This is a genomic window from Burkholderia torrens (assembly GCF_984668525.1).
Genome location: NZ_OZ480211.1, coordinates 2,492,714 through 2,604,688 on the forward strand (window position 1 = coordinate 2,492,714; position 111,975 = coordinate 2,604,688).

Annotated in this window: 108 protein-coding genes, 3 tRNA genes and 3 rRNA genes (2 of these 114 only partly in view); 42 read left to right on the top strand and 72 right to left on the bottom strand. The window is 65.9% G+C overall.

The features are described 5' to 3' along the window. From AC5LXX_RS11480 to uvrB, 4 genes are all read right to left on the bottom strand, one after another. Positions 1 to 200: the 5' portion of an FTR1 family iron permease gene (locus AC5LXX_RS11480; RefSeq protein ID WP_059233632.1), read on the bottom strand. 643 nt of this gene lie to the left of the window's left edge; 200 of the gene's 843 nt are visible here — the first part of the coding sequence; it begins with the start codon at positions 198 to 200; its stop codon lies off the left edge, out of view. Positions 201 to 258: 58 nt separating this feature from the next. Continuing rightward, entirely contained in the window at positions 259 to 591 is a 333-nt protein-coding gene (locus AC5LXX_RS11485) for a cupredoxin domain-containing protein (protein WP_027786891.1), read from the bottom strand. Between the two features lie 55 nt (positions 592 to 646). Beyond that, positions 647 to 1,198, bottom strand: a complete 552-nt coding sequence (locus AC5LXX_RS11490) for an iron transporter (protein ID WP_047898578.1) — start codon at positions 1,196 to 1,198, stop codon at positions 647 to 649. A 227-nt stretch (positions 1,199 to 1,425) separates the two neighbouring features. Next, positions 1,426 to 3,516: an excinuclease ABC subunit UvrB gene (gene uvrB, locus AC5LXX_RS11495; protein ID WP_124457088.1), complete on the bottom strand. Its 2,091-nt coding sequence runs from the start codon at positions 3,514 to 3,516 to the stop codon at positions 1,426 to 1,428. 250 nt (positions 3,517 to 3,766) lie between these two features. Here uvrB and AC5LXX_RS11500 point away from each other — a divergent pair, with 250 nt between their 5' ends. After that, on the top strand, positions 3,767 to 4,966 hold the full coding sequence (locus AC5LXX_RS11500; protein WP_124457089.1) for an amino acid aminotransferase: 1,200 nt from the start codon (positions 3,767 to 3,769) through the stop codon (positions 4,964 to 4,966). A 116-nt stretch (positions 4,967 to 5,082) separates the two neighbouring features. Here the strand turns inward: AC5LXX_RS11500 and AC5LXX_RS11505 are convergent, their stop codons facing one another. Further along, on the bottom strand, positions 5,083 to 5,871 hold the full coding sequence (locus AC5LXX_RS11505; RefSeq protein WP_493409551.1) for a 3-hydroxybutyrate dehydrogenase: 789 nt from the start codon (positions 5,869 to 5,871) through the stop codon (positions 5,083 to 5,085). Between the two features lie 164 nt (positions 5,872 to 6,035). Here AC5LXX_RS11505 and AC5LXX_RS11510 point away from each other — a divergent pair, with 164 nt between their 5' ends. Next, complete coding sequence (locus AC5LXX_RS11510; protein WP_493401185.1) at positions 6,036 to 7,007, top strand: potassium channel beta subunit family protein; 972 nt, start codon at positions 6,036 to 6,038, stop codon at positions 7,005 to 7,007. A gap of 111 nt (positions 7,008 to 7,118) precedes the next feature. Next, positions 7,119 to 7,964 carry a 23S rRNA (adenine(2030)-N(6))-methyltransferase RlmJ gene (locus AC5LXX_RS11515; RefSeq protein WP_124457131.1) on the top strand — a complete coding sequence of 282 codons (846 nt, stop codon included), beginning with the start codon at positions 7,119 to 7,121 and terminating at the stop codon, positions 7,962 to 7,964. Positions 7,965 to 7,987: 23 nt separating this feature from the next. On the opposite strand, the gene AC5LXX_RS11520 is transcribed toward AC5LXX_RS11515, so the two are convergent. The 8 genes from AC5LXX_RS11520 to AC5LXX_RS11555 all read right to left on the bottom strand — a co-directional run bounded on the left by AC5LXX_RS11520 (position 7,988) and on the right by AC5LXX_RS11555 (position 14,689). Beyond that, positions 7,988 to 8,356 (bottom strand): hypothetical protein, encoded by a 369-nt coding sequence (locus AC5LXX_RS11520; RefSeq protein WP_493409552.1) that lies wholly within the window; start codon positions 8,354 to 8,356, stop codon positions 7,988 to 7,990. Positions 8,357 to 8,471: 115 nt separating this feature from the next. Continuing rightward, positions 8,472 to 8,618, bottom strand: a complete 147-nt coding sequence (locus AC5LXX_RS11525; protein WP_006478295.1) for a DUF3563 family protein — start codon at positions 8,616 to 8,618, stop codon at positions 8,472 to 8,474. 215 nt (positions 8,619 to 8,833) lie between these two features. Continuing rightward, entirely contained in the window at positions 8,834 to 9,238 is a 405-nt protein-coding gene (gene cueR, locus AC5LXX_RS11530) for a Cu(I)-responsive transcriptional regulator (RefSeq protein WP_059583527.1), read from the bottom strand. 255 nt (positions 9,239 to 9,493) lie between these two features. Then, a 5S ribosomal RNA gene (rrf, locus tag AC5LXX_RS11535) occupies positions 9,494 to 9,606 on the bottom strand. 129 nt (positions 9,607 to 9,735) lie between these two features. Then, positions 9,736 to 12,617 (bottom strand): 23S ribosomal RNA (locus AC5LXX_RS11540). 285 nt (positions 12,618 to 12,902) lie between these two features. Next, positions 12,903 to 12,978 (bottom strand) — tRNA-Ala (locus AC5LXX_RS11545). Between the two features lie 37 nt (positions 12,979 to 13,015). Continuing rightward, positions 13,016 to 13,092 (bottom strand) — tRNA-Ile (locus AC5LXX_RS11550). A 64-nt stretch (positions 13,093 to 13,156) separates the two neighbouring features. Next, a 16S ribosomal RNA gene (locus AC5LXX_RS11555) occupies positions 13,157 to 14,689 on the bottom strand. Together the 16S, 23S and 5S rRNA genes with 2 tRNA genes alongside form the textbook arrangement of a ribosomal RNA operon. A gap of 568 nt (positions 14,690 to 15,257) precedes the next feature. On the opposite strand from AC5LXX_RS11555, the gene AC5LXX_RS11560 reads away from it, so the two are divergent. The 4 genes from AC5LXX_RS11560 (at position 15,258) to AC5LXX_RS11575 (ending at position 19,063) form a co-directional block, all read left to right on the top strand. Beyond that, positions 15,258 to 16,475 (top strand): DUF2863 family protein, encoded by a 1,218-nt coding sequence (locus AC5LXX_RS11560; protein WP_493409553.1) that lies wholly within the window; start codon positions 15,258 to 15,260, stop codon positions 16,473 to 16,475. Positions 16,476 to 16,686: 211 nt separating this feature from the next. Continuing rightward, a complete protein-coding gene (locus AC5LXX_RS11565; protein WP_493409554.1) occupies positions 16,687 to 17,523 on the top strand; it encodes a LuxR C-terminal-related transcriptional regulator in 837 nt (278 codons plus the stop codon). A gap of 75 nt (positions 17,524 to 17,598) precedes the next feature. Then, entirely contained in the window at positions 17,599 to 18,273 is a 675-nt protein-coding gene (locus tag AC5LXX_RS11570; protein WP_124453112.1) for an energy-coupling factor ABC transporter permease, read from the top strand. Positions 18,274 to 18,412: 139 nt separating this feature from the next. Beyond that, a complete protein-coding gene (locus tag AC5LXX_RS11575) occupies positions 18,413 to 19,063 on the top strand; it encodes a BspC domain-containing protein (protein WP_124453110.1) in 651 nt (216 codons plus the stop codon). Between the two features lie 82 nt (positions 19,064 to 19,145). Here the strand turns inward: AC5LXX_RS11575 and AC5LXX_RS11580 are convergent, their stop codons facing one another. Beyond that, complete coding sequence (locus AC5LXX_RS11580) at positions 19,146 to 20,300, bottom strand: M14 family metallopeptidase (RefSeq protein ID WP_493409555.1); 1,155 nt, start codon at positions 20,298 to 20,300, stop codon at positions 19,146 to 19,148. Positions 20,301 to 20,437: 137 nt separating this feature from the next. Continuing rightward, positions 20,438 to 21,220: a peroxide stress protein YaaA gene (gene yaaA / locus AC5LXX_RS11585; protein WP_124453106.1), complete on the bottom strand. Its 783-nt coding sequence runs from the start codon at positions 21,218 to 21,220 to the stop codon at positions 20,438 to 20,440. Positions 21,221 to 21,277: 57 nt separating this feature from the next. Here yaaA and AC5LXX_RS11590 point away from each other — a divergent pair, with 57 nt between their 5' ends. Then, a complete protein-coding gene (locus tag AC5LXX_RS11590) occupies positions 21,278 to 21,775 on the top strand; it encodes a putative toxin-antitoxin system toxin component, PIN family (protein WP_124453104.1) in 498 nt (165 codons plus the stop codon). A 33-nt stretch (positions 21,776 to 21,808) separates the two neighbouring features. Then, positions 21,809 to 22,981, top strand: a complete 1,173-nt coding sequence (locus AC5LXX_RS11595) for a pyridoxal phosphate-dependent aminotransferase (protein WP_493409556.1) — start codon at positions 21,809 to 21,811, stop codon at positions 22,979 to 22,981. A 42-nt stretch (positions 22,982 to 23,023) separates the two neighbouring features. On the opposite strand, the gene AC5LXX_RS11600 is transcribed toward AC5LXX_RS11595, so the two are convergent. Continuing rightward, complete coding sequence (locus AC5LXX_RS11600; RefSeq protein WP_493409557.1) at positions 23,024 to 23,680, bottom strand: glutathione S-transferase family protein; 657 nt, start codon at positions 23,678 to 23,680, stop codon at positions 23,024 to 23,026. Between the two features lie 202 nt (positions 23,681 to 23,882). Here AC5LXX_RS11600 and AC5LXX_RS11605 point away from each other — a divergent pair, with 202 nt between their 5' ends. Next, on the top strand, positions 23,883 to 24,674 hold the full coding sequence (locus AC5LXX_RS11605) for an oxepin-CoA hydrolase, alternative type (protein ID WP_493409558.1): 792 nt from the start codon (positions 23,883 to 23,885) through the stop codon (positions 24,672 to 24,674). A 207-nt stretch (positions 24,675 to 24,881) separates the two neighbouring features. After that, positions 24,882 to 25,574 carry a glutathione binding-like protein gene (locus AC5LXX_RS11610; protein WP_493409559.1) on the top strand — a complete coding sequence of 231 codons (693 nt, stop codon included), beginning with the start codon at positions 24,882 to 24,884 and terminating at the stop codon, positions 25,572 to 25,574. A 52-nt stretch (positions 25,575 to 25,626) separates the two neighbouring features. Here AC5LXX_RS11610 and AC5LXX_RS11615 read toward each other — a convergent pair whose 3' ends face one another. The 28 genes from AC5LXX_RS11615 to AC5LXX_RS11750 form a co-directional block, all read right to left on the bottom strand. Continuing rightward, a complete protein-coding gene (locus tag AC5LXX_RS11615) occupies positions 25,627 to 26,103 on the bottom strand; it encodes a MaoC family dehydratase (protein ID WP_493409560.1) in 477 nt (158 codons plus the stop codon). Continuing rightward, a complete protein-coding gene (locus AC5LXX_RS11620) occupies positions 26,100 to 26,561 on the bottom strand; it encodes a MaoC family dehydratase (protein ID WP_493409561.1) in 462 nt (153 codons plus the stop codon). The genes AC5LXX_RS11615 and AC5LXX_RS11620 overlap by 4 nt, the downstream gene beginning before the upstream one ends. A gap of 38 nt (positions 26,562 to 26,599) precedes the next feature. Continuing rightward, the gene (locus tag AC5LXX_RS11625) at positions 26,600 to 27,733 is read right to left on the bottom strand and encodes an acyl-CoA dehydrogenase family protein (protein ID WP_493409562.1); all 1,134 of its coding nucleotides are present in this window, start codon (positions 27,731 to 27,733) and stop codon (positions 26,600 to 26,602) included. 19 nt (positions 27,734 to 27,752) lie between these two features. Beyond that, on the bottom strand, positions 27,753 to 28,949 hold the full coding sequence (locus AC5LXX_RS11630; RefSeq protein ID WP_493409563.1) for an acyl-CoA dehydrogenase family protein: 1,197 nt from the start codon (positions 28,947 to 28,949) through the stop codon (positions 27,753 to 27,755). Positions 28,950 to 29,003: 54 nt separating this feature from the next. Then, positions 29,004 to 29,426, bottom strand: coding sequence for a DUF1178 family protein (locus AC5LXX_RS11635; RefSeq protein ID WP_034190812.1), 423 nt, complete (start codon positions 29,424 to 29,426; stop codon positions 29,004 to 29,006). A 136-nt stretch (positions 29,427 to 29,562) separates the two neighbouring features. Continuing rightward, the gene (locus AC5LXX_RS11640; RefSeq protein ID WP_493409564.1) at positions 29,563 to 30,153 is read right to left on the bottom strand and encodes an NUDIX domain-containing protein; all 591 of its coding nucleotides are present in this window, start codon (positions 30,151 to 30,153) and stop codon (positions 29,563 to 29,565) included. A gap of 40 nt (positions 30,154 to 30,193) precedes the next feature. Beyond that, positions 30,194 to 30,490: a DUF2818 family protein gene (locus AC5LXX_RS11645; RefSeq protein ID WP_034184896.1), complete on the bottom strand. Its 297-nt coding sequence runs from the start codon at positions 30,488 to 30,490 to the stop codon at positions 30,194 to 30,196. Continuing rightward, the gene (gene nuoN, locus AC5LXX_RS11650; RefSeq protein WP_185658183.1) at positions 30,490 to 31,944 is read right to left on the bottom strand and encodes an NADH-quinone oxidoreductase subunit NuoN; all 1,455 of its coding nucleotides are present in this window, start codon (positions 31,942 to 31,944) and stop codon (positions 30,490 to 30,492) included. Before nuoN ends, AC5LXX_RS11645 begins: the two co-directional genes overlap by 1 nt. 36 nt (positions 31,945 to 31,980) lie before the next feature. Beyond that, the gene (locus tag AC5LXX_RS11655; protein WP_493409565.1) at positions 31,981 to 33,471 is read right to left on the bottom strand and encodes an NADH-quinone oxidoreductase subunit M; all 1,491 of its coding nucleotides are present in this window, start codon (positions 33,469 to 33,471) and stop codon (positions 31,981 to 31,983) included. 18 nt (positions 33,472 to 33,489) lie between these two features. Beyond that, a complete protein-coding gene (gene nuoL, locus AC5LXX_RS11660) occupies positions 33,490 to 35,544 on the bottom strand; it encodes an NADH-quinone oxidoreductase subunit L (protein WP_124453083.1) in 2,055 nt (684 codons plus the stop codon). Between the two features lie 17 nt (positions 35,545 to 35,561). Then, complete coding sequence (gene nuoK / locus AC5LXX_RS11665; protein ID WP_006478272.1) at positions 35,562 to 35,867, bottom strand: NADH-quinone oxidoreductase subunit NuoK; 306 nt, start codon at positions 35,865 to 35,867, stop codon at positions 35,562 to 35,564. An 18-nt stretch (positions 35,868 to 35,885) separates the two neighbouring features. Then, a complete protein-coding gene (locus AC5LXX_RS11670) occupies positions 35,886 to 36,536 on the bottom strand; it encodes an NADH-quinone oxidoreductase subunit J (RefSeq protein WP_124453081.1) in 651 nt (216 codons plus the stop codon). A 112-nt stretch (positions 36,537 to 36,648) separates the two neighbouring features. Beyond that, positions 36,649 to 37,137, bottom strand: coding sequence for an NADH-quinone oxidoreductase subunit NuoI (nuoI, locus tag AC5LXX_RS11675; RefSeq protein ID WP_124453079.1), 489 nt, complete (start codon positions 37,135 to 37,137; stop codon positions 36,649 to 36,651). A 10-nt stretch (positions 37,138 to 37,147) separates the two neighbouring features. After that, positions 37,148 to 38,215 carry an NADH-quinone oxidoreductase subunit NuoH gene (nuoH, locus tag AC5LXX_RS11680; protein WP_059233605.1) on the bottom strand — a complete coding sequence of 356 codons (1,068 nt, stop codon included), beginning with the start codon at positions 38,213 to 38,215 and terminating at the stop codon, positions 37,148 to 37,150. Further along, positions 38,216 to 40,546 carry an NADH-quinone oxidoreductase subunit NuoG gene (gene nuoG / locus AC5LXX_RS11685; protein ID WP_493409566.1) on the bottom strand — a complete coding sequence of 777 codons (2,331 nt, stop codon included), beginning with the start codon at positions 40,544 to 40,546 and terminating at the stop codon, positions 38,216 to 38,218. It abuts the gene before it with no gap. An 82-nt stretch (positions 40,547 to 40,628) separates the two neighbouring features. Next, positions 40,629 to 41,939: an NADH-quinone oxidoreductase subunit NuoF gene (gene nuoF / locus AC5LXX_RS11690; RefSeq protein WP_034184889.1), complete on the bottom strand. Its 1,311-nt coding sequence runs from the start codon at positions 41,937 to 41,939 to the stop codon at positions 40,629 to 40,631. Continuing rightward, positions 41,936 to 42,421, bottom strand: coding sequence for an NADH-quinone oxidoreductase subunit NuoE (gene nuoE, locus AC5LXX_RS11695; protein ID WP_006756903.1), 486 nt, complete (start codon positions 42,419 to 42,421; stop codon positions 41,936 to 41,938). Before nuoE ends, nuoF begins: the two co-directional genes overlap by 4 nt. A gap of 172 nt (positions 42,422 to 42,593) precedes the next feature. Further along, the gene (locus tag AC5LXX_RS11700; RefSeq protein WP_034184888.1) at positions 42,594 to 43,847 is read right to left on the bottom strand and encodes an NADH-quinone oxidoreductase subunit D; all 1,254 of its coding nucleotides are present in this window, start codon (positions 43,845 to 43,847) and stop codon (positions 42,594 to 42,596) included. 9 nt (positions 43,848 to 43,856) lie between these two features. Further along, the gene (locus tag AC5LXX_RS11705; protein WP_043188849.1) at positions 43,857 to 44,459 is read right to left on the bottom strand and encodes an NADH-quinone oxidoreductase subunit C; all 603 of its coding nucleotides are present in this window, start codon (positions 44,457 to 44,459) and stop codon (positions 43,857 to 43,859) included. Positions 44,460 to 44,480: 21 nt separating this feature from the next. Further along, the gene (locus AC5LXX_RS11710) at positions 44,481 to 44,960 is read right to left on the bottom strand and encodes a NuoB/complex I 20 kDa subunit family protein (protein ID WP_006398799.1); all 480 of its coding nucleotides are present in this window, start codon (positions 44,958 to 44,960) and stop codon (positions 44,481 to 44,483) included. Between the two features lie 62 nt (positions 44,961 to 45,022). Further along, positions 45,023 to 45,382: an NADH-quinone oxidoreductase subunit A gene (locus AC5LXX_RS11715; RefSeq protein ID WP_006398798.1), complete on the bottom strand. Its 360-nt coding sequence runs from the start codon at positions 45,380 to 45,382 to the stop codon at positions 45,023 to 45,025. 153 nt (positions 45,383 to 45,535) lie between these two features. Beyond that, a tRNA-Leu gene (locus tag AC5LXX_RS11720) sits at positions 45,536 to 45,620 on the bottom strand. Between the two features lie 110 nt (positions 45,621 to 45,730). Further along, positions 45,731 to 46,111 (bottom strand): preprotein translocase subunit SecG, encoded by a 381-nt coding sequence (gene secG, locus AC5LXX_RS11725; RefSeq protein ID WP_282505630.1) that lies wholly within the window; start codon positions 46,109 to 46,111, stop codon positions 45,731 to 45,733. Between the two features lie 72 nt (positions 46,112 to 46,183). Next, complete coding sequence (gene tpiA, locus AC5LXX_RS11730; protein ID WP_493401207.1) at positions 46,184 to 46,939, bottom strand: triose-phosphate isomerase; 756 nt, start codon at positions 46,937 to 46,939, stop codon at positions 46,184 to 46,186. A gap of 152 nt (positions 46,940 to 47,091) precedes the next feature. Continuing rightward, positions 47,092 to 48,111, bottom strand: a complete 1,020-nt coding sequence (locus AC5LXX_RS11735) for an NAD(P)H-quinone oxidoreductase (RefSeq protein ID WP_493409567.1) — start codon at positions 48,109 to 48,111, stop codon at positions 47,092 to 47,094. Positions 48,112 to 48,259: 148 nt separating this feature from the next. Beyond that, positions 48,260 to 50,407: a polyribonucleotide nucleotidyltransferase gene (pnp, locus tag AC5LXX_RS11740; RefSeq protein ID WP_493409568.1), complete on the bottom strand. Its 2,148-nt coding sequence runs from the start codon at positions 50,405 to 50,407 to the stop codon at positions 48,260 to 48,262. A 290-nt stretch (positions 50,408 to 50,697) separates the two neighbouring features. Continuing rightward, complete coding sequence (gene rpsO, locus AC5LXX_RS11745; protein ID WP_006398792.1) at positions 50,698 to 50,967, bottom strand: 30S ribosomal protein S15; 270 nt, start codon at positions 50,965 to 50,967, stop codon at positions 50,698 to 50,700. Positions 50,968 to 51,074: 107 nt separating this feature from the next. After that, positions 51,075 to 52,334: a branched-chain amino acid ABC transporter substrate-binding protein gene (locus tag AC5LXX_RS11750; RefSeq protein ID WP_493409569.1), complete on the bottom strand. Its 1,260-nt coding sequence runs from the start codon at positions 52,332 to 52,334 to the stop codon at positions 51,075 to 51,077. A gap of 168 nt (positions 52,335 to 52,502) precedes the next feature. Here AC5LXX_RS11750 and AC5LXX_RS11755 point away from each other — a divergent pair, with 168 nt between their 5' ends. The 3 genes from AC5LXX_RS11755 (at position 52,503) to AC5LXX_RS11765 (ending at position 55,629) form a co-directional block, all read left to right on the top strand. Next, the gene (locus AC5LXX_RS11755) at positions 52,503 to 53,015 is read left to right on the top strand and encodes a hypothetical protein (protein WP_176050381.1); all 513 of its coding nucleotides are present in this window, start codon (positions 52,503 to 52,505) and stop codon (positions 53,013 to 53,015) included. Positions 53,016 to 53,396: 381 nt separating this feature from the next. Beyond that, positions 53,397 to 54,038, top strand: a complete 642-nt coding sequence (locus AC5LXX_RS11760; RefSeq protein WP_493409570.1) for a carbonic anhydrase — start codon at positions 53,397 to 53,399, stop codon at positions 54,036 to 54,038. Positions 54,039 to 54,078: 40 nt separating this feature from the next. Beyond that, positions 54,079 to 55,629, top strand: coding sequence for a SulP family inorganic anion transporter (locus tag AC5LXX_RS11765; protein ID WP_493409571.1), 1,551 nt, complete (start codon positions 54,079 to 54,081; stop codon positions 55,627 to 55,629). A 72-nt stretch (positions 55,630 to 55,701) separates the two neighbouring features. On the opposite strand, the gene AC5LXX_RS11770 is transcribed toward AC5LXX_RS11765, so the two are convergent. The 6 genes from AC5LXX_RS11770 to AC5LXX_RS11795 form a co-directional block, all read right to left on the bottom strand. Further along, positions 55,702 to 57,246 (bottom strand): 2-isopropylmalate synthase, encoded by a 1,545-nt coding sequence (locus tag AC5LXX_RS11770; RefSeq protein ID WP_493409572.1) that lies wholly within the window; start codon positions 57,244 to 57,246, stop codon positions 55,702 to 55,704. Positions 57,247 to 57,562: 316 nt separating this feature from the next. Further along, positions 57,563 to 58,435, bottom strand: a complete 873-nt coding sequence (gene pssA / locus AC5LXX_RS11775; RefSeq protein WP_089435395.1) for a CDP-diacylglycerol--serine O-phosphatidyltransferase — start codon at positions 58,433 to 58,435, stop codon at positions 57,563 to 57,565. Positions 58,436 to 58,450: 15 nt separating this feature from the next. Beyond that, positions 58,451 to 59,095 (bottom strand): phosphatidylserine decarboxylase, encoded by a 645-nt coding sequence (locus tag AC5LXX_RS11780; protein ID WP_031401923.1) that lies wholly within the window; start codon positions 59,093 to 59,095, stop codon positions 58,451 to 58,453. A gap of 127 nt (positions 59,096 to 59,222) precedes the next feature. Further along, positions 59,223 to 60,239: a ketol-acid reductoisomerase gene (gene ilvC, locus AC5LXX_RS11785; protein ID WP_034190794.1), complete on the bottom strand. Its 1,017-nt coding sequence runs from the start codon at positions 60,237 to 60,239 to the stop codon at positions 59,223 to 59,225. Positions 60,240 to 60,343: 104 nt separating this feature from the next. Further along, on the bottom strand, positions 60,344 to 60,835 hold the full coding sequence (gene ilvN, locus AC5LXX_RS11790; RefSeq protein WP_006398781.1) for an acetolactate synthase small subunit: 492 nt from the start codon (positions 60,833 to 60,835) through the stop codon (positions 60,344 to 60,346). Between the two features lie 111 nt (positions 60,836 to 60,946). Beyond that, entirely contained in the window at positions 60,947 to 62,710 is a 1,764-nt protein-coding gene (locus tag AC5LXX_RS11795; protein WP_042977362.1) for an acetolactate synthase 3 catalytic subunit, read from the bottom strand. 355 nt (positions 62,711 to 63,065) lie between these two features. Here AC5LXX_RS11795 and AC5LXX_RS11800 point away from each other — a divergent pair, with 355 nt between their 5' ends. The 11 genes from AC5LXX_RS11800 to AC5LXX_RS11850 all read left to right on the top strand — a co-directional run bounded on the left by AC5LXX_RS11800 (position 63,066) and on the right by AC5LXX_RS11850 (position 72,581). Continuing rightward, positions 63,066 to 63,629, top strand: a complete 564-nt coding sequence (locus AC5LXX_RS11800; RefSeq protein ID WP_034190792.1) for an RNA polymerase sigma factor — start codon at positions 63,066 to 63,068, stop codon at positions 63,627 to 63,629. Further along, positions 63,626 to 64,051, top strand: coding sequence for a DUF3619 family protein (locus AC5LXX_RS11805; protein ID WP_124453052.1), 426 nt, complete (start codon positions 63,626 to 63,628; stop codon positions 64,049 to 64,051). Before AC5LXX_RS11800 ends, AC5LXX_RS11805 begins: the two co-directional genes overlap by 4 nt. A 26-nt stretch (positions 64,052 to 64,077) precedes the next feature. After that, complete coding sequence (locus AC5LXX_RS11810) at positions 64,078 to 64,839, top strand: DUF3106 domain-containing protein (RefSeq protein ID WP_493409573.1); 762 nt, start codon at positions 64,078 to 64,080, stop codon at positions 64,837 to 64,839. A gap of 6 nt (positions 64,840 to 64,845) precedes the next feature. After that, positions 64,846 to 65,352: an RDD family protein gene (locus tag AC5LXX_RS11815; protein ID WP_493409574.1), complete on the top strand. Its 507-nt coding sequence runs from the start codon at positions 64,846 to 64,848 to the stop codon at positions 65,350 to 65,352. A 237-nt stretch (positions 65,353 to 65,589) separates the two neighbouring features. Beyond that, entirely contained in the window at positions 65,590 to 66,528 is a 939-nt protein-coding gene (locus AC5LXX_RS11820; RefSeq protein ID WP_124453045.1) for a UDP-2,3-diacylglucosamine diphosphatase, read from the top strand. A gap of 29 nt (positions 66,529 to 66,557) precedes the next feature. Beyond that, positions 66,558 to 67,592, top strand: coding sequence for a glycosyltransferase family 4 protein (locus tag AC5LXX_RS11825; RefSeq protein WP_322082820.1), 1,035 nt, complete (start codon positions 66,558 to 66,560; stop codon positions 67,590 to 67,592). Next, a complete protein-coding gene (locus AC5LXX_RS11830; RefSeq protein ID WP_493409575.1) occupies positions 67,589 to 68,125 on the top strand; it encodes a diacylglycerol kinase in 537 nt (178 codons plus the stop codon). The genes AC5LXX_RS11825 and AC5LXX_RS11830 overlap by 4 nt, the downstream gene beginning before the upstream one ends. 214 nt (positions 68,126 to 68,339) lie before the next feature. Beyond that, positions 68,340 to 69,098: a TetR/AcrR family transcriptional regulator gene (locus AC5LXX_RS11835; protein WP_021161119.1), complete on the top strand. Its 759-nt coding sequence runs from the start codon at positions 68,340 to 68,342 to the stop codon at positions 69,096 to 69,098. Further along, positions 69,095 to 69,676, top strand: coding sequence for an LOG family protein (locus tag AC5LXX_RS11840; protein ID WP_124453039.1), 582 nt, complete (start codon positions 69,095 to 69,097; stop codon positions 69,674 to 69,676). Before AC5LXX_RS11835 ends, AC5LXX_RS11840 begins: the two co-directional genes overlap by 4 nt. 22 nt (positions 69,677 to 69,698) lie before the next feature. Then, on the top strand, positions 69,699 to 70,460 hold the full coding sequence (locus AC5LXX_RS11845; RefSeq protein WP_493409576.1) for an SDR family oxidoreductase: 762 nt from the start codon (positions 69,699 to 69,701) through the stop codon (positions 70,458 to 70,460). Positions 70,461 to 70,688: 228 nt separating this feature from the next. Continuing rightward, positions 70,689 to 72,581 carry an ArnT family glycosyltransferase gene (locus AC5LXX_RS11850; protein WP_493409577.1) on the top strand — a complete coding sequence of 631 codons (1,893 nt, stop codon included), beginning with the start codon at positions 70,689 to 70,691 and terminating at the stop codon, positions 72,579 to 72,581. A 164-nt stretch (positions 72,582 to 72,745) separates the two neighbouring features. Here the strand turns inward: AC5LXX_RS11850 and AC5LXX_RS11855 are convergent, their stop codons facing one another. The 16 genes from AC5LXX_RS11855 to AC5LXX_RS11930 all read right to left on the bottom strand — a co-directional run bounded on the left by AC5LXX_RS11855 (position 72,746) and on the right by AC5LXX_RS11930 (position 90,060). Continuing rightward, on the bottom strand, positions 72,746 to 73,363 hold the full coding sequence (locus tag AC5LXX_RS11855) for a DUF924 family protein (protein WP_493409578.1): 618 nt from the start codon (positions 73,361 to 73,363) through the stop codon (positions 72,746 to 72,748). Further along, positions 73,360 to 74,091, bottom strand: coding sequence for an alanyl-tRNA editing protein (locus tag AC5LXX_RS11860; RefSeq protein ID WP_493409579.1), 732 nt, complete (start codon positions 74,089 to 74,091; stop codon positions 73,360 to 73,362). Before AC5LXX_RS11860 ends, AC5LXX_RS11855 begins: the two co-directional genes overlap by 4 nt. A 105-nt stretch (positions 74,092 to 74,196) precedes the next feature. Then, positions 74,197 to 74,607 carry a group II truncated hemoglobin gene (locus AC5LXX_RS11865; protein ID WP_493401223.1) on the bottom strand — a complete coding sequence of 137 codons (411 nt, stop codon included), beginning with the start codon at positions 74,605 to 74,607 and terminating at the stop codon, positions 74,197 to 74,199. Between the two features lie 43 nt (positions 74,608 to 74,650). Then, the gene (locus AC5LXX_RS11870; protein WP_493411120.1) at positions 74,651 to 77,155 is read right to left on the bottom strand and encodes an ABC transporter permease; all 2,505 of its coding nucleotides are present in this window, start codon (positions 77,153 to 77,155) and stop codon (positions 74,651 to 74,653) included. A gap of 107 nt (positions 77,156 to 77,262) precedes the next feature. Then, on the bottom strand, positions 77,263 to 77,880 hold the full coding sequence (locus AC5LXX_RS11875) for a DUF4126 domain-containing protein (RefSeq protein WP_124464086.1): 618 nt from the start codon (positions 77,878 to 77,880) through the stop codon (positions 77,263 to 77,265). Between the two features lie 240 nt (positions 77,881 to 78,120). Then, positions 78,121 to 78,441 (bottom strand): quaternary ammonium compound efflux SMR transporter SugE, encoded by a 321-nt coding sequence (gene sugE / locus AC5LXX_RS11880; RefSeq protein ID WP_027786846.1) that lies wholly within the window; start codon positions 78,439 to 78,441, stop codon positions 78,121 to 78,123. A 162-nt stretch (positions 78,442 to 78,603) separates the two neighbouring features. Next, the gene (locus tag AC5LXX_RS11885) at positions 78,604 to 78,885 is read right to left on the bottom strand and encodes a putative hemolysin (protein ID WP_124453021.1); all 282 of its coding nucleotides are present in this window, start codon (positions 78,883 to 78,885) and stop codon (positions 78,604 to 78,606) included. A gap of 158 nt (positions 78,886 to 79,043) precedes the next feature. Beyond that, positions 79,044 to 79,742: a two-component system response regulator KdpE gene (kdpE, locus tag AC5LXX_RS11890; protein WP_493409580.1), complete on the bottom strand. Its 699-nt coding sequence runs from the start codon at positions 79,740 to 79,742 to the stop codon at positions 79,044 to 79,046. Next, positions 79,735 to 82,578, bottom strand: a complete 2,844-nt coding sequence (locus AC5LXX_RS11895; RefSeq protein ID WP_493409581.1) for a DUF4118 domain-containing protein — start codon at positions 82,576 to 82,578, stop codon at positions 79,735 to 79,737. Before AC5LXX_RS11895 ends, kdpE begins: the two co-directional genes overlap by 8 nt. A gap of 162 nt (positions 82,579 to 82,740) precedes the next feature. After that, on the bottom strand, positions 82,741 to 83,322 hold the full coding sequence (gene kdpC, locus AC5LXX_RS11900; protein WP_493409582.1) for a potassium-transporting ATPase subunit KdpC: 582 nt from the start codon (positions 83,320 to 83,322) through the stop codon (positions 82,741 to 82,743). A 25-nt stretch (positions 83,323 to 83,347) separates the two neighbouring features. Then, complete coding sequence (gene kdpB / locus AC5LXX_RS11905; protein ID WP_124453013.1) at positions 83,348 to 85,432, bottom strand: potassium-transporting ATPase subunit KdpB; 2,085 nt, start codon at positions 85,430 to 85,432, stop codon at positions 83,348 to 83,350. Positions 85,433 to 85,486: 54 nt separating this feature from the next. Next, positions 85,487 to 87,292: a potassium-transporting ATPase subunit KdpA gene (gene kdpA, locus AC5LXX_RS11910; protein WP_493409583.1), complete on the bottom strand. Its 1,806-nt coding sequence runs from the start codon at positions 87,290 to 87,292 to the stop codon at positions 85,487 to 85,489. Next, a complete protein-coding gene (gene kdpF / locus AC5LXX_RS11915) occupies positions 87,289 to 87,381 on the bottom strand; it encodes a K(+)-transporting ATPase subunit F (protein ID WP_006752209.1) in 93 nt (30 codons plus the stop codon). The genes kdpA and kdpF overlap by 4 nt, the downstream gene beginning before the upstream one ends. A 300-nt stretch (positions 87,382 to 87,681) precedes the next feature. Next, positions 87,682 to 88,656: a quinone oxidoreductase family protein gene (locus AC5LXX_RS11920; protein ID WP_124453010.1), complete on the bottom strand. Its 975-nt coding sequence runs from the start codon at positions 88,654 to 88,656 to the stop codon at positions 87,682 to 87,684. A 177-nt stretch (positions 88,657 to 88,833) separates the two neighbouring features. After that, positions 88,834 to 89,226, bottom strand: a complete 393-nt coding sequence (locus tag AC5LXX_RS11925) for a methylglyoxal synthase (protein WP_059233571.1) — start codon at positions 89,224 to 89,226, stop codon at positions 88,834 to 88,836. Positions 89,227 to 89,280: 54 nt separating this feature from the next. After that, positions 89,281 to 90,060 carry an SDR family oxidoreductase gene (locus AC5LXX_RS11930; protein WP_493409584.1) on the bottom strand — a complete coding sequence of 260 codons (780 nt, stop codon included), beginning with the start codon at positions 90,058 to 90,060 and terminating at the stop codon, positions 89,281 to 89,283. Positions 90,061 to 90,266: 206 nt separating this feature from the next. Here AC5LXX_RS11930 and upp point away from each other — a divergent pair, with 206 nt between their 5' ends. The 9 genes from upp to rng all read left to right on the top strand — a co-directional run bounded on the left by upp (position 90,267) and on the right by rng (position 98,123). Next, complete coding sequence (gene upp / locus AC5LXX_RS11935) at positions 90,267 to 90,917, top strand: uracil phosphoribosyltransferase (protein WP_006478229.1); 651 nt, start codon at positions 90,267 to 90,269, stop codon at positions 90,915 to 90,917. 205 nt (positions 90,918 to 91,122) lie between these two features. Continuing rightward, positions 91,123 to 91,851 carry a YebC/PmpR family DNA-binding transcriptional regulator gene (locus tag AC5LXX_RS11940; RefSeq protein WP_059233569.1) on the top strand — a complete coding sequence of 243 codons (729 nt, stop codon included), beginning with the start codon at positions 91,123 to 91,125 and terminating at the stop codon, positions 91,849 to 91,851. A 105-nt stretch (positions 91,852 to 91,956) separates the two neighbouring features. Continuing rightward, the gene (gene purD / locus AC5LXX_RS11945; RefSeq protein WP_493409585.1) at positions 91,957 to 93,237 is read left to right on the top strand and encodes a phosphoribosylamine--glycine ligase; all 1,281 of its coding nucleotides are present in this window, start codon (positions 91,957 to 91,959) and stop codon (positions 93,235 to 93,237) included. A gap of 118 nt (positions 93,238 to 93,355) precedes the next feature. Then, positions 93,356 to 94,279, top strand: coding sequence for an oxygen-dependent coproporphyrinogen oxidase (gene hemF / locus AC5LXX_RS11950; RefSeq protein WP_493409586.1), 924 nt, complete (start codon positions 93,356 to 93,358; stop codon positions 94,277 to 94,279). Beyond that, positions 94,270 to 95,019 carry a nicotinate-nucleotide adenylyltransferase gene (locus AC5LXX_RS11955; RefSeq protein WP_493411121.1) on the top strand — a complete coding sequence of 250 codons (750 nt, stop codon included), beginning with the start codon at positions 94,270 to 94,272 and terminating at the stop codon, positions 95,017 to 95,019. The genes hemF and AC5LXX_RS11955 overlap by 10 nt, the downstream gene beginning before the upstream one ends. Positions 95,020 to 95,023: 4 nt before the next feature. Next, entirely contained in the window at positions 95,024 to 95,473 is a 450-nt protein-coding gene (gene rsfS, locus AC5LXX_RS11960) for a ribosome silencing factor (RefSeq protein WP_124453000.1), read from the top strand. 18 nt (positions 95,474 to 95,491) lie between these two features. Further along, complete coding sequence (gene rlmH / locus AC5LXX_RS11965; protein ID WP_006484265.1) at positions 95,492 to 95,962, top strand: 23S rRNA (pseudouridine(1915)-N(3))-methyltransferase RlmH; 471 nt, start codon at positions 95,492 to 95,494, stop codon at positions 95,960 to 95,962. Positions 95,963 to 96,013: 51 nt separating this feature from the next. Then, positions 96,014 to 96,646 carry a Maf family protein gene (locus AC5LXX_RS11970; protein ID WP_493409587.1) on the top strand — a complete coding sequence of 211 codons (633 nt, stop codon included), beginning with the start codon at positions 96,014 to 96,016 and terminating at the stop codon, positions 96,644 to 96,646. Positions 96,647 to 96,653: 7 nt separating this feature from the next. Next, a complete protein-coding gene (gene rng / locus AC5LXX_RS11975) occupies positions 96,654 to 98,123 on the top strand; it encodes a ribonuclease G (protein ID WP_069248507.1) in 1,470 nt (489 codons plus the stop codon). 79 nt (positions 98,124 to 98,202) lie between these two features. Here the strand turns inward: rng and AC5LXX_RS11980 are convergent, their stop codons facing one another. Together AC5LXX_RS11980 and AC5LXX_RS11985 are read right to left on the bottom strand one after the other, a co-directional pair. Beyond that, the gene (locus AC5LXX_RS11980; protein WP_493409588.1) at positions 98,203 to 98,583 is read right to left on the bottom strand and encodes a DUF1493 family protein; all 381 of its coding nucleotides are present in this window, start codon (positions 98,581 to 98,583) and stop codon (positions 98,203 to 98,205) included. A gap of 1 nt (position 98,584) precedes the next feature. Next, a complete protein-coding gene (locus AC5LXX_RS11985; RefSeq protein WP_493411122.1) occupies positions 98,585 to 99,016 on the bottom strand; it encodes an STM2901 family protein in 432 nt (143 codons plus the stop codon). A gap of 266 nt (positions 99,017 to 99,282) precedes the next feature. On the opposite strand from AC5LXX_RS11985, the gene AC5LXX_RS11990 reads away from it, so the two are divergent. The 5 genes from AC5LXX_RS11990 (at position 99,283) to AC5LXX_RS12010 (ending at position 104,364) form a co-directional block, all read left to right on the top strand. Further along, positions 99,283 to 99,618: a YggL 50S ribosome-binding family protein gene (locus AC5LXX_RS11990; RefSeq protein WP_124452991.1), complete on the top strand. Its 336-nt coding sequence runs from the start codon at positions 99,283 to 99,285 to the stop codon at positions 99,616 to 99,618. A 455-nt stretch (positions 99,619 to 100,073) separates the two neighbouring features. Next, on the top strand, positions 100,074 to 101,276 hold the full coding sequence (locus AC5LXX_RS11995; protein WP_493409589.1) for a collagen-like triple helix repeat-containing protein: 1,203 nt from the start codon (positions 100,074 to 100,076) through the stop codon (positions 101,274 to 101,276). A 258-nt stretch (positions 101,277 to 101,534) separates the two neighbouring features. Beyond that, entirely contained in the window at positions 101,535 to 102,497 is a 963-nt protein-coding gene (locus AC5LXX_RS12000; protein ID WP_493409590.1) for a PRC-barrel domain-containing protein, read from the top strand. Then, the gene (locus tag AC5LXX_RS12005; RefSeq protein WP_493409591.1) at positions 102,494 to 103,756 is read left to right on the top strand and encodes an MFS transporter; all 1,263 of its coding nucleotides are present in this window, start codon (positions 102,494 to 102,496) and stop codon (positions 103,754 to 103,756) included. The genes AC5LXX_RS12000 and AC5LXX_RS12005 overlap by 4 nt, the downstream gene beginning before the upstream one ends. 41 nt (positions 103,757 to 103,797) lie before the next feature. Continuing rightward, entirely contained in the window at positions 103,798 to 104,364 is a 567-nt protein-coding gene (locus tag AC5LXX_RS12010; RefSeq protein WP_493409592.1) for an FUSC family protein, read from the top strand. 64 nt (positions 104,365 to 104,428) lie between these two features. Here AC5LXX_RS12010 and AC5LXX_RS12015 read toward each other — a convergent pair whose 3' ends face one another. Both AC5LXX_RS12015 and msbA read right to left on the bottom strand, forming a co-directional pair. Then, the gene (locus tag AC5LXX_RS12015) at positions 104,429 to 104,809 is read right to left on the bottom strand and encodes an RcnB family protein (RefSeq protein ID WP_493411123.1); all 381 of its coding nucleotides are present in this window, start codon (positions 104,807 to 104,809) and stop codon (positions 104,429 to 104,431) included. 102 nt (positions 104,810 to 104,911) lie between these two features. Beyond that, complete coding sequence (gene msbA, locus AC5LXX_RS12020) at positions 104,912 to 106,663, bottom strand: lipid A export permease/ATP-binding protein MsbA (protein ID WP_493411124.1); 1,752 nt, start codon at positions 106,661 to 106,663, stop codon at positions 104,912 to 104,914. A gap of 225 nt (positions 106,664 to 106,888) precedes the next feature. Here msbA and AC5LXX_RS12025 point away from each other — a divergent pair, with 225 nt between their 5' ends. From AC5LXX_RS12025 to AC5LXX_RS12035, 3 genes are all read left to right on the top strand, one after another. Next, on the top strand, positions 106,889 to 107,641 hold the full coding sequence (locus tag AC5LXX_RS12025) for a glycosyltransferase family 2 protein (RefSeq protein ID WP_493409593.1): 753 nt from the start codon (positions 106,889 to 106,891) through the stop codon (positions 107,639 to 107,641). Positions 107,642 to 107,773: 132 nt separating this feature from the next. Then, positions 107,774 to 108,616 carry a glycosyltransferase family 2 protein gene (locus AC5LXX_RS12030; protein ID WP_493409594.1) on the top strand — a complete coding sequence of 281 codons (843 nt, stop codon included), beginning with the start codon at positions 107,774 to 107,776 and terminating at the stop codon, positions 108,614 to 108,616. A gap of 133 nt (positions 108,617 to 108,749) precedes the next feature. After that, positions 108,750 to 110,030 carry an O-antigen ligase family protein gene (locus AC5LXX_RS12035; protein WP_493409595.1) on the top strand — a complete coding sequence of 427 codons (1,281 nt, stop codon included), beginning with the start codon at positions 108,750 to 108,752 and terminating at the stop codon, positions 110,028 to 110,030. Positions 110,031 to 110,171: 141 nt separating this feature from the next. On the opposite strand, the gene AC5LXX_RS12040 is transcribed toward AC5LXX_RS12035, so the two are convergent. Both AC5LXX_RS12040 and AC5LXX_RS12045 read right to left on the bottom strand, forming a co-directional pair. Next, on the bottom strand, positions 110,172 to 111,350 hold the full coding sequence (locus tag AC5LXX_RS12040) for a glycosyltransferase family 9 protein (RefSeq protein ID WP_493409596.1): 1,179 nt from the start codon (positions 111,348 to 111,350) through the stop codon (positions 110,172 to 110,174). A 157-nt stretch (positions 111,351 to 111,507) separates the two neighbouring features. Next, positions 111,508 to 111,975 carry the 3' portion of a glycosyltransferase family 9 protein gene (locus AC5LXX_RS12045; protein WP_493411125.1) on the bottom strand. 618 nt of this gene lie beyond the right edge of the window, so 468 of the gene's 1,086 nt are visible here — the last part of the coding sequence; its start codon lies beyond the right edge, outside the window — the gene reads right to left on this strand; its stop codon occupies positions 111,508 to 111,510.

Genomic DNA, 111,975 nt, shown 5'->3' on the forward strand with positions numbered 1-111,975 from the left:
CCGGACAGCACTTCGGTGAAACCGACCAGCGCGGCGCCGAGGCCCACGGCCATCAGCAAGCCGACACCGACGCCGGCCCACAGGAAAGGCAGGCCGCGGCGCGCGTCGTCATCGCCGTTTTTCAGCCATGCATAGAGAATGCCGACGACGAGCAGCGCTTCGACGCTCTCCCGCCAGACGATGAACAAGATCTGACCCATCGATACCTCCTGACGCGCGGGGCAAGGGACTTGTGCGCCCGCACGCAGATAAAACGCGTTACTTCGCGACGATCACGCCCTGTGCCTGCTGGTGGAAATCGTCGAAAAACTTGTATTCGCCCGGCGACAGCGGAGCGACGACCACGAACGAATCGGCGCCCGGTGCGAGCACCTTCTCCTTACGCAACTGCACGCTCTCGAATTCGGCGGCGCCCTTGCCGGTGTTCTTGATCTCGATCTTGAAACGCTGGCCGGCCGGCACTTCGATGCGGGCGGGATTCAGCTTGCCGTCCGTCATCTCGAGCTTGAACGTCGGCAGGTCGGCAGCGTATGCCGCGCCGGCGAGCCACAGCGCAGCGGCTGCGGCAACGATTTTCTGGGGAATTTTCATTCTGGGTTCTCTACGCCGACGGCGCGCCGAAGCGCGCCGTTCGTGATGCCACCGATCAGTAACCGCCCTTCTTGCCGATGCCGGCGAACGGGAAGTCGTACTCGAGCGTAACGGGCTTGAACCACGCGCCCACGCCCGTTTCCTTGTCGACGTGGCGGCCGAAGGCCATGTGGCCCGACTGCATCGGCGGCTTGACGACCATCGTCAGGTGATACTTGCCCGGGCCGTTCAGCTTCACGTTGTCGCCGTAGTGCGGGCCGTCGCTCGCGACCATGCCCATCAGGTCGCCTTCCGCCTTCCACTTCGTGTCGCCCTGCTTCGTCAGCTTGTACGTGACCTGCAGGTACGGCATCCAGTCGCCTTCCGCGAAACCCGTCGGGTTGTTCTTGACCGCATGGATGTCGGCCTCGAGGTGGATGTCGGAATCCGACGCCTTGCGCATCATCCCTTCCGGGTCCATCGTGATCGGCTGCAGGTACACCGCGCCGATCTCCATGCCGCCCTGGATCTGCTGCTTGCCGATCGGATATTCGGCAGCCGAGGCCGACATCGCGGCAAGCGCCGCCGCTACCGCAACCGTCGTGCGGATGAACGAAGAACCCAACATGGACACTCCTTGTTATTTGTCTGACTATCTTGACGACACGCGGGCCTTTGCCGGGGCCGCCCGCTGGAAACACTAACGCGACCAAGAACGTTAATGCGAACAATTCTCAATAATTGCGAAGTTTAGCACCGAACCCGTTTCGGAACAAACGAATAGCCACGTAAACCCCTGATCCGACAAGGCTTACAGGCTCGTTACCAACAGGTTTCTGTGACGCTTGGAAAGATTTACCGGCCGCCGCTGATGTGGTCGCCGACGTTCGCGCCGAACACGCGCTCGCGCAGCACGGCAAGCTGGTCGCGCGTCGCGGCGGCCTTCTCGAATTCGAGGTTCTTCGCGTAGTCGGCCATCTGCTTCTCGAGACGCTTGATTTCCTTCGCGAGTTGCTTTTCCGACATGTCCTCGAATTTCGCGCGCTGTTGCGCCTCCTTCAGCTCCGCACGCGCCTCGTCCGCGTTGTAGACGCCGTCAATGATGTCCTTGATGCGCTTCACGACGCCGCGCGGCGTGATGCCCATCTTTTCGTTGTAGGCCATCTGCTTCGCGCGGCGCCGCTCGGTTTCGCCGATCGCGCGCGTCATCGAATCGGTCATGTTGTCCGCGTAGAGGATCGCCTTGCCGTTCACGTTCCGCGCGGCCCGGCCGATCGTCTGAATCAGCGAGCGCTCGGCGCGCAGGAACCCTTCCTTGTCCGCGTCGAGGATCGCGACGAGCGACACTTCCGGAATGTCGAGCCCTTCACGCAGCAGGTTGATCCCGACCAGCACGTCGAACGTGCCGAGCCGCAGGTCGCGGATGATCTCGACGCGCTCGACCGTGTCGATGTCGCTGTGCAGGTAGCGCACCTTGACGCCGTGGTCGGCCAGAAACTCGGTGAGCTGCTCGGCCATGCGCTTGGTCAGCACGGTAATCAGCACGCGCTCGCCGGCCTTCACACGCGCGTTGATCTCGGTCAGCACGTCGTCGACCTGCGAGCTCGCCGGCCGCACTTCGATCTCCGGATCGACGAGGCCCGTCGGCCGCACGACCTGTTCGGCGATCTGCCCCGTCACGCGCTTCTCGTAGTCGGCCGGCGTGGCCGACACGAACACGACCTGGCGCATCTTGCGTTCGAACTCGGGGAACTTCAGCGGCCGGTTGTCGAGCGCCGACGGCAGGCGGAACCCGTAATTGACGAGGTTTTCCTTGCGCGCGCGGTCGCCGTTGTACATGCCGTTCAGCTGGCCGATCAGCACGTGCGATTCGTCGAGCAGCATCAGCGCGTCGGGCGGCAGGTAGTCGACGAGCGTCGGCGGCGGATCGCCGGGCGCCGCCCCCGAGAAATGCCGCGAGTAGTTCTCGATACCCTTGCAGAAGCCGAGCTCCTGCAGCATCTCGAGATCGAAACGCGTGCGCTGCTCGAGACGCTGCGCCTCGACGAGCTTGCCGTCGCGATGGAAGAACTCGAGGCGTTCGCGCAACTCGTCCTTGATCGTCTCGACCGCCCGCATCACGGTGTCGCGCGGCGTCACGTAGTGCGACGACGGATACACGGTGAAGCGCGGAATCTTCTGCCGCACGCGCCCCGTCAGCGGGTCGAACAGGTGCAGCGTCTCGACCTCGTCGTCGAACAGCTCGACGCGCACGGCCATCTCCGCGTGTTCGGCCGGGAAGATGTCGATCGTGTCGCCGCGCACGCGGAACGTGCCGCGCTGGAAATCCTGCTCGTTGCGCGTGTACTGCATCGCGATCAGCCGCGCGATCACGTCGCGCTGGCCGAGCTTGTCGCCGGTGCGCAGCGTCAGGATCATCTGGTGGTATTCGGACGGGTTGCCGATACCGTAGATCGCCGACACCGTTGCCACGATCACCACGTCGCGGCGCTCCATCAGGCTCTTCGTCGCCGACAGCCGCATCTGCTCGATGTGCTCGTTGATCGACGAATCCTTCTCGATGAACAGGTCGCGCTGCGGCACATAGGCCTCAGGCTGGTAGTAGTCGTAGTACGAGACGAAATACTCGACCGCGTTGCGCGGGAAGAACTCGCGGAACTCCGCATAGAGCTGCGCCGCGAGCGTCTTGTTCGGCGCGAACACGATCGCCGGGCGGCCGAGCCGCGCGATCGTGTTGGCCATCGTGAAGGTCTTGCCCGACCCCGTCACGCCGAGCAGCGTCTGGAACGACAGGCCGTCCTCGACCCCTTCGACGAGCGTCTCGATTGCGGTCGGCTGGTCGCCGGCGGGCAGATACGGCTGGTACAGCTGGAACGGCGACCCTTCGAAGGTGACGAATTTGGATTCGTCGAGCGCGTCGCCGACTTCGGCATGATGTTCGGACATGGAATGCGGCCGGAGCAAGGGCAAAGAAAGCATTCTAGCGCTTCGCGGCGTCGCGAACTGCTGTCGGCTCCTGACGCACGGCGTCCGGCCGAAATCGCGCTTCGCCGCCGAATCGCCCGCCCCCACCAGCCCGAATTCGCTACAATGTCAGGCTGCTGCGCTTTCCGGCGTCGCGCCGTTGGCGCGCGGTCCGCTGCGCCCGCCCCGCCGGCTGAAAGCCTGACCCTCTTTTCACTACTGCCGAATCATCATGTCGCTCTTCTCCGCTGTCCAGCTTGCTCCCCGCGACCCGATCCTGGGCCTGAACGAAGCCTTCAACGCCGATGCGCGTCCGACCAAGGTCAACCTCGGTGTCGGTGTGTACACGAACGAAGACGGCAAGATTCCGCTGCTGCGCGCCGTTCGCGACGCGGAGAAGGCGCGTGTCGAGGCCGGCCTGCCGCGCGGCTACCTGCCGATCGACGGGATTGCCGCCTACGATGCGGCCGTGCAGAAGCTGCTGCTCGGCAACGATTCGCCGCTGATCGCAGCGGGCCGCGTGGTCACGGCCCAGGCACTGGGCGGCACGGGCGCGCTGAAGATCGGCGCGGATTTCCTGCGCACCCTGAATCCGAACGTGAAGGTCGCGATCAGCGATCCGAGCTGGGAAAACCACCGCGCGCTGTTCGAAGCAGCCGGTTTCGAAGTCGTCGCGTACCCGTACTACGACGCGGCCACCAACGGCGTGAACTTCGAAGGCATGCTGTCGGCGCTGAACGGCTACGAAGCCGGCACGGTCGTCGTGCTGCATGCGTGCTGCCACAACCCGACCGGCGTGGACCTGACCGAAGCGCAATGGCAACAGGTCGTCGACGTCGTGAAGGCACGCAACCTCGTGCCGTTCCTCGACATGGCGTACCAGGGCTTCGGCGAGAACATCGAAGCCGATGCCGCCGCCGTTCGCCTGTTTGCCGCGGCCGACCTGAACGCATTCGTGTCGTCGTCGTTCTCGAAGTCGTTCTCGCTGTACGGCGAGCGCGTCGGCGCGCTGTCGATCATCACGTCGAGCAAGGAAGAAGCGACGCGCGTGCTGTCGCAACTGAAGCGCGTGATCCGCACGAACTACTCGAACCCGCCGACCCATGGCGGCGCCGTCGTCGCAGCCGTGCTCGCGTCGCCAGAACTGCACGCTTCGTGGGTACAGGAACTCGGTGAAATGCGCGATCGCATCCGCGCGATGCGTAACGGTCTCGTCGAGCGCCTGAAGGCAAGCGGTGTCGATCGCGACTTCAGCTTCATCAACGCGCAGCGCGGGATGTTCTCGTATTCGGGCCTGACCTCGGCGCAAGTCGATCGCCTGCGCGACGAGTTCGGCATCTATGCAGTCGGCACGGGCCGGATCTGCGTCGCCGCGCTGAACACGCGCAACCTCGACGTGGTCGCCAACGCGGTCGCAGCCGTCCTGAAGTAAAGCGGCGGCGGGCGGCCGTCACCGCGGCCTCGCCCTGCCGACATAAAAAACGCGCTCCTCGGAGCGCGTTTTTTATTGCCGTCCGCCGGCGGGCAGCGACGCCGCCCGCTCGCGCGTTACTGCATGAACCAGCCGTGACTGACGACGACCGACTGGCCCGTGAGCGCGGCGCTCGGGAACGCCGACAGGAACAGCACCGTCTGCGCGACGTCCTGCACCGTCGTGAACACGCCGTCGACCGTGTTGCCGAGCATCACTTTCTTGATCACTTCCTCTTCGCTGATGCCGAGCTCCTTCGCCTGCTCCGGAATCTGCTTGTCGACCAGCGGCGTGCGCACGAAGCCCGGACACACGACGTGCGAGCGCACGTTGTGTTTCGCGCCTTCCTTCGCCAGCACGCGGGCGAGGCCGAGCAGGCCGTGCTTGGCCGTCACGTATGCCGACTTCAGCGGCGACGCTTCATGCGAGTGCACCGAACCCATGTAGATCACGACGCCGCCGCGATCGTCCTTGTACATGTGCTTGAGCGCGGCCTTCGTCGTCAGGAATGCGCCGTCGACGTGGATCGCCTGCATCTTCTTCCAGTCGGAGAACGAATAGTTCTCGATCGGGTTGACGATCTGGATGCCGGCGTTCGACACGAGGATGTCGACCGAGCCGAATGCTTCGGCAACCTTGTCGATGCCGCTGTTCACGGCGTCCTCGTTCGTCACGTCCATCGCGACGCCGATCGCCTTGCCGCCTGCCTTGTTGATCTCGTCGGCGACCGCGTTCGCGCCGTCCTGGTTCAGGTCGGCGATCGCGACGGCCGCGCCCGCCTTGGCGAGCTCAAGTGCGATTTCCTTGCCGATGCCGCTCGCGGCGCCCGTGACGACTGCGGTCTTGCCATTCAGATCTGCTGCCATGTCCGTCTCCTCCCGTTATCGGATCGAAAAAGTACGTGCCCGCCACCGCGGCGTTCGCCGCATGATCACCGCAGCGGGCCAGCCGTCATTGTGCACGATCGGCCCCGCCGTTCGCGCGCAAAACGTCTAAGCTTAAGGTCGGCTCTGTCACGCAGGAGATTCACATGCACTATCGACGGCTAGGCCGCTCCGGCCTGCAGATCAGCGCGCTTTCGCTCGGCTCGTGGGTCACGTACGGCAACCAGGTCGATCAGCGGGTCGCGCGCGAATGCCTCGCTGCAGCCCGCGACGCGGGCGTCAATTTCTTCGACAACGCCGAGGTCTACGCCGGCGGAAAGTCCGAGGAAATCATGGGCCACGCGCTCAAGTCGCTCGACTGGCCGCGCGTCAGCTACATCGTGTCGACGAAGTTCTTCTGGGGGCTCGCGGAAGCACCGAACCAGTATCACACGCTGAACCGGAAATACCTGCTGAACGCGATCGACGGCTCGTTGCGCCGGCTCCAGCTCGACTATGTCGACCTCGTCTATTGCCATCGCCCCGATCCGAACACGCCGATCGAGGAGACCGTCTGGGCAATGAGCGACATGATCGCGCGCGGCAAGGCGCTGTACTGGGGCACGTCGGAATGGAGCGCCGACGAAATCCGCGCCGCATGCGAGATCGCCGAACGGCATCACCTGCGCAAGCCCGTCGTCGAACAGCCGCAGTACAACCTGTTCCACCGCACGCGGGTCGAGCAGGAGTATGCGCGGCTCTACGACGACTACGGTCTCGGCCTCACTACCTGGAGCCCGCTCGCTTCGGGCCTGCTCACCGGCAAGTACCGCAACGGCGTGCCGCCCGGCAGCCGCGCGCAGTTGCAGGGTTACGACTGGATGCGCGACCGCCTGACCGATCAGGCCGCCAACGACATCGTCGAGCGGCTCGGCGACATCGCGGCCGAACTCGGCTGCAGCACGGGCCAGCTCGCAATCGCGTGGGTGCTCGCGAATCCGCACGTGAGTTCGGTCATCACGGGCGCATCTCGGATCGAGCAGATCGGCGACAACATGCGCGCACTCGACGTGACTGCGAAGCTGACGCCGGACGTGAAGCAACGCATCGAGGAGGTGGTCGGCGACGCATTCGAATAAGGCGATGCACGGCCACTCGCGTACAATACGCGGCCGCATCGGCGCCCGGCCTGACGGCCGCGCACGATCGACCGCTTCCATCGATTCACCTTTCGTTTCAGGCAGCCCGCCATGCTCAGTTATCGTCACGGTTTTCACGCAGGCAACCACGCGGACGTGCTCAAGCACGCCGTCGTCGTCCAGCTGCTGCGCTACCTGAACAAGAAAGACAAGTCGTACTGGTACATCGACACGCACGCAGGCGCCGGCGTGTACTCGCTGCGCGACGGCTACGCGGCAAAGACGTCGGAATTCGACACCGGCATCGGCCGGCTGTGGAACGAAAAGAACCTGCCCGAAGCACTGGGCGAGTATGTCGACGAAGTCCGCGCACTGAACGACGATGGCGAGCTGCGCTTCTACCCGGGTTCGCCGTACATCGCCTGGCGGTCGATGCGCGAGCAGGACCGCATGCGCCTGTTCGAGATGCACACGACGGAAATCGACGTGCTGCGCCACAATTTCCGCGACGCGGGGCGACGCGCGATGATCTTCGCCGGCGACGGCTTCGAAGGGATCAAGGCGCTGCTGCCACCGCCGCCGCGACGCGCACTCGTGTTGATCGACCCGTCCTACGAGGACAAGAAGGACTACGCGCGCACGGTGAGCTGCGTGACGGAATGTCTGAAGCGATTCGCGACGGGCTGCTATGCGATCTGGTACCCGCAGGTCACGCGGCTGGAGTCGCAGCGCTTTCCCGAGCAGTTGAAGCGCCTGCAGCCGAACAACTGGCTGCACCTGACGCTGACAGTATCGAATCCGCCGACGGACGGCCTGGGCCTCTACGGCAGCGGAATGTTCATCCTGAATCCGCCGTACACGCTCGCGCAGAGCATGAACGAGGCATTGCCCTATCTGGTCGAGATGTTGGGGCAGGACAGCGGCGCCCGCTGTCAGATCGAGCACCGCGGCAACTGATCGGGCGACCGGCCCCGGTTACGTTACGGCTGCGGCCTCGGCGCGAGCCTTGGCTGGTTGGCTGGCTGCCCGCCCCAAGCCGGAACATTGATATACGGCGCGACGAACAGCGGAACCGACGTATTCGGCGCCTGCCCTGCCGGCGCACGCATGCCCGCCGGCTCGACGATCGGCTCCGACGACAACGGTGCTGTCTGCAACACCAGCCCGCCCTTGCCGTCCTGGATACCGCGCTGCGTATCGAGCACCAGCGGTTTGGACGACGTCGCGGCACTGGCCGCGAGACCATGGACGAGTACGGCCGCGCCCAGAACGAGACGCGCGCGGGTACTGCGACGCACATCGAGACGCAAACGCATGATCGTGTCCTTCAGGGTGAAAAGCAGGTCCATACCATAGCGCTGCACTGACGATTTCGCCAGATCCGGTGCACAAAAAAACAAAGCCCCGTCAAATACGGGGCTTGCTTATCGTTCGGCGCCACACGGCACCTGACGGTGACTCCGATTACAGCGAGTAGCCGTTGGTTTCGAGCGAGCGGATACGGCTCTCGAGCTGGACGATGTCCGACGACGTGGCGAGGTAAGCCTCACGGCGCTCACGTTCTGCGGATTCGAACCAGTTGCTCAGCTTTTCGACGATGTAGGCGATCATGACATTCTCCAAGGAAGAGGGACCCCTGGTGAATCGATATTCAGGGATTTCCCGTATAGGGTTATCCCGAATTATAGCGATGCCGCACCAAGATGCTAGTGAAATACTTGCATGGAAGCCATTCCAAATCGGAATGGCCGATCGTTCGATGAGCCTAACGCATTGATTTTTATAGGCATTGAAGCCGAGCCCATTTTGAGGCTCGAGTACACGCACTAATTTGGTTCATCTACGGGGTCGGCCAGGCGCGCCAAAATCGGGCATTCGGGCCGCCCGTCACCATGGCAGTGCGCGGCCAGGTCGGCCAGCGTGTCGCGCATGTCGCTCAGCTCCGCGATGCGTTTATCGAGTTCGGCCACGTGCTCGAGTGCGATCGACTTCACTTCGGCACTCGCGCGGGAGCGATCCTGCCAGAGCATCAGCAGCTTGCGGATGTCCTCGACGAGAAAGCCAAGCCGCCGGGCTTGACGGATGAAGCGCAGGATATGGATTTCGTCCGCGCCGTAGATGCGGTAGCCGGCGTCGGTACGCTTGCTCGGGGCAAGAAGGCCAACCTGTTCGTAGTACCGGATCATTTTTGCGCTGACTCCGGATTCGCGCGACGCATCGCCGATATTCATTCCCTGCCCTCTCCATCAAGCCCCGGTTTCGACCGTGAACGTCGACAAATGCAATCGCCGACGACACGTCGATCGTATCAAATCACACGACTTCGTTCCGCGATCGGGGCTGGCAGTAGGTTGGAAGATGGAGGGATCTGGAGGGCGCTGAACGGGATGCGAGGAATCTGGCGCTTTTCTGCCGCCCTGCCTGTATTTTCGCCGCTCGAATGCAAAAACCCCCGCCTGGTCGGGCGGGGGTTCTTGGCTTAGGGAGCCTGACGATTACCTACTTTCACACGGGAATCCGCACTATCATCGGCGTAGAGTCGTTTCACGGTCCTGTTCGGGATGGGAAGGGGTGGGACCGACTCGCTATGGTCATCAGGCAAAGAGGGTTGTTGCGCTGGCTTCGCAGCACAACCAATCCGGGAAGAAGCAGTAATCTTGAGTTGTGTGTATCACACACGAGAATCCAACCGTCCGACGCGCTCTGTAGCGCGAAACAGACTTGTTATAGGATCAAGCCTTACGGGCAATTAGTATCAGTTAGCTGAACGCATTACTGCGCTTACACACCTGACCTATCAACGTCCTGGTCTCGAACGACCCTTCAAGGGAATCTAGTTCCCAGGGATATCTCATCTTAAGGCGAGTTTCCCGCTTAGATGCTTTCAGCGGTTATCTCTTCCGAACATAGCTACCCGGCGATGCCACTGGCGTGACAACCGGTACACCAGAGGTTCGTCCACTCCGGTCCTCTCGTACTAGGAGCAGCCCCCTTCAAATATCCAACGCCCACGGCAGATAGGGACCAAACTGTCTCACGACGTTTTAAACCCAGCTCACGTACCTCTTTAAATGGCGAACAGCCATACCCTTGGGACCGGCTACAGCCCCAGGATGAGATGAGCCGACATCGAGGTGCCAAACACCGCCGTCGATATGAACTCTTGGGCGGTATCAGCCTGTTATCCCCAGAGTACCTTTTATCCGTTGAGCGATGGCCCTTCCATACAGAACCACCGGATCACTATGACCTGCTTTCGCACCTGCTCGACTTGTCGGTCTCGCAGTTAAGCACGCTTATGCCATTGCACTATCAGCACGATTTCCGACCGTACCTAGCGTACCTTCGTACTCCTCCGTTACGCTTTGGGAGGAGACCGCCCCAGTCAAACTGCCTACCATGCACTGTCCCCGACCCGGATCACGGGCCAAGGTTAGAACCTCAAACAAACCAGGGTGGTATTTCAAGGACGGCTCCACCGAAACTAGCGTTCCGGTTTCATAGCCTCCCACCTATCCTACACAGATCGGTTCAAAGTCCAATGCAAAGCTACAGTAAAGGTTCATGGGGTCTTTCCGTCTAGCCGCGGGTAGATTGCATCATCACAAACACTTCAACTTCGCTGAGTCTCGGGAGGAGACAGTGTGGCCATCGTTACGCCATTCGTGCAGGTCGGAACTTACCCGACAAGGAATTTCGCTACCTTAGGACCGTTATAGTTACGGCCGCCGTTTACCGGGACTTCAATCAAGAGCTTGCACCCCATCATTTAATCTTCCGGCACCGGGCAGGCGTCACACCCTATACGTCCACTTTCGTGTTTGCAGAGTGCTGTGTTTTTATTAAACAGTCGCAGCCACCAGTTTATTGCAACCCCTTCACCCTCTGCCCGCAGGGGCATCAAGCTACAAGGGCGTACCTTATCCCGAAGTTACGGTACCAATTTGCCGAGTTCCTTCTCCCGAGTTCTCTCAAGCGCCTTAGAATACTCATCTCGCCCACCTGTGTCGGTTTGCGGTACGGTCATCATTAGACTGAAGCTTAGAGGCTTTTCTTGGAACCACTTCCAATTGCTTCGCTCCCTAAGGAGCTCGCGCCACACCCTTGAATTCCGCGCCCGGATTTGCCTAAGCGCCTTCTCCAATGCAGCGACCGGGACTTCCAACACCCGGACAACCTTCCGCGATCCGTCCCCCCATCGCATCTAACAATGGTGCAGGAATATTGACCTGCTTCCCATCAGCTACGCATTTCTGCCTCGCCTTAGGGGCCGACTCACCCTACGCCGATGAACGTTGCGTAGGAAACCTTGGGCTTACGGCGAGGGGGCCTTTCACCCCCTTTATCGCTACTCATGTCAGCATTCGCACTTCTGATACCTCCAGCATCCCTTCCGAGACACCTTCGCAGGCTTACAGAACGCTCTCCTACCATGCGTGCAAAGCACGCATCCGCAGCTTCGGTATATAGCTTAGCCCCGTTACATCTTCCGCGCAGGACGACTCGATCAGTGAGCTATTACGCTTTCTTTAAAGGGTGGCTGCTTCTAAGCCAACCTCCTGACTGTTTTAGCCTTCCCACTTCGTTTCCCACTTAGCTATATTTGGGGACCTTAGCTGGCGGTCTGGGTTGTTTCCCTCTTGACACCGGACGTTAGCACCCGATGTCTGTCTCCCGTGATTGCACTCTTCGGTATTCGGAGTTTGCTATGGCGGGGTAATCTGCAATAGACCCCCCAACCATGACAGTGCTCTACCCCCGAAGGTGAGACACGAGGCACTACCTAAATAGTTTTCGGAGAGAACCAGCTATTTCCAAGTTTGTTTAGCCTTTCACCCCTATCCACAGCTCATCCCCTAACTTTTCAACGTTAGTGGGTTCGGACCTCCAGTACGTGTTACCGCACCTTCATCCTGGCCATGGATAGATCACTTGGTTTCGGGTCTACGCCCAGCAACTGAACGCCCTATTCGGACTCGCTTTCGCTACGCCTGCCCTATACGGTTAAGCTTGCTACTGAACGTAAGTCGCTGACCCATTATACAAAAGGTACGCCGTCACCCCTTACGAGGCTCCGACTGTTTGTATGCATGCGGTTTCAGGATCTATTTCACTCCCCTCCCGGGGTTCTTTTCGCCTTTCCCTCACGGTACTGGTTCACTATCGGTCGATCACGAGTATTTAGCCTTGGAGGATGGTCCCCCCATCTTCAGACAGGATTTCACGTGTCCCGCCCTACTTGTCGCACACCTAGTTCTTTCATACTGTTTTCGCCTACAGGGCTATCACCTGCTATGGCCGCACTTTCCAGAGCGTTCGGCTAACAATACAAATAAAGAGTGCAAGGCTCATCCCATTTCGCTCGCCACTACTTTGGGAATCTCGGTTGATTTCTTTTCCTGCGGTTACTTAGATGTTTCAGTTCACCGCGTTCGCTTCACATGGCCTATGTATTCAGCCATGGATACTCCAAAAGGAGTGGGTTTCCCCATTCGGACATCTACGGATCAAAGCTTGTTTGCCAGCTCCCCGTAGCTTTTCGCAGGCTACCGCGTCCTTCATCGCCTGTGATCGCCAAGGCATCCACCACATGCACTTGTTCGCTTGACCCTATAACGAGTCTGTCTCATCGACAGTCGCTACAGGTTGAGTTCTCGCGTTGTGCCGTATTCCAATTGAGCCGAACATTAAGTTCGAATCATCTTGAGATACATCGATACAATCACAACCCGGATAGTTTCCACGTCCATCTCAAGACGCTTCCGCTATCCAAATTACTTGCTTCTTCCAGATTGTTAAAGAACGACAGCCGATATCTGTTGATATCCTCTGACTGGCTCAATCGCCAATGCAAAGCGCTCGCTGATTTTTCAGCAAACTCTTAGCATTGAGGATTGGTGGAGGCAGACGGGATCGAACCGACGACCCCCTGCTTGCAAAGCAGGTGCTCTCCCAGCTGAGCTATGCCCCCATGTACAGATGACCTCAGGTGTACTACCGCCAGACAATGGTGGGTCTGGTTGGATTCGAACCAACGACCCCCGCCTTATCAAGACGGTGCTCTAACCGACTGAGCTACAGACCCCTGAGTCTGTCTTTAAATTTACAGCCGATAAGCGTGAGCGCTCAACTTGTGCGAGAAGCTCTGGAAAGGAGGTGATCCAGCCGCACCTTCCGATACGGCTACCTTGTTACGACTTCACCCCAGTCATGAATCCTACCGTGGTGACCGTCCTCCTTGCGGTTAGACTAGCCACTTCTGGTAAAACCCACTCCCATGGTGTGACGGGCGGTGTGTACAAGACCCGGGAACGTATTCACCGCGGCATGCTGATCCGCGATTACTAGCGATTCCAGCTTCATGCACTCGAGTTGCAGAGTGCAATCCGGACTACGATCGGTTTTCTGGGATTAGCTCCCCCTCGCGGGTTGGCAACCCTCTGTTCCGACCATTGTATGACGTGTGAAGCCCTACCCATAAGGGCCATGAGGACTTGACGTCATCCCCACCTTCCTCCGGTTTGTCACCGGCAGTCTCCTTAGAGTGCTCTTGCGTAGCAACTAAGGACAAGGGTTGCGCTCGTTGCGGGACTTAACCCAACATCTCACGACACGAGCTGACGACAGCCATGCAGCACCTGTGCGCCGGTTCTCTTTCGAGCACTCCCACCTCTCAGCGGGATTCCGACCATGTCAAGGGTAGGTAAGGTTTTTCGCGTTGCATCGAATTAATCCACATCATCCACCGCTTGTGCGGGTCCCCGTCAATTCCTTTGAGTTTTAATCTTGCGACCGTACTCCCCAGGCGGTCAACTTCACGCGTTAGCTACGTTACTAAGGAAATGAATCCCCAACAACTAGTTGACATCGTTTAGGGCGTGGACTACCAGGGTATCTAATCCTGTTTGCTCCCCACGCTTTCGTGCATGAGCGTCAGTATTGGCCCAGGGGGCTGCCTTCGCCATCGGTATTCCTCCACATCTCTACGCATTTCACTGCTACACGTGGAATTCTACCCCCCTCTGCCATACTCTAGCCTGCCAGTCACCAATGCAGTTCCCAGGTTGAGCCCGGGGATTTCACATCGGTCTTAGCAAACCGCCTGCGCACGCTTTACGCCCAGTAATTCCGATTAACGCTCGCACCCTACGTATTACCGCGGCTGCTGGCACGTAGTTAGCCGGTGCTTATTCTTCCGGTACCGTCATCCCCCGACCGTATTAGGGCCAAGGATTTCTTTCCGGACAAAAGTGCTTTACAACCCGAAGGCCTTCTTCACACACGCGGCATTGCTGGATCAGGCTTTCGCCCATTGTCCAAAATTCCCCACTGCTGCCTCCCGTAGGAGTCTGGGCCGTGTCTCAGTCCCAGTGTGGCTGGTCGTCCTCTCAGACCAGCTACTGATCGTCGCCTTGGTAGGCCTTTACCCCACCAACTAGCTAATCAGCCATCGGCCAACCCTATAGCGCGAGGCCCGAAGGTCCCCCGCTTTCATCCGTAGATCGTATGCGGTATTAATCCGGCTTTCGCCGGGCTATCCCCCACTACAGGACATGTTCCGATGTATTACTCACCCGTTCGCCACTCGCCACCAGGTGCAAGCACCCGTGCTGCCGTTCGACTTGCATGTGTAAGGCATGCCGCCAGCGTTCAATCTGAGCCAGGATCAAACTCTTCAGTTCAAACCTGTTACTGTTTTCGGTTCAGTTAAGAACCGGTCGCTCACTCAAAGCTGACAGGAATATGAATCACTTCATAAACCTGACTTACTTTAGTGTGAGACTCTTGATACTTTCGCTATCTGATCCGAAGATCAGCTCGCTTCCATCAAGCGCCCACACTTATCGGCTGTTAATTTTTAAAGAGCGTTTCTGCGAGAAACCTGAATTTTCTCAGCAGCGCTGCGTTTTCAGCAGCAGAGAAGCGAGATTATGAACCGTGTTTCGCAGTTCGTCAACAACTTTTTACATCACGTCGCTGCGACTGCGGGGCTCAACTTCCGTACCGCCGAGGCCGCTACCGCCGAGGCCCAACAGCACTGCTTCCCTTCCTTCCGCGCCGCGTTTCCGTTAGCGCGAAAGAGGCGTGATTCTATGCACCTGACGGCAATCGCGCAAGGGGTTCGACGCAACTTTTTTACGAACGCTGCAAATTCAGCCGCCTGGCCCTGTCCGGGCACGAGACCGCTTATGGTGCAAAGAACGGACTAGAATGTGAGGTTCTTCGCCTCTTTCTATATACGTCTTTAATATGCGCCAGCGAATCGCCAAACGCCTCCCCCCCGATGCCGACAAACTGGTCGGTCTGTCGCTTGCGCTCTTCGCCTCGGGCAGCCGCATCGAGGATCGCTTCTGGGAAGCGAAGCTCGATGCGCTGCTCGCCAAGATTGTCCGCAACGGCAACCAGACCACGCTCGACGCAGCGCTCGACCACCTTCAGCAGAATCATCCCGATGCGTACGGTGCGCTCGCCGACATGGCCGAGACGCACAGCGAGTCGATGGTGATCGAGCACGACGGCCAACCGCACGATGCGCTGCTGGTCGCAGTTCCGGTGCTTGCATGGACGCGCTACATGATTCCGTCGGGTCCGCTCAAGGGCGACGTTGCCGACGCGCTGCGAACGCACCTGCAGGCGCATGTCCTCGCGAACGGTACGCTCGTCGGGCTCGCGCCGTTCCTCTACAGCATCGACCAGCTGCCGCGGCACCACGTCGAGACCTACCGGCTTGCGCAGCAGCTCGCGCACGCGGCGATCGGCCAGCACACGCCCAAGCTGAGCTTCGGCGACCTGCCCGAAACGTCGCCAATCCTGGCCGACCCGCGCTTCCTCCTTGCGGTCGTCGCCGCGCCTGCCGGCGCGCCGCTGTTCCGCTGGCAGGAAGAGGAGAACGGCAGCCGGATCGAACGCGGCCAATGCCTCGAGCAGTGGACGGCCCAGGGCGGCCCGAACCTGTCGATCGCCCTGCCCGGCTGTGAATTCGAATGCCTGCTTCCGGACGCGTACTACTCGGCCTGCCGCGATGCGGACGAGCGCATTCGTCCGCACACGGTGCGAACGGCCATTCGTTATCTGTTTGACACACTTGGTGCGGCGCCGCAGGAGCTGCGCGCGGTGGTCGCGGGCTTCGGCGAACGCCGTATCGACGAGTATCGTGTCGGCTTCACGCGGCGTGCCAGCAACGACGTGATCTACGGTGTCGTATGGCCGCTGTACGGCCGCGAAAACGGCGACGTGTCGATCGACAGCGCGACACTCGAAGGCGAAGCGCCGATGGAAGGACCGCTCGAGGAAATCGTGAGCCTGCTGAAGGAATGCGGCGTAACCGACGTCCGCAGGCACGCGGGCCGCTTCGAACCGGAATACTGCGACGATTGCGGCGTGCCGCTCTACGCGGATCCGCTCGGCGAAATCGTCCATGCGGAGATGCCGGAAGACGCATCGCCCGCCCAGCCTCACTTCCACTGACCTGATGCCGCAGGCCTCCACGGCCTGCCGGTCCGAAGCCGCTCCCGGTTGCCGCCGGAGCGGCTTTTTTCTTGTCCGATCGTTTTCCGCCCGAAATTTCGGACAAATCCTAAGCCTTTCAGCCTAGCAGACATCGTGTAAGGTCTTTGTCATTATCGGGGCCAACGCATGCCCGACAGCAATCAATGACTCACCCTTACGGAGATTGAATATGCGGTTCCTGATGCTTAACTCAGACGCCGAGCGGCGTGATGGACTGAAGGCCCTGCTGCGGCAGATCGACCGTCACGCCAGCATCAACGATGCGCCCGACAGTTTTCAGGCGCGCCGCCTGTTGCGTGCCCAGCGTTTCGACCTCGTCGCGATCGACTGGCTCGACGTCGGACGGCTCGGCGAGCTTCAGGCGCTCTGCAGCGCATGTTCGCCGACACCGGCCGCCGTGCTGGTCGACGAAGCGCCGCCCGACGCCGTCCAGCGCTTCTTCAACCATGGTGTCGCGGGCGTGATTCCGCATTCCACGCGTCCGCACCTGATCGTGCGAGCGCTGGAAATCGTGCTGCTGGGCGGACACTACATTCCGCCGAGCGCGCTCAGCCTGCTGCCCTCCGTGGCTGCGGCACGCCACGACGCCCATTTCCAGACGCTTGCCGGATCGCTTCCGCGCCGCCCGCCAAGCGGCCTCCTGTCGCCGCGGCAAGCGCAGATCATGCGCTTCGTCCACATGGGCAGCACGAACAAGATGATCGCCCGCACACTCGGCATCAGCGAAGGCACGGTGAAGATCCACCTCGCCAGCATCTTCCAGCAACTCGGTGCCGCAAACCGCGCCGCCGCGGTCGCGATCTACAACGGCTGGCTGTCACCGCATCTCGAGGTGCTGCTGGCGAACCGCAACCGCGCACGCAAGCCGAGCATCGGCGAACGCGGACCGGTTCCGCTGCGTACACAACGGGGTGACCATCCGTACCCGCTGCCGGCCGCGAACGCCGGCGCACAGGACCTGCCACTCGCCGCCGAGCCGCCGTCACGGTTCCGGCGCGGGCGCTAGGCAAACAGTCTCGATATTGCGACGGTCGGTATGCGCGGATTCCCACCTTTGATGCTCAACGAGTAATATGGACGCATGGGTTTTCTCTTCACACCGCTTCCGCTCTGGGTTGGCATCGGTGGCTGGATCGCTGCCGTGGCCCTGCTCGCGCTCGCGATCTGGAATCGCCCGTTCGTGCGCCTGCAGGACGCCACGCTCCAGCACGTGTGGCTCGCGCTCGTCACCGCGATCTCGGTCCTCTGGGCGTCCAATGCCTGGCTCGAAGACGGCATCGTCATGCATCTGCTTGGCGCCACGCTGCTCGTCACACTGTTCGACTGGACGCTCGCACTGATCGCGATGGGCGCCGTCACGGCGGTTGCCGCGATCATCTTCGACGCGCCGTGGCAGGGCATTGGCCTGACCTATCTGATCTACGGCGCACTGCCTGTCGCCGTGTCAGCGTTGCTGCAGCGCGCCGCGCTCGCGTGGCTGCCGCACAACCTTGCATCGTTCATCACCGGGCAGGGATTCCTGTCGCCGGCCATCGCGATCGTCGCAGTCGCCGCCGCAGCAGCCGGCGTCCAGCTCGCGCTCGCGGATGGCGTGCCCGTCGTGATTCCTGCCGGCTATCTGCTGAACACTGCACTGCTCGCGCTCGGCGAAGCATGGTTCACCGGCATGGCGACGGCACTCATCGCCGTCTATCGTCCTGCGTGGGTCACGACCTTCGACGTCAGGCGCTATCGCCTCGGCGGCCCGCGCGCCTGAATTTCCCCCGGATTCGCGCACGTTCAACGCATATCGTCGGTTCCTTCCGCGGTGCGGCAGAATACGCCGTCTACTGCCGCACAACTTTTTTACGCTAAGATTGAACTCCTGTTCTTCATCGGGCATCTATACGTGCCCGATGTCTCATTCGCTCCTCACCAATAACCAGATGGACAGCTCACCTGCCTCGTTCCGGATTTTCCGGGCGCTCGGCAAGCTGGCAGCCTGTATCGCGGGCCTGTCGCTTGCGCTTCCCACACCGGCATTCGCCGACCTGCTCGACCAGCGCTCCGAACTGATCAACAAATTCGTCAACGAGATGCATGCCGATCCGCTCGCCGCCGATTGTGCGGCGCACGGCAGCTTCATCGCCAGCACGTCGACGGCGTTCGATCGCGTCGACTTCGCACCGAACGCATTCGACAGCGGCAACGCGACGATCACGCCATGGAACGACTCGTTTGACCAGGGCAAGCAGCGCGTGAAGGTCGACAACATCGTCACCGTCGACGGCCAAGGCATACACAGCGACGGCAGCGACCCGACACCGCTGAAATTCCGTTGCGGCTATGTCGGCCAGCAAATGCTCGCGTTCAGCTGGAACGACCCCGTTCCGCCGCTGAAGCCGCGCGCCGAACGCTCGTCGTCGACGAAGAAATTCAAGGGCAAGTCGCACCGTGGCAAGGCCAAGGCGAAGGCATCGGGCCGCACCAGCAAGAAAGCCGTCGCAACGAAGAAATCGAGCGGCCAGAAGAAGGTCGTGAAGAAGAAAACCGCGAAGAAGTCCTGATACGACCGAGCGGCCACGACAGACACGAAAAAGCCGGCGCATCCTGAGATGCTCCGGCTTTTTTCATACGACGACGAAACGCTTACGCGAACGTGTCGACGTGCACCAGGATCGCGGCCAGCATCGCCGCGCCGAGCGCCGCGCTGCGCTCGCCGTTCCAGCCGACGCGCTCGTCGGGCAGGTTCGCGTTGTCCTTGAACGGCATCTCGAGCGTCAGCGACAGGCAGCCGAACTGGTGGCCGATGTACTTCGACGCGAGCTTGAGCGCATCTTCCTTGTACTTGCTCGCCGCGTAGCCGTGCTCGGTCTGGAAGTCGGGGCTCGCGACCTTGAACGCGTCGATGAACGCAGTCTGTTCCTTGCCCTGCTGCTCGGTAAAGCTCGGCAACATCTCCGAGCCGGCGACGAACACGTACGGCAGATCCTCGTCGCCGTGAATGTCGAAGAACATGTCGCAGCCGATTGCATGGATCGCGTCGCGCACGGCCAGCACCTCGGGGCTGCGTTCGGCATCCGGCGCCATCCACTCGCGATTCAGGTTCGCGCCTGCCGCGTTGGTGCGCAGGTTGCCGTGCACACTGCCGTCCGGGTTCATGTTCGGGACGATGTGGAACGTCACGCGATCGTAGAGCTTGCGCGCGACCGCATCGCCGGCCCAGTCTCCCCAGCCTGCCAGCCGCTTGACGAGCCCCTCGACGAACCATTCGGCCATCGACTCGCCCGGATGCTGGCGCGCGATGATCCACACCTTCTTCTTCGGCGCGTCGTCGGTTTCCGGCGTGCCGAGCGTCAGCAGCGACATCGGGCGGCCTTCGACCGTGCGGCCGAGCTCGACGACGCTCGCCTGCGGCAACTGCTGGACCGCACCGAGAAACGCCGCATGGCGCTCTTCCGAGTACGGTTCGAAATACGCGTAGTAGATGCTGTCGAACTCCGGCGTATGGTCGATGGTCATCGTCTTGCCGTCGAACGTCGTCGGCACGCGGAACCAGTCGACGCGGTCGTAGCTCGCGACCGCGTGGTAGTTGCGCCAGCCCGACGGATACGCGCAGTCGGCCGCGTTCTCGAACGTCATCACGCACCGCTCGCCGCGCGCGCCCGTCAAGCGGTAGTAAAACCATTGTGCGAATTCCGATCGATTGTCGCCACGCACCCGCAGCCGGATCGCGCCGGGGTTGTCGCACGACACGACGTCGATTGCGCCTGCGTCGAAATTGCTGGTGATCGAAAGTGCCATCTGTCTCTCCTGTGTCGACCGGCGTGAGCGCTTTAGCGCTTACGCCAGTCCCATGCAAAGCTGTCGACCGGGGCGCGCGGTGTGCCACGTGCCCGGCCCCATGCATGCGCCGGCCGTCTCGTGAACGGCCGGCCGGGTTACTCGCCGACGCGCCGGCGATATACGTAAGTCGAATCATTCGACGCGGCCGCGTCGAATGCATAGCCTTCCGTCGCGAAATCCTTGAGCGCCTTCGGGTCGGCAATCCGGTTCTCGACGATAAAACGCGCCATCAGGCCGCGCGCGCGCTTCGCATGGAAGCTGATGATCTTGTAGCGCCCGCCCTTCCAGTCCTCGAACACCGGCGTGACGACCGGCGCGGCCAGCAGTTTCGGCTTGACCGACTTGAAGTACTCGGTCGACGCGCAGTTGACCAGCACACGCGCCGCGCCGCTGCGCGTCTCGAGCTGCTCGTTCAGCGCCCGCGTGATGCGGTCGCCCCAGAACGCGTACAGGTCCTTGCCGCGCGCGTTGGCGAAGCGCGTACCCATCTCGAGCCGGTACGGCTGCAGCAGGTCGAGCGGACGCAGCAGCCCGTACAGGCCCGACAGCACGCGCACGTGCTGCTGCGCATAGTCGAGATCAGCCGACGACAGCGATTTCGCGTCGAAACCTTCATAGACGTCGCCGTTGAACGCGAGCACGGCCTGCTTCGCGTTGGCCGGCGTGAAGGTCCGCGACCAGTCGGCGTAGCGCTGGAAATTCAGGCGCGCGAGCGGATCGGAAATATCCATCAGCGTCGCGATGTCTTGCGGCGACAGCTTGCGCAGGCCGTCGATCAGCTCGGACGCGTCATCGACGAATGCAGGCTTCGTGTAAGACTGGACGTGCGCGGGCGTATCGTAGTCGAGGGATTTGGCTGGAGAGAGAACGATTATCATAGAGGCTCGCTGGCACGCCGTGCCTTGCGGTCAGACGAAAACCACCGATTGTAACGAATGACCCGCTCTCTCGCCCCGCATGCCGCACACCGCGTCGTGCTCGACTCGAACGTCTGGATCGACATCCTCGTATTCGACGACCCCGCTACGCGCCCGATCCGGGCCGCGCTGGAAAGCGGCGCGCTTGCCGCCGTGATCGACGGCCGCTGCCTGACCGAGCTCGAATACGTGCTCGACTATCCGCAGTTCCAGTCGCGCGCGATCGACAAGGCGGCCGCACTCGCGACCGTCGCCCGCCTCGCGAGTCTCGTCGAGCCGCCGCCCGTCGACGCCGACGCGCCGCCGCTGCCGAAATGCAAGGACCGCGACGACCAGAAGTTTCTCGAACTCGCCCGCGCCGCGCAGGCCGAGTGGCTCGTGTCGAAAGACCGCGCGCTGCTGAAGCTCGCGAAGCGCACCGCACGCGACTTTGGCTTCCGGATCGCGCAGCCCGCGCCATTTGCCGAAGCTTGCGCGCTCGACGCCGCGCCGGACGCGACGACCACGCCGGCCTGACCTACGCCGCACCACCCGAATTCGACCGTATCGATGAACGCTCCTTCAGACATGCCAACGACTCCCGTTTTCCCCTCGCGCCTGCCGAACGTCGGCACGACGATCTTCACGGTCATGAGCGCGCTAGCCGCCGAAAAAGGTGCGGTGAACCTCGGCCAGGGCTTTCCGGATTTCGATTGCGACCCGCGCATCGTCGACGCGGTCGCGGCCGCGATGCGCAACGGGCACAACCAGTATCCGCCGATGGCCGGCGTCGCACCGCTGCGCGACGCGATCGCCGGCAAGATCGCGCAGGTCTACGGCCGGCGCTACGATCCGGCCAACGAGATCACGGTGACGGTCGGCGCGACGCAGGCGCTGCTGACGGCGATCCTGTGCGCGGTGCATCCGGGCGACGAGGTGATCGTCGTCGAACCGACCTACGACAGCTACCTGCCGTCGATCGAACTCGCGGGCGGCACGCCCGTGTTCGTCACGCTGGAGGCGCCCGACTACGCGATCCCGTTCGACCGTCTCGCGGCCGCGATCACGCCGAAGACGCGAATGATCCTGATCAACACGCCGCACAACCCGACAGGTACCGTGTGGCGCGAGGCGGACATGCGCAAGCTCGAGGACATCGTGCGCGGCACCAACGTGCTGATCCTGTCGGACGAGGTGTACGAGCACATGGTCTACGACGGCGCGCGCCACGAAAGCGTCGCGCGCTACCCGGAACTCGCGGCTCGCAGCTTCATCGTGTCGAGCTTCGGCAAGACCTATCACGTGACGGGCTGGAAGGTCGGCTACGTCGCGGCGCCTGCCGCGCTGACCGCGGAATTCCGCAAGGTCCACCAGTTCAACGTGTTCACGGTGAACACGCCGATGCAGTTCGGGCTCGCCGACTACCTGCGTGACCCGGCGCCGTACCTGTCGCTGGCCGGCTTCTACCAGAAGAAGCGCGACTTCTTCCGTGCCGGCCTCGAGCGCACGCGCTTCAAGCTGCTGCCGTGCACGGGCACGTACTTCCAGTGCGTCGACTACTCGGCGATCAGCGACCTGCCCGAAGCGGAATTCTCGAAGTGGCTGACGTCGGAGATCGGCGTGGCCGCCATCCCGGTGTCGGCGTTCTATCACGAGCCGCACGAATCGGGCGTCGTACGCTTCTGCTTCGCGAAGCAGGAAAGCACGCTCGCGTCCGCGCTCGAACGACTCGCCCGGCTGTAAGTCCCGCACGGGCGGCGACGGGCCGCCCTGCGGGAACCGCGCTTACGGACGCGCGACGCTCGTCGCTTCGATGTACGCCTTGCGCTCGGCGGCCACGCGCTGCGCGGCCGGACGCTCGCCAACCAGCTTCGCGTGCGCCTTCCAGTCGATGCCGGCGTCGAGCAGGAAATCGCGTCCGAATATGGCCTTCGTCGCCATCCCGATGACCGGCAGATGGACCCACGCGGCGATGTCCGCAAGGCCGAACGCGTCGCCGAGCACATACGGCGAAAACTGCGTCATCTGCTTGAACGCATCGATCGCGCGCGGCAGGCGCTTCTCGACGTGCGCCTTCATCCCGTCGCTGACCTTGCCGCCGAAAAACGCCTCCGTGTAGACCTCTCGCGCCACCCATTCGAGATACAGCTCGAGCGTCTCGACCAGTTCGCGCACCTTCGCGGCCGCGAACGGGCTCGCCGGATAAATGCCTTTCCCGGGATAGCGCGCGGCCAGGTATTCGATGATCGCCTGCGACTCGAACAGCGCGCCTTCCTCGGTCTTCAGGAACGGAATCTTGCCGAGCGGCGAATCGACGAGCTTGGCCGGATCGCTGATCGGCAAACCGCACACCGACTCCTCGAACGGGATGTCGTGCTCGAGCAGCACGAACTTCACCTTGTTGTAATAGTTGGACAACGGAATACCGCACAGCTGTAGCATCAAAGTCTCCTTCCTTGCTGAAGCGCAGCCGCGACGGTGCCGGCCGCATCGGGATTCATCGCGCTGAAAAGCACGTTCGTGCTAGTCTAAAGCAAGTTTTGCGTTCGCCCCGACAACATTACATCCGCTGCGGCAGCCGTTTCGCCTGTCTGCGCAACATGCGCGGCGCCGCCGCGCCGCCATCCGATGGAGACACGCTCGCATGAGTGCTGAACTGCTGGCCTCGCGTCCGCCCGAGAGCGATTCGACGCTCGTCCTCACGCTGTCCAATCCCGGCGCGCGCAACGCGCTGCATCCCGACATGTACGCCGCCGGCATCGAAGCGATCGCCACCGCCGATCGCGATCCCGCGATTCGCGCGGTCGTCCTGACGGGCGCCGATCGCTTCTTCTGCGCAGGCGGCAACCTGAACCGCCTGCTCGAGAACCGTTCGAAGGATCCGTCCTGCCAGGCCGACAGCATCGATCAGCTCGCCGCGTGGGTCACGGCGATCCGCGCGTCGACGAAACCGGTGATCGCGGCCGTCGAAGGCGCCGCCGCCGGCGCGGGCTTCTCGCTTGCGCTCGCGTGCGACCTGATCGTCGCCGCGCACGACGCGAAATTCGTGATGTCGTATGCGCGTGTGGGCCTGACGCCGGACGGCGGCGGTTCGTGGTTCCTCGCACGCGCACTGCCGCGCGCGATGGCAGCCGAGATCCTGTTCGAAGGCAAGCCGGTCACGGCCGAGCGCCTGCATGCGCTCGGCGTCGTCAACCGGCTCGCCGTGCCCGGCGCGGCACTGACGGACGCGCTCGCATGGGCCGAAACACTCGCCGGCATCTCGCCGAACGCACTCTCGCGCATCAAGTCGCTGCTCGACGACGCGACGACGCAACCGCTCGAACCGCATCTCGGCACCGAGCGCGATCATTTCGTCACGTCGCTGCATCATGCGGACGGGCTCGAAGGCATTACCGCATTTCTCGAGAAACGCCAGCCGCGCTACAAGCGCTGATTCACTCTGTCGCACAGGCGATCGAAGCCGCACAAAAATGTACTGACACGCGCCGCGCACGACGTCGACGACACGCTCCACGTCGCTGCGCGCACGCAACCGCAGGCACGATTCCGTCGCCAGCAGCCCGCGTCGATCCATGCTCTAATGACCACCTGTCGCGGCGCTCCCGGCGCCGTTTTCGCGCATGCAACCAAGGAGTTGACGATGATCGACGTCTATAGCTGGGCGACCCCGAACGGCCACAAGGTACACATCATGCTCGAGGAAACGGGCCTCGCATACCGTGTCCATCCGGTCGATATCGGCGCGGGCGACCAGTTCAAGCCCGACTTCCTGAAGATCAGCCCGAACAACAAGATTCCGGCCATCGTCGATCCGGACGGCCCCGGCGGCAAGCCGATCTCGCTGTTCGAATCGGGTGCGATCCTGATCTATCTCGCGGAGAAGACCGGCAAGTTCCTGCCGGCCGATCCGGCTGCGCGCTATGCGACGCTCGAGTGGCTGATGTTCCAGATGGGCGGTGTCGGCCCGATGCTCGGACAGGCACACCACTTCCGCATGTATGCGCCGGAGAAGATCGAATACGCGGTCAACCGCTACACGAACGAAGCGAAGCGCCTGTACAACGTGATGGACAAGCGCCTCGGCGAATCGGAGTATCTCGCGGGCGACACTTATACGATCGCAGACATTGCGACGTTCCCGTGGACGCGTTCGTGGCAAAACCAGGGCATCGTGCTCGACGAGCTGCCGAACGTGAAGCGCTGGTTCGATGCGATCGCAGCGCGACCGGCCGTGCAGCGCGGCGTCGAAGTGCTCGCATCGATGCGCAAGGCACTGCAGGACGACAAGGCGCGCGAAGTGCTGTTCGGCGCGACGCAATACGCGAAGCACTGACACGCATGTGACATGACAGGCGGGGCGGCCGCCGTGCCTGCCGCCCCGCGCTTCAGAAGTAATGCAGCGTGATGAACTCCGCCGCGCACACCGGTAGCGGCGCATCGGGACGCTCGACCTGGATCGACACCGACCACGTCACCTGCACCCCGCCCTGCGCGGCGTCGGCGGTTTCCTTCACCGCAAACAGCGCGCGCACGCGTGCACCGACCGGCACCGGCTTCAGGAATCGCACGCGATTCAGTCCGTAGTTCACGCCCATCTTCTGCTCGAAGCGCATCGCGTCGGTCATCAACGCAGGGATCAGCGACAGCGTCAGGAACCCGTGCGCGATCGGCCCGCCGAACGGCGACTCGCGTCGCGCGCGCTCGGGGTCGACGTGGATCCATTGATGATCGCCGGTCGCGTCGGCGAAACCGTCGACGCGAGGCTGGTCGATCGCGATCCAGCCGCTCGCGAGCGGCTCCGCGCCGACCCTCGCCTGCAGCGCCTGCGCCGACGCGATCAGCGGCAAGGTCACGTCCGTCATCCTTTCGTGCCTCCCGGATGGCGCAGCCCGAACAGCACCTTCGTATGCACGCTGATCACCGTCTCGCCGGCTTGGTTCACGCCGACCCACTCCGTCGACACGATGCCGCGGTCGGGCTTGCTCTCCGACACGCGCTTGTCGTGGACCTTCTGGTACATCGTGATCGTGTCGCCGGCCCGCACGGGCTTGAGCCAGCGGATCGAGTCGATGCCCGGCGAGCCCATGCTGGTCGAATCCGGCCCGAGCTTCTTGACGAGCAGGCTCATGAACACCGAGCACGTATGCCAGCCGCTCGCGACGAGGCCGCCGAAATGCGATGCCCTCCCCGCTTCCTCGTCGAGGTGGAACGGTTGCGGGTCATAGCGTTCGGCGAACGCCTTGATGTCGTCGGGCTCGAACGTGTAGCGGCCCACTTCGGTGGTGCTGCCCACCACCAGGTCTTCGTAACTGATACCCACTTGCAGGTCTCCTCGTGTGGCACGCTCGCGCGTCGCCGTCATGCTGCGTCGGTCTGCGCGAAATCGGGCAGCGCGGCGAAGCGGGCAAGATGATGATCGGTGTCGCCGAGCGTCGTCTCGATGATCGTCAGCCGCTTGAACAAATGCGCAGCGGCGACCTCGTTGGTCACACCCATGCCGCCGTGCAACTGGATGGCCTGCTGGCCGACGAAGCGCGCGGCCGCGCCGACCCGGGCCTTGGCGGCCGACACGGCCTTGCGCCGCGCATCGGCGTCGCCGCTCGCGTAGCGCACTGCCGCCAGATAGGTCAGCGAACGCGCCTGCTCCGCATGGATCAACATGTCGACCATCCGGTGCTGCAGCGCCTGGAAGCGCGCGATCGGCACGCCGAACTGCTCGCGCGTCTTCGTGTATTCGACTGTTGCGCGATTCAGCTCGTCGAGCGCGCCGACCGCTTCCGCGCACAGCAGGAACGTCGCGTAATCGGCAACCTGCTCGAGCGCCGCCGCGTCGCGTGCACCGCCCGTCAGCAGTCGGGCCGGCGTTTCGTTGAATTCGAGCGTCGCGGCACGCTGGCCGTCGATCGTCCGGTAGTCGGCCACCTTCGCGTTCGACGCATCGCGTTCGACGACGAAAAGGCCGATGCCGCCGCCATCGACGCGCGCCGGCACGATCCACGCCTGCGCCTGTGCGCCGTGCTGAACGACCGACTTGATGCCGGTCAGCCGGTACGTGCCGCCCTGTTCGTGCGCGTGCGTGTCGAGTTCGTACAGGTCGTAGCGCGCATGCGGCTCATGGAACGCCACCGCCAGCCGCTTCTGTCCCTGCGCGACCGCCTCCAGCAGCGCCGCATCCTCGCCTGCACCGGAGCCGGCGATGCGCAACGCCTCGACGCCGACCGCGGTGGCCCAGTACGGCTCGATCACCAGCGCGCGGCCGAGCTCCTGCATCACGACCAGCATGTCGACCGGGCCGCCGCCGAAGCCGCCTTGTGCGTCCGGCACGGGCAGCGCGGTCAGCCCCAGTTCCGTGAACGCGCTCCATTGCGTGTCCGACACGCCCGTGTCGCTGCGCACGATCGCCTGGCGCGCCTCGAAGCCGTATTGCTCGCCGAGATAACGGCGCAGCGCGTCGGCGAACTGCTGCTGCTCATCGGTAAAGCTGAAATCCATGGTTGTCTCCGTTCCCTGATCACAGCCCCAGAATCATCTGCGCGATGATGTTCTTCTGGATCTCGTTCGAGCCGCCGTAGATCGACGTCTTCCGGTAATTGAAGTAGTACGCGGCGAGCGGCGCCGCATCGTCGTCGCCCGCGATGCTGTGCGCGCGCTCGCCGTCGAGGAACGGCACGTCGAACGGCGCGGCGAGCGGGCCGATCGCGTCGACCATCAGTTCGGTGAGCGCCTGCTGCACCTCGGTGCCCTTGATCTTCAGCATCGATGCCTCGGGGCCGGGCCCCTTGCCGCTCGTCTCGCGGCTGACGACACGCAGCACCGTCACCTCGAGCGCCATCAGCTCGACTTCGAGCGCCGCGACCTTCGCGGCAAATACCGGATCGGCAAGCAACGGCTTGCCGTTCTTGCGCTGGTTCGACGCCACGCGCTTCAAGAACGCGAGCTCGCGCTTCGACGCACCGACGCGCGCGATGCCGGTGCGCTCATGGCCGAGCAGGTATTTCGCATAGGTCCAGCCGCGGTTCTCGTCGCCCACGAGGTTTTCGACCGGCACCTTCACGTCCTCGAAGAACACTTCGTTGACCTCGTGGTCCTCGTCGAGCATGACGATCGGGCGCACCGTGATGCCGGGCGTCTTCATGTCGATCAGCAGGAACGAAATGCCCTCCTGCTTCTTCGCGGCCGGATCGGTGCGCACGAGGCAGAACATCATGTCGGCGTACTGGCCGAGCGTCGTCCAGGTCTTCTGGCCGTTGACGACATAGTGGTCGCCGTGGCGCTCGGCGCGCGTGCGCAACGACGCGAGGTCGGATCCCGAACCGGGCTCCGAGTAACCCTGGCACCACCAGTCGGAACCGTCGAGTATGCGCGGCAGATAGTGGCGCTTCTGTGCTTCGCTGCCGTACTTCATCAGCACCGGCGCGACCATCGACACGCCGAACGGCAACACGGTCGGCGCACCGATCCGTGCGCACTCCTCATCCCAGATGTGCCGCTGCGTCGCGTTCCAGCCCGGGCCGCCGTATTCGACGGGCCACGCAGGCGCGGACCAGCCGCGCTGGCCGAGAATCCGGTGCCAGCTCGCGAAATCCTCGCGGTCGAGTCGTTTGTGATCGAGTACCTTGGCGCGCAGTGCGCGAGGCAGGTTGACCTCGAGCCAGGCGCGGACGTCAACGCGGAATGCGTCGTCGGCGGGGGAATAATCCAGATCCATGCGCAGTGTCTCCTGTCCGCGGCCGTCCGGCCCGGCAAAGACACACTGCGTACGTCATTGCAGCGGTTCTTTCAGCGCGGCTGGAATCGGCAGCGGCATCACGTCGATGCCTTCTTCGGCCAGGGATTGCGCATCTTCCGGCGTCGTGACGCCACGAATGCTGCGTGCGGGCGCCTCGTTGTAATGGATGCGCCGCGCTTCCTCGGCGAAGCGCTCGCCCACGTTCTCGGTCTTCTCCAGTACCTCGCGCAGCGCGCGCATCACCTGCGCCTGCAGCGCACGCGGATCGGCCGGCCGGGCCTGCGTCGCGCCCGACAGGTTCAGGCGCGGCGCCGACGGCAGACGGTTGACCTCGGTCGTCCCGCACACCGGACATTCGACCAGCTTGCGGGACAACTGCGCTTCGAATTCATCGGCGGAAGCGAACCAGCCTTCGAACCGATGACCGTGCGGGCACTGTAAATCGAGGACCTTCATGCTGAATCAGGGCGTGTGACGAGTGTAGCGCAAAAAACGGTTTTGTGAACGATCGTGCTAAATCCAGATCGCGCGGCAGGAACGCACCGCGTCACCGGATTGTAACGCGGCACCCCACCCGCCGCTGACGCCACGCTCAGGGCGTCACGACCGGCCCGAGCGGCCAGGTGCCGGACAGCACCTTGTCGAGCCACATCGTGCCGATGATCGTCTTCACGTCGGTGATCTGGCCCGTGCGCACCCATTCCTGCAGGTCGGCCAGCGTGGCGGTGAAGGTTTCGAGGAATTCGCCTTCGTCGAGCTTGCGCTCGCCGGCAGTGAGCCCGCGCGCCAGGTACAGGTCGATGAACTCGGTCGAGTAGGAAATGATCGGGTGAATGCGGGCCAGGAACACGTATTCGCGTGCCGTATAACCCGTTTCCTCGCGCAGCTCGCGCACGGCACACGCCAGCGCACCTTCGTTCGGATCGAGCTTGCCGGCCGGGAATTCGGCCATCACCTTGCCGATCGGGTAGCGATACTGGCTTTCCATCAGCACGCGGCCGTCGTCGAACAGCGGGATCACCATCACCGCGCCCGGATGCTGGACGTATTCGCGCGTGGCCTTCTTGCCGTCCGGCAGGCGGACGGTGTCGCGCTTGAGCTTGAGGAACGAGCCTTCGAAAATCGCCTCGCTCTCGAGGCAGGTTTCGGTGAGTGCGGCGTCGTGATTGGGTAGTTCGGCCATCGGCGGCTCCTGAATTGAGCGCGACGGACGGCCGGAGCCGTCAGCGTCGTTTGACGAGATACTGGAACGTGAAGCCGGGGAACGCGAACACGATGAAGAGACTGAACGTGATCGCGTAAAACTGCCAGCCCTGTTCGAAGCGGTTGCCGGCGCGAGACTCGAGCCAGAAGCCGAGCGCGCCGACAACGAAGTACAGCACGATCAGCTCGCCGATCCGCACCCACGCACTCTTCTTCGCCGCGCCGAACGGCACGACGGCGAAGAGGCGTTGGTTCAGGAACGGCAGGTTGGCGCACACGAGCGCCAACAGCACGATAAACCAGCCGGCTGCCGACATTACAGCGGCAGCGTGTGACGGATTGCCTGCAGGCAGGCCGTCAGCAGCGGGCTCGGGATCAGGCCGAGCACGACGACCGCCAGGCCGTTCAGCACGAGAATCGTGCGCTTGCAGAAATCACCCGAGATCGGCGTCGAATCCTGCGGTGCATCGAAGTACATCAGCTTCACGATGCGCAGGTAGTAGAACGCGCCGAACAGCGACGTGATCACGGCCAGCACGGCCAGCCACGTGAGGCCCGCGTTGACGGTCGCCTCGAGCACGGCCAGCTTCGCGTAGAAGCCGACGGTCGGCGGGATGCCGGCCAGCGAGAACATCATGACCATCATCACGAACGCGAACACCGGGCTGCGCTTATTGAGGCCCTTGAAGTCGTCGATCGTCTCTGCTTCGAAATCGCGGCGTGCGAGCAGCATCACCACGCCGAACGAGCCGAGCGTCGTGATCAGGTAGACGATCGCGTAGAACATCGCCGAGCTGTACGCATTCGCCGGTGCCGTCGCGTCGCCCTTCACGATGCCTGCGAGCAGGCCGAGCAGCACGAAGCCCATGTTCGAGATCGCCGAGTACGCGAGCATCCGCTTGATGTTGCGCTGGACGATACCGGTGATGTTACCGACGATCAGCGACAGCGCCGCGAGGATCACGAGCGCGGTCTGCCAGTTCTGTGCGAGCGGCAGCAGGCCCATCACCAGGAAACGCAGGCCCCACGCGAACGCGGCAACCTTCGGGCCGCCGCCGACGAACAGCGTCATCGCGGTCGGTGCACCCTGGTAGACGTCCGGCACCCACATGTGGAACGGCACGGCGCCGAGCTTGAAGGCGATACCGGCGACGACGAAGACCACGCCGAACATCAGCACGGCTGCGTCGGTGTTGCCGCCGACGGCCTTGTACACCTCGCCCAGCTCGAGCGAGCCGGTCGCGCCGTAGAGCATCGAGATGCCGTACAGCACGAAGCCCGATGCGAGCGCGCCCAGCACGTAGTACTTCATCGCGGCTTCGCTCGACTGCGCGGCGTCGCGGCGCAGCGCGATGACGGCGTACAGCGACAGCGACATCAGTTCGAGACCGAGGTACAGCGTCAGGAAGTTGTTGCCCGACACCATGACCAGTTGGCCGAGCAGCGAGAACATGCCGAGCAGGAAGACGTCGCCACGGAACATGTCGCGATCTTCGAGGTACTTGCGCGAATAGACGAGCGAGACCGCGAAACCGAACGACACGACCGCCTTCATCATGCTCGCGAACGAGTCGACGACGATCATCTTCGAGAAGAAGTAGTACTGCTGCGGGTCGAGCGCCTGCACCGCGAACCACACGCCGGCGACGACCGACGAAACGACCGCGATCAGATAGGTCAGGCGGCGGCCGGAAGCACCGGTAAAGGTATCGTTCAGCCATGCGACGACGATGGCGGCCATCACCAGCGCGTCAGGCAACAGGACATTCATAGGAGCGTTCATGATCTTGAGTTCCTCCGCTCGCGATTACTGGGCCAGCGGCAGCTTCGACTGCGCGACATGGGAGAGGAGGTTTTCCACGGAAACGTGCATCACGTCGGTGAAAGGCTTCGGATACAGGCCCATCAGCATCGTGAACGCGGCAAGCACGGCCAGCATCAGGAATTCGCGACGGCCGATGTCCTTCAGCTTGGCAACGTGATCGTTCGCCACCGCGCCGAAGTACACGCGCTTGTACATCCACAGCGTGTAAGCCGCGCCGAGGATCAGCGTGAACGCCGCGCCGAAGGCGATCCAGAAGTTGTACTGGACGGCCGCGAGAATCACCATGAACTCGCCGACGAAACCCGAGGTACCCGGCAGGCCGCAGTTGGCCATCGAGAACAGCATCGCGAAGGCCGCGAACTTCGGCATCACGTTGACGACGCCGCCGTAATCGGCGATCTGGCGCGAGTGCACGCGGTCGTACAGCACGCCGATGCAGAGGAACATCGCGCCCGACACGAAGCCGTGCGAGATCATCTGGATGATCGCGCCTTCGACGCCGAGCTGGTTGAAGATGAAGAAACCGAGCGTGACGAAGCCCATGTGCGCGATCGACGAATACGCGACCAGCTTCTTCATGTCGGACTGCACCATCGCGACGAGGCCGATGTAGATCACCGCGATCAGCGACAGCGTGATCACGACCGGTGCCAGGAAGTGGCTCGCGTCAGGCGTGATCGGCAGCGAGAAGCGCAGGAAACCGTAGGCGCCGAGCTTCAGCATGATCGCAGCCAGCACGACCGAGCCGCCCGTCGGCGCTTCCACGTGCGCGTCCGGCAGCCACGTGTGCACCGGCCACATCGGCACCTTCACCGCGAACGCGAGGAAGAACGCGATGAACAGCAGGATCTGCGGCGTCATCGCGATCTTCGCGTTCTGCCACGTCGCGAGGTCGAACGAGTGCGTTTCCGTGTACAGGTAGATCAGCGCGACCAGCATCAGCAGCGAGCCGGCCAGCGTGTACAGGAAGAACTTGAACGCCGCATACACGCGGTTCGGGCCGCCCCACACGCCGATGATGATGTACATCGGGATCAGGGTCGCTTCGAAGAACACGTAGAACAGCAGGCCGTCGGCCGACGAGAACACGCCGATCATGATCCCGGACAGGATCAGGAAGGCCGCGAGGTACTGCGCGACGTTCTCGGTGATCACTTCCCACGCGGCGATCACGACGATCACCGTGATCAGCGCGGTCAGCACGACGAACCACATCGAAATGCCGTCGACGCCGAGGTGATAGGCGATGTCGAAACGTTCGATCCAGGTCGACTTCTCGACGAACTGCAGCGCAGCCGTGCTCGAGTCGAAGCCCGTGATCAGCGGGATCGTGACCGCGAGACCGAGCAGCGAGCCGATCAGCGCGACCCAGCGGGCCGCCCCCGGATTTTTGTCGTTACCCACCGCGAGTACCAGGAGGCCGAAAACGATCGGCAACCAGATCGCGGTACTGAGAATCGGAAAAGCGTGCATTGTTCTTGTCCCCTCGCCTTATTTGCCGCCGAGCGTTACAAACAGGGTCAGGAGCCCCAGCATGCCGATGATCATGGCGAACGCGTAGTGATAGATGTAACCGGATTGGAGGAAGCGGATCACGCTGGCGAACCAGCCGATGAACCGGGCGCTGCCGTTGACGAGGCCGTCGATCACCACGACGTCGCCTTCCTTCCACAGGCCGCGGCCGATCGCCACCGAACCACGGGCGAACACCACTTCGTTGATCTTGTCCATGTAGTACTTGTTGTCCAGCAGCGTGTAGATCGGGCCGAACGCGCGGCGGATCGACGCCGGCAGCTCCGGACGCTTCAGGTACAGGAACCAGGCGACGACGACACCGGCGAGCGCGAGCCAGACCGGCAGGCCCGACACCGAGTGCAGGCCCATGCCCACCCAGCCGTGGAATTCCTCGGCCATCTCGGCCAGCGCCGGATGGTTTTCGCCGATGAAGATCACCTTGTCGAATGCGACGCCGTGCTGGAAGAAGTCGCCGAACAGCATCGGGCTGATCGCGATCGCACCGATAATCACCGACGGGATCGCCAGCAGGACCAGCGGCACCCACACGACCCACGGGGTCTCGTGCGGCTCGTGCGCGTGGTCGTCATGACCGTGGCCATGGCCGTGGTCATCGTGGCCGTGTGCGGCCGCCATGCCCATCGGCGATTCCGGATGCTTCGGCTTGCGGAAACGCTCTTCGCCGTGGAACACCAGGAAGTACATGCGGAACGAGTACAGCGCCGTGACGAACACGCTCGCGACGACCGCGAAGTACGCGAAGCCCGAACCCGGCAGGTGCGACAGCTTCACCGCGTCGATGATCGAGTCCTTCGAGTAGAAGCCCGAGAAGAACGGCGTGCCGATCAGCGCGAGCGAACCGACGAGCGACGTGATCCACGTGATCGGCATGTACTTGCGCAGGCCGCCCATGTTGCGCATGTCCTGGTCGTGGTGCATGCCCATGATGACCGAGCCGGCGCCGAGGAACAGCAGCGCCTTGAAGAACGCGTGCGTCATCAGGTGGAACACGGCGACCGGGTAAGCGGACACGCCGAGCGCGACGGTCATGTAGCCGAGCTGCGACAGCGTCGAGTACGCGACCACGCGCTTGATGTCGTTCTGGACGATGCCGAGGAAGCCCATGAAGAGCGCCGTGATCGCGCCGATCACCGTGATGAACGACAGCGCGGTATCCGACAGCTCGAACAGCGGCGACATGCGCGACACCATGAAGATGCCGGCCGTCACCATCGTCGCCGCGTGAATCAGCGCCGAGATCGGGGTCGGGCCTTCCATCGAGTCCGGCAGCCACACGTGCAGCGGGAACTGCGCCGACTTGCCCATCGCGCCGATGAACAGGCAGATACAGGCAACGGTCAGCAGGCCCCAGTCGGTGCCCGGGAAGTGCAGGCTCGCGAGTTCCGCGCGCTTCGCGAACACTTCGCCGTAGTTCATCGAGCCGGCGAACGCGAGCAGCAGGCCGATGCCGAGCAGGAAGCCGAAGTCGCCCACGCGGTTCACGAGGAACGCCTTCATGTTCGCGTAGATCGCGCTCTCACGCGTGAAGTAGAAGCCGATCAGCAGGTACGACACCAGACCCACCGCTTCCCAGCCGAAGAACAGCTGCAGGAAGTTGTTGCTCATCACGAGCATCAGCATCGAGAACGTGAACAGCGAGATGTACGAGAAGAAGCGCTGGTAGCCGTCTTCCTCCGCCATGTAGCCGATCGTGTACACGTGCACCATCAGCGAGACGAAGGTCACGACGACCATCATCATCGCGGTCAGCGAATCGACGAGGAAGCCGACCTCGAGTTTCAGCGAACCGACGTTCATCCATTCGTATACGGTCGCGTTGAAGCTTGCGCCGCCCATCACGTCGAAGAAGACTTTCGCCGACAGGAGGAACGCGATCATTACGCCGAGGATCGTGATCCGGTGTGCGCCCTTGCGCCCGACTGCGTTCCCGAACAGCCCCGCAATCAGCGAGCCGGCCAGCGGAGCGAGCGGAATCGCCAGCAGCAGGTTTTCATTGAGTGTCGTTGACATAACAGCGTTGCCTGAAATTAACCTTTGAGCTGATCGAGATCCTCGACATTGATCGTGTCGAGCTTACGGAACAGGGTCACCAGAATCGCGAGGCCGATCGCGGCTTCCGCTGCGGCGACGGTCAGCACGAAGAACACGAAGATCTGGCCGTGCACATCGCCGAGGTAATGCGAGAACGCGACGAAGTTGGTATTCACCGCCAGCAGCATCAGTTCGATCGACATCAGGATGATGATGACGTTGCGGCGGTTCAGGAAGATCCCGACGATCGCGATCGCAAACAGGATCGCGCCGAGCACAAGGTAGTGAGCAAGAGTCAGCATGATTTTCTTTTCCTCCGCTTAGCCGTTGGTGCCCGAACCGGCTTCGCTCTGCGCCGTTTCCGGCTGCGGCTTTTCCGCTTCCATCTTCACGAGGCGCACGCGGTCGTTGCGGTGCACCTTGACCTGATCCGACACGCGCTGGCGCTTGCTGTCCTTGCCCTTGCGCTCGGTCAGCCCGATGGCGGCAATGATCGCGACCAGCAGCACGAGGCCGGCGATTTCAAACGCGAAGATGTAGTCGGTGTAGATGACCTTGCCGATCAGGCGCGTGTTCGACCAGTTGGCCATCTCGCCCGTCGCCATCGCGTGCACCGTGTGCGTGTCGCCGTAGCCGCGCCACAGGATCAGCGCGGTCTCGATCACGATGATCGCGCCAACCACGGTCGCCATCGGAACGAAGCGCTTGAAGTCGCGGCGCAGGTAGTCGATGTTGATGTCCAGCATCATCACGACGAACAGGAACAGCACCATCACGGCGCCCACGTAGACCAGCACCAGCAGGATCGCGAGGAACTCCGCTTCCAGCAGCATCCAGATCGCGGCGGCGTTGAAGAACGCCAGCACAAGGAAAAGCGCAGACGCCACCGGGTTGCGCGAAGTGATCACCTTCAGCCCTGATACCACCAGGAGCAGCGCGAAGATGTAGAACAGTACGGTCGTGAATTCCATGATTACCGGTTCATCGTTAGGCCATAGTCAGGCGCGGCTTGCGGGACGCTCTCGCGTGCCGCACCCGTCGCGGCGGCTCGGCCCTGGCTTCGGGCCGGCACTGCAAACACAATCAACGATACGGCGCGTCGGCAGCCTTCGCCGCGGCGATGTCCTTCTCGTAGCGATCGCCCACCGCGAGCAGCATTTCCTTCGTGAAATACAGGTCGCCGCGCTTTTCGCCGTGGTACTCGAGAATCTGCGTCTCGACGATCGAATCGACCGGGCAGCTCTCTTCGCAGAAACCGCAGAAGATGCACTTCGTCAGGTCGATGTCGTAGCGCGTCGTGCGGCGCGTGTTGTCCGCGCGCGTTTCCGATTCGATCGTGATCGCCAGCGCAGGGCACACGGCCTCGCACAGCTTGCACGCGATGCAGCGCTCTTCGCCGTTTTCGTAGCGGCGCAGTGCATGCAGCCCGCGGAAACGCGGCGAGATCGGGGTCTTTTCTTCCGGGAACTGCACGGTGACCTTGCGCTTGAACGTGTAACGACCGGTCAGCGCGAGCCCCTTCAGCAGCTCGGTCAGGAAGAAAGTCTTAAAGAAGTGTTGGATAGCCGTCATGATTTCGTCCTTACTTCACCCAGATGTTCAGCGGCGACATCATCCAGAAGCCAACCACGATCACCCAGATCACCGTGACGGGCAGGAACACCTTCCAGCCCAGGCGCATGATCTGGTCGTAACGGTAGCGCGGGAACGTCGCGCGGACCCAGATGAACACCGACAGCAGTGCGAAGACCTTCAGCACCAGCCAGAAGATGCCCGGGATGAACGACAGGAATTCGAACGGTGCGTCCCAGCCGCCGAGGAACAGCGTCGCGGCGAGCGCCGAGATCACGATCATGTTGATGTACTCGGCGAGGAAGAACAGCGCGAACGCCATGCCCGAGTAATCGATCATGTGACCCGCGACGATCTCCGACTCCCCTTCCACCACGTCGAACGGGTGGCGGTTCGTTTCGGCGATGCCCGAGATGAAGTACACGACGAACGCCGGCAGCAGCGGCAGCCAGTTCCACGACAGGAAGTTCACGCCGTGGCCCGCGAAGAAGCCGTGCTGTTGCGAACCGACGATTTCCGACAGGTTCAGGCTGCCGGCCGTCATCAGCACCAGCACCAGCGCGAAGCCCATCGAGATTTCGTACGACACCATCTGTGCCGCGGCGCGCATCGCGCCGAGGAACGCGTACTTCGAGTTCGATGCCCAGCCCGCGAGAATCACCGCGTACACGCCGATCGACGAGATCGCCATCGCGTACAGCAGGCCCGCGTTCACGTTCGCGAGGACCGCTTCGGCCTGGAACGGGATCACGGCCCACACGGCGAACGCCGGCACGACGGTCATGACCGGCGCGATCAGGTACAGCCAGCGGCTGGCGGCGCTCGGCTGAATGACTTCCTTCAGCAGCAGCTTCAGCACGTCGGCGATCGGCTGCAGCAGGCCGCCGGGGCCGACGCGGTTCGGGCCGAGACGCACGTGCATCCAGCCGATCAGCTTGCGTTCCCACAGAATCAGGTACGCGACGCACAGCAGGATGACGACGGAGACGACGAGGATGCGCACGACTGCCCACACCGTCGGCCACGCGAAGCCGAGAAGCTCGGCCCCGCCCGCGTTGATCGTATCGAACAAGCTCATTTACGCCTTCTCCACCACCAGTTCACCGGACAGGCTGCCGAGCGCTGCGCCGGCAGGCGTCGCCGCCGACACGCGAACGACCGTCTCCGCAAGATTCGCGTCGCGCACGGCCGGCAACTGCACCGCACGCTCGCCCTGGCGCACGCGCACGGCGTCGCCTTCCTTCAAGCCCAGCTTGTCGAACAGCGCGGCCGGCAGGGCTGCGGCATTCGCCGCCTTCGCGGCGGTCGTCAGGTGCAGCGCACCTGCACGGCGCACGAGCGCGTCGGCGTGATAGATCGGTACATCGGCCAGGCGCTCGAAACCGCCGTTCGCGGCGTTCGCCGCGGCGCGCACCGGCGCAACCGACGTCTGGTTCGACAGGCGGCCTGCGACACCGGCGTCGCCGAGCGCCGCGACACGCACTTCTTCCGCGGTCTCGTATTCGAAGTTCGGCAGGCCGAGCAGGCTGCCGAGCACGCGCAGGACCTTCCAGCCCGGACGCGTGTCGCCGAGCGGGCGCACGACGCCGTTGAAGCTCTGCACGGTGCCTTCCGCGTTGACGTACGTGCCGGCCGTTTCCGTGAACGGCGCAACCGGCAGCAGCACGTCGGCGTAGTCGAGGCCGTGCTTGAACGGCGACATCACGACGACCATTTCGGCCTGGTTCAGCGCGGCCAGTGCCTGCGCCGGATCGGCGGTGTCGAATTCCGGCTCGACGTTCAGCAGCACGTAGCCCTTGCGCGGCTGCGCGAATGCTTCACGTGCGTTGAGGCCGCCTTCGCCCGGCAGTGCGCCGACGACGTGCGCGCCGACCGTGTTCGCCGCTTCCGTCAGGAAGCCGAACGTGGCGCCGGTGTTGTCGGCGATCCACTTGGCGACGGCATGCAGCTTCGCGAATTCCGTGTGACGGACCGCGACGTTGCCGAGCAGCACCGCACGGCGTTCGCCGTTCGAGAGCGACTGCGCGACAGCCTGAGCGGCCGGCGATGCGCTGACGCCTGCCAGCGCGTCGGGCAGCGCGACGCCGCGCAGTTGCGCGACGGCCGCGGCGATGCCGGCCAGCTCGTCGAGCCATGCGGACGGTGCAGCGACGATGCGTTGCGCGGTCGGGATCAGTGCGTCGTCACCGGTCGCGTGCAGGAAGTGCAGCTTCGCACCGTTCTTCGCGGCCTGACGCAGGCGCGACGCGAACAGCGGGTGGTCGCGGCGCAGGAACGAACCGACGACGAACGCGGCATCCACGTTCGACAGGTCGGCGATCGGCATGCCGAGCCACGGTGCGCCCTGGACCGGCGCCGAGAAATCCTGCTGACGCAGACGGAAGTCGACGTTCGGCGTCTTCAGTTCGTTGGCGAGCTGCTTCACGAGGAACAGCTCTTCAGCGGTGCTGTGCGCGCTCGCGAGCATCGCCAGCGCGTTCGCGCCGTGATCCGCGGCGATGCCCTTCAGGCCCTTCGCGACGTATTCGAGCGCGGTCTGCCAGTCGGTTTCGATCCACTGGCCGCCCTGCTTCAGCATCGGCTTCGTCAGGCGCTCTTCGCTGTTGAGGCCTTCGTACGAGAAGCGGTCCTTGTCCGAGATCCAGCATTCGTTGATCGCTTCGTTCTCGAACGGCAGCACGCGCATCACGCGGTTGTTCTTCACCTGCACGACGAGGTTCGCGCCGACGGAATCGTGCGGGCTCACCGACTTGCGGCGCGACAGTTCCCACGTACGGGCGCTGTAGCGGAACGGCTTGCTGGTCAGCGCGCCGACCGGGCACAGGTCGATCATGTTGCCCGACATCTCGGAATCGACCGTCTTGCCGACGAACGTCGTGATTTCCGAGTGCTCGCCGCGGCCCAGCATGCCGAACTCCATCACGCCGGCGATTTCCTGACCGAAGCGGACGCAGCGCGTGCAGTGGATGCAGCGCGACATTTCTTCCATCGAGATCAGCGGGCCCACGTTCTTGTGGAACACCACGCGCTTTTCTTCCGAGTAGCGCGACGACGACTTGCCGTAGCCGACCGCCAGATCCTGCAGCTGGCATTCGCCGCCCTGATCGCAGATCGGGCAATCGAGCGGGTGATTGATGAGGAGGAATTCCATCACCGACTGCTGCGCCTTCACAGCCTTGTCGGACTGCGTGTGGACGATCATGCCGGCCGACACGGGGGTCGCGCAGGCAGGCACGGCCTTCGGCATCTTCTCGACTTCGACGAGACACATCCGGCAGTTGGCCGCAACCGACAGTTTCTTGTGATAGCAGAAGTGAGGAATGTACGTATCCGCCTTGTGCGCAGCCTGGATCACCATGCTGCCTTCGGGCACCTCGACCTTCTTGCCGTCTATTTCAAGTTCAACCATGATGGTGAATGGTCCTTAACCTATTTCCGCCCGTTCGCGCCTTCGCCCGACCGTGCGCTCAAATTCCGCAACCGGGTTCGCTTCAGGCTGCCGCCGCGTGCGCGTGGCCGCCGACCATGCAGTGCTTGTGCTCGACGTGGTACGCGAATTCGTCCCAGTAGTGCTTGAGCATCCCGCGCACCGGCATCGCCGCCGCATCGCCGAGTGCACAGATCGTGCGGCCCATGATGTTCTCGGCCACCGAGTTCAGCAGGTCCAGATCTTCCTGGCGCCCTTCGCCGTGCTCGATACGGTTCACGACGCGATACAGCCAGCCGGTGCCTTCACGGCACGGCGTGCACTGGCCGCACGATTCCTCGTAATAGAAATACGACAGGCGCAGCAGCGAGCGCACCATGCAACGCGTCTCGTCCATCACGATCACCGCGCCCGAGCCGAGCATCGAGCCGGCCTTCGCGATCGAATCGTAGTCGAGATCCGTCTGCATCATGATGTCGCCCGGGATCACCGGCGCCGACGAACCGCCCGGAATCACGGCCTTGATCTTCTTGCCGCCGCGCATCCCGCCGGCGAGCTCCATCAGCGTCGCGAACGGCGTGCCGAGCGGCACTTCGTAGTTGCCCGGACGCTCGACGTCGCCCGACACCGAGAAAATCTTCGTGCCGCCGTTGTTCGGCTTGCCGATCTCGAGGTAATTCTGCGGCCCGATGGACAGCAGGAACGGCACCGCCGCGAACGTCTCGGTGTTGTTGATCGTGGTCGGCTTGCCGTACACGCCGAAGCTTGCCGGGAACGGCGGCTTGAAGCGCGGCTGGCCCTTCTTGCCTTCGAGCGACTCGAGCAGCGCCGTTTCCTCGCCGCAGATGTACGCGCCGTAACCGTGGTGCGCGTGCAGCTGGAACGAGAATTCCGAGCCCATGATGTGGTCGCCGAGGAACCCGGCTGCGCGCGCTTCATCGAGCGCGGCTTCGAAGCGTCGATACACTTCGAAGATTTCGCCGTGGATGTAGTTGTAGCCGACGGTGATGCCCATCGCATACGCGCCGATGGCCATGCCTTCGATCAGCGCATGCGGGTTCCAGCGCAGGATGTCGCGATCCTTGAACGTGCCCGGTTCGCCTTCGTCCGAGTTGCAGACGAGGTACTTCTGCCCCGGGAACTGGCGCGGCATGAAGCTCCACTTCAGGCCGGTCGGGAAGCCCGCACCGCCGCGGCCGCGCAGGCCCGACGCCTTCACGTCGGCGATCACCTGCTCGGGCGGAATCTTTTCTTCGAGAATGCGGCGCAGCTGCTTGTAGCCGCCGCGCGCAACGTAATCTTCGAGATGCCAGTTCTCGCCGTTCAGACCAGCGAGGATCAGCGGTTTGATGTGACGGTCGTGGAGGGACGTCATTTCGAGAGCTCCTCAAGCAGCTGGTCGATCTTCTCGCGGCTCATGAAGCTGCACATTCTGTGATTGTTCACCAGCAGCACCGGCGCATCGCCGCACGAGCCCATGCATTCGCCTTCCTTCAGCGTGAACTTGCCGTCGGGCGTGGTCTCGCCGAAGCCGATTCCGAGCTTCTGTTTCAGGTAGTCGGCAGTCGCTTCCGCGCCGCCGTGCGGGCCAAGCTGGCACGGCAGGTTCGTACAGAGCGTGATCTTGTGCTTGCCGACCGGGTTGAGCTCGTACATCGTGTAGAACGTCGCGACTTCCTGCACGGCAACGGCCGGCATGCCGAGATAGTCCGCGACGAACTGCATCAGTTCGGGCGACAGCCAGCCGTGCTCTTCTTGAGCCACGGCCAACGCCGACATCACGGCGGACTGTTTCTGATCGGCGGGATACTTCGTCAACGCTCGATCGATTTCCTTCAGGCCTTCAGCTGAGATCATTTTCAGACACGACTCTTTCAATTCCTACCGAACGAACAACCTGCCGCACACTGGGGTGCATGGACGGCAGACCTGGCGCTCACTCTGTTGACAGCTTGCGAAGCCGCGCCGGTTCAGCGCGCATCGCGTGTGACTTACTGCTCGCCGCCCGCTCGCGCAGGCGGCGCAACCATTAGCGATCGATCTCGCCGAACACGATGTCCTGCGTACCGATGATCGTGACGGCGTCGGCGATCATGTGACCGCGCGCCATTTCGTCGAGCGACGCCAGGTGAGCGAAACCCGGTGCGCGAATCTTGAGGCGATACGGCTTGTTGGCACCGTCCGACACGAGGTAGATGCCGAATTCACCCTTCGGGTGCTCGACCGCCGCGTACGCTTCGCCTTCCGGCACATGGAAACCTTCGGTGAAGAGCTTGAAGTGGTGAATCAAGTCTTCCATGTTGGTCTTCATGCCGACGCGCGACGGCGGGGCAACCTTGTGATTGTCCGTCATCACCGGGCCCGGATTCTTGCGGAGCCACTCAATACACTGTTTCGCGATGCGGATCGACTGGCGCATTTCTTCGACGCGCACCAGATAGCGGTCGTAGCAATCGCCGTTCACGCCGACCGGCACGTCGAAATCCATGCGATCGTACACTTCGTACGGCTGCTTCTTGCGCAGATCCCATGCGATACCCGAGCCGCGCAGCATCGGGCCCGTCAGGCCCATCTGCAGCGCACGTTCCGGGCTGACCACGCCGATCCCGACCAGACGCTGCTTCCAGATCCGGTTGTCGGTGAGCAGCGTTTCGTATTCGTCGACGCACTTCGGGAAGCGCGTGAAGAAGTCGTCGATGAAGTCGAGCACCGAGCCGCTGCGCGCTTCGTTCATCTTCGCGAGCGCCTTCTCGTTGCGAATCTTCGACGCCTTGTATTGCGGCATTGCGTCAGGCAGGTCGCGGTAGACGCCGCCCGGGCGGTAGTACGCCGCGTGCATCCGGGCGCCCGACACAGCCTCGTACACGTCCATCAGGTCTTCGCGTTCGCGGAATGCGTACAGGAACACGGCCATCGCGCCGACGTCGAGTGCGTGCGCGCCGATCCACATCAGGTGGTTCAGCACGCGCGTGATCTCGTCGAACAGCACGCGGATGTACTGCGCGCGCTCCGGCACGTCGATGCCGAGCAGCTTCTCGATCGCGAGCACGTAGCCGTGCTCGTTGACCATCATCGACACGTAGTCGAGACGGTCCATGTACGGCACGGACTGGATGAAGGTCTTGGATTCCGCGAGCTTTTCCGTCGCGCGGTGCAGCAGGCCGATGTGCGGATCGGCACGCTGGATGACTTCGCCGTCGAGCTCGAGCACGAGGCGCAGCACACCGTGCGCTGCCGGGTGCTGCGGGCCGAAGTTGAGCGTGTAGTTCTTGATTTCTGCCATGACGCCCCCTTAATGTTTCAGACCGCCATAGCGATCCTCGCGGATCACGCGCGGCGTGATTTCGCGCGGCTCGATCGTCACCGGCTGGTACACGACCCGCTTCTCTTCCGGGTCGTAACGCATTTCGACGTAGCCCGACACCGGGAAGTCCTTGCGGAACGGGTGGCCGATGAAGCCGTAGTCGGTGAGGATGCGGCGCAGATCGGGGTGGCCTTCGAACACGATGCCGTACAGGTCGAACGCTTCACGCTCGTACCAGTTCGCGGAGGTCCAGATGTCGACCAGCGATGCCACGATCGGCAGGTCGTCGTCCGGCGCGAATGCGCGCAGGCGCAGGCGCCAGTTGTTCGTGACCGACAGCAGATGCGACACGGCTGCGAAACGCGGGCCGTCGTAGGCGCCGTCGCCGAAGGTCTGGTAGTCGACGCCGCAGAGATCGATCAGCTGCTCGAAACGGAGCTTCGGATCGTCGCGCAGCATCTTTGCGACTTCGAGGTAATCGCTCGCCTTCACGACGAGCGTCAGTTCACCGATCGCTTCGGTGAGGCTCACCACGCGCGCGCCGAGCGCGGCTTCGAGGTTTGCCTTGAGGGTCTCGATTTTGCTTGCCATATTGAGGGGACGCTCGGGGCTTTATTGACGGGCGATGGTATTGGTGCGACGGATTTTCGCCTGAAGCTGGATCACGCCATAGACCAGCGCCTCGGCCGTGGGCGGACAGCCCGGCACGTAGACGTCGACCGGCACGATCCGGTCGCAGCCGCGGACCACCGAATACGAGTAATGGTAGTAACCACCGCCGTTCGCGCACGATCCCATCGAGATCACCCAGCGCGGCTCGGCCATCTGGTCGTACACGCGACGCAGCGCCGGCGCCATCTTGTTGCACAGCGTGCCGGCGACGATCATCACGTCCGACTGACGCGGACTCGGACGGAACACGACGCCGAACCGGTCCAGGTCATAACGGGCCGCGCCCGCATGCATCATCTCGACGGCGCAACACGCGAGCCCGAACGTCATCGGCCACAGCGAGCCGGTACGCGTCCAGTTGATCAGCTTGTCAGCCGTCGTGGTGACAAACCCTTCCTTCAAGACCCCTTCGATACTCATTTGCTTTCCACTCCAGACGAGCGACCGAGCGTGGCCGCCCATGCAAACCGGCGATTAACCCATCACTCCCAGTCGAGGCCGCCTTTCTTCCAGATATAGGCAAAGCCCAGCAGGAATTCGAGCAGAAAAATCATCATTGCGATGAAACCCGGCCAGCCGATGTCCCGGAGCGCGACGCCCCACGGAAACAGGAATGCGGTTTCGAGATCGAAGATGATGAACAGGATGGCGACGAGGTAATACCGGACGTCGAATTTCATCCGGGCGTCTTCAAAGGCTTCGAAGCCGCACTCGTACGGTGCGTTCTTCTCGACGTCCGGCTTGTTGGGACCCAGGAGCTTGCCGATGCTGACCAGCGCTATACCTAAACCAGTGCCCACGAGGAGGAACAACAAGACGGGGTAATAGGCTGCGAGGTTCAAGGCAATCCTCTATCGGTTGGTTCTGAGCGTCCGGAGAATACCACTTCCGGCGGAAGGAATCATTTCGGAGTGCAGGCGATCGCAAGACAACCGCAAGCACACCCCAGAAATGAAAAATGCCAGCCACTAGAAGCGGCTGGCATTGAGTAACTTTGGTGCCGACGGCGAGACTCGAACTCGCACAGCTTTCGCCACTACCCCCTCAAGATAGCGTGTCTACCAATTTCACCACGTCGGCACTGCATGCAACTCGGGTTGTGCTGCTCGTTCCCGCGAATCGCTTCAAGAATTAAATTCTAACCCGAGTTCCGGATTTGTTCAACGCACAAACGCAAAAAATTTAACTTTTTATTTCGGGACATCCTGGCCCGGCGCGCTTGCAGCCGAACCCGCAACAGCGGCGGATGCCGCGACTGCCGGTGCCGATGCTGCAGGTGCCGATGCCGGTGCGGTCGCTGCCGCGCCGAGCACGCCGGCCGACGGCGTCGACTTGTACGAACCGAGGTACGTCAGCGCGAGCGTCGCGACGAAGAAGATCGTCGCGAGAATGCCCGTCGTGCGCGACAGGAAGTTCGCCGACCCCGTCGCACCGAACAGGCTGCCCGACGCACCGCTGCCGAACGCGGCGCCCATGTCGGCACCCTTGCCGTGCTGCAGCAGCACGAGACCAATCACACCGAGTGCAGACAGCACCTGCACCACAATAATCAGCGTCTTGAATAACAGCATCACACCCACCCGATTGGATCGGGCGACCGGACTGTCCGGCCGCCGTCATGGTTCAATTCGATCTCGGACCGCTTATCGCGCGGCCCGGCAGATCGCCAGGAAATCTTCCGCCTTCAGCGACGCGCCGCCGATCAGGCCGCCGTCGATGTCCGGCTGCGCGAACAGCTCTTCCGCGTTGTCCGGCTTCACGCTGCCGCCGTACAGCACGGATACGTCCGCCGCACCCTTAGCCGCGAGGCGCGCACGCAGGAACGCGTGCACGTCCTGTGCCTGCGCCGACGTCGCGCTCTTGCCCGTGCCGATCGCCCAGACCGGCTCGTACGCGACGACGATGCGCGCAGCCTCGTCGGCCGTCAGCACGGCAAGCACCGCGTCGAGCTGCGCACCGACGACCTGCTCGGTCGCACCCGACTCGCGTTCGGCGAGCGTCTCGCCGACGCACACGACCGGCGTGAGGCCGGCTGCGAGTGCGCGCTGCGTCTTCGCCGCGACCGTCTCGTTGCTTTCGCCGTGATACGCGCGACGCTCCGAGTGACCGACGATCGCATAGCGTGCGCCGAACTCCGCGACCATCGCAGCCGCCACTTCGCCGGTGAACGCGCCCTGTTCGTGCGCGGACACGTCCTGCGCGCCCCAGGCGACACGGCCGCCGTCGAGCTGCGCATGAACCTGCGCGAGATACGGGAACGGCACGCACACGCCGACCGACGTTTCGGCCGCCACCGCGCCCACACCCTGCACCACTTCGTTCAGCAACGCCTGGTTGCCGGCCAGCCGGCCGTGCATCTTCCAGTTGCCGATCACCCGCTTCGTTCTCTGTTTCGACATCGTGTCTGTCTCGTCACCGCTTGGTCGTTGCTTGGTCAATAACGCGCCGGAAACCGGCCGTCAGGTTTGATCTGGCGAAGCAAACCCGCGATTTTACTGCGCACGGCTTGAACCGGTCAAACCGCGCATGTCAAGCCCGGCCACACGGGCCGTCAGGCGTTCGTACCCCAATCGAGGACGATCTTGCCGGTGTGCTCGCTGCTTTCCATCAGCGCATGCGCGTGCGCGGCGTCCGCGGCCGGCAGCACGCGATAGATCACCGGCTTGATGCGGCCGTCGGCGATCAGCGGCCACACGCGCGCCTTCAGTTGCGCGGCGATGCGCGCCTTGAACTCGACCGGGCGCGGGCGCAGCGTCGAACCCGTGATGGTCAGCCGGCGGCGCAGGATCTCGCTCAGGTTGACGTCGGCCTTCGCGCCGCCGAGCAGCGCGATCAGCACGAGACGGCCGCCGTCCGCGAGCGCGGACAGCTCGCGCGGCACGTACGAGCCCGCCACCATGTCGAGGATCACGTCGACGCCGCGATCGTGCGTCAACGACTTCACGACCTCGACGAAGTCTTCGGTCTTGTAGTTGATCGCACGTTCGGCGCCGAGCGCCTCGCACGCGCGGCACTTGTCGGCGGTGCCGGCCGTCGCGAACACGCGAAAGCCGAGCGCATGCGCGATCTGGATGGCCGTCACGCCGATGCCGCTCGAGCCGCCCTGAACCAGCAGCGTCTCCTGCTCGCCGCCCTCGCCCGCGCCGAGCCCCGCACGGTCGAACACGTTGCTCCACACGGTGAAGAACGTTTCGGGCAGCGACGCGGCCTCGATATCGGTGAGCCCGTCGGGCACGGGCAGGCATTGCGGCAGCGGTGCGACCGCGTATTCGGCGTAACCGCCGCCCGCGAGCAGCGCGCACACGCGATCGCCCAGCTTCAGGCCGAACGGGTTCAGCGCGGCATCGGACAGGTCGCCGCCGACGATTTCGCCTGCCACCTCGAGCCCCGGCAGATCCGACGCACCCGGCGGCGGCGCATAGGCGCCCTTGCGCTGGAACACGTCGGGCCGGTTCACACCGGAAGCCGCCACCTTGATCAGCACCTCGCCGCGCTTCGGTTCGGGGCGCGGACGCTCCGCAAGCTTCAGCACGTCAGGGGCGCCGAATTCGGTGATTTCGATGGCTTTCATGGTGAGGGAGGCTCCAGGAACGGAATCGGATGGCACGCCCGCGCGCAGGGCACGAGCGCCTCGCCGGCGCTGCTGCGCCGCACAACGATGCTACAGAAAAAACGGCCGGCGCGCTTTCGCACTGCCGGCCGTTGGTCCGCCCGTCCGCTTACTGCTGCGGCGGCGTGTCCGACTGCGCTGCCGCGGCTGCTTCGTTCAGCAGCGCCTTGGCCGACAGGCGCACACGGCCCTTCTCGTCCGTCTGAATGACCTTGACCTTGACCTGCTGACCTTCCTTCAGGTAGTCGTTGATGTCCTTCACGCGCTCGTTGACGATTTCCGAGATGTGCAGCAGGCCGTCCTTGCCCGGCAGCAGGTTCACGATCGCACCGAAATCGAGCAGCTTGAGCACCGTGCCTTCGTACACCTGGCCGACTTCGATCTCGGCCGTGATTTGCTCGATGCGCTTCTTCGCTTCGGCCATGCCGTCGCTGTTCGTGCTCGCGATCGTCACGACGCCGTCATCGGAGATGTCGATTGTCGTGCCCGTTTCTTCCGTCAGCGCGCGGATCACCGAACCGCCCTTGCCGATCACGTCGCGGATCTTTTCCGGGTTGATCTTGATCGTGATCATGCGCGGCGCGAATTCCGACAGTTGCGTGTTCGCACCCGAGACTGCCGACGTCATCTTGCCGAGGATGTGCATGCGGCCTTCCTTCGCCTGCGCGAGCGCGACCTGCATGATTTCCTTCGTGATGCCCTGGATCTTGATGTCCATCTGCAGTGCCGTCACGCCTTGCTCCGTGCCGGCCACCTTGAAGTCCATGTCGCCGAGGTGATCTTCGTCGCCGAGGATGTCGGTCAGCACCGCGAACTTGTTGCCTTCGAGGATCAGGCCCATCGCGATACCCGCGACGTGCGCCTTCATCGGCACGCCGGCGTCCATCAGCGCGAGGCAGCCGCCGCATACCGATGCCATCGACGACGAGCCGTTCGATTCGGTGATTTCCGACACGACGCGGATCGAGTAGCCGAATTCGTCGGCGCTCGGCAGGCACTTGACCAGCGCGCGCTTCGCGAGGCGGCCGTGGCCGATTTCGCGGCGCTTCGGCGAGCCGACGCGGCCCGTTTCACCGGTCGCGAACGGGGGCATGTTGTAGTGGAGCATGAAGCGCTCGCGGTATTCGCCTTCGAGCGCGTCGATGATCTGCTCGTCACCCTTCGTGCCGAGCGTCGCGACGACCAGCGCCTGCGTCTCGCCGCGCGTGAACAGCGCCGAGCCGTGGGTACGCGGCAGCACACCGGTGCGGATTTCGATCGGGCGCACGGTGCGCGTGTCGCGGCCGTCGATACGCGGCTCGCCGTTCAGGATCTGCGAACGGACGATCTTTGCCTCGATGTCGAACAGCACGTTGCCGACGGTAGCCTTGTCGGCCGCGACCGTACCGGCCGCCAGCGCCTCTTCCTCGAGCTTCGCCGAGGTCGCCGAGTAGACTTCCTTCAGCTTCGCCGAACGCGCTTGCTTGTCGCGGAGCTGATAAGCAGCGAGCAGGTCGTTTTGTGCCAGCTCGGTCACGCGCGCGATCAGCGCTTCGTTCTTCGGCGCCGGCTGCCAGTCCCACTCGGGCTTGCCGCCTTCGCGGACCAGTTCGTGGATCGCGTCGATCGCGACCTGCATTTGCTCGTGGCCGAACACCACGGCGCCCAGCATCACTTCTTCCGACAGCTGGTCGGCTTCCGACTCGACCATCAGCACGGCGCGTTCCGTACCTGCGACGACGAGGTCGAGGCTCGACGCCTTGATCTGGTCACGCGTCGGGTTCAGCACATATGCGTTGTCGATGTAAGCCACGCGTGCGGCACCGACCGGGCCGTTGAACGGCAGGCCCGACACGGCGAGCGCAGCCGATGCGCCGATCAGCGCGGGAATGTCCGCCGGGATTTCCGGGTTCACGGACAGCACGTGGATCACGACCTGGACTTCGTTGTAGAAGCCTTCCGGGAACAGCGGGCGCAGCGGACGGTCGATCAGGCGCGACGTCAGCGTCTCGTGCTCCGATGGACGGCCTTCGCGGCGGAAGAAGCCGCCCGGGATCTTGCCGGCCGAGTAGGTCTTCTCGAGGTAATCGACGGTCAGCGGGAAGAAGTCCTGACCCGGCTTCGCCGACTTCGCGCCGACGACGGTTGCCAGCACGACGGTGTCTTCAACGTCGACGATCACCGCACCGCTCGCCTGGCGAGCGACTTCACCGGTTTCGAGGCGCACCTTGTGCTGGCCCCACTGGAATTCCTTCACGACCTTGTTGAACATGGACATGGTTGCTCCTTTGTATTCATGCATTTCATTCGCCGCGCCGGCCATCCGGCACGGCGGCGTCCCGGCCGAATCACCCGGAGCAAGGTGTGTTTTTTATGCCATTCCAGCGCGGCGCTCGCGCAGCGACGCGCTGGAATGACACAAATCCTGCCCCGGTATCGGCCGTTGCGGCTGCCCCGGACGAACGGGCCGGACAGCCTGCGATGCGCGTGACGCTACGCACCGCGCAAAAACAAAATGCCTGTATCAGCGGACTGACACAGGCATCTTGCTGGCGGCAATCGCCTCGATTACTTACGCAGACCCAGCTTCTCGATCAGTGCGCGGTAACGGTCGGCATCCTTGCCCTTGAGGTAGTCGAGCAGCTTGCGGCGGCGGCTCACCATGCGCAGCAGGCCGCGGCGGCTGTGGTGATCCTTCGCATGGGTCTTGAAGTGACCCGTCAGTTCGACGATACGTGCGGTCAGCAGTGCGACCTGGACTTCGGGCGACCCCGTGTCGTTGGTACCGCGGGCGAACTGAGCAACGACTTCCGACTTCTTGATATCTGCAACAGACATGTGATTTCCTTTCTAACTGAACAGGCGGACACGGAAGAATGGCCGTGCCGTGACTTACAACCGGCGGGCATTGTAGCACAACTCCTCGCCGTTCTTACCGCCTCCTGTCACGGACGCGTCATCGAGCATGCGGACGGCATCTCCGTGCGCTGCGCCGGCACCGCCAGCACCGTCCGGAAGCCATAGCCCGACCCCTCGTTGTCGAAGCGCACGCCCGGCGTGCCGGCCTTGTCCATCTCCATCACATAAAGGGGCTGGATCAACTGGTGATCCTGCGCGCGCATCCGCGACGCATGGAAACCGTCGTCGAACGACAAACCCTCGAGCGCCCGCGCGACCGCGACGGGGTCGGCCGACCCCGCGCGGTTCATCGCGGCGGCCAGCATCTCGATCATCAGGCTCATCCTCCGCACCGGATAGTCGTCCTGCGTGGCCGGGAAACGGGTCCGGAACGCGCGGTAGAACGCGTCCGATTTCGCGCCGCCCGCGTTCGGGTGCCAGTCGGCCACGGCCACGACGCGCCCGACGCCGGCGTCGCCCAGCGCGGCCGGCGCGCCGAGGCTGTTGCCGTAGAACGTGTAGAACTTCGCGTTCAGCCCCTGCTCGCGCGCCGCCTTCACGAGCAGCGTGAGATCGTTGCCCCAGTTGCCGGTCACGACGGCGTCGGCTCCGCTCGCGCGGATCTTCGCGATATACGGCGCGAAATCCTTGATCCGGCCGATCGGGTGGAATTCGTCGCCGGCGATCGTCACGTCCGGGCGCCGCGCGGCCAGCGCCTGCCGCGCGAGCGCGCTGACGTCGTGGCCGAAGCTGTAGTCCTGGTTCAGCAGATAGACCTTGCGCAGTGCGCGGTCGCGCGCCATCACGTCCGCGAGCGCGGCCATCCGCATGCCCGCGTGCGCATCGAAGCGGAAATGCCAGAAGCTGCAGCGCGCACCGGTCAGCGCGGGATCGTCGGCCGAATAGTTCAGGAACAGCATCCGGCTGTCCGGGTCGCGCGCGTTCAGCTTGTCGAGCGCCGCGACGAGCGCAGCCGCGACGGCCGAGCTGTTGCCCTGCGCAACGAAGCCGATATGGCGGTCCGCAGCCGCGCGCAGCTGCACGAGCGCCTCCTCCGGGCTGCCCTTGCTGTCGAGCACGACGAGTTCGAGCGGGTGGGTGCCGTCGCGCAGCTTCACGCCGCCCGCCGCGTTGACCTGCTCGACGCCGAAGCGCAGGTTGCGCTCGACCGCCGCGCCCGCGTTCGCGAACGGGCCCGACATCCCTTCGATCAGCGCGATCCGCACGGGCTCGCCACCGGCAAACGCGCACGACACGAGCATCCATCCTGCGCTCCACGCGAGCGCGCACCGCTTCCAACCCTGCATCGGCCACCTGCCCTTCAATCTGCCCGAGAAGCGCGGATCATAGGCCGGCGCGCCCGCCGCCCGCAAGCCCAGCCCTGCCGGCGATCCGCACCGATTTTTTCCGGGCGATGCACCGTCGCGCGCCGTCCGTGATACAACGGGGCCTGTTTCCGTGTTCTGGAGAATCCCATGCGCATTCGCATTCCCGCGCGCCTGCCGGTGCTGGTCGCCTGTGCCGCCGCACTGCTGGCCGGTTGCGCGCAACCGTGGCAGCAATACCAGGCCGGCCAGGACGAGTCGGCGATCGTCGCGCGCATGGGCCCGCCGCGCGAGATCTATGACCTGCCCGGCGGCGGCAAGCGACTGATGTGGCCGACCCAGCCGATGGGCGAGATCACGATCGCGGCCGATGTCGACGCTGCCCACAAGATCGTCAACGTGCGCCAGGTGCTGCAGCCGAGCGAGTTCTATCGCGCGGAAATCGGCAAATGGACGAAGACCGACGTGCTCGTCAATTTCGGACGCCCGGTCGAGACGTCCTACTTCCCGCTGATGAAGCGCGAGGTGTGGACGTACCGGTATCTCGAGGACAACGTCTGGTACATGATGTACAGCTTCTATTTCGATCCGCAGGGCATCCTGCGCATCACGCAGAAAACCCCGGACCCGCTGCACGATCCCGATCGCCGCAACCTGTTCTGACCGATTACGCATTTACGCGCAATTATCACAATGGCCATTCACGAATTATTGTGGAATGGCCATTTCCTTTTTTCCGCTGCCTTATTTAATTCGGGGATTATTGCGGAAAACTTTTCCGATTGATGACATGCCGATGGCAATCCGCTGAACGCCCCGTCATGCGGGCCATTGCGCCGAATCAGGCATATCCAGTGCATGTCATGCGTTGGGTTGGTGCACACGATGCACTACGCCAAATCAATTTGAAACAATTTGTTTCATTGCACCCGGAGTGCTAGGGCATACCCCTAATATCAGTCGAAACTGAACCTTTCAATTCAGAAAGATTGCGATTGCGTCATTTCATCGATATTTATTTGCCTTGGTCACAAAGGAGTCCTCATGAATCGCCCCAAGAGCATGCTGGTTGCCAACATTGCCTGGGCCCGCGAGACGCGTGAACACTCGCCCGGCTTCTTCGACGCGCTCGCGCGCGGCCAGAACCCGCGCGTACTGTGGATCGGCTGCGCCGACAGCCGCGTGCCGGCCGAAACCATCACGCACTGCGCGCCCGGCGAACTGTTCGTCCATCGCAACATCGCGAACCTGTTCCACCCCGACGACGACAATTCCGCCAGCGTGCTCGAGTACGCGGTGCGCGTGCTGAAGGTCGACCACGTGATCGTGTGCGGGCATTACGGCTGCGGCGGCGTGCGCGCGTCGCTGCTGCCGCCGCCGGCCGACCTGCCGCACGTCGCGCGCCGCATCGCACCGCTTTGCGCGCTCGCACGGCGCCATCGCGACACGCTCGACGGGCTCGACGACACGGCCGCCGCCGATCGCCTCGCCGAACTGAACGTGCTCGAACAGGTACGGCTGCTGCGCGCGTCGCCGATCGTGCGCGGCCGCGAGCGGCCGCCGCTCGTGCATGGCTGGATCTTCTCGCTCGCCGACGGTCGCCTGCTGGAGCTCGATTCGGGCTACGCGGCGGCGCCCGTCGACGTCGAACCCGCGCTGGCCGCAACCGCCGACGCGCTCGGCTGATGCATCCCCCCGCCCCAACGCCAATGAAATCGCCCCAACCATGAAACTGAACGAGCGCTTGTCCACCCTGCCGCGCGACATCGTCGCCGGCATCGTCGTTTTCCTCGTCGCACTGCCGCTCTGTCTCGGCATCGCCAACGCCTCGGGCGTCGAGCCGTTCGCCGGGCTCGTGTCCGGCATCGTCGGCGGCATCATCGTCGCGCTGCTGAGCGGCTCGTCGCTGTCCGTCAGCGGGCCGGCCGCCGGCCTCGTCGTGATCGTCGTCGAAGGGATCGCGCAACTCGGCAGCTTCTCCGCGTTCCTGCTCGCGGTGCTGCTGTCCGGCGTGCTGCAGTTCGGGTTCGGCATGCTGCGCGCCGGCCGCTTCGCCGCCTACGTGCCGTCGCCCGTCATCAAGGGCATGCTCGCCGCGATCGGCCTGCTGCTGATCGTGAAGCAGATTCCGTTCGCGTTCGGCATCGGCGGCTCGGCCGCGCAACCGTTTGCGAACTGGCCGGGCCTGCCGGTCGCATGGGCCGCCACGGCTATCGCGCTCGCGTCGCTCGCGCTGCTGATCGCGTGGGACACGCCTGTACTGCGCCGCTTCGCGCTGGTGCGCTCGGTACCCGCGCCGCTCGCAGTCGTCGTGCTCGGGATCGGCGCGACGCTCGTGCTGGGTTTCGTCGCGCCGGCCGTTGCGCCGGGCGCCGCCCATCGCGTGACGCTGCCCGAGCTCGGGTCGTTCGCGGCGCTCGCTGCCTCGCTCAAGCACGCGGAGCTCGGGCCGAATTTCGCGCAGCTCGTCAATCCGGACGTGTGGCGCGTCGCGATCACGCTCGCGGTCGTCGCGAGCCTCGAGACGCTGCTGAGCCTCGAAGCAGTCGAGCAGATCGACCCGAAGCGCCGGCCGGTGCAGCCCGATCGCGAGCTGAAGGCCCAGGGTGTCGGCAATCTCGTCGCGGGCGCGGTCGGCGGCCTGCCGATCACGTCGGTGATCGTACGCAGCTCGGTTAACGTCAACGCGGGCGCGCAAAGCCGGATGTCGGCCATCGTCCACGGGATTTTGCTGCTCGCGAGCGTGTTCGCGCTCACCGGCCTCATCAACCTGATCCCGCTCGCGAGCCTGGCCGCGATCCTGATCCACACGGGCTTCAAGCTCGCGAAGCCGGCGCTGTTCCGTTCGGTGATGAAGCAAGGCCCGGCCGCGTTCGTGCCGTTCGCGGCGACGATCATCGGTGTGCTCTCGGTCGACCTGCTGTTCGGCATCGCGCTCGGCCTCGCGTGCAGCGTGCTGGCGGTCGCCGTCGCGAACCTGAAGAGCCCCGTCACGCTCGCGCAGCACGACGACCACTTCCTGCTGTCGTTCCGCAAGGACGTGTCGTTCCTCGGCAAGGTGCAGGTCAAGCACCACCTGCGGCACATTCCGGACCGCGCGGCGGTGATCATCGACGCGACACGCGCCGACTACATCGATCACGACGTGCTCGAGCTGCTCGAGGCGTTCGTCGCCGATGCGCCGCGTCGCGGGATCGCGGTCGAGTTCCGCCGGCGCAGCCCGGCACCGCGCCCCGCGACGCGCCGCTGGCTGTTCCGCGCGCCGGCCGCCGAATGAGCGGCAGATGAAAAAACGCCCCGGCGGCGCAGGGCCGCACGGGGCGTTCCGGAGAGGCGCAGCGCGCGGCGCTTACGAGCGCTGCGGGTTGAGCTTGTCGTCCTTCGAATGCAGCTTGTTCAGCGCGGAGATATACGCCTTCGCCGATGCGGCGACGATGTCCGGATCCGTGCCGACGCCATTGACGATCCGCCCGCTCTTCGACAGGCGGACGGTCACCTCGCCCTGCGCCTGCGTGCCGGTCGTGATGGCGTTCACCGAGTACAGCAGCAATTCGGACCCGCTGCCGACTTCACCTTCGATCGCATTGAACGTCGCGTCGACCGGGCCGTTGCCGCGCGCCTCGCCCGTCACTTCCTGGCCTTCGACCGCGAACACGACCTTCGCCTGCGGCTGCTCGCCCGTTTCCGAGCGCTGCGACAGCGACACGAACTTGTAGTGCTCCTGCTCGTGCGCGAGCGACGACTCTTCGGAGACGATCGCGATGATGTCCTCGTCGAAGATCTCGGCCTTGCGGTCGGCCAGATCCTTGAAGCGCATGAACGCGGCGTTCAGTTCGGCTTCGCTGTCGAGCGACACGCCGAGTTCCTGCAGGCGCTGCTTGAACGCGTTACGACCCGACAGCTTGCCGAGCACGATCTTGTTCGCAGTCCAGCCCACGTCTTCCGCGCGCATGATCTCGTAGGTGTCGCGTGCCTTCAGCACGCCGTCCTGGTGGATGCCCGACGCGTGCGCGAACGCGTTCGCGCCGACCACCGCCTTGTTCGGCTGCACGACGAAACCGGTGATCTGCGACACGAGCTTCGACGTCGGCACGATCTGCGACGTGTCGATGCCGACGTCGAGACCGAAGTAGTCCTTGCGCGTCTTCACGGCCATCACGATTTCTTCGAGCGACGTGTTGCCCGCGCGCTCGCCGAGCCCGTTGATCGTGCACTCGATCTGGCGCGCACCGCCGATCTTCACGCCGGCCAGCGAGTTCGCGACCGCCATCCCGAGGTCGTTGTGGCAGTGCACCGAGAAGATCGCCTTGTCCGAGTTCGGAATGCGCTCGCGCAGCGTCTTCACGAGGTTGCCGTAGAGCTCCGGCACGCCGTAGCCGACCGTGTCGGCGATGTTGATCGTCGTCGCGCCTTCCGCGATCACGGCTTCCAGCACGCGGCACAGGAAATCGAGATCCGAACGGCTGCCGTCTTCCGGCGAGAATTCGACGTTGTCAGTGAACTTGCGCGCGAAACGCACCGCGAGACGCGCCTGCTCGAACACCTGGTCCGGCGTCATCCGCAGCTTCTTTTCCATGTGCAGCGGCGACGTCGCGATGAACGTGTGGATCCGCGAGCTGTTGGCCGGCTTCAGCGCGTCGGCGGCGCGCTGGATGTCCTTGTCGTTGGCCCGCGCCAGCGAGCAGATCGTGCTGTCCTTCACGAGACCGGCGATCGTGTGGATCGCGTCGAAGTCGCCGTTCGAGCTGGCCGCGAAGCCGGCTTCGATCACGTCGACCTTCATCCGCTCGAGGTTCTTCGCGATGCGGATTTTCTCTTCCTTCGTCATCGACGCACCGGGCGATTGTTCGCCGTCACGCAACGTCGTATCGAAAATGATCAGCTTGTCTGTCATGGGGGGCTCCAGGGCTCTTTATACGGAAGTCAAACGTAACGAGATCGCGCCACCGCTGGCGACGCTCAACAACAGACGAGGCTTGAGACGGGGGGCGAGAACGGTCAGCGCGGCAGGCGCGCCAAAGCTAGCGCGCGTAGCGGCGCACCGGCTAGAAGGAGGGAGAGGCGGGAAAATGCAGTCATGCCGAAGACTATAGCGGCATTCCGGTGACCGCGCAATCGGACGCCGCCCGGGGATTCCCGCGCCCCGGCGCGAAAAAGGGAGCAAATAAAAACGGCGGCCTCGAAGCCGCCGTTTCCGGGTCAATCGCGCGTCAGTGATCGCGTTGCGACGAGCGCGCCGGATTCGCGCGCCCGCGGACGGCCATGTAGGCCCAGAACACATAGCCGGACAGCCCGTACAGCACGAACAGGCAGAACAGCATCAGCGGCGGATCGGACGACACGAGCACGAACGCGACGACGACCAGCAGGATCGCCGCGAACGGCACGCGGTGCCGCACGTCGAGCGCCTTGCCGCTGTAGAACGGCGCGTTCGACACCATCGTCACGCCCGCGTAGATCGTCAGCACGAACGCGACCCACGGCAGCCAGCCGAGCTTCATCGGCACGCGGTTGTCGGTCGCGAGCCACACGAAGCCCGCGATCAGCGCGGCGGCGGCCGGGCTCGGCAGCCCCTGGAAGAAGCGCTTGTCGACCACGCCGATGTTCGTGTTGAAGCGCGCGAGACGCAGCGCGGCGCCCGAGCAGTAGACGAACGCGGCGAGCCAGCCCCAGCGGCCGAGATCCTTCAGCACCCACTCGTACATCACGAGCGCGGGCGCGACGCCGAACGACACCATGTCCGACAGGCTGTCGAACTGCTCGCCGAACGCGCTCTGCGTGTGCGTCATGCGTGCGACGCGCCCGTCCATCCCGTCGAGCACCATCGCGACGAAAATCGCGATCGCGGCGATCTCGAAGCGCACGTTCATCGCCTGCACGACCGCGAAGAAGCCGCAGAACAGCGCAGCGGTCGTGAATGCGTTCGGCAGCAGGTAGATGCCGCGCGTCTTCAGGAACCGCTGGCGCGCGGCGCGGCGGCTCTCGAGCGGCGCCGCATCGGGCGCCATCACCTTGTTGCGGCGGAACGGGCGTGGCGTCTGACCGGAGCCGTTACGCGGCCGACGCGGTTTGAATGCGGCCATCGTGCGCCCCGCCGCTTACTGCTCGAGCTCGGCGAGGATCGTCGACGACGCGTAGACCTTCTCGCCGATCGACACCTTCGCGCGGCTGCCGAGCGGCAGGTACACGTCGACGCGCGAACCGAAGCGGATGAAACCGTAGCGCTGGCCGCGCGACAGCGGCTCGCCGGCCCGGACGTAGCAGAGGATCCGGCGGGCGACGAGGCCTGCGATCTGCACGGCGGTGACGGTCTTGCCGCTTGCCGTCTGGATCACGACCGCATTGCGCTCGTTCTCGGTCGACGCCTTGTCGATCGCCGCGTTCAGGAACGCGCCCGGGAAGTACTCGACCTTGGTGATCGCGCCATCGACCGGCGAACGCTGCGAGTGGACATTGAATACATTCATGAACACGCTGATCTTCAGCGCTTCACGGTTCGCGTACGGGTCTTGTGCGGTCTCGACCGCGACGATGCGGCCGTCTGCCGGGCACAGCACCGCATTCGGCTGCGCGGGGATCGGGCGCTGCGGATCGCGGAAGAACTGGACGACGAAGACGAGCAGCAGCCAGAACGGCCACGCGAAGCCGAAGCCCCCGACGGCGTGGATCAACAGCGCGATGACGGCAGCAATCGCGATGAACGGCCAGCCTTCGCGCGCGATGATCGGATGAGGATAGTTCATGGATTCGTTCTGTGTTCGGTGAATTGCAAAGCCCGTAGGATAGCAAAAGCCGCCCGGGGCACTGCTGCCTTCGGACGGCTTTTTGATACCGACCCTCCACTCGAAGGGCCGAAACAGCACGCGGTGCTTAGTTCTTCGTCTGGTCGACGAGCTTGTTCTTCGCGATCCACGGCATCATCGCACGCAGCTTCGCACCGACCTGTTCGATCTGGTGCTCGGCCGTCAGGCGACGGCGCGACTGCAGCGTCGGTGCGCCTGCCTTGTTCTCGAGAATGAAGCTCTTCGCGTACTCGCCCGTCTGGATGTCGGTCAGGCACTGCTTCATCGCCTTCTTCGTCTCTTCCGTGACGACACGCGGGCCCGTCACGTACTCGCCGTATTCGGCGTTGTTCGAGATCGAGTAGTTCATGTTCGCGATGCCGCCTTCGTAGATCAGGTCGACGATCAGCTTCAGTTCGTGCAGGCACTCGAAGTACGCCATTTCCGGCGCGTAGCCTGCTTCGACCAGCGTCTCGAAGCCGGCCTTGATCAGCTCGACGGTACCGCCGCACAGCACGGCCTGCTCGCCGAACAGGTCGGTTTCGGTCTCTTCACGGAAGTTCGTCTCGATGATGCCGGCACGGCCGCCGCCGTTCGCTGCCGCGTACGACAGCGCGATGTCGCGTGCCGCGCCCGACTTGTTCTGCGCAACCGCGATCAGGTGCGGCACGCCGCCACCTTGCGAGTACGTGCCGCGCACGGTGTGGCCCGGTGCCTTCGGCGCGATCATGATCACGTCGAGGTCAGCGCGCGGGATCACCTGGCCGTAGTGGACGTTGAAGCCGTGCGCGAATGCCAGCGCCGCGCCTTGCTTGATGTTCGCGTGCACTTCCTTCGCGTACACGTCGGCGATCTGCTCGTCCGGCAGCAGCATCATGACGACGTCTGCGCCCTTCACCGCTTCCGCGACTTCCTTGACCGACAGCCCGGCGTTTTCGGCCTTGCTCCACGACGCGCCGTCCTTGCGCAGGCCGACCGTCACGTTCACGCCGCTTTCCTTCAGGTTCAGCGCGTGTGCATGGCCTTGCGAGCCGTAGCCGATGATCGTGACTTGCTTGCCCTTGATGAGGGAGAGGTCGGCGTCTTTGTCGTAGAAAACGTTCATGATGGTTCCTTCGCTAATTCAAAAATTCAACAATTCGTTCGGATGGAGTACTGCGGGCCGGGACATGACGGCGCACCCGGCGTGCCTCTATGGCAATTTCGGCATCACACCTTCAGGATGCGCTCGCCGCGCCCGATGCCGGAGCTGCCGGTGCGCACGGTCTCCAGGATCGCGCCCGCGTCCAGCCCCTGGATGAATGCGTCGAGCTTGTCGCTCGCGCCCGTCAATTCGATCGTGTAGGTCTTTTCGGTCACGTCGATGATGCGGCCGCGGAAAATGTCCGACATCCGCTTCATTTCTTCGCGCTCCTTGCCCACTGCACGTACCTTGATCAGCATCAGCTCGCGTTCGATGTGTGCACCGTCGGTCAGGTCCACCACTTTCACCACCTCGATCAGGCGGTTCAGATGCTTCGTGATCTGTTCGATCACGTCGTCGGAGCCAATGGAAACGATGGTGAGCCGCGACAGCGATTGGTCTTCGGTCGGCGCCACCGTCAAGGTTTCGATGTTGTAGCCGCGTGCGGAGAACAGGCCGACCACGCGCGACAGCGCGCCCGGTTCGTTCTCCAGCAGGACGGAAATGATGTGTCTCATGTTCGCTTCTTCCAGAATGTGTCCGTGTCGATTCACTCGCGCCGCGCGCCGCCGCGTGCCGCACCGCCCTTCGTGAAGGCGGCCGCATCCGGCCGGGCGCGCGTCGCGCCGTTACAGGTCTTCCGATCCGAGCAGCATCTCGGTGATGCCCTTGCCGGCCTGTACCATCGGCCAGACGTTTTCGGTCGGATCGGTCTGGAAGTCGAGAAACACGGTGCGATCCTTCAGGCGCAGCGCTTCCTTCAGCGCCGGCTCCACATCCGAGGTCTTTTCGATCCGCAAGCCCACATGGCCGTACGCTTCGGCGAGCTTCACGAAATCCGGCAGCGCATCCATGTACGAATGCGAATAGCGCTTGCTGTATTCGATCTGCTGCCACTGGCGGACCATGCCGAGGTAGCGGTTGTTCAGCGAAATGATCTTCACGGGCGTGTCGTACTGCAGGCAGGTCGACAGTTCCTGGATGCACATCTGGATCGAGCCTTCGCCCGTGATGCACAGCACGTCGTCGTCCGGGTGCGCCATCTTGACGCCCATCGCTGCCGGCAGGCCGAAGCCCATCGTGCCGAGGCCGCCGGAGTTGATCCAGCGACGCGGCTTGTTGAATCGGTAGAACTGCGCAGCCCACATCTGGTGCTGGCCGACGTCCGAGCACACGAACGCATTGCCGTCCGTCAGCTCCCACGCCTTCTCCACCACGTATTGCGGCTTGATGATCTCGCTTTCGCGGTCGTACTTCAGGCAGTCCTTCGAGCGCCAGCCCTCGATGTCCTTCCACCATTGCGCGAGCGCCTCGGTGTCGGGGCCGTGCTCGGCCGTCTGCAGCTGCTCGATCAGTTCCTTCAGCACTTCCTTCACGTCGCCGACGATCGGGATGTCGACCTTCACGCGCTTCGAGATCGACGACGGGTCGATGTCGATGTGGATGATCTTGCGCGGACGCGACGCGAAGTGCGCCGGGTCGCCGATCACGCGATCGTCGAAGCGGGCACCGATCGCGATCAGCACGTCGCAGTGCTGCATCGCCATGTTCGCTTCGTAGGTGCCGTGCATGCCGAGCATGCCGAGGAATTTCTTGTCCGACGCGCGATAGCCGCCGAGGCCCATCAGCGTGTTCGTGACCGGGTAGCCGAGCAGGTCCGCGAACTGGTTCAGCTCACGCGACGCGTCGGCGAGGATGATGCCGCCGCCCGTGTAGATGTACGGACGCTTGGCCGTCAGCAGCAGCGACACGGCCTTGCGGATCTGGCCCGAATGGCCCTTCGTGACGGGATTGTACGAACGCAGCGACACGCTCTTGACGGGCTCGTACTGGCACGGCGTCTTCGAGATGTCCTTCGGGATGTCGATCAGCACCGGGCCCGGACGGCCGGTACGGGCAATGTAGAACGCCTTCTTGACGGTTTCCGCGAGGTCGCGCACGTCCTTCACGAGGAAGTTGTGCTTCACGCACGGACGCGTGATGCCAACGGTGTCGCATTCCTGGAAAGCATCCTGGCCGATCGCGGCAGTCGGCACCTGGCCGCTGATCACGACCATCGGGATCGAATCCATGTAGGCCGTTGCGATGCCGGTCACCGCGTTGGTGACACCGGGGCCCGACGTCACGAGACAGACGCCGACATTGCCGGTGGAACGCGCATACGCATCGGCTGCGTGCACGGCCGCCTGTTCATGGCGCACCAGCACGTGCTGAATCTTGTCCTGCTTGTACAGCTCGTCGTAGATGTAGAGAACCGAGCCGCCGGGGTAGCCCCAGATGAATTCGACGTTTTCGTCGGCGAGTGCCTTCATCAGCACGGTGCCGCCGATGGAGTCGCTATCGGGAGGGGAAAGGGGTTCCGACGTGGAGAATTCCGCGCTGGGCATGTTCATTTTGACCTTTCGAATTTTCGGCAAAAAATTGATCGGGTGCTCTCTGCCGGGCTTGTGGCTCGGGTTCAAGCGGCGCGTCCAGTTTGAAGGGCGGGCTTCTTGGGCCAGCCTCAAATGAGACCATCACTTCATGTTGCGAATCGTTGACGATAGCGGGTCGCGATTGGGTCGTCAAGCAAAATATCCCGCACCGCATCATGCGCGCCGCCCGGCGCCCCGCCGCCGCGGCTCGCGCGCAACGTACAGCGCCCGCCCCGGTGCCAAGCGGCACGAAAATTTGATAGCATCCGCGGGTTTTACGAAATTTTTCGACCTTTTTCACCACGCAGCGGCCCGCAGCGCATACCTTCACGGAATGGCATCAGACAAGGAACTCGCCGACTTTCTGGCGGGCGTCGAAAGGCGCGCGTTCAAGCAGGCCGCGTACGCCGTGCGTGACGACGATGCGTCGCTCGACATCGTGCAGGACGCGATGATCAAGCTCGCCGAAAAGTACGGCGACCGGCCGGCGGCCGAATTGCCGCTGCTTTTTCAGCGGATCCTGCAGAACACGGTCCACGACTGGTTTCGCCGGCAGAAAGTCCGCAACACCTGGGTCACGCTCTTCTCGTCGCTGAACAATACCGACGACGAAGACTTCGACCCGCTCGAAACACTCGAATCCGCGGACGACAACGCGGGCGTCGAGAGCAGCGAGCACCGCCTCGAAAGAGAGCAGGTTCTGGCCCTGATCGACGAAGAAATCCAGAAGCTTCCGGCGCGTCAACGGGAAGCGTTCCTGATGCGTTATTGGGAAGATATGGATGTCGCCGAGACTGCCGCCGCAATGGGGTGCTCCGAGGGCAGCGTGAAGACGCACTGCTCGCGGGCCACACACACACTGGCGCAAGCGCTCAAGGCCAAAGGAATCACGCTATGAGCTCCGCTCCCGCAAATCGAGAATACGAATTCGCGCTGAAGGTGCGCCGCGCGCTTGACGAGCGCACGGCCGCCCTGCCTGCCGCGACCACCGACCGTCTGGCCGTCGCCCGCCGGGCCGCGCTCGCGCGCAAGAAGCCCGAAGCCGCGACCGCGCCGGTGTTCGTGCCGGCCTTTGCCGGCGCGGCCGGCGCCTACGGCACGGCACCCGCGAGCCGCCCGCAGGCGTCGTTCGCGCGCCGCCTGCTGCGCGCGTGGCCGCTGGCGCTGCTGCTCGCGGGGCTCGTCGGCATCGCCTACTGGGAAGACATGCAGCGCACCGCCGAACTCGCCGACATCGACGCGGCGATGCTCAGCGACGACCTGCCGCTCAACGCGTATCTCGATCACGGGTTCAACGCGTATCTTTCGCGCGCTCACTAACAGACAATAACGAGGGGATCGCACGGGTGAGTCAGAAGCGCGGCCTGGCCGTATTTTTCGGATGCGTGATTGCGATCGCCGTTTGCTACGTCGCTACGTATTCCCGATTCCACCCGGCCCCCGCGACGACGACCGTCGCGGCCATCAGCCCCGCCGCGCCGGCCTCGGCCGCGACCGGGCTGACCACCGAACTCCCGCCGCTGCCCCTGCCGCTGCCGGCCGCCACCGGCCCGCTGTCGTGGGCGCGCCTCACGCCGGCCCAGCACGCGGCCCTCGCGCCGTTCGCCGACCAATGGGACGGCTTCAGCGACGCCCGCAAGCGAAAATGGCTGAAGATCGCATCGCGTTTCGCGAAGTTGTCGCCCGATGACCAGAAGCGCCTGCAGGACCGGATGACTGAATGGGCGAAGATGACGCCCGAGCAGCGCCGCGTCGCGCGCGAGAACTACCAGAGCGCGAAGGAACTGTCCGCGCAGGCGCGCGAGCGCGCGTGGAAGGCCTATCAGCAGCTCCCCGAGGAACAGAAGGAACGTCTCGCGGCCGCCGAGCGCCGCCGCAAGCCGAGCGTCGTCAGCGCACCGCCGACCGTCGCCGACCGTGACGTCCGCCGCCTCGTCAATTCGCACGAACATCCGGCAAGCGGCGCGGCCGCCGCACCGGCGCCCGCGTCGGCAGGCACCGCCGCGCAGCCGGTGCCTGCCTCGTCGACGGCCGGCACCGCATCCGCTCCGCCCGCCGTGGCGCCGGTATCGCCCGCTGACGCACCCTCGCTGTTCAAGGGCTCCTGAGCGGCCGTGGCGAACGCCCGCGCACCCGAGACCACAACCACCACGCCGTCCGTGCGGCGGCGTCTCGCCGCGCTGCTCTACGAAGGCGTGCTGCTGTTCGGCGTCGTGTTCTTCGCGGGGCTCGCGTTCAGCCTCGCGACGCAGCAACGCAACGGCCTCGTCCATCACAACCTGCTCGCCGCGTGGATCGCGCTCGTCGTCGGCGCGTACTTCGTATGGTTCTGGACCCACGGCGGCCAGACGCTGCCGATGAAGACCTGGCGGCTGCGCCTCGAATCGTCGAGCGGCCGGCCGCTGGGCGCCGGCCACGCGCTCGTCCGCTATGCGCTCGGCTGGCTGTGGTTCCTGCCGCCGCTCGCGCTGCATCCGCTCCTCGGCCTGTCGGTGCCCGTCACGCTCGCGCTCACGGCCGCCTGGGTCGTCATCTGGGCCGGCGCTGCCCGGCTGCATGGCGATCGCCAGTTCCCGCACGACCGGATCGCGCGCACGCGCGTCGTCGCCATACCACGCTGACGCGCCGCATTCGCCAGACGAAAACCGCTCGTCCCGCCTCCCGTCCTGCGTTCCGTCACACTGCCCGACGGCCTTGCCGCACAACCGTCGGCCGTTCCGTGCGACAGATTACGCAACGCCCGTCGATTCACTGCTAAACACCCCGCAACGGTCGTAATAAGAACGTCTCGTGACTGTCATGGCACAGTCACGCCCGCATGGCGGAATGCCGGTAATGTCAACCGGCGCGAGTCATGCATGGGCCAGAAAACGTCCGCGACCTCCCTGTTCCGTCACCCTATCGGCGCCCGCGCCGCTACCGCCTTCCTGTCCGGCTCGGCCGTCACCGATGGCCTGGCGTCGCAAGAACCGCCTGCCGCGCATACCACGCAGCACGACGATCCCGACCCGTCCACCCATCGATACCGCACCATCTGGCTGTCCGACATCCACCTCGGCTCGAGCGGCTGCCAGGCGCCGTACCTGCTCGACTTCCTGCGCCACAACGATTCGGAATACCTGTACCTCGTCGGCGACATCATCGACGGCTGGCAGCTGAAGAAGGGCTGGTACTGGCCGCAGGCGCACAACGACGTCGTGCAGAAGATCCTGCGCAAGGCGCGCAAGGGCACGCAGGTCGTCTACATCCCCGGCAACCACGACGAAGGCGCGCGGCAGTTCTGCGACCTCGCGTTCGGCGACATCCAGGTGCGCGGCGAGGCGTTCCACACGACGCTCGCGGGCAAACGTTTGTGGATCGTGCACGGCGACCTGTTCGATGGCGTGATCCAGCACGCGAAATGGCTCGCGTACCTCGGCGACACGCTGTACACGCTGATCCTCGTGCTGAACCGCTGGTTCAACCGGATCCGCAGCCGGCTCGGCTTCCAGTACTGGTCACTGTCGCAGTACCTGAAGCACCAGGTCAAGAACGCGGTCAACTTCATCTCGCAGTTCGAGACCGTGATGACCGACGAGGCGCGCCGCCGCGGCTGCGACGGCGTCGTGTGCGGCCACATCCACAAGGCCGAGATCCGCGACATCGACGGCGTGCTGTACTGCAACGACGGCGACTGGGTCGAAAGCCTGTCCGCACTCGTCGAAACGATGGAAGGCGAACTGAAGATCGTCTACTGGACGGTGATGCGCACCGCACCGTCGGAGACCGCGTCGCGCAAGGCCAAGGCCACTGCCTGACACAACCCTACTTACAGGACAAAGCCGCGATGAAGATCATGATCGTCACCGACGCGTGGGAACCGCAGGTCAACGGCGTCGTGCGCACGCTGAAGAGCACGTCGCGCGAACTCACCGCGCTCGGCCATCGCGTCGAACTGCTGACGCCGCTGGAATTCCGCACGATACCCTGCCCGACCTACCCCGAGATCCGCCTGTCGATCCTGCCGTACCGCAAGCTGCGCGCGCGGATCGATGCGTTCGCACCCGATGCGCTGCACATCGCGACCGAAGGCCCGCTCGGCCTCGCCGCGCGGCGCTACGCGCGCTCGCGCAAGCTGCCGTACACGACCGCGTACCACACGCGCTTTCCGGAATACGTGCAGGCGCGCTTCGGCATCCCGCTGGCCGCGACCTACCGCTTCCTGCACTGGTTCCACGGCCCGTCGCTCGCGGTGATGGCGCCGACGCCGGTCGTCAAGCAGGACCTCGAGAAATTCGGCTTCACGAACGTCGTGCTGTGGACCCGCGGCGTCGATCTCGACATCTTCCGGCCGATGGAGTCGAAGGTGCTCAACACCGCGCGGCCGATCTTCCTGTACGTGGGCCGCGTCGCGATCGAGAAGAACGTCGAGGCGTTCCTGCGCCTGGACCTGCCCGGCTCGAAGTGGGTCGCGGGCGAAGGCCCCGCGCTCGCGGAGCTGAAGTCGCGCTATCCGGAGGCGAACTATCTCGGCGTGCTGTCACAGGGCGAGCTTGCAAAGGTGTATGCTGCGGCCGACGTGTTCGTGTTCCCGAGTCGCACCGACACGTTCGGCCTCGTGCTGCTCGAAGCCCTCGCCTGCGGCACGCCGGTGGCCGCGTATCCCGTCACGGGCCCGATCGACGTGCTCGGTGAAGGCGACGCGGGCGCGATGCACGAGGACCTGCAGGAAGCCTGCCTCGAGGCGCTGAAGATCGAACGCACGACTGCGCGCGCGTGGGCGGAACGCTTCTCGTGGCGCGCGGCATCCGAGCAGTTCGCGTCGCATCTGAAGCCGCTGCCGAAGACCGCGTACTCGCCAGCCGAAGGTGCCGCCGTTTGAAACGAGACCTGAACGACAAGACCCCGCCCCCTGCCTCCACGCCGCAACGGCACCGCCCGTTCGACGAGGAAGAGCCGCACGCCGAAGCGGAGGTGCACGCGCACGAGCCGCTCGGCCCCGACGACCAGCTGTCGCCGCTGCCGCCGAACCCGTACAAGCGCCACCGCGGCATCACGCGCGCGTGGTACGCCCTCAAGCATTCGCTGAACGGCTTTCGCGTCGCGATCCGCGAGGAGAGCGCGTTTCGCCAGGAACTCACGCTCGCCGCGCTGATGCTCCCGATCGGTGCGTTCGCGCCGGTGCCGGCCGCGTCGCGCGCATTGCTCATCGGCTCAGTGCTGCTCGTGCTGATCGTCGAGCTGCTGAACTCGAGCGTCGAGGCCGCGATCGACCGCATCTCGCTCGAGCGCCACGAACTCTCCAAGCGCGCGAAGGATCTCGGCAGCGCGGCCGTGACGGTTGCGCTGTTCGCGTGCGTGACGACGTGGGGCTTCGTGCTCGGCCCGGTCGTCGCACACTGGCTCGGCTTCTAGACGAGTGTCGGGGGTATCGGGCGAACGCGTCGCGCGCCGCCCGCGTGCGGCGCTGCACCATGCGCCGCGCGGGGCCGCGATCACGAAATGCCCCGGTGTGGCGAAACCCCGGTTTATAATCGTCCGCTAGACATAGAACAGCAACCCGCGCCGGACGAATCACGCAGCATCGATTGCAGCGCCCGCCAGTCCGGCACACACAGGGCCGGACGACATGGAAGCGAAACCTCCCCGCCGCACCCGCGAACGGATTCTCGAGTTGTCGTTGAAACTCTTCAACGAGATCGGCGAGCCGAACGTCACGACCACGACGATCGCCGAGGAAATGGAAATCAGTCCAGGCAACCTGTACTACCATTTCCGCAACAAGGACGACATCATCAACAGCATCTTCGCGCAGTTCGAGCAGCAGATCGAACGGCGGCTGCGCTTCCCCGAAGATCACCGTCCGACGATCGACGAAACCTGGTCGTACCTGCAGTACATGGCCGATTTCATGTGGACCTACCGGTTCCTGTATCGCGACCTCAACGACCTGCTCGCCCGCAACCGCACGCTCGAGACGCACTTCAAGCAGATCATCAGCCACAAGGTGCGCTTCGCGCGCGACATGTGCGAGCTGCTCGTGTCCGACGCGGAAATGGTCGCCACGCCCGCCGAGATCGAAGTCATTGCCACCAACATGGCCGTGATCTCGACCTACTGGCTGTCGTATCAGTACGTGATGCATCCGCGCAAATACAACGACCAGGACGCGATCCGCGAGGAACTGCACCAGGTCAGCATGCACGTGATCTCCGTGATGGCGCCGTACCTGCGCGGCCGTTCGCGCCAGCTGTTCGACGACCTGGTCTCGGGCAAGCTGCCGAAGCGCCAGTTCACCGACTACCTGCCGCCGCGCGACGGCTCGCCGCGCCCCGCCGACAGCCCCGTCGTCACCGGGCAGGCACCCGCCAAGGATTCCAAGCAATGAAGGCAGTCTGCGTTTACTGCGGCTCGTCGCCCGGCGTGCGGCCCGTCTATGCCGATGCCGCGCGCGCATTCGGCCGCGCGCTCGTCGATGCGGGCCTCACGCTCGTCTACGGCGGCGGCCGCGTCGGCCTGATGGGCGTGATCGCCGACGAAGTGATGGCTGCCGGCGGCCATGCGGTCGGCGTGATCCCGGAACTGCTCGTCGACAAGGAAGTCGGCCATACGGGGCTGTCGGAACTGCACGTCGTGCCCGACATGCACCACCGCAAGAAGATGATGGCCGATCTCTCCGACGCGTTCGTCGCGATGCCCGGCGGCGCCGGCACGCTCGAAGAGCTCTTCGAGGTCTACACGTGGGCGCAGCTCGGCTATCACCGCAAGCCCGTCGCGGTCTACAACATCGATTCGTTCTACGATCCGTTGATCGCGCTGCTGCGCCATACGGTCGACGAAGGCTTCATGCGTCCGGCCTATTTCGACGCGCTGTGCGTCGAATCCGAGCCCGTCGCGCTGATCGAGCGGCTGCGCCGCTACCAGCCGCCCGCCCGCGACAAGTGGGCGCCCGACGCCGCGAAGTAATCGTCACCGGAAACCGCACGACATGACCGCACCGTCCGATCGCAAGGCCGTCCTCATCACCGGCGCGAGCCGCGGCATCGGCCGCGCGACCGCCGTGCTCGCGGCCGAGCGCGGCTGGGACGTCGGCATCAATTACGCACGCGACGCGGCAGCGGCCGAACTCACCGCGCAAGCCGTGCGCGACGCGGGCGGCCGCGCGTGCATCGTCGCGGGCGATGTCGCGAACGAGGCAGACGTCATCGCGATGTTCGACACCGTCATGGCCGCGTTCGGACGCCTCGACGCGCTCGTCAACAACGCCGGCATCGTCGCGCCGTCGATGCCGCTCGCCGACATGCCGGTCGACCGGCTGCGGCGGATGTTCGACACCAACGTGCTCGGTGCGTACCTGTGCGCCCGCGAAGCCGCGCGCCGGCTGTCCACCGACCGTGGCGGCCGCGGCGGCGCGATCGTCAACGTGTCGTCGATCGCGTCGCGACTCGGTTCGCCGAACGAATACGTCGACTATGCGGGGTCGAAAGGCGCGGTCGACTCGTTGACGATCGGCCTGGCGAAGGAACTCGGCCCGCACGGCGTGCGCGTCAACGCGCTGCGCCCCGGCCTGATCGAGACCGATATTCACGCCAGCGGCGGCCAGCCGGGCCGGGCAGCCCGCCTCGGCGCGCAAACGCCGCTCGGCCGCGCGGGCGAAGCGCAGGAAATCGCCGAAGCGGTCGTCTGGCTGCTCGGCGACGCGGCATCCTACACGACGGGCGCCCTGCTCGACGTCGGCGGCGGCCGGTAACCTCGCCCGCGCGGCGCGCCCGTCGCGCCGCCAGCAGCGATCTGTCGTCACGACACCACAAATCTCCACAATTTCGTGACGGTTTCAGTAAACATCCGTAATAGTTCCGTGCTCTACTAGCGGGCAATCAGACAGGCGTCATAAACGCTTGGACTTCGCCACCCTGATGTGGCCCTTAACGGTCCTGCCCAAGTCGCGGACCGCTCGACTCGACCCGAGATCTTTTCCATGCCTGGAACCGCAGCGCCCAGCCGGCGACGCACGTCTGTGCCCGCTCCGGCCCAGCTCACCCGTTCGACCGCCGACGCCGACACCACCGCGACGCTCGACGCCGCCGGCACGCCCGTCGTGGCGTCGACCACCGCCATCCGTACCGTGCGCGACCGCTCGGCCCTGCTCGGCTGGCGGGCCTGGCTGTTCGTCGCCGTGCTGGTCTGTGCGTACACGCTGCCGGGCGTGCTCGGCCACGATCCGTGGAAGCAGGACGAAACCTACACGTTCGGCATCATCCAGCACATGCTCGAGACCGGCGACTTCGTCGTGCCGACCAATGCCGGCCTGCCGTTCATGGAAAAGCCGCCGCTTTACGCATGGGTCGCGACGAGCCTCGCGTGGCTGCTGCGGCGCGTGATGCCGCTGCACGACGCGGCGCGGCTCGCGAGCGCGCTGTTCGCCGCGCTCGCATTCGGCTTCATCGCGCGCGCGGCGCGCGTCGCCAGCCGTGCGGACAACTGGTTCGACCTGCGCGTGCTCGGCCCCGTCGTGCTCAGCGCGGGCACGCTCGTCGTCATCAAGCACGTGCACGACATGATGACGGACGTCGCGTTGTTCGCCGGCACGGCGATGGGCTTCTGCGGGCTGCTCGAACTCGTGATGCAGCACGTCGCGCGCGCGCAGCAGATGCGCCACGGGCTGCCGGTCCGGCCGTCGGGCCGCTGGGCCGCGCCGATCTTCGGCGCGGGCGTCGGCATCGCGCTGATGACGAAGGGGCTGTTCGTGCCGCTCGTGTTCGCGGCCACGCTCGTCTGCACGCTGGTGCTCTACCCGGCCTGCCGCACCCGTTCGTTCGCGCGCGCGCTCGGCGTCGCCGCGCTCGTGTTCGCGCCGTTCGCGCTGATCTGGCCGACCGCACTGTTCCTGCGCTCCGAACCGCTGTTCATGACGTGGTTCTGGAACAACAACGTCGGCCGGTTCTTCGGCTTCTCCGTCCCCGAACTCGGCGCGGAAAACGACAAGCCGTTCTTTATCCTGCGCGCGTTCCTGCTCGTCGGCTTCCCGGTCGCGCCGCTCGCGATCGTCGCCCTCGCGCGCGGCGCATGGCGCGACTGGCGCACGCCGCGCATCGCGCTGCCGGTGCTGTTCGCCGGTATCGGGCTCGTGGTGCTGCAAGTGTCCGCGACGTCGCGCCAGCTCTACATCCTGCCGTTCTTCGCACCGCTCGCGCTGGTCGCCGCGCAGGCGATCGAACGCCTGCCGCGCCGGCTGCATCTCGCGTGGGATTACTTCAGCCGCGTGCTGTTCGGCACGACCGTCGCGCTCGCGTGGGCGATCTGGGCCGTGATGGCCGATCCGGCCGCGTCGCGCGCGGATCTCTCACTGCTCGGCCGCTGGCTGCCGCTCGACTGGACGATGCCGATCCAGCCCGCGCTCGTGATCGGCGCGCTCGCGCTGACCGTCGGCTGGCTGACGCTGCTGCCGAAGCTGCGCACGACGGGCCTGTGGCGCGGCGCGCTGTCGTGGGGCGCCGGCGCCTTCGTCGCCTGGGGCCTCGTCTATACGCTGCTGCTGCCGTGGCTCGACGTCGCGAAGAGCTATCGCTCGGTGTTCGACGACCTGAACGCGCATCTCGCGCTCGAATGGACCGACGGCGACTGCATGGCGAGCCTGCACGGGCTCGGCGAATCGGAAGCGCCGATGCTGTACTACTTCTCCGGCATCCAGCACACGCCGATCGACGACGCGAAGTCGACGCGCTGCACGTGGATGATCGTCCAGGGCGTGCGCGCCGTCGATCCGGCGCCCGGCAACGAATGGAAACTGTTCTGGACGGGCGCCCGCCCGGGCGACAACGAGGAACTGCTGCGCGTGTACGTGCGTACGCCCGAACAGCACCTGCAGTGACGCAGGACGGCGCGATGCGCCGTCATGCCTGCCTTCATCTTTCGCAACGGTAGAGCGCGCCCGTCCGGCCGGTGCGCGACCTTTGCGCGATACCCGCCGTCGAGGCACCTGCGTCAATCCGCGGGATCGCCCGGCCCCTGCGCTTTACGCCGCTGCCCGGATCGTCAGAACGACGAACCGGGCTCGCGCAGAAACGCAGTCTCCTCGTCGGTCGATACACGTCCGAGTATCGCGTTCCGGTGCGGAAAACGGCCGAAGCGCTCGACGACGGCCGCGTGCAGCAGCGCGAAACGGTGATAACTCTCGCATCCGGCCTCGCCGCGAATGCCCGCACAGAGGCGCACGGCTTCGCGTTGGCTCTCGACCGATTCGTCGTGCTCGAACGGCAGGTACGCGAACGCGCGGTGATGCCCGCTCGGCAACTGCGCGTCCCAGCCGGCCGCGACGACCCGGCGTGCGAGCGCGAGCGCCTTCGGATCGGCGGCAAACGCGCGCGGCGTGCCGCGATGGATGTTGCGCGAAAACTGGTCCAGCACGACGATCAACGCCAGCGCACCCGACGGCGAGTCGGCCCAGTGATCGCAGGCACCATCGCACGCGGCGTCGAGCAACGCGCCGTAGCGCGTGCGCAGCACATCGTCGAACGCCGCACCGCCGTTGAACCACACCTTGCGTTCCTGCCCGAATTCGGCCGAGCCCGGCTCGCCGAACCAGAAATCCAGAATCTCCCGCGCTTGCGGATCCAGCACCGCCGCGCCGGCCTTGCCGGTGTCGATCGTCATGCAAACTCCAGTACGAGGCGCCGTGTCCGCGCGCTCTTCTTTTCCAGTTTCGCGACCCGCAGCCCGCCGATTTCGGACGTGTTGCGCACATGCGTGCCGCCGCACGGCTGCAGGTCGACATTTTCAATGAGCAACAGCCGCACGCGGCCGAGGCCCATCGGCGGCTTCACGCTCATCGTGCGCACGAGTTCTGGCCGCTCGGCCATCTCGTCGTCGGTGATCCATTCGGTCGTGACCGGATGCGCGCCGCCGACCAGCCCCGCGAGACGCCGCTCGACGTCGTCGCGGTCGATCGCATCGGACGTCGCGAAATCGAGCCGCACGTAGTCGGCCGTCACGCTGCAGCCGTCGACCGCGTACGGCAGCACCGCGCACATCAGGTGCGCGGCCGTATGCAGGCGCATGTGCCGGTAGCGGCGCGGCCAGTCGATCGCCGCGACCACGCGCGTGCCGGGCGCGAGCATCGCGACGCTCGCCGCCTGCCCCGGCGCCGGCACGTGTACCGCATCGTCGGGCGTCGCGCCTTCGAACTTCGCCTTGCGCGTATCGGCGATCGCGATCGTGCTGCCGTCGGGCAGCGTCAGCGTGCCGGTGTCGCCGGCCTGGCCGCCGCCGAGCGGATAGAACACCGTGCGGTCGAGCCGGATGCCGTCGTCGCCGACGGCCTGGACGACCGCGTCGCATTGCGTGAGGTACGCGTCTTCGCGAAACAGCGCATGTGTCGTCATTGGGCGAGCCTCGTATCCATGGGGGGAAACGGCCAGTGTCGCGCGACGCCGCACGTGCGCCCAGACGCAGATCGTCCGGCACACGGGCAGCGGCGTACCGGTCGATCAACCGGGCCGGTTGCGCATCCAGTCGGCCGTGTCGTAGAACGAATGCATCAGCCGCTCGCGCAGCGGCTCGGCCAGCCCGACATCCTCCATCGCCCACGCCATGCAGCGCAGCCACTGGTCGCGCTCGACCGACGCGATCGGGAACGGCAGGTGCCGCGCGCGCAGCCTCGGATGACCGAACCGGCTGATGTAGTGGTCGGGGCCGCCGAGCCAGCCGCACAGGAACCAGAACAGCTTGTCGCGCGAGCCGTCGAGCGACGGCGGATGCAGCGCGCGAATCTCCGCGAACTCGGGCTCGAGGTCCATCAGGTCGTAGAAGCGGTCCACCATTTCGCGCACACGGGCTTCGCCGCCCACGAGCTCGAACGCCGTCGGCTGCGACGGCGCATCGTCATTCACATCGGTCATACGGATAGTCGGAAAACGGGATCTTCGGGGCCGCCGGCGACGCTCATGCGTCGCGCAGCGACTGCAGCGCGGGGCGCCGCAACACATTATGCAGGCTCAGCCAGCCGGCCGCACCGGCGCACGTGACGCCGGCCGCGATGCCGGCCGGCACGAGCCACGGATCGACGGCGAGCTGGAAGTCGAACACGCGCGACGCGAGCACCCAGCCGACCGCGATCGCGCCCGCCGATGCCAGCGCGCCGGCCAGCGTGCCGACCACGATGAATTCCGCGCGCTGCACCGCATTGACCTGTGCGCGCGACGCGCCGAGCGCACGCAGCAGCGCGGCCTCGCGCACGCGCTCGTCGTGCGAGCCGGCGAGTGCCGTGTACAGCACCAGCACGCCGGCCGCGAGCGTGAACAAGAACAGGAACTGCACCGCGCCGACCACCTGCAGCATCATCCGCTGCAATTGCGCGAGGATCGGCGCGACGTCGATCGCGGTCAGGTTCGGATAGCGCGCGATCAGCGGATCGAGCAGCGCGGCGTTCGATGCGGGCAGATGAAAGCTCGTCAGGTAGACGGCCGGGAAATCCTTCAGCACCGGCGGCGGCATCAGCACGAAGAAGTTGACGCGGAACGAGCCCCAGTCGAGCTTGCGCACGCTCGTGACCGGCGCATCGACCGTCAGACCCGTCACGTCGAAGCGCAACGTGTCGCCCGGCTTCACGTTCAGCGTCTTCGCGAGGCCGGCCTCGATCGAGATCTGCGGCGTGGCCGCGGTGCCGAACCAGTCGCCTTCGACGATCCGGTTGTCGGACGGCAGTTCGGTCGTATACGACAGGTTGAACTCGCGGTCGACGAGCCGGCGCGCCTCGTCGGACGGATACGCATCCGGATTCACCGGCTTGCCGTTGATCGCGACGAGGCGGCCGCGCACCATCGGCGCGGGCGCCGCATCGCGCACGCCGTGCGCGGCCAGATACGCGGCAACGTCGTCGCGCTGGTCGGGCTGGATGTCGATCAGGAACTGGTTCGGCGCATCGGGCGGCGTCGACTGCCGCCAGCCCGCGACGAGATCGTTGCGCGTGATCGCGATCAGCAGCAGGCACATCAGGCCGAGCGCGAGCGCGGTGATCTGCAGCGCGCTGGCCGTGCCGCGCCGGTGCAGCGACGCGAGCGCGTAGCGCCAGCCGACGCCGGCGGCCACGCGCGCGTTGCGTACGGCACGGGCGGCCGCGAACAGCACGAGCCGCGCGATCAGCGCGAAGCCGACCAGCGCGCCGGCAAAGCCGCCCGCGACGATCAGGCCGAGCTTCAGGTTGCCGGCCGCCGCGATTAGCAGCCCCGCGAACAGCACGACGCCGATCGCGTACGCGGCCCATGCGGTGCGCGTCGCATCGCCCCACTCGCGTCGCAGCACGCGCACCGGCGGCACGCGCGTGAGCGGCACGAGCGGCGGCAGCGCGAAGCCGAGCAGCAGCACGAGCGCGGCGCCCATGCCGAGCAGCGCCGGCCACAGCGTGGGCGGCGGCAGCGCGACGTCGATCAGGCTGCCGAGCGCGGCCAGCAACGCCCAGTGTCCGCCGTAGCCGAGCACCGCGCCCGCGGCGCCCGAGACGATGCCGATTCCGGCGAATTCGAGTGCGAACAGCGCGCCGAGCGTGCGGCGGCTCACGCCGAGGCAGCGCATCGTCGCGCAGCCGTCGAGATGGCGCCGCATGTAGCGCTGCGCGGCCATCGCGATCGCGACCGCCGCGAGCAGCGCGGTCAGCAGTGCGACGAGCGTCAGGAAATGGCGCGCGCGATCCAGCGTCTGCCGCACCTGCGGCTGGCCTTCCTGCAACGACTCGAGCCCGACGCCGCGCAGTTTCCCGCCGTCGACGCGCGCGTGCGCATACGCTTCGAAACGCGCGACAGCCGCTGCGTCGCCGGCGACCAGCAGCCGGTAGGTGACGCGGCTGCCGTAGCCCGTCAGTCCTGTAGCAGCGAGGTCGTCCGCGCGCATCATCAGCCGCGGCGAAAAATTGACGAACGAAAAGCCGCGATCGAGCTCGCGGGCAATCGAAGCGGCGACCTTGAACGTGCGCAACCCGACGCGCACCGTATCGCCCGCCTTCAGGTGCAGCGCGTCGAGCAGCGCGAGATCGGCCCATACGGTGCCGGGCGCGGGAATCGCGGCTGCCTTCTGCGCGGCGGCGGCGCCGGCCGGCACGATGTCGACGGCGCCGCGCAGCGGATACCCGGGCGACACGGCCTTCACGGCCGCGAGGCGCGACGGTGCGGCCTCGGCCGCCTGCCCGCCCGAGGCGGACGCGATCATGCTCGGGAAAATGGCGGTCGTCGCGGTACGCAGGCCGAGTGCCCGGGCCTGCCGGTCGAACGACGGATCGACGGGACGATCGGCGCGCACGACGAAATCGGCGCCGAGCATCTGGCGGGCGTCGCGTTCGAGCCCCTGGCGCAGCCGGTCGGCGAGGAAGCCGACGCTCGTCAGCGCCGCGACGGCCAGCACCAGCGCGAGGACGAGCAGCGTCAACTCGCCCGCGCGCCAGTCGCGCGCGGTCATCCGGGCGGCCTGGCGGATCAGGTCGTGCAGGCCGAAGCGGCCGGCATGCGCGGGCCTGTCATGACCGGGCTGCCCGGCCGGCGGCTGCGCCGCGGGTTGCCGCTCGTTCAATCGCGCTTGCCCCCGATCGAGTTGAGCCGCGACACCATGTGATTCGCCATCCCGCGGAAGCCTCCCGACACGCCGCGCCACAGACGCGGCAGCGCCCACGCCGACGCCGCGATGAACGCGGCGAGCAGCACGAGGAACGCGAGCGGGACGAAGAACGCCAGCACGAGCCCGCCGACGACGAGGCCGTCCTCGGTCGACGACGCGACCCAGTTCGAAATCGGTTCAGGAGACAGGTTGATCAGCGCGCGCGTACCGGCCTTCGCGACGTGCGCGGCACCGGCCAGCGAGCCGCCGGCGAGCCCCGCGACCGCGAGCACGGTCGGATCGGCATGGCCGAGCGCACCGGCTGCCAGTACGGCGCCGGCGGGAATGCGGATGAAGGTGTGCACGGCATCCCACAGCGAGTCGAACGCGGGGATCTTGTCGGCCAGGAATTCGGTGACGGTGAGCACGGCCGCCGCGCCGATGACCCACGGCGACATCAGGACGGCCAGCGTATCGGGCAGATGGAGCCAGCCGAACCGCGCCAGCACGCCGGCGATCAGCACCGTCAGGTACAGGCGCAGCCCGCTCGCCCACGCGAGCCCCGCGCCGAGCGAAATGGCTTCGATCATCGCCCTCTCCTTGCACTTTCCGTGCGATTTGCCGATTGATCGGATCGGGTCGGACAGGCCGGCCGCAGGGCGCGTGGCGACCGGCACCGCGTGCCGCGAGAAGCGCGACGGAATTCAGGCCCGAATGCGTTCCATTATAGACAGGCTATCCGGACGACCGGCGCAATTCCGCAGCGCGATACCCCGGGCGCGCGTGCACCCGGACGCCGGCGCCCGGATGCCGACGCCCGGATGCCGGCGTCAGGCGGCCGACGACAGCTTGAGGCCGATCAGCCCCGCGACGATCAGCGCGGCGCTCGCGACGCGCGCGGCGGTGAGCGCCTCGCCCATCATCACGATGCCGAACACGAACGCACCGACCGCGCCGATCCCCGTCCACACCGCATAGGCCGTGCCGAGCGGCAACTGGCGCATCGCAACCGCGAGCAGCCCGAAGCTGGCCAGCGCCGTCACGATCGTAAACACCGACGGACCGAGCTTCGTGAAGCCGTCCGACGATTTCAGGCCGGCCGCCCAGGCCACTTCCAGCAAACCGGCGATCAACAACCATACCCACGCCATCTCGACGTACTCCGTATCGGATGGGGCCGTCCCCGTTGAAGCGAATGACCCGGGGTCGTCCCCGGGCGGCGCCGAGTATAACAAGTTGCTTACAGATGCACCGGCTGCGGAGCAGGTCGGCGGCCGATCGGGGGCGCGATCGGCCAGGCCCGGCCAGTTCGGTCAGTTCGACACGCGCTTCGGCGCGCCGCCGCCGACGCAGCGGTCGTCGCGGTACAGCGCCCATTCCTCGCACACGCGGCCATCCTTGAACACGCACATCCCGACCTGCCCGCTCGACAGGTTGCGGATCACGTGGCGACCGCCGAGCTTCTCGCAGTTGACCGACGCGGGATTGGCCAGCGCCGCCTTCGCGGGCGGCTGCTGCCCGGGCGGCAGCGGCTGGGCGAACGCGCCGGGCGCGGCGAGCGCCAGCGCACAGATGACGACCAGACGGACGGACATTGCACGCTCCTCGTTTTCGTTCGCGGAACGGTCAGGATAACGGGGAATGAGCGCGCGGTGTGCGAGGCCGGCACAGGTCATCAGACTGTCGCGCCGGCGCAACCGTGCCAGTGCGCAACGTCATGCGCCCGGCCGCCGCTGCCGCCCGTCCCGCTCCTTCACGCGGCGCCGACGAGCCGGTAGCCGACGCCCGTCTCGGTGACGATGTACTCGGGCTGCGCGGGGTCGCGTTCGAGCTTCTGCCGCAGGTGCGCCATGTAGATGCGCAGGTAGTGATGGCTTTCGACGTGCGACGGCCCCCACACGTCGCGCAGCAGCTGGCGGTGCGTGAGCACGCGCCCCGCGTGCCGCACGAGCGTCGCGAGCAGCCGGTATTCGAGCGGCGTCAGGTGCACGATCTCGCCGTCGCGCCACACCTGGCGCAGCGCGAGATCGACGGTCACCGTGCCGAAGGTCACCTTCGGCGACTCGTTCGCGCCGCCCTGGTTGCGCCGGCGCAGCTGCGCGCGAATCCGCGCGCGCAGTTCGGACACGCCGAACGGCTTGGTCAGGTAGTCGTCGGCACCCGCGTCGAGCGCGGCGACCTTCTCCTCTTCCTGGGTGCGTGCCGACAGCACGATCACCGGCACCTCGGACCAGCCGCGCAGTTCGCGGATCACGTCGAGGCCGTCGGTATCGGGCAGGCCGAGGTCGACGATCACGAGGTCGGGCTTGCGTGTCGCCGCGTCGATCAGCCCCTGCTTGCCCGTCTCGGCCTCGAACACCGCGATGTCCTCCTCTTCGAGCGCGGCGCGCACGAAACGGCGGATCTGCTTTTCGTCCTCGATCAGGACGACGGTCAGGCTGGGTTCACTCATGGTCTGGCAATGACTCGGATGGGGACGATGCGCCCGGCACATCGGATTCGTCGTCGGGCACGGCGGGCGCGGCCGGCGGCGTCTCGACCGGCAGCGTGAACCAGAAGCGCGCGCCCGTCACGCGGCCGTCGGGCGCGGTGCGGTTGAGCGCGCCGATTTTACCGCCGTGCGCCTCGACGATCGCACGGCAGATCGCGAGGCCGAGCCCGATGCCCGGCGTCGCCGACTCCTTCTCGCCGCGCGTGAACTTGTCGAAGATACGCGTTTCCATCCCGGCCGGCAGGCCCGGGCCGTGATCGTCGACATGCACGCGCACGAACGGCAGCCCGTCGTCGGTCACGCGCTCCGCGCCGATGTCGATCGGCGTATCGGGCGGCGTGTACTTCGCCGCATTCTCGAACAGGTTGGTGAACAGGCGCTCCATCAGCACCGCGTCCATCTGCAGCAGCGGCAGGTCGGCCGGCAGCGCGACGCGCGCCGGATGACGCACGAGCACGCGCTTGCACGCGGCGAGCGCGGCGCCGACGGTCTCCTCGAGCAGCGACCACTGGCGCTTGAGCTGCAGGCTGCCGGCCTGCAGCCGCGCCATGTCGAGCAGGTTCGTGACGATGCCCGTCATCCGCAGCGCCTCATCGTGGATCGCGTCGACGAGTTCGCCCTCGCGCTGCGCGAACCGCTCGGCCGCCGCCGTGTCGCCGCCCTGCGCGGCCGAGCGCCCGTTCGCGAGCATCGACGAGAAGCCGACGATCGTCGTCAGCGGCGTGCGCAGGTCGTGCGAGATCGCCGACAGCAGCGAGTTGCGCAGCCGCTCGGATTCCATGTTGACGAGCGCGTCGCGCGCGATCTCGACGTAGTGCACGCGTTCGAGCGCGAGCGCGATCTGCGCGGCGAACGCGTCGAGCATCCGCTGCTGCTCCGGCACCTCGAGTTCGCGCGGCTCGCGCGACGCGACCGCGAGCACGCCGCGCGTGCGCATCGGCGCCTTCAGCGGCAGGTACAGCGCGGCCGTCGCGGGCAACGTGTCGGTGCCGCGTCCGGCCGGCTTCTGCTGGTCGTACACCCACTGGCCGACGTCGCTGTCGAGATCGGCGCCCGTCAGCGTGACGGCCGCATCGGGCTCCTCGATCTTCTGGCGCACCTTGTCCGCGCTGTCGGGCAGCAGGAACGCGACGCGCGCACGGAACACCTCGCCCACGTGGCGGCTGCCGATCTCGACGATCTGCTCGGTCGTCAGCGCCGCGCCGAGTTCGCGCGCCATCGCGTAGATCGCGCCGGTGCGGCGCTCGCGGCGCTGCGCGACGCTCGCCTGGCGCGTCAGCGTCGACGTGAGGTGACTGATCACGAGCGAGGTCAGCAGCATCCCGAAGAAGGTCAGCAGGTATTGCGTGTCGCTGACCGAGAACGACATGCGCGGCGGCACGAAGAAGTAGTCGAACGCGGCGACCGACAGGAACGACTGCAGCACACCCGGGCCGCGCCCGAGCCGCACGGCCGAGAACACGACGCCGAGCAGGTACAGCATCACGAGGTTCGTCAGGTCGAGCCGCTCGGACACGAGGCTCGCGACGACCGTGATCGCCGCGCAGATCGCGGCCGCATACACGTAGTGCCGCGGCGGCGAACGGTGCGTGCCGAACTGAGCGAACGCATCGCGCCAGTCGCGCGCCCGCGCATCGAGCGGCGCGGCGCGCGCCTCGTCGCTCGCGGACGCACGGATCAGCATCAGGTCGACATCGCCCGCGCGTTCGGCGAGCTGCTCGCCGAACGGCCGCGCGAGGCGGCGCATGAGCCCGGCCTTCGGCGAGCCGCCCGCGACGATCTTCGACACGTTGCGCACCTTCGCATAGCCGATCAGCGCGGCCACCGCGTCGGCGCCGGCGAGCGTGGCCGTTTCCGCGCCGAGTTCGGCCGCGAGCTTCAGCGCATCGAGCGTGCGCTGCCGCCGCGCATCGGGCAGGCGCTGCAGGCGCGGCGTCTCGACATAGACGGCCAGCCAGTCGGCCTTCAGGCTCGCGGCGAGCCGCGCGGCCGCGCGCACGAGCGTCGGCGCCTCGGCGCCCGGCCCGACGCATACGAGCAGCCGCTCGCGCGCCTGCCAGATCCGCTGGATCGAGCGGTCGGCGCGGTATTCGCGCATCTGCGCGTCGACGCGGTCGGCCGTACGCCGCAGCGCGAGTTCGCGCAGCGCGATCAGGTTGCCCTTGCGGAAGAAGTTGCGCACCGCGCGCTCGGCCTGCTGCGCAAGGTAGACCTTGCCGTCGCGCATCCGCTCGAGCAGCTCCTCGGCCGGCAGGTCGACGAGCGTGACTTCGTCGGCCGCATCGAACACGCGGTCGGGCACGGTCTCCCACACGCGGATGCCGGTGATCGCGCCGACCACGTCGTTCAGGCTTTCGAGGTGCTGGACGTTGACGGTCGTGTACACGTCGATGCCCGCGTCGAGCAGCTCGTAGACGTCCTGCCAACGCTTCAGGTGCCGCGCGCCCTGCACGTTCGAATGCGCGAGCTCGTCGACGAGGATCAGTTGCGGCGCACGCGCGAGCGCGCCGTCGAGATCGAATTCGGCGAGCGTGCGGCCGCGATAGTCGATGCGCGCGAGCGGCAGCACGTCGAGGCCATCGAGCAGCGCGGCGGTCTCGCCGCGGCCATGGGTCTCGACGATGCCGACGACGACGTCGACGCCTTCCTGCAGCCGCTGGCGCGCGGCCTGCAGCATCGCGTAGGTCTTGCCGACACCGGCCGATGCGCCGAAGAAGATCTTGAGCTGGCCGCGCCGCTGCTTTTCTTCGTCTCGCTGCAGCTTGTCGAGGAGTTGGTCTGGATCGGGACGGTTCATGCGTCAGGAAAGCGGGGCGCCCGGATGCGCGCGAGTACGAGCATTGTTGTTCCAAATCGCCGCAAAAGGCAAAGACGGCGCGAGCGCCGTCGGGAAAAAGCGCGTCCGGCGCGGATCATGCCGCACCGGACACCGGTCATCGCCGGAAGCCCGGCCGCGCGCTCAGTGCGCGGCCTGTGCCGCGTCGAGCGCGAGGTTCAGCTTCAGCACGTTCACGCGCGGCTCGCCGAGCACGCCGAACTGGCGGCCCGCCGTGTTCGCGGCGACGAGCTGCGCGACCGCGTCCGGCGCCACGTTGCGCGCCTTCGCGACGCGCTCGACCTGGTACGCGGCGGCGGCCGGCGTGATCTCCGGATCGAGACCGCTCGCCGATGCCGTCACGAGGTCGACCGGCACGGGCTTCGACAGGTCGGTGCCGGCGTCGCGCAGCGCGGCGATGCGCCCCTTCACCTGGTCGGCGAGCGACGGGTTCAGCGGGCCGAGGTTCGAGCCGCCGGAGCCGGTCGCGTTGTACGGCATCGGCGCGGTGGCCGACAGCCGGCCCCAGAAGTATTTCGGCGCATCGAACGACTGGCCGATCAGCGCGGAGCCGACCGCCTTGCCGTCCTTCTCGATCAGGCTGCCGTTCGCCTGCGACGGGAACACGGCCTGGCCGAACACGGTCATCACGGCCGGGTAAGCCAGGCCCGTCACGGCGGCCAGGACGACGAAGAGCACGACGAGCGGGCGAATCAACGATTTCATGATGGTTCCTTCAAGTACGGCCGGATCAGGCCCAGCCGAGTGCGGCGAGCGTCATGTCGATCAGCTTGATGAACGGGAACGGCAGCAGCACGCCGCCGAGGCCGTAGACCAGCAGGTTGCGGCGCAGCAGCGACGCGGCACCGAGCGGCCGGTACGTGACGCCCTTCAGCGCGAGCGGGATCAGCGCGACGATGATCAGCGCGTTGAAGATCACCGCCGACAGGATCGCGGACGCCGGCGACGTCAGGTGCATGATGTCGAGCACGCGCAGTTGCGGGTAGGTCGTCACGAACGCGGCCGGGATGATCGCGAAGTACTTCGCGATGTCGTTCGCGATCGAGAACGTCGTCAGCGAGCCGCGCGTCATCAGCATCTGCTTGCCGATCTCGACGATCTCGATCAGCTTCGTCGGGTTCGAGTCGAGGTCGACCATGTTGCCGGCTTCCTTCGCGGCCTGCGTGCCGGTGTTCATCGCCACGGCCACGTCGGCCTGCGCGAGCGCCGGCGCGTCGTTGGTGCCGTCGCCCGTCATCGCGACGAGCCGGCCCGCGGCCTGGTGCTCGCGGATCGTCGCGAGCTTGGTTTCCGGCGTCGCTTCCGCGAGGAAGTCGTCGACACCGGCTTCCGCCGCGATCGCCGCGGCAGTCAGCCGGTTGTCGCCCGTCACCATCACGGTCTTGATGCCCATCTTGCGCAGTTCCGCGAAGCGCTCCTTGATGCCGCCCTTCACGATGTCCTTCAGCTCGATCACGCCGAGCACGCGCGCCGCCCCTTCATGCAGGTCGGCCACGACGAGCGGCGTGCTGCCGCGGCGCGCCACCTCGTCGACCGCGCGGCGCACTTCTTCCGGGAAGCGGCTGCCGTGCGTCTCGACGTAGCGGCGGATCGCATCGGCCGCGCCCTTGCGGATTTCGCGGCCGGGCAGGTCGACGCCGCTCATCCGCGTCTGCGCGGAAAAGCCGAGGAACGTCGCATGCAGTTGCGCCATGTCGCGCTGGCGAATGTTGAAGCGCTCCTTCGCGAGCACGACGATGCTGCGGCCTTCCGGCGTTTCGTCGGCGAGCGACGACAGTTGCGCGGCATCGGCCAGCGCTTCCTCGGTCACGCCCGGCGCCGGCACGAACGTCGACGCCTGGCGGTTGCCGAGCGTGATCGTGCCGGTCTTGTCGAGCAGCAGCACGTCGACGTCGCCGGCCGCTTCCACCGCGCGGCCCGACGTCGCGATCACGTTCGCCTGCATCATCCGGCTCATGCCGGCCACGCCGATCGCGGACAGCAGGCCGCCGATCGTCGTCGGGATCAGGCACACGAGCAGCGCGACGAGCGCGGTGATCGTCACCACGTGGCCGGCCTTCATCGCCTCGACCGAGAACATCGAGAACGGCAGCAGCGTGGCAGTGGCCAGCAGCATCACGATCGTCAGCGCAACCAGCAGGATCGTCAGCGCGATCTCGTTCGGCGTCTTCTTGCGCTTCGCACCCTCGACCATCGCGATCATCCGGTCGAGGAACGCCTCGCCGGGGTTCGCGGTGACCTTGACGACGATCCAGTCCGACAGCACGCGCGTGCCGCCCGTCACCGACGAGAAGTCGCCGCCCGACTCGCGGATCACCGGCGCGGATTCGCCGGTGATCGCCGATTCGTCGACGGACGCGACGCCGTCGACGACCTCGCCGTCGGCCGGGATCACATCGCCGGTCTCGACCAGCACGACATCGCCTTTACGCAGGTCGCTCGCGGTCGTGATGCGGATCGGCGACTTCGGATGCGGCTCGTTGAGCTTCTTCGCCATCACGTCCTTCTTCGCGCTGCGCAGCGACGCGGCCTGCGCCTTCGAACGCCCTTCGGCGAGCGCCTCGGCGAAGTTCGCGAACAGCACGGTGAACCACAGCCACAGCGCGATCGCGAGGATGAAGCCCGCGGGCGCCTCGGCCTGGCCGGCGAGCGCCGCGATCCACAGGATCGTGGTCAGGATGCTGCCGACGTACACGCAGAACATCACCGGGTTGCGGAACTGCGTGCGCGGCGTGAGTTTCTTGAACGAGTCCACGATCGCGGGGCGCAGCAGCGCCGGATCGAACATGGACCGTGTTGCGGAATGTTGAGTCATTGCGATCTCTTCAAGCTCTTCAGTCTTTTCAATGTGTCGCCGTGCGGGCGCGCGTCACGCGCCCAGCCACATCATCAGGTGCTCGACGCCCGGGCCGAGCGCGAGCGCCGGCACGTAGGTCAGCGCGCCCACCAGCAGCACGGTGCCGAGCAGCAGCACGACGAACAGCGGACCATGCGTCGGCAGCGTGCCGCTCGTCACCGCGATGCGCTTCTTCGCGGCGAGCGAACCGGCGATCGCCAGCACCGGCACGATCGTGCCGAAGCGGCCGAACCACATCGCGATCGCGGTCGCCCAGTTGTAGAACGGCGTGCCGACCGTCAGGCCCGCGAACGCGCTGCCGTTGTTGTTCGCGGCCGAGCTGAACGCGTAGAGGATTTCCGAGAAGCCGTGCGGGCCGGGGTTCGCGATGCCGGCCTTGCCCGCGTCGGCGAGCACGGCGATCGACGTGCCGACGAGCACGAGCAGCGGCGTGAGCAGCACGACGATCGACACCATCTTCATCTCGTACGCTTCGATCTTCTTGCCGACGTATTCCGGCGTGCGGCCGATCATCAGGCCGGCGACGAACACCGCGAGCAGCGCGAACACGAGCATCCCGTAGAGACCCGAGCCGACCCCGCCGTAGATCACCTCGCCCAGCTGCATCAGCAGCATCGGCACGAGACCGCCGAGCGGCGTCAGCGAATCGTGCATCGTGTCGACCGCGCCGCACGATGCAGCCGTGGTCGCGACCGTGAAGATGCCGGTCTGCGCGATGCCGAAGCGCGTTTCCTTGCCTTCCATGTTACCGCCCGGTTGCAGCGCGTTCGCCGACTGGTCGACGTGCAGCGCGGCGAGCGTCGGGTTGCCGCCCTGCTCCGCGTTCACCTCGACGCCGATCGCGATCACGAATGCGACCGTCATCGCCGCGAGCACCGCGATACCCTGCCGGCGGTCGCCGATCATGCGGCCGAACACGAGACACAGCGCGGCCGGGATGATCAGGATCGCGAAGATCTGGATGAAGTTCGCGAACGGCGTCGGGTTCTCGTACGGATGCGCGGAGTTCGCGTTGAAGAACCCGCCACCGTTGGTGCCGAGCATCTTGATCGCTTCCTGCGACGCCACCGGGCCCATCGCGAGCGTCTGCTTCGTGAGCGGGGTCGGCACCGTGACCGCGTTGCCCTTGTCGTCCTTCACCGGGTTGCCCTGCGCGTCGAGCTTCGGCGCCGCATAGGTGCTCGCCTGCAGCACCGGCACGTCCTGGTACGCCTTCATGTTCTGGATCACGCCCTGGCTCATCAGCAGCGCGGCGATCACCACCGACATCGGCACGAGCACGTACATCGTGACGCGTGTCAGGTCGACCCAGAAGTTGCCGATCGTCTGCGCGGTGTGACGCGCGAAGCCGCGGATCAGCGCGATCACGACGACGATGCCGGTCGCCGCCGACAGGAAGTTCTGCACGGTCAGGCCGAGCATCTGCGTCAGGTAGCTGACGGTCTGCTCGGGCGTGTAGTCCTGCCAGTTCGTATTGGTGACGAAGCTGACGGCCGTGTTGAACGCGCCGTCGACCGTCATCGCGCCGAATTGCTGCGGGTTGCCGGGCAGGAAGCCCTGCAGGCGCAGCAGGCCGTAGAGGAACAGCGCGCCGAGCGCATTGAACGCGATCGTCGCGACCGCGTACTGCTTCCAGTTCATCTCGCTGCCGGCGTCGACGCCGGCGATGCGGTACAGCGCGCGTTCGAGCGGCCCGAACACGCGCACGACGCGCGAGCTGCCGTCCATCACTGCAGACAGGTAGCGCGCGACCGGCACGGCCGCCGCGAGCAGCACGACGATGAAGAGCAGCGTCTGAAAGAGATTGTTCGCGTTCATTCGATGTCCTCCGCGCGCAGCAGCGCAAAGACGAGATACGCGAACAGCAGGGCCGTCGAGGCGCCCGCCAGCCAAAGCATCCAGGTCATGCCCGCCCCCCGCGACCGTATTGCACGAGCTTGTCGCAACCGGCAACCAAGCCGAGGATCAGCGCGGTGAAGAGCACCAGAGCGCCGATGAAAACCCCATCCATTTTGTGTTCTCCGTCGTCGAAATCAGACGACTAGAACATTATGGGAACGCACGTAAAGGACGGGTCAAAGGTGTCGGGGCGGATATAAAAAACGTGTAAACGCGCGGACGGGGCAAACCGGGAGGCGGGACGGACGGCGCCGCAGCGCCGCCCGCATGGGCGCGTGCCGGCATGGCGCCGGCACGGGGGGGAAGGCTCAGGGAACGAGGATCGTCGAGCCGGTGGTCTTGCGCGCTTCGAGATCGGCATGCGCGCGGCCGACTTCCGCGAGCGGATAGCGCTGGTTGATGCTGGTCTTCACCTTGCCCGACAGGATCACGTCGAACAGCTCGGCGGCCCCGGCTTCGAGATCGGCGCGCTTCGCGATGTACGAGAACAGCGTCGGCCGCGTGAAGAACAGCGAGCCGCGCGACGAGAACTCCTTCGAGTCGATCGGCGGCAGCGGGCCCGACGCGCTGCCGAAGCTGACGAAGTAGCCGAGCGGCGCGAGGCAGTCGAGCGAGCCGAGGTAGGTGTCCTTGCCGATCGAATCGTAGACGACCGGCACGCCCGCGCCGTTCGTGATCTCCTTCACGCGCTGCGTGAAATTCTCGCGCGTGTAGACGATCGGGTGATCGCAGCCGTGCGCCTTCGCGAGTTCGGCCTTTTCGTCGGAGCCGACCGTCCCGATCACGGTCGCGCCGAGCGCCTTCGCCCACTGGCACACGAGCAGGCCGACGCCGCCGGCCGCCGCGTGGATCAGGATCGTGTCGCCGGCCTTCACCGGGTAGGTGCGGCGCAGCAGGTAGTGCGCGGTCAGGCCCTGCAGCATCACCGATGCCGCATCGTCGTAGCTGATGCCGTCGGGCAACTTCACGAGCCGCTCGGCCGGCATCACGCGCTCCTGCGCATACGCGCCGGGCGGCTGCCCGACATACGCGACGCGGTCGCCCACCTTGAGCGCGGTCACGCCGTCGCCGACGGCCGTCACCTCGCCCGCCGCCTCCATCCCGAGGCCGCCGGGCAGCGGTTGCGGATACAGGCCGGTGCGGAAATACACGTCGATGTAGTTGAGCCCGACCGCGTGCTGCCGGATGCGGACTTCGCCCGCCTTCGGCTCGCCGACTTCGACATCGACCCACTTCATCACGTCCGGGCCGCCCGGCTGGTCGTATCGGATTGCTTTCGGCATCGTTTCGCTCCTCATCTGTCAATCGGTCAGGAAAAAATCGGGGCCGCCGATGCGCGGGCCGGCCGATTCATGCAGGAACCGGGCGGCAGGTGCGCGTCGCGACGCACGATTCTCGCGCGGCGCCGTCATCCTTGCATGGCCCTGCCTCGAGCAGGGGCAATCGGCCGCGGCGCGTGACTAGCAAACATCCTGCATGTTGCGCGCCAGGTCGTCGAGCAGCATCCGCGCGGTGGCGACGTTGGTCGCAACCGGCACGTCGTGCACGTCGCACGCGCGCACGAGCGCGGTGATGTCGGGGTCGTGCGGCTGCGCGGTCATCGGGTCGCGCAGGAACACGACGATGTCGACGCGGCCCTCGGCCAGCTCCGCGCCGATCTGCAGGTCGCCGCCAAGCGGCCCCGACAGCTTGCGCTCGACCTCCAGCCCGTGCGCGGCCGCGATGCGGCCGCCCGTCGTGCCCGTGCCGACCAGCCGGCATTGCGCGAGCGTCGCGCGATACTCGCCCGCGAGCGCGACGATCTCGTCCTTCTTCGCGTCGTGCGCAATCAATGCGATGCGGGGTTTGCTCATCTCCAGTTCCTTCGTCGTTCGGTTGTCGTCGTGATCGTGAATCGCAAGGCGCGGTCAGAACGTCCCCGGATATGCGCCGCCGTCGAGCAGCCAGTTCTGCCCGGTGATGTAGCCGGCATGCACGCTGCACAGGAACGCGCAGGCGGCGCCGAATTCGGCGCGCGTGCCGAGGCGGCCGGCCGGGATGTCGTTCGCGCGCCGCGCGCGCATTTCGTCGACCGTCACGCCCTGCGCCTTCGCCGACGCGGCGAGCGTCGTCGCGATCCGGTCGGTGTCGAACAGCCCCGGCAGCAGGTTGTTGATCGTCACGCCCTGCACCGCAACCTTGCGCGACAGCCCCGCGACGAAGCCGGTCAGCCCCGAGCGAGCGCCGTTCGACAGCGCGAGCACGTCGATCGGCGCCTTCACGGCCGAACTGGTGATGTTGACGATCCGGCCGAAGCGGCGCGCGATCATCCCGTCGACGGTCGCGCGGATCAGCTCGATCGGCGTCAGCATGTTCGCCTCGAGCGCGCGGATCCAGTCGTCGTGCGAGAAGTCGCGGAAGTCGCCGGGCGGCGGGCCGCCGGCATTGTTCACGAGAATATCCGGTTGCGGGCATGCGGCGAGCGCGGCCGCGCGCCCGTCCGGCGTCGTGATGTCGCAGGCGACTGCCGTGATCGACACATTCGATGCCGCGCGGATCTCCTCCGCGGTTTCCTCCAGCGTGTCGCGCGTGCGCGCGATGATCACGAGGTTCACGCCCTCGGCGGCCAGCGCTTCCGCGCAGCCGCGACCGAGGCCCTTGCTGGCCGCGCATACGAGCGCGGTCTTTCCTTCGATACCGAGATCCATCGTCGACTCCCTGGTGGCGACGCGCGCCGGGACGGTCCCGCCGCGCCGGTGGACGGCGAACGGGCGGGCGCGGCGCGCGGATTGTCGTGAGACGTCGATAATATCCGGATCATGCGGCGCGCCTTGGTAAAATTGCGGCCATAAGCGGCAGCCGGCTTGCGCCCGCCGCCGCCCCGATCCCCTTTTGCCGCCAGCGCGCCCCCGTCATGAAACAGGACAGCCGTTTCCCGAATCTCTTCATCACCGATCACCCGCTGATCCAGCACAAGCTCACGCACATGCGCGACAAGGACACGTCCACGCGCACGTTCCGCGAGCTGCTGCGCGAAATCACGCTGCTGATGGGCTACGAGATCACCCGCAACCTGCCGATCACGACCAAGCGGGTCGAAACCCCGCTGGTGGCGGTCGACGCGCCCGTGATCGCGGGCAAGAAGCTCGCGATCGTGCCCGTGCTGCGCGCGGGCATCGGGATGTCGGACGGCCTGCTCGACCTGGTGCCGTCCGCGCGCGTCGGCCATATCGGCGTGTACCGCGCCGAGGACCACCGCCCGGTCGAATACCTGGTGCGCCTGCCCGACCTGGAAGACCGCATCTTCATCCTGTGCGACCCGATGGTCGCGACCGGCTATTCGGCCGTGCACGCGGTCGACGTGCTCAAGCGCCGCAACGTGCCGGCCGCGAACATCATGTTCGTCGCGCTGGTCGCCGCGCCCGAGGGCGTCCAGGTGTTCCAGGATGCGCACCCCGACGTGAAGCTGTTCGTCGCGTCGCTCGATTCGCACCTGAACGAGCATGCGTACATCGTGCCGGGCCTCGGCGACGCGGGCGACCGCCTGTTCGGCACCAAGAACTGAGCGCCTGGGCGGCCGCGCGGCCCGCGGCGGCCTGCCCGGCCGTTCGGCCAGGCGCGGCGGCCCCGAACCGGCGGTCGCCGCGTGATAAAATCACGATCCACTCGATACGCGCGGCCCCGCGGCTTCATGCCCGCCGACACGGCCGCCGACTCAACGACACATTGAAACAATCGCCCGCGCAGCGCGCCCGGGTACGGAGAAAGGTATGGCTGGTCATTCGAAATGGGCCAACATCAAGCATAAGAAGGCAGCGGCCGACGCGAAGCGCGGCAAGATCTGGACCCGCCTGATCAAGGAAATCCAGGTCGCGGCGCGCCTCGGCGGCGGCGACGTCAACTCGAACCCGCGCCTGCGTCTCGCGGTCGACAAGGCAGCCGACGCGAACATGCCGAAGGACAACGTCAAGCGCGCGATCGATCGCGGCGTCGGCGGCGCGGACGGCGCGAACTACGAAGAAATCCGTTACGAAGGCTACGGCATCAGCGGCGCGGCGATCATCGTCGACACGCTGACCGACAACCGCACGCGTACGGTCGCGGAAGTTCGCCACGCATTCTCGAAATTCGGCGGCAACATGGGCACCGACGGCTCGGTCGCGTTCATGTTCGATCACGTCGGCCAGTTCCTGTTCGCGCCCGGCACGTCGGAAGACGCGCTGATGGAAGCCGCGCTCGAAGCCGGCGCGAACGACGTGAACACGAACGACGACGGCTCGATCGAAGTGCTGTGCGACTGGCAGGAGTTCTCGAAGGTGAAGGACGCGCTCGAAGCCGGCGGCTTCAAGGCCGAACTCGCCGAAGTGACGATGAAGCCGCAGAACGAAGTCGAGTTCACCGGTGACGACGCGGCGAAGATGCAGAAGCTCCTGGACGCGCTCGAGAACCTCGACGACGTGCAGGACGTGTATACGAACGCCGTCATCATCGAGGAATGAGATGCCGGCCGCCGCGCGCAGCGTTGCGGCGGCGGCCCGACCGATTCCGCGGCCGGCGCGCCTGAGCGTGCCGGCCGCCCTGTTTTCTAGTCTGCGGGGAATCCCATGAAACTACTCGTCGTCGGTTCCGGCGGCCGCGAACATGCGCTGGCGTGGAAGCTCGCGCAATCGCCGCGCGTCCAGATGGTCTACGTCGCGCCCGGCAATGGCGGCACGGCGCAGGACGAGCGTCTGAAGAACGTCGATATCACGTCGCTCGACGAACTCGCCGATTTCGCGGAAAGCGAAGGCGTCGCGTTCACGCTCGTCGGGCCGGAAGCACCGCTCGCGGCCGGCATCGTCAACCTGTTCCGCGCACGCGGCCTGAAGGTCTTCGGCCCGACCCGCGAAGCCGCGCAACTCGAAAGCTCGAAGGATTTCGCGAAGGCGTTCATGAAGCGCCACAACATTCCGACGGCCGACTACGAAACCTTCGCCGATGCGACGGCCGCCCACGCGTACATCGACGCGAAGGGTGCGCCGATCGTCGTGAAGGCCGACGGCCTCGCGGCCGGCAAGGGCGTCGTCGTCGCGATGACGCTGGAAGAAGCGCATGCAGCGGTCGACATGATGCTGTCGGGCAACAAGCTCGGCGATGCCGGCGCGCGCGTCGTGATCGAGGAATTCCTCGACGGCGAGGAAGCGAGCTTCATCGTGATGGTCGACGGCAAGCACGCACTGGCACTGGCTTCGAGCCAGGACCACAAGCGCCTGCTCGACGAAGACCGCGGCCCGAACACCGGCGGCATGGGCGCGTATTCGCCCGCGCCGATCGTCACGCCGCAGATGCACGCACGCGTGATGCGCGAGATCATCATGCCGACCGTGCGCGGCATGGAGAAGGACGGCATCCGCTTCACGGGCTTCCTGTACGCGGGCCTGATGATCGACAAGGACGGCAATCCGCGCACGCTCGAGTTCAACTGCCGGATGGGCGACCCGGAAACGCAGCCGATCATGGCGCGCCTGAAGAGCGATTTCTCGAAGGTCGTCGAGCAGGCGATCGCAGGCACGCTCGACACGGTCGAGCTCGACTGGGACCGCCGCACCGCGCTCGGCGTCGTGCTGGCCGCGCACGGCTATCCGGACGCGCCGCGCAAGGGCGACCGCATCAACGGGATCCCGGCCGAGACCGAACAGGCCGTGACGTTCCATGCGGGCACGACGCTCGGCGAAGGCGACAAGCTCGTGACGTCGGGCGGCCGCGTGCTGTGCGTGGTCGGCCTGGCCGATTCGGTGCGCGAAGCGCAGCAGCATGCGTACGACACGATCAACCAGATCAATTTCGAAGGCATGCAGTACCGCCGCGACATCGGCTTCCGCGCGCTCAACCGCAAGAGCGTGTGACGTCGCCGTCGCCGCCCCGTCCTCGCGCGGCGGCGGCTCCTCTGCCGGGGTTCGATAGAATGCCCGGCAGATGCCTTTTTTACGGCCCCCGCTTCGGGCGGGGGCACCCAGTCCAGACATGACCGATTCGACCTACGACGTGGCGCGCGTGCGCACGTACCTCCAGGGCCTGCAGACACGCATCGCCGACGCGCTCGGCGCGCTCGACGGCACGCCGCTCGCCACCGACACGTGGCAGCGCGGGCCGGCCGAACGCCTGCGCGGCGGCGGCTGCACGCGGATTCTCGAAGGCGGCCGCGTGTTCGAACGCGCGGGGATCGGCTTTTCCGACGTCGCGGGCGACGCGCTGCCGCCGTCGGCGAGCGCGGCGCGCCCGCAGCTCGCGGGCCGCGGGTTCGAGGCGCTCGGCGTGTCGCTCGTGCTGCATCCGCGCAATCCGTACTGCCCGACCGTCCACATGAACGTGCGGATGCTGATCGCGACGAAGCCGGGCGAGGAGCCCGTGTTCTGGTTCGGCGGCGGCATGGATCTGACACCGGTTTACGGTTTCGAGGACGACGCGCGTCATTTCCACCAGACCTGCAAGGATGCGCTCGATCCGTTCGGTGCCGAGCTCTACCCGCGCTTCAAGAAGTGGTGCGACGAATATTTCTTCCTGAAGCACCGCAACGAGATGCGCGGCATCGGCGGGATCTTCTTCGACGATTTCTCCGAGCCCGGATTCGAACGCTCGTTTGAGCTGATGCAGAGCGTCGGCGATGCGTTCCTTCAGGCTTACCTGCCGATCGTCGAGCGTCGCGCCGAGCTGCCGTATGGCGAGCGCGAGCGCGACTTCCAGGCGTATCGCCGCGGCCGCTACGTCGAATTCAACCTCGTGTTCGACCGCGGCACGCTGTTCGGCCTGCAGAGCGGCGGCCGCACCGAGTCGATCCTGATGTCGATGCCGCCGGTCGCGAACTGGCGCTACAACTGGCAGCCCGAGCCGGGCACGCCCGAAGCGCGCCTGTACAGCGACTTCATCGTGCCGCGCGACTGGGTCTGAGCCCGCGCGCCCCGCTGCCCCAAGGAAAGGACGCGTTTCTGGACACCACCGCCCGCCCCGCCCCGCTGCCGCGTCGTATCGGCTTGCTGGGCGGTACTTTCGACCCGATCCACGACGGCCATCTCGCGCTCGCGCGCCGGTTCGCCGAGCTGCTCGGCCTGACCGAACTCGTGCTGCTGCCCGCCGGGCAGCCGTACCAGAAGCGCGACGTGTCGGCCGCCGAGCACCGGCTCGCGATGACGCGTGCGGCCGCCGGGTCGCTGTCCGTGCCGGGCGCGACCGTGACCGTCGCCACCGACGAGATCGAGCACGCCGGCCCGACCTACACGGTCGAGACGCTCGCGCGCTGGCGCGAGCGCATCGGCCCGGACGCGTCGCTGTCGCTGCTGATCGGCGCCGACCAGCTCGTGCGGCTCGACACGTGGCGCGACTGGCGCAAGCTGTTCGACTACGCGCACATCTGCGTGTCGACGCGCCCGGGTTTCGACCTGGGCACGGCGCCGCCGGACGTTGCGCGGGAAATCGCCGCGCGGCAGGCCGGCGCCGACGTGCTGAAGGCCACGCCGGCCGGCCACCTGCTGATCGATACGACCCTTTCGTTCGACATTGCCGCGACCGACATCCGCGCCCACCTGCGCGAATGCATCGCGCGCCATGCGCAAATGCCCGATGCGTCGGCCGAGCATGTGCCGGCCGCCGTATGGGCCTATATTCTTCAACATCGCCTCTACCATTCCTGAATCCATGGATATTCGCAAACTGCAGCGCGTGATCGTCGACGCCCTCGAAGACGTCAAGGCGCAAGACATCAAGGTGTTCAACACCAGCCACCTGACCGAACTGTTCGACCGCGTGGTCGTCGCATCGGGCACCTCCAACCGCCAGACCAAGGCCCTCGCATCGAGCGTGCGCGACAAGGTCAAGGAAGCCGGCGGCGACATCGTCAGCTCCGAAGGGGAAGACACCGGCGAATGGGTGCTGGTCGATTGCGGCGACGCGGTCGTGCACATCCTCCAGCCGGCCCTGCGCCAGTACTACAACCTCGAGGAAATCTGGGGCGACAAGCCGGTGCGGATGAAGCTCGGCGGCGGCAAGGGCCCGAACGGCTTTGCCACGGCCAGCGAAGACGAGGAAGACGAAGAGGAAGCCGCGCCCGCCCGTCCGGCGCGCAAGACGGCCGCCCGCCGCCGTTAAGCCGTCGCGCGTCTTCCGATGAAGCTTTTCATCCTCGCGGTCGGCCACAAGATGCCGGGCTGGATCGCATCCGGCTTCGACGAATACACGAAGCGGATGCCGCCCGAGCTGCGCATCGAGTTGCGCGAGATCAAGCCCGAACTGCGTTCGGGCGGCCGCAGCGCCGAAAGCGTGATGGCGGCCGAGCGGCAGAAGATCGAGGCGGCGCTGCCGAAGGGTGCGCGCCTCGTCGCGCTCGACGAGCGCGGCCGCGACTGGACCACGATGCAGCTCGCGCAGGCACTGCCTGGCTGGCAGCAGGACGGCCGCGACGTCGCGTTCGTGATCGGCGGCGCCGACGGGCTCGATCCGGAACTGAAAGCACGCGCCGACGTGCTGCTGCGCATCTCGAGCATGACGCTGCCGCACGGGATGGTGCGCGTGCTGCTCGCCGAACAGCTTTACCGGGCGTGGAGCATCACGCAGAATCACCCCTACCACCGCGCATGACGCGTCGTCCTCGGGACGCGCGCCGCGCGCGCACAACGAGATAACGACACCATGCCGTCCAGCACGTCCCCCGCGCTTTTCCCGATCCTTTACCTCGCTTCGCAAAGCCCGCGCCGCCAGGAGCTGCTGCAGCAGATCGGCGTCCGCTTCGAACTGCTGCTGCCGCGCCCTGACGAGGACGCCGAAGCGCTCGAAGCCGAACTGCCCGGCGAAGCCGCCGATGCGTATGTACGGCGCGTGACCGTCGCGAAGGCGGAAGCCGCGCGTGCGCGCCTCGTCGCGAGCGGCAAGCCGGCCGCGCCGGTGCTGGTTGCCGACACGACCGTGACGATCGACGGCGCGATCCTCGGCAAGCCGGCCGACGCGGACGACGCGCTCGCGATGCTCACGCGCCTCGCGGGCCGCGAACACGCGGTGCTGACCGCCGTCGCCGTGATCGATGCCGGCGGAGAACTGCTGCCGCCCGCGCTGTCGCGCTCGTCGGTGCGCTTCGCGCCCGCATCGCGCGACGCCTACGCGCGCTACGTCGAAACCGGCGAGCCGTTCGGCAAGGCCGGCGCGTACGCGATCCAGGGCCGCGCGGCAGAATTCATCGAGCGAATCGACGGTTCCCATTCAGGTATCATGGGTCTGCCCCTTTTTGAGACTGCCGCGTTGCTGCGCACCGCACGCGTCGCCTTCTGAACCGCACATGAACGAAGAAATCCTGATCAACCTCACGCCGCAGGAAACGCGCGTCGCACTCGTCCAGCAAGGCGCGGTGCAGGAGCTTCACGTCGAGCGCACGCTGTCGCGCGGGCGGGTCGGCAACATCTATCTCGGCAAGGTCGTGCGCGTGCTGCCCGGCATGCAGTCGGCGTTCATCGACATCGGCCTCGAGCGTGCGGCCTTCCTGCACGTCGCCGATATCTGGCATCCGCGCCTCGCGGGCGAGCCGCAGTCGGGCACGCCGCACCAGCCGATCGAGAAGATCGTGTTCGAGGGCCAGACGCTGATGGTCCAGGTGATCAAGGATCCGATCGGCACGAAGGGCGCGCGGCTGTCGACGCAAGTCAGTATCGCGGGCCGCACGCTCGTCTACCTGCCGCAGGAACCGCATATCGGCATCTCGCAGAAGATCGAGAGCGAGGCCGAACGCGAGGCCGTGCGCGCGCGCCTGACGGCCGTGATCCCGCCGGACGAGAAAGGCGGCTACATCGTGCGCACGATCGCCGAGGACGCGACCTCCGACGAACTGGCCGGCGACGTCACGTACCTGCGCAAGACCTGGGCGACGATCGTCGCCCAGGCGCAGCGGCTGCCGGCGACGAGCCTGCTGTACCAGGATCTCGATCTCGCGCAGCGCGTGCTGCGCGATTTCGCGAACGACGACACGACGCGCATCCAGGTCGATTCGCGCGAAACGTACCAGCGCCTCTCGGAATTCGCGGGCGAGTTCACGCCGGCCGTGAGCCCGAAGCTGCACCACTACACCGGCGAGCGGCCGCTGTTCGACCTGTACAACATCGAGACGGAGATCCAGCGCGCGCTGTCGCGCCGCGTCGACCTGAAGTCGGGCGGCTACCTGATGATCGACCAGACCGAGGCGATGACGACGATCGACGTGAACACGGGCGGCTACGTCGGCGCGCGCAACTTCGACGACACGATCTTCAAGACCAACCTCGAGGCCGCGCATACGATCGCGCGCCAGCTGCGGCTGCGCAACCTCGGCGGGATCATCATCATCGACTTCATCGACATGGAGAACGCCGAGCATCGCGACGCGGTGCTGTCCGAGCTGAAGAAGGCGCTGTCGCGCGACCGCACGCGCGTGACGGTCAACGGCTTCTCGCAGCTGGGGCTCGTCGAGATGACGCGCAAGCGCACGCGCGAATCGCTCGCGCACGTGCTGTGCGAGCCGTGCCCGACCTGCCAGGGCAAGGGCCAGGTGAAGACGTCGCGCACCGTGTGCTACGACATCCTGCGCGAGATCCTGCGCGAGTCGCGGCAGTTCAATCCGCGCGAATTCCGCGTGATCGCCGCGCAGCAGGTGATCGACCTGTTCCTCGACGAGGAATCGCAGCATCTCGCGATGCTGATCGATTTCATCGGCAAGCCGGTGTCGCTGCAGGTCGAGTCGAATCTGAGCCAGGAGCAATACGATATCGTGCTGATGTAACGCTGCGCTCTTCTGCGGTTGCGCGATTCCTGCCCGGCATGGGAGGGATTTCGCGCAACCTGCATGCCATGGCGAACGGCTATTCCGCGCGGCCCCCTTCCCGGGCGACACGCTCGATCGCTTCGGTATCCCACCGGCCGAGACGCATCGCTTCTTCCAGCATGCCGAGTGTCAGGGGCACAAGTTCCGGGGCGCGATATTTCGACGAAAACAGCCCAAGGAACGTTCTGACCATATCGAGCGTTTCCGGGCCGATGTATCGCTGATACGGGAAACGCTCTACATCGATCCCGAAGGTCTCGCCCCACTTGTCGATAAATTCGATCGCGTCGATTCCCGTGATGCGGAGGTCCTCTTCCATCCGGCTTGAACGTGACAGCTTCAGCGGACCGCCAAAGAGCGGACGCCCTAACTCCTCCCGAGCAAATGCCTCGAGCCGATCCCATGCCGTGTCAGCCATATCAGAGCACTCTGTCTTCCGGTTTTGCAATGCTGTTGTAGACCTGCACCGTATTCCACATGACGACTGCCGCATCCGTAGCGAGCATGATAGTGCCGACAACGGGCACTGCTCGCCCGACGAACGCACCGAGGTTACGAGTCGTCGCGATCCGCATACCACCGGCACCGGCTTTCGTGATGGTCGGCAACCGAATTCCGGCGTTGAACGGCAGCGCTTTGCGCGCCGCAAGCGACGCAACGGAGGTGCCGGCCACCGCGCCGCGCGGCTTGCCGGGAACCGGTACATCGTTCTGCCCCAATAGAACGGCAGCCGCAGCACCAAGGTCGTGAAAGCCAAACCGTTTGCAAACCTGATTCACGGCAACCCAAAAAAACAGATCCCCCGGCGTGAGATCCTCACGCCCCTCGTACGAATAGCGATTGTCCGACATACGGCCCTCGTTGTTGTTCGAATGACCGCAGACCTTAGCAAAGCGGAACACGCTCGCCATCCCTGTATCATTCGGTCAGGCGTGCAATAGGCCGCTTGACCAGGCCACACGGCGAAAGGCGCATCGCGCAATTGTTTAAGAACAGTTTCGAAAACGGTCCCGCGATACGCCCGCCTTCGCCGCCAGCCTCGCCCATGCCGCATGTCGACAGGGCGCCTGCGCCATCCGCCGCGCTATCCTTTCTCACCTATCACTCACCACACACCATGAGCCAAGGCCACAACCGCCGCCAGCGCAAGAAACTCCACATCGGCGAATTCCAGGAACTCGCGTTCAACGCCACCGCGCATTACCGCAACGAAATGACCGACCTCGCGCGCGGCGAGCTGATCGACGCGTTCATCGACTTCGTCGAAGCGAACGGACTGATGACCGTCGCGTCCGCGGACGAAGGCATCGGCGCGTACGTGATCTCCGGCGCGCCGCGCGGCACGACGACCGACGCCGATCGCGAACTCGTGCGCGGGTGGCTCGCCGCCCGCCCGGAACTGACGGACGTCAAGGTCAGCGAGTTCACCGACGCGTGGTATCCGGACGCCTGAGTTCCCCGCTCCCCCCTGCTTCACGCAGCGCCCGCGCCTGCCCGCCATGACGGCGAGCAGGCCGGTGCGGCACCACTCCCGCCTTCGCCCCCCGCCTCTCCGGCACCGACTCACACGATTCGCATCGCGTCGACCGTGATTACCCCGATTTCCGCATTGAATCGGACGCTTACTTCAATTTAACGATCATTAAAAGACGCCTCGCATCGGCGGACCTACTCTGATTGCCAGGAATCCGGTGTTTTCCGGCGCGATCGGCGAGCAATACGAAAGAATGCGAATCGCTCGCCCGACAGGCGCTCCGGATTCCGGTACGGGCGAAATGCGACACGGCGGCGGGCAATCAGGGAGACAACCGACAACGCGCCAGCCGATTCCCGTTCGCAGCGACGACACGTCGGCGCACGCGACGGCCGCCTGACCCAATCCATCAAACGAGACAAGACGAGGACGACATGACGACGCCGACCATCCATCAAGCAGGACTCCGAATGATCATGATCGCGGCGGGCGCCGCGGCGCTGATGTCGCTGTCCGCCTGCGGCGGCTCCGGCTCGCTGAGCCAGGGCACCGGCGGCGGCAGCTCGGGTTCGGGTGACACGACCGCGACGACCGGCGGCAGCGCTTCAGGCAGCAGCTCGACCGCGGGCGGCACGGGGAGCGGCACTGGCAGCAACTCCGGCACCGGCAAGTCGGCCAATGCGCTCGGCCAGACGATCGATGCGTCGAGCAACGTCGTGACGGCCACGGGCGGCACCGTATCGGGCGTCGGCACGGTGATCGCGGGCCAGTCGCTGCCCGGCACGAACGCGGCGACCACGCAAGGGCTCGGCACCGTCGTGCAGGATGCCGGCGCGGCCGTCACGACGCTCGGCACCGGCATCGGATCGGGGCTTGGCCAGCTCGGCGCGTCGTCGAATCCGGTCGGCACGACGGTCGCGAGCACGGGCGGCGTGGTCACGAACCTCGGCAATGCGGTCGCGGCGACCGGCGGCGTCGTGTCGAGTCTCGGTGCCAGCGGCTCGGCACTGGCCCCGCTCGCCCCCGTCACATCGCCCGTCGGCGGCGCGATCACGACGCTCGGCAATACGATCGCGGGCGGCGGCGCAACGCTCGGCACGCAGCTGTCGACCGGCCCCGTCGCGCAGGTCACGGGCGCCGCCAGTTCGGCGATCACGCCGATCACGACGACGGTCGGGTCGGTCACGCAAACCGTCGCGGCGAGCACGCCGCTCGGCGCGCCGCTCACGAACCTCGTGACGACGGTCGGCAACGGGGTCGCGAACGCCGGCACGACGATCGCGAAGACCGGCGGCAATCCGGTCGCGACCGGCATCGGCAACGTGGTGACGGCAACCGGCAACACGGTGGCCACGGCCGGCACGACGCTGCTCGGCGGCGGCGCTGCCGCGACGAATCCGCTCGCGCCGGTCACGGGGCTCCTGTCGACCGGCGCACTCGGCGGCGCGACGGGCGGCAGTAACCCGGCCGGCGCGCTCACGACGGCGGTCGGCACGGTGACGGGCGCCGTGTCGGGCGCGGCCGGCGGCTCGCCCGTCGCGGGATTGACGGGCGGCACCGGCACCGGTGCACTGTCGAAGACGGGGGGCGGCGTGCTCGCCCCGGTCACGACGGCGCTCGGTTCGCTGGTCAAATAGGCCGCTCGAAGACGCGGCGCCCGCATCGTCACCGACGATCGGGCGCCGCGGCTGCAACCCTCCCCGGGGCGCATCCGGCCGCGCCCGCCCCCTCCGATCCCTACCTTTTCCCCACAGTCCGCCTGCAACAGGCCATCGAAATCGGTCCTGAAAGCAAGACACGTTAAACTCTCACCTCGCGTGGTGCGCCGCCCGCACCCGCCATCCATCGCCAGCCGCGTGCCCTCGGGCCGCCCCCGACCCATGGAGTGAGTGTCAATGAGCGGCGGACTCCCGTTTCCCGCATCCCGCAAGTCGTTGCCGTCCTCGACGGTCTTCCTGATTCTCGCCGCCGTCGCGTTGCTGTCCGGCTGCGGGCTGCTGCCGGTCCAGAACCCGCCCGCGCCGATCAGCGAGGCGCTCGTCGAGCCTGTCGAGGAAACCGCCGGCGAGCCGCTGACGATGCCGCCCGTGCCGGCGCCGACGCAACCGGAGGCGCCGGAAGCGCCGAAGAAGCCGCACCGCGAAGTGACGCGGCCGAAACCCGTGCAGCACCCCGAAACACCGACGCCTCCGCCGCCTCCGCCCCCGCCGATCGTCGCGACGCGCCCGCTCGACCGTACCCAGATCCATGCGCTGCTCGACAGCGAAGTCGCGCGCCGCAACGGCAAGGTGATCGGCCGCGCGGTCGACATGGTGACCGATGCGAGCGGCAAGCCGCGCGAGATGATCGTCAACCTGCAGGGTTTCATGGGCGTCGGCGACCGCAAGGTCATCTTCCCGTGGAACGTGTTCCGCTTCACGCCGGGCGGCAAACAGGAGCCGATCGTGCTCGACGTGCCGTCGGGCGACCTGCCGCCGGCCGCGCGGCCGAAGGCCGTGCCGCTGTCGGGTTCGGCCGCGGCCTCGCCCGCGACGCGGCTGCCGATGCTCGACAGCGACGTCGAGCGCCCGAACGGCACGAAGATCGGCCGCATCGTCGACGTGCTGATCGACCGCGCCGCGCAGCCGCAGGCCGTCGTGCTCGACCTCGGCGGTCTCGTCAATACCGACCGCCGTTCGATCGCCGCGAGCTGGGGCGCACTGCGCTTCGTCACGCGCGACAAGGCGCTGCACCCGCAGCTGGACCTGAACGACGCACAGATCAAGGCGTCGCCGCCCTACGCGGCCGACAAGCCGATCGTCGCGGTCTTCCCGCCCGTTGCCCCGGCCCCGGCTTCATCTGCGAGTGCCACCCGATGACGATCAAGCATTCCGTCAGCGTTCGCAGTCTGCGGTCCCTCGACTGGCTCAACTTCTTCGTTGCAAACGTGCAGACCGGGTTCGGCCCGTTCATCGCGTCCTACCTCGCGTCGCACAAGTGGACGCAGGGTGAAATCGGCATGGTGCTGTCGATCGGCACGATCAGCGCGATGGTCAGCCAGGTGCCGGGCGGCGCGGCCGTCGACGCGCTGAAGAACAAGAAAGGCGCGGCCGCCTGGGCGATCGCGGCCATCATCCTGTCCGCGGTGCTGCTCGCGTCGAGCCCGACGATCGTGCCGGTGATCGCCGCCGAGGTGTTCCACGGCTTCGCGAGCTGCATGCTCGTGCCGGCGATGGCCGCGATCTCGTTCTCGCTGGTCGGCCGCGCCGACCTCGGCGACCGGCTCGGCCGCAATGCGCGCTGGGCCTCGATCGGCAGCGCGGTCGCGGCGGGCCTGATGGGGCTCACCGGCGAGTACTTCTCCGCGCGCGCGGTGTTCTGGCTGACCGCCGTGCTGGCGCTGCCCGCGCTGTTCGCGCTCGCGATGATCCAGCCGACCCACGAAGTGATCCCGCAGTCGTCGAGGCCCGACGATCACCACGACGAAGCCGGCGAACGCGAGACGCTGCTCGAGCTGCTGCGCGACCGCCGGATGCTGATCTTCGCGGCGTGCGTCGTGCTGTTCCACCTGTCGAACGCGGCGATGCTGAACCTCGCGGCCGGCGAAGTCACGGCCGGGATGGGCGAAAACGTGCAGCTCGTGATCGCCGCGTGCATCATCGTGCCGCAGGCGATCGTCGCGATGCTGTCGCCGTGGGTCGGCCGCTCCGCGCAACGCTGGGGGCGCCGGCCGATCCTGCTGCTCGGCTTCTCCGCGCTGCCGGTGCGCGCGCTGCTGTTCGCCGGCGTGAGCAGCCCGTACCTGCTCGTGCCGGTCCAGATGCTCGACGGCATCAGCGCGGCCGTGTTCGGCGTGATGCTGCCGCTGATCGCGGCCGACGTCGCGGGCGGCAAGGGTCGCTACAACCTGTGCATCGGGCTGTTCGGGCTCGCGGCCGGGATCGGCGCGACGCTCAGCACGGCCGCCGCCGGCTACGTCGCCGATCACTTCGGCAACGCAGTCAGCTTCTTCGGGCTCGCGGGCGCCGGCGCGCTCGCGGTGCTGCTGGTCTGGCTCGTGATGCCCGAAACACGCGTCGAGAACGGCGACGCGGCGGCCGACGAACCGGCTCCCGCATCGCCCGAACAGGCGCACTGAACGCGGCCCGCCGCCGTTACCCGCTTCTTGGCCGACTCACGATGGATACGATCAGGACACTCAACGAAGCCCGCCAGCAGATCCAGCAGTCGATCTTCGCTCTGTTCAAGGGGCTGTCATTCAGCGAACGGCTCGCGCAAGGCGGGCTGATGGCGCTCCAGGCCGTCTGCAGCGCGTGCCTCGCGTATGCGATCGGCCGCGCGATGCACACCGAGCAGGCCGTGTGGGCGGCGATCACCGCGATCGCCGTCACGCAGCACAACTACTCGGACACGATGTCGCTGTCGCGCGACCAGTTCATCGGCGCGATGGTCGGCGGCGTGCTCGGCTTCGCGGGCGCGGCGGTCGGCGGCGATCGCCTCGTCACGTATGCGATCACGGTCGCGGTCGTGATCGTCTGCTGCTGGTGCCTGAACGTCGGCAGTGCGGCTCGGCTCGGCGGCGTGACCGCGACGATCGTGCTGCTGTTTCCGGGCAACGGCCCGCTGTGGGATGTGCCGCTGATGCGGCTCGGCGAGGTAACGCTCGGCACCGTGTGTGCGCTGGGCGTGTGCTGGGTGATGTCGAGGATCGAGCGGCGCTGGTTCCGCCACGCGCAAGCGAAGTGACGCGGCGGGCCGGCTGCCCGGCGCGCATCGCGGCATCGCGATACGTGCCGGGCGATCGGCAAGGTCAGTCGCCGATTCGCAGCACGATGCCGGAACCGATCTGCACCAGCAGGTGATCCCCGCCGACGCCGACCCATTGATAGCCGCGCGGCGGCGGGCTCAGGCGATAGCCGCGCCAGTCGTCGATCACGTACTGACGATCGCGGAACTCGGGGGGAAGCCGATCGCCCTTGTGCCACTCGCGGCGCGGCTGGTCGGCCCAGCGCGGCGGCAGGTCGTCCTCATGACGCATCTGGCCGGGCGGCATGTGTTTCGGGCCGTGGCCACGGTGCATGCCGTGGCCGCCCTGGTCATCGTGGTTGTCGTGGTCCTGCGCCATCGCGGCCGGCGCGGCGAAACCGGCCGCGATCACCGCGGCCAGCATCATCCCGTGCATCTTGTTCATCTTGTTCATCGTGCTTTCCCTCCGTGTTGTCACGTCGAACGAAACACTCGAACTGCCCGATGAAGACTAGCACACGGCATTGCACGGGCGCATGACCGCGCGTCAAGCCGCCTGCTGCTGGTACTGGATCCGGTGCAGGTGCGCGTAGAGGCCGCCGTGGCGCAGCAGTTCGTCGTGGCTGCCCTCCTCGACGATCTTGCCGGCCTCGAGCACGAGGATGCGGTCCGCGCGCTCGATCGTCGACAGCCGGTGCGCGATCACGAGCGTCGTGCGGCCTTCCATCAGCCGTTCGAGCGCCGCCTGCACGTGGCGCTCCGATTCCGAGTCGAGCGCCGACGTCGCTTCGTCGAGGATCAGGATCGGCGCGTCCTTGTAGATCGCGCGCGCGATCGCGAGCCGCTGGCGCTGGCCGCCGGACAATCGCATCCCGTTGCCGCCGACGAGCGTGTCGAGCCCGTCGGGCATCGCGGCGACTGCATCGGCGAGATTGGCTGCTTCGAGCGCGGCCTGCACGCGCGCGCGGTCGGGCGTCTGCCCGTACGCGACGTTCGCCGCGATCGTGTCGTTGAACAGCACGACGTCCTGGCTGACCATCGCCATCTGGCCGCGCAGCGCATGGAGGTCGTAGTCGGAAACCGGCACGCCGTCGACCAGGATCGCACCGTCGGTCGGGTCGAAGAAGCGCGGCAGCAGGTTCACGAGCGTCGTCTTGCCGCTGCCGGACGGGCCGGCCAGCGCAATCATTTCACCCGGCGCGACCTTGAACGAGATGCGGTCGAGCGTCGGCCGCTCGGCCGCGCCATAGTCGAACGACACGTTGCGGAATTCGATCTCGCCGCGCGCGTGCGGCAGCGGCCGGCCGCCGCCTTGCGGTTCGGCCGGCTCGTCGATCAGCCCGAAGATCAGCTCGGCGGCCGTCATCCCGCGCTGCAGCGGCTGGTTGACGTCGATCAGGTGCTTGAGCGGCGAGATCACCAGCAGCATCGACGTGACGAACGCGACGAAGCCGCCGACCGTCGTCTGGTCGTTCGACGACTGCACGACCGCGATCGTGATCACGACCGCGAGCGCGATCGACGCGAGGAACTGCGTGAGCGGCTGCGCGAGGCCGCCCGAGATCGTCATGCGCATCGCGTAGCCGCGCAGGCGCTTGCTCATCGTCGTGAAGCGGTCCATTTCGTACGCTTCGCCGTTGTGCACCTTGACGACCTTGTAGCCGCCGACCGTCTCCTCGACGATGTACGACAGCTCGTTGGTGAGCGTCTGGTGCTCGCGGTTCAGGCGGCGCAGGCGGCGGTTGATCTTGCTGACGAGCCAGCCGATGCCGGGCAGGATCACCGCGACGATCAGCGTGAGCCGCCAGTTCAGGTAGAACAGGTAGCCAAGCAGGAAGATCACCGTCAGCGAGTCGCGCACGAGCGTCACCATCACGCCGGTCAGCACCGACAGGATCTGGTTGACCTCGAACACGATCGCGTTGATCACCGTGCTCGCGGTTTCGCGCTGGAAGAACGACGCGCCGGTGTGGAGCATCCGCTGGAACATCTCGAGCCGCAGTTGCAGCAGGATGCGGTTCGATACGTAGTTGAGCAGGTAGTTCGACGTGTACTGCGACACGCCGCGCACGAGTGCTAGGCCGATCACCGCGATCGGCACGTACCATTTCGCGCTGTCGCTGCCATGCGAGCCGAAGCCGTGGTCGAGCAGCGGCTTGAGCAGCGCCGGGATACCGGCTTCGGTGGCCGCGACGACGCCCATCGTCATCACGGCGAGCACCACGATGCCGATCAGCGGCCGGATGTACGGCCACAGGCGCTTGAGGACCGTGACCGGCGAGGTGCCGGTGCCGTCCATCGGTTTGCGAAGTGTGTTCTGGGTTTCCAAGGCAATCCTTCTTGAGCCGCGATGCGGCGCCCGGCGCGTGGCCGCCCGGGAGTTCGCCCCCGTCGGGCGGATGCCTAAAAGGGCCCAACATTATAGCCGCACCGCCCCCGCCGGCACGGGCATGGCCGATGCGGCCGGCGGCCGGGCCGCGGGTATACTGCCGCTCACCGTTTTCTCCGCCTTTCCGACGATTTCATGGCTGAACCCTCTCTCGGCGTCGCCCTCATCGCCCTCAACGCGTCCGCGCGGCTCGCGCAGTGCCTCGATGCGCTGTCGTTCGCCGACGATGTCGTCGTCATCGACGGCGGCAGCACCGACGATACCGTCGCGATCGCGCAGGCGCACGGCGCGCGCGTGATCGTCGAGCGCGACTGGCCGGGCTTCGGCCCGCAGAAGAACCGCGCGCTCGACGCGCTCGGCACCGACTGGATCCTGTCGCTCGATACCGACGAAGTCGTCACCGCAGAGCTCGCGCAGTCGATCCGCGACACGATCCGCGCGCCGGCCGCGCAGGTCTATGCGGTCGACCGGCTGTCGAGCTTCTGCGGCCAGTGGATTCACCACAGCGGCTGGTATCCGGACTGGGTGCCGCGCCTGTTCCGGCGCGGCACCGCGCGGTTCTCGGATGATCTCGTGCACGAGCGCCTCGTGTTCGACGGCGCCGCGCAGCGCCTGGCCGGCAAGCTGATGCACTATTCGTACGAGGACTTCGAAACCGTCGTGCGCAAGCTCGACGCGTATTCGACGGCCGGCGCGCGCCAGCGCCGCGCGGCCGGCCAGCGCGGCGGCTTCGGCAAGGCGGTCGCACGCGGCGCATGGGCGTTCGTGCGGACCTACGTGCTGCGGCGCGGGTTCCTGGACGGCCGCGCCGGCTTCATGATCGCCGTGTTCAACGCGGAAACCGTGTATTACCGCTTCCTGAAGCTCGGCCACGAAACCGCGCGCTGAGCCGCCCGCCCCGCGCACCGCCGGCGCGCGGGCGGCCCGGCGTTACAATGCCGGGCTGCCCGCGCCGCGCGAGCCCGCCCGAGAGGCGCCGCCGCGCGCCGCCCGCCACGACGACCACCGATTCCGACCGCCATGTTCTCCATCATCATCCCGACCTGGAACAACCTGCCGTACCTCAAGCTCGTCGTCGACAGCCTGCGCCGCCATTCCGCCCATGACCACCAGGTCATCGTGCACGTGAACGACGGCTCGGACGGCACGCTCGACTGGGTGCGCAGCGAAGGCATCGAGCACACCGCGTCGCCGGCCAACATCGGCATCTGCCATGCCGTGAACTGGGCCGCCGCGCGTGCGACGCGCGACTACGTCGTCTACATGAACGACGACATGTACTGCTGCCCCGGCTGGGACGCGGCGCTCGTGCGCCGCATCGAACAGATGCCGACCGACCTCTTCATGCTGTCGGGCACGATGGTCGAGCCGGTCGACACGCGCAACCCGTGCGTCGTCGTCAGCAATTTCGGCCGCGACGCCGAGCAGTTCGACGCGGCGGGCCTCGTCGCGGCGACGCCGAAGCTCGCACGCGCGGACTGGCTCGGGTCGACCTGGCCGCCGACGCTCGTGCACCGCGACTGGTGGAACCGCATCGGCGGCTACAGCAGCGAGCTGTCGCCCGGCATGAGCAGCGACAACGACTTCTCGATGAAATTCTGGGACGCCGGCTGCCGGATCTTCCTCGGCGTCGGCGACAGCCTCGTCTACCACTTCCAGCAGAAGAGCACCGGCAAGATCGTCAAGAACGACGGTCGCCGCCAGTTTCTCAACAAATGGGGCATGACCCAGGCGACGTTCGACCGCTACTACCTGCATCGCGGCGAGCCGGCCGGCACGCAGATCGCGCTCGATACGCCGGCCGTGGAAGGCCGCCTGAAGCGCGCGCTGCTGCGCTCGCGGATCAAGCGCGCCTTCAGCTGATCGGGCCCCGAAAACGACACAGAAACCTGTCCTGCTTCGCGTATACTGCGCCGTTCGTCCCGGATCTCCCGCCGGGATGCGCGGCGCGCCGCACGATGCCGGCTAGCCGCATTCGTCCATTCGACAGGTTCCGATGCTTTCGTTTTCCGCTCCCGCCTCGCGGCGCCTGACCGCCGCCCGTGCATTCGCCGTCGCCGCGCTCTGCATGGTCCCCGTCTCGACCGCGCTGACCAACGTGTTCTGCGGGCTGTTCGCCGCCGCGCTCGTGATCTCCCCCGAATTCTGGCGCGACCTGCGCTCGCTCGTCACCGATCAGACGTCGCTCGCGGCGCTGCTGATCCTCGCGGCGCTCGCCGTCAGCATCACGTACACGGTCGCGCCGCACGGCAAGGCGTGGAGCTGGGTCGCCAAGTACGACAAGCTGCTGTTGCTGCCGTTTGCCGTGCTCGCGTTCCGTCATTCGAACTGGGCGCCGATCGTGCAGCGCTGCTGGTTCGGCACGCTGTGCGTGATCCTGCTGCTGTCGACGACCAACTATCTCGGGCTGACCGCGATCGGGCCCGCGCACGCGTCCGATCTGCCGTTGTCGCGCGCATGGGTGTTCAAGAACCATATCGCCGCCGGCATGTTCGGCGCGCTGCTGTTCTACCAGGCCGCCGATCTCGCGCTGGCGGCCCGCACGGCGCTGTCGCGCGTCGCTTACGCGGGCGTCGCCGCGTGGTCGCTCGTCAACGTGTTCGTGATGTTGCAAGGACGCACGGGGCAGGTCATCGCGCTGCTGCTGATCCTCGTCGTCGCCGTGCGTTTCGTGCTGCTGCTGCGCCGGCAATCGGCGCTGCGCGCCGGGCTCGCCGCCGGCGTATTCGCGCTCGCCGGCGTCGCACTCGTGGTCGCCGCGTGCACGGTTCACAACGGCCGGCTCGTGAAGGTCGTGACGGAAGTGCAGCAGTACCGGCAAAGCGATGCGGCCACGTCCACGGGCCTGCGTCTCGAGTGGTACAAGAAGGGGCTCGAACTGTATCGCCAGCGCCCCGTGATCGGCTACGGCGCGGGCGGCCTCGAAACCGAATTCGAGCGGCTCACGGCCGGCAAGACGGCAGCCGAAGGGCAGCTCACGTCGAACCCGCACAACGAATACCTGCTGATGGCCGTCCAGCTCGGCACCGTCGGCCTGCTGCTGTTCATCAACCTGATCGTGCAGATCGCGCGCGGCAGCCGTGCGCTCGATCCGCGCTCGCGGCACCTGCTGCTCGGGTGGCTCGCGATCTTCGCGATCGGCAGTCTCGCGAACTCGCTGCTGCTCGATTTCGCCGAAGGGCACCTGATCGTGCTGCTGGCCGGCATCCTGCTCGGTTGCGGCGAACGCGGCGAAGCGCTGCCGCGCGAAACGTCGGCGATCCGGCGCAGCGCGTAACGCACTACGACACGGGTTCCGCTGCCGGCCGGCTCCGGCAGCGCCAGTCTGACGTCAATGCGAGCGGGCAGCGTGCCGTCGGCGTTGCTCGTCGCGGCCCTGTTCCCCTTCGAATTCAGGAAAACGCGCGTCCCCCGCGCGTCAGTCGGACCGGGCGCGACGCAGTCGCGACGTGTCGACGACGGCATCCGCCGCACCGGGCGGATTCAGCCCGAGCATGTCGGCCGCCGCGGCCTTCACGCGCTGCGCGCCGAGATTGGCGAGGCAGTCGCTGCGGCTGTCGACCTTGCGCTCGCAGCCTTCGTGCCGGCACGGCACGCAATCGCCCTCCCCCTGCAGTAGCCACACGTTCCCGTGCCGCCCCGAGCCGCGCAACGGCCAGGGATTCTCGGTCGCGGGCCAGTGCTGCGGCCACGGCCCCCAGCGCACGGGGTCGGACGGGCCGAACAGCGCGATCGTGTCGGTGCCCGTCGCGGCCGCGACGTGCGTCGCGCCGGTGTCGGGCCCGATGAAGAGCCGCGCGCGCCGCACGAGTTCCGCGCTCTCGCCGAACGTCAGCCGGCCGACCAGGTTCAGCACGTCGCCGCCCGCTTCGGCCGCGACCTGCTCCGCATACTCGCGCTCGCTGTCGGCCGGGCCGCCCGACAGCGCGACCGCGAAGCCGTGCTCGCGCAGCCAGCCGATCATCTCGACCCAGCCGTCGAGCCGCCATTGCTTGTAGCGGAACATCGGATACGGATGCAGGACGACCAGCGGCTTGCCGTCGCGGATCGCCGGCGACTCGGCGAGCCACGCGTCGAAGCGCGCGCGCCGCGCGGGATCGTCGCCGATGCCGGGCGCAACGACCTCGGACACCGGCTCGATACCGATCACCGGGGCAAGTGCGAGCGTGCTGACGACCGTATGCGCGGATTCGTGATGATTGATCGCGATTCCGTTCAGCATCATTCGCGTGAGCCACGTGACGCGATCCGGATCGACGAGACCGACCCGCTTGCGGCCGGCGAACCAGCTGTAGAACCGCGGCCGGTCGGAACTCAGCGCCGCGCACGCGAGATCGTAGCGGCGCCACATCGACAACGCGTCGCGCAGCCGCTCGCGGAATCCCGCACGTTGCGCGACGACGATCACGCGGCGCACGTCGGGATTGTGCTCGAGCACGCCCTCGGTGCCGCGAAACACCAGCATGTCGATCTGCGCCTCCGGCCAGCGGGCCTTCAGCGAACGCACGAGCGGCGTCGTCAGCAGCACGTCGCCGATCCGGCGCGGTGCTGCAACGAGAATGGTTCTGGGCGGGCGGGCAGAGGAAAACAGGGCCACGGCGATCTGTCTGGCTGGCTGAACAAGGCTGGCAATGTACAGGATTTTGCCGCAGCCGGCGCGGCGTGGCGCGCCGGCCGTGCAAGCTGCGTCGAAACGGCCTCGATGCGGCGCGCCGACAGGCCGCGCCGACGTCCGTGCCGGGCGGATGCGGCCGCTACGAGGCGATCGTCATGACCGCAGGCGCGGCGGCAGCCGGCTGCGCATGTCCCGCAGCGGCCGCCGGCTCGTCGCGATGACCGGCCTGCGGCAGCAGATGGCGCACCGCCCGTTCGACCGCGTCGACGTCGATCGCGTCGACGGTCGCACCGGCGCGCAGGATCACGTGAGGCACGCCGAGCGGGTGCCAGCGCAGGTATTTCTCGGGACGGTCCTCGAACAGCGCGGCGACCGGCACGCCAAGTGCCGACGCGAGATGCACGGGCGCGCTGTCGGCCGACACGATCACGTCGAGCAGACTCGCGGCAGCCACCATCTCGGCCACCGACGACGGCGCCACCTGCCGCGCATCCACGTTGCGCCACGTGTCGTCCTCGGCACACTTGCCGATCGTCGGATCGCGAAACACGATTACGTCGGCGAACGGCGCAAGCCGCACGCCGAGGTCGCGCCAGCGGTCTGCGGG

Excerpts from the sequence above, each read along its gene's own strand:
- AC5LXX_RS11485 (WP_027786891.1), bottom strand. The coding sequence starts at position 591 with ATGAAAATTCCCCAGAAAATCGTTGCCGCAGCCGCTGCGCTGTGGCTC.
- AC5LXX_RS11490 (WP_047898578.1), bottom strand. The coding sequence starts at position 1,198 with ATGTTGGGTTCTTCGTTCATCCGCACGACGGTTGCGGTAGCGGCGGCG.
- uvrB (WP_124457088.1), bottom strand. The coding sequence starts at position 3,516 with ATGTCCGAACATCATGCCGAAGTCGGCGACGCGCTCGACGAATCCAAA.
- AC5LXX_RS11500 (WP_124457089.1), top strand. The coding sequence starts at position 3,767 with ATGTCGCTCTTCTCCGCTGTCCAGCTTGCTCCCCGCGACCCGATCCTG.
- AC5LXX_RS11505 (WP_493409551.1), bottom strand. The coding sequence starts at position 5,871 with ATGGCAGCAGATCTGAATGGCAAGACCGCAGTCGTCACGGGCGCCGCG.
- AC5LXX_RS11510 (WP_493401185.1), top strand. The coding sequence starts at position 6,036 with ATGCACTATCGACGGCTAGGCCGCTCCGGCCTGCAGATCAGCGCGCTT.
- AC5LXX_RS11515 (WP_124457131.1), top strand. The coding sequence starts at position 7,119 with ATGCTCAGTTATCGTCACGGTTTTCACGCAGGCAACCACGCGGACGTG.
- AC5LXX_RS11520 (WP_493409552.1), bottom strand. The coding sequence starts at position 8,356 with ATGGACCTGCTTTTCACCCTGAAGGACACGATCATGCGTTTGCGTCTC.
- AC5LXX_RS11525 (WP_006478295.1), bottom strand. The coding sequence starts at position 8,618 with ATGATCGCCTACATCGTCGAAAAGCTGAGCAACTGGTTCGAATCCGCA.
- cueR (WP_059583527.1), bottom strand. The coding sequence starts at position 9,238 with ATGAATATCGGCGATGCGTCGCGCGAATCCGGAGTCAGCGCAAAAATG.
- AC5LXX_RS11560 (WP_493409553.1), top strand. The coding sequence starts at position 15,258 with ATGCGCCAGCGAATCGCCAAACGCCTCCCCCCCGATGCCGACAAACTG.
- AC5LXX_RS11565 (WP_493409554.1), top strand. The coding sequence starts at position 16,687 with ATGCGGTTCCTGATGCTTAACTCAGACGCCGAGCGGCGTGATGGACTG.
- AC5LXX_RS11570 (WP_124453112.1), top strand. The coding sequence starts at position 17,599 with ATGGGTTTTCTCTTCACACCGCTTCCGCTCTGGGTTGGCATCGGTGGC.
- AC5LXX_RS11575 (WP_124453110.1), top strand. The coding sequence starts at position 18,413 with ATGTCTCATTCGCTCCTCACCAATAACCAGATGGACAGCTCACCTGCC.
- AC5LXX_RS11580 (WP_493409555.1), bottom strand. The coding sequence starts at position 20,300 with ATGGCACTTTCGATCACCAGCAATTTCGACGCAGGCGCAATCGACGTC.
- yaaA (WP_124453106.1), bottom strand. The coding sequence starts at position 21,220 with ATGATAATCGTTCTCTCTCCAGCCAAATCCCTCGACTACGATACGCCC.
- AC5LXX_RS11590 (WP_124453104.1), top strand. The coding sequence starts at position 21,278 with ATGACCCGCTCTCTCGCCCCGCATGCCGCACACCGCGTCGTGCTCGAC.
- AC5LXX_RS11595 (WP_493409556.1), top strand. The coding sequence starts at position 21,809 with ATGAACGCTCCTTCAGACATGCCAACGACTCCCGTTTTCCCCTCGCGC.
- AC5LXX_RS11600 (WP_493409557.1), bottom strand. The coding sequence starts at position 23,680 with ATGCTACAGCTGTGCGGTATTCCGTTGTCCAACTATTACAACAAGGTG.
- AC5LXX_RS11605 (WP_493409558.1), top strand. The coding sequence starts at position 23,883 with ATGAGTGCTGAACTGCTGGCCTCGCGTCCGCCCGAGAGCGATTCGACG.
- AC5LXX_RS11610 (WP_493409559.1), top strand. The coding sequence starts at position 24,882 with ATGATCGACGTCTATAGCTGGGCGACCCCGAACGGCCACAAGGTACAC.
- AC5LXX_RS11615 (WP_493409560.1), bottom strand. The coding sequence starts at position 26,103 with ATGACGGACGTGACCTTGCCGCTGATCGCGTCGGCGCAGGCGCTGCAG.
- AC5LXX_RS11625 (WP_493409562.1), bottom strand. The coding sequence starts at position 27,733 with ATGGATTTCAGCTTTACCGATGAGCAGCAGCAGTTCGCCGACGCGCTG.
- AC5LXX_RS11630 (WP_493409563.1), bottom strand. The coding sequence starts at position 28,949 with ATGGATCTGGATTATTCCCCCGCCGACGACGCATTCCGCGTTGACGTC.
- AC5LXX_RS11635 (WP_034190812.1), bottom strand. The coding sequence starts at position 29,426 with ATGAAGGTCCTCGATTTACAGTGCCCGCACGGTCATCGGTTCGAAGGC.
- AC5LXX_RS11640 (WP_493409564.1), bottom strand. The coding sequence starts at position 30,153 with ATGGCCGAACTACCCAATCACGACGCCGCACTCACCGAAACCTGCCTC.
- AC5LXX_RS11645 (WP_034184896.1), bottom strand. The coding sequence starts at position 30,490 with ATGTCGGCAGCCGGCTGGTTTATCGTGCTGTTGGCGCTCGTGTGCGCC.
- nuoN (WP_185658183.1), bottom strand. The coding sequence starts at position 31,944 with ATGAATGTCCTGTTGCCTGACGCGCTGGTGATGGCCGCCATCGTCGTC.
- AC5LXX_RS11655 (WP_493409565.1), bottom strand. The coding sequence starts at position 33,471 with ATGCACGCTTTTCCGATTCTCAGTACCGCGATCTGGTTGCCGATCGTT.
- nuoL (WP_124453083.1), bottom strand. The coding sequence starts at position 35,544 with ATGTCAACGACACTCAATGAAAACCTGCTGCTGGCGATTCCGCTCGCT.
- nuoK (WP_006478272.1), bottom strand. The coding sequence starts at position 35,867 with ATGCTGACTCTTGCTCACTACCTTGTGCTCGGCGCGATCCTGTTTGCG.
- AC5LXX_RS11670 (WP_124453081.1), bottom strand. The coding sequence starts at position 36,536 with ATGGAATTCACGACCGTACTGTTCTACATCTTCGCGCTGCTCCTGGTG.
- nuoI (WP_124453079.1), bottom strand. The coding sequence starts at position 37,137 with ATGACGGCTATCCAACACTTCTTTAAGACTTTCTTCCTGACCGAGCTG.
- nuoH (WP_059233605.1), bottom strand. The coding sequence starts at position 38,215 with ATGAGCTTGTTCGATACGATCAACGCGGGCGGGGCCGAGCTTCTCGGC.
- nuoG (WP_493409566.1), bottom strand. The coding sequence starts at position 40,546 with ATGGTTGAACTTGAAATAGACGGCAAGAAGGTCGAGGTGCCCGAAGGC.
- nuoF (WP_034184889.1), bottom strand. The coding sequence starts at position 41,939 with ATGACGTCCCTCCACGACCGTCACATCAAACCGCTGATCCTCGCTGGT.
- nuoE (WP_006756903.1), bottom strand. The coding sequence starts at position 42,421 with ATGATCTCAGCTGAAGGCCTGAAGGAAATCGATCGAGCGTTGACGAAG.
- AC5LXX_RS11700 (WP_034184888.1), bottom strand. The coding sequence starts at position 43,847 with ATGGCAGAAATCAAGAACTACACGCTCAACTTCGGCCCGCAGCACCCG.
- AC5LXX_RS11705 (WP_043188849.1), bottom strand. The coding sequence starts at position 44,459 with ATGGCAAGCAAAATCGAGACCCTCAAGGCAAACCTCGAAGCCGCGCTC.
- AC5LXX_RS11710 (WP_006398799.1), bottom strand. The coding sequence starts at position 44,960 with ATGAGTATCGAAGGGGTCTTGAAGGAAGGGTTTGTCACCACGACGGCT.
- secG (WP_282505630.1), bottom strand. The coding sequence starts at position 46,111 with ATGCTGTTATTCAAGACGCTGATTATTGTGGTGCAGGTGCTGTCTGCA.
- tpiA (WP_493401207.1), bottom strand. The coding sequence starts at position 46,939 with ATGTCGAAACAGAGAACGAAGCGGGTGATCGGCAACTGGAAGATGCAC.
- AC5LXX_RS11735 (WP_493409567.1), bottom strand. The coding sequence starts at position 48,111 with ATGAAAGCCATCGAAATCACCGAATTCGGCGCCCCTGACGTGCTGAAG.
- pnp (WP_493409568.1), bottom strand. The coding sequence starts at position 50,407 with ATGTCCATGTTCAACAAGGTCGTGAAGGAATTCCAGTGGGGCCAGCAC.
- rpsO (WP_006398792.1), bottom strand. The coding sequence starts at position 50,967 with ATGTCTGTTGCAGATATCAAGAAGTCGGAAGTCGTTGCTCAGTTCGCC.
- AC5LXX_RS11750 (WP_493409569.1), bottom strand. The coding sequence starts at position 52,334 with ATGCAGGGTTGGAAGCGGTGCGCGCTCGCGTGGAGCGCAGGATGGATG.
- AC5LXX_RS11755 (WP_176050381.1), top strand. The coding sequence starts at position 52,503 with ATGCGCATTCGCATTCCCGCGCGCCTGCCGGTGCTGGTCGCCTGTGCC.
- AC5LXX_RS11760 (WP_493409570.1), top strand. The coding sequence starts at position 53,397 with ATGAATCGCCCCAAGAGCATGCTGGTTGCCAACATTGCCTGGGCCCGC.
- AC5LXX_RS11765 (WP_493409571.1), top strand. The coding sequence starts at position 54,079 with ATGAAACTGAACGAGCGCTTGTCCACCCTGCCGCGCGACATCGTCGCC.
- AC5LXX_RS11770 (WP_493409572.1), bottom strand. The coding sequence starts at position 57,246 with ATGACAGACAAGCTGATCATTTTCGATACGACGTTGCGTGACGGCGAA.
- pssA (WP_089435395.1), bottom strand. The coding sequence starts at position 58,435 with ATGGCCGCATTCAAACCGCGTCGGCCGCGTAACGGCTCCGGTCAGACG.
- AC5LXX_RS11780 (WP_031401923.1), bottom strand. The coding sequence starts at position 59,095 with ATGAACTATCCTCATCCGATCATCGCGCGCGAAGGCTGGCCGTTCATC.
- ilvC (WP_034190794.1), bottom strand. The coding sequence starts at position 60,239 with ATGAACGTTTTCTACGACAAAGACGCCGACCTCTCCCTCATCAAGGGC.
- ilvN (WP_006398781.1), bottom strand. The coding sequence starts at position 60,835 with ATGAGACACATCATTTCCGTCCTGCTGGAGAACGAACCGGGCGCGCTG.
- AC5LXX_RS11795 (WP_042977362.1), bottom strand. The coding sequence starts at position 62,710 with ATGAACATGCCCAGCGCGGAATTCTCCACGTCGGAACCCCTTTCCCCT.
- AC5LXX_RS11800 (WP_034190792.1), top strand. The coding sequence starts at position 63,066 with ATGGCATCAGACAAGGAACTCGCCGACTTTCTGGCGGGCGTCGAAAGG.
- AC5LXX_RS11805 (WP_124453052.1), top strand. The coding sequence starts at position 63,626 with ATGAGCTCCGCTCCCGCAAATCGAGAATACGAATTCGCGCTGAAGGTG.
- AC5LXX_RS11820 (WP_124453045.1), top strand. The coding sequence starts at position 65,590 with ATGGGCCAGAAAACGTCCGCGACCTCCCTGTTCCGTCACCCTATCGGC.
- AC5LXX_RS11825 (WP_322082820.1), top strand. The coding sequence starts at position 66,558 with ATGAAGATCATGATCGTCACCGACGCGTGGGAACCGCAGGTCAACGGC.
- AC5LXX_RS11835 (WP_021161119.1), top strand. The coding sequence starts at position 68,340 with ATGGAAGCGAAACCTCCCCGCCGCACCCGCGAACGGATTCTCGAGTTG.
- AC5LXX_RS11840 (WP_124453039.1), top strand. The coding sequence starts at position 69,095 with ATGAAGGCAGTCTGCGTTTACTGCGGCTCGTCGCCCGGCGTGCGGCCC.
- AC5LXX_RS11845 (WP_493409576.1), top strand. The coding sequence starts at position 69,699 with ATGACCGCACCGTCCGATCGCAAGGCCGTCCTCATCACCGGCGCGAGC.
- AC5LXX_RS11850 (WP_493409577.1), top strand. The coding sequence starts at position 70,689 with ATGCCTGGAACCGCAGCGCCCAGCCGGCGACGCACGTCTGTGCCCGCT.
- AC5LXX_RS11855 (WP_493409578.1), bottom strand. The coding sequence starts at position 73,363 with ATGACGATCGACACCGGCAAGGCCGGCGCGGCGGTGCTGGATCCGCAA.
- AC5LXX_RS11860 (WP_493409579.1), bottom strand. The coding sequence starts at position 74,091 with ATGACGACACATGCGCTGTTTCGCGAAGACGCGTACCTCACGCAATGC.
- AC5LXX_RS11865 (WP_493401223.1), bottom strand. The coding sequence starts at position 74,607 with ATGACCGATGTGAATGACGATGCGCCGTCGCAGCCGACGGCGTTCGAG.
- AC5LXX_RS11870 (WP_493411120.1), bottom strand. The coding sequence starts at position 77,155 with ATGACCGCGCGCGACTGGCGCGCGGGCGAGTTGACGCTGCTCGTCCTC.
- AC5LXX_RS11875 (WP_124464086.1), bottom strand. The coding sequence starts at position 77,880 with ATGATCGAAGCCATTTCGCTCGGCGCGGGGCTCGCGTGGGCGAGCGGG.
- sugE (WP_027786846.1), bottom strand. The coding sequence starts at position 78,441 with ATGGCGTGGGTATGGTTGTTGATCGCCGGTTTGCTGGAAGTGGCCTGG.
- AC5LXX_RS11885 (WP_124453021.1), bottom strand. The coding sequence starts at position 78,885 with ATGTCCGTCCGTCTGGTCGTCATCTGTGCGCTGGCGCTCGCCGCGCCC.
- kdpE (WP_493409580.1), bottom strand. The coding sequence starts at position 79,742 with ATGAGTGAACCCAGCCTGACCGTCGTCCTGATCGAGGACGAAAAGCAG.
- AC5LXX_RS11895 (WP_493409581.1), bottom strand. The coding sequence starts at position 82,578 with ATGAACCGTCCCGATCCAGACCAACTCCTCGACAAGCTGCAGCGAGAC.
- kdpC (WP_493409582.1), bottom strand. The coding sequence starts at position 83,322 with ATGAAATCGTTGATTCGCCCGCTCGTCGTGCTCTTCGTCGTCCTGGCC.
- kdpB (WP_124453013.1), bottom strand. The coding sequence starts at position 85,432 with ATGACTCAACATTCCGCAACACGGTCCATGTTCGATCCGGCGCTGCTG.
- kdpA (WP_493409583.1), bottom strand. The coding sequence starts at position 87,292 with ATGAACGCGAACAATCTCTTTCAGACGCTGCTCTTCATCGTCGTGCTG.
- kdpF (WP_006752209.1), bottom strand. The coding sequence starts at position 87,381 with ATGACCTGGATGCTTTGGCTGGCGGGCGCCTCGACGGCCCTGCTGTTC.
- AC5LXX_RS11920 (WP_124453010.1), bottom strand. The coding sequence starts at position 88,656 with ATGCCGAAAGCAATCCGATACGACCAGCCGGGCGGCCCGGACGTGATG.
- AC5LXX_RS11925 (WP_059233571.1), bottom strand. The coding sequence starts at position 89,226 with ATGAGCAAACCCCGCATCGCATTGATTGCGCACGACGCGAAGAAGGAC.
- AC5LXX_RS11930 (WP_493409584.1), bottom strand. The coding sequence starts at position 90,060 with ATGGATCTCGGTATCGAAGGAAAGACCGCGCTCGTATGCGCGGCCAGC.
- upp (WP_006478229.1), top strand. The coding sequence starts at position 90,267 with ATGAAACAGGACAGCCGTTTCCCGAATCTCTTCATCACCGATCACCCG.
- AC5LXX_RS11940 (WP_059233569.1), top strand. The coding sequence starts at position 91,123 with ATGGCTGGTCATTCGAAATGGGCCAACATCAAGCATAAGAAGGCAGCG.
- purD (WP_493409585.1), top strand. The coding sequence starts at position 91,957 with ATGAAACTACTCGTCGTCGGTTCCGGCGGCCGCGAACATGCGCTGGCG.
- hemF (WP_493409586.1), top strand. The coding sequence starts at position 93,356 with ATGACCGATTCGACCTACGACGTGGCGCGCGTGCGCACGTACCTCCAG.
- rsfS (WP_124453000.1), top strand. The coding sequence starts at position 95,024 with ATGGATATTCGCAAACTGCAGCGCGTGATCGTCGACGCCCTCGAAGAC.
- rlmH (WP_006484265.1), top strand. The coding sequence starts at position 95,492 with ATGAAGCTTTTCATCCTCGCGGTCGGCCACAAGATGCCGGGCTGGATC.
- AC5LXX_RS11970 (WP_493409587.1), top strand. The coding sequence starts at position 96,014 with ATGCCGTCCAGCACGTCCCCCGCGCTTTTCCCGATCCTTTACCTCGCT.
- rng (WP_069248507.1), top strand. The coding sequence starts at position 96,654 with ATGAACGAAGAAATCCTGATCAACCTCACGCCGCAGGAAACGCGCGTC.
- AC5LXX_RS11980 (WP_493409588.1), bottom strand. The coding sequence starts at position 98,583 with ATGGCTGACACGGCATGGGATCGGCTCGAGGCATTTGCTCGGGAGGAG.
- AC5LXX_RS11985 (WP_493411122.1), bottom strand. The coding sequence starts at position 99,016 with ATGTCGGACAATCGCTATTCGTACGAGGGGCGTGAGGATCTCACGCCG.
- AC5LXX_RS11990 (WP_124452991.1), top strand. The coding sequence starts at position 99,283 with ATGAGCCAAGGCCACAACCGCCGCCAGCGCAAGAAACTCCACATCGGC.
- AC5LXX_RS11995 (WP_493409589.1), top strand. The coding sequence starts at position 100,074 with ATGACGACGCCGACCATCCATCAAGCAGGACTCCGAATGATCATGATC.
- AC5LXX_RS12000 (WP_493409590.1), top strand. The coding sequence starts at position 101,535 with ATGAGCGGCGGACTCCCGTTTCCCGCATCCCGCAAGTCGTTGCCGTCC.
- AC5LXX_RS12005 (WP_493409591.1), top strand. The coding sequence starts at position 102,494 with ATGACGATCAAGCATTCCGTCAGCGTTCGCAGTCTGCGGTCCCTCGAC.
- AC5LXX_RS12010 (WP_493409592.1), top strand. The coding sequence starts at position 103,798 with ATGGATACGATCAGGACACTCAACGAAGCCCGCCAGCAGATCCAGCAG.
- AC5LXX_RS12015 (WP_493411123.1), bottom strand. The coding sequence starts at position 104,809 with ATGAACAAGATGCACGGGATGATGCTGGCCGCGGTGATCGCGGCCGGT.
- msbA (WP_493411124.1), bottom strand. The coding sequence starts at position 106,663 with ATGGACGGCACCGGCACCTCGCCGGTCACGGTCCTCAAGCGCCTGTGG.
- AC5LXX_RS12025 (WP_493409593.1), top strand. The coding sequence starts at position 106,889 with ATGGCTGAACCCTCTCTCGGCGTCGCCCTCATCGCCCTCAACGCGTCC.
- AC5LXX_RS12030 (WP_493409594.1), top strand. The coding sequence starts at position 107,774 with ATGTTCTCCATCATCATCCCGACCTGGAACAACCTGCCGTACCTCAAG.
- AC5LXX_RS12035 (WP_493409595.1), top strand. The coding sequence starts at position 108,750 with ATGCTTTCGTTTTCCGCTCCCGCCTCGCGGCGCCTGACCGCCGCCCGT.